The organism is Desulfovibrio diazotrophicus (genome assembly GCF_902498985.2).
GTDB lineage: Bacteria > Desulfobacterota > Desulfovibrionia > Desulfovibrionales > Desulfovibrionaceae > Desulfovibrio > Desulfovibrio legallii.
Map to the genome: position 1 here is coordinate 2,582,672 of NZ_OX346397.1, position 110,821 is coordinate 2,693,492.

Sequence of the window (110,821 nt, forward strand, 5' to 3'; positions counted from 1 at the left end):
CCTGGTCCACATCGGCGTCCTGGTGCACAATGGCGCGCAGGGCCTTGACCAGCGCCACCCGGTTGGGATGCTGGAACACGTTGCGCCCCACGGAAATGCCCGCGCCGCCGGCCTGAAGAGAATCGTGGACCATCTGCAGGATCTGGCGGGTGGAATCCATGCGTTCGCCGCCGGCAATGACCACGGGCACGCAGCAGGCGGCCACCACTTCGGCAAAGCTCTCCACATCACCGGTGTAGGGCACCTTGACGATATCCGCGCCCAGCTCCACGCCCACGCGGGCGCAGTGGGCCACCACGGTTTTGTCAAAGCCGTTCTGCACCTGCGGGCCGCGCGCGTACATCATGGCCAGCAGGGGCACGCCCCAGTTGTCGCAGGATTCTGCCACCCGGCCCAGATCGGCCAGCATGAGGCGTTCGTTGGGGTCGCCCAGGTTTACATGTACGGAAACGCAGTCCGCGCCGTGCTTGAGGGCTTCTTCTACCGTGCCCACCAGGGTTTTGGCGTTGGGGTAGGGGGAAAGGGCCGTGGAGGCCGAAAGGTGGATGATCAGGCCGATATCGCTGCCCGCGCTGCGGTGGCCGCAACGCACCAGGCCTTTGTGCATGAGCACGGCGTCCGCGCCGCCTGTGGCCATGTCGTTGACGGTCTCGCGCATGTCAATAAGGCCTTCCACTGCGCCCACGGTGACGCCGTGGTCCATGGGCACGATGATGGTGCGCCCGTCTTCGCGGTTAATGATGCGTTCCAGCCGGATGCGTTTGCCCAGATACATGGTGGTCTCCTTCCCTTTGCTGAGTTGCGCGCGGTGTGCCCGCGCGGGTGGGGGAAGCGGAGCCCGGCTTTTTCCGGCGGCCGTTACAAGAAAAGGGCCGCCGGCGGATTTGCCTGCGGCCCTTTTGAACTTCCCAACTTTTCTTACGGCGTCAGCGAAGCTCCCGACCACAGGCTCCCATAAAGTACGCAAAGTAATACCAGCTGAAGAAGCCGGCGGCGTAAGCGGAGGTGTGGTTGGGGGCGATACGTTGCATGACGTGAACCTTTGTAAAATTCGTAAAAGCAGAATTACGCGCGGGCCGGGGACTTGTCAACAAAAAAATCGCGGGGCGGGCAAAAAGACGGCGGCGGGGCGCAACCCGCGAATTTTTGCGTTTTGCGCGGCGGCTGGTTCCGCCCGGAGTATCCTGCCCGGAGTATCCTGCCCGGAGTATCCTGCCCGGAGTATCCTGCCCGGAGTATCCTGCCCGGAGTATCCTGCCCGGAGTATCCTGCCCGGAGTATCCTGCCTGGAGCATCCCGCCCGGATTGCCCCGCTCAGGAGGGGGCTGGCCGGGCCTGCTCCGCATGGGCCTGGCTTGTATGGGGCTGGCCCGTTGCCGCCTGCTCCGCATGAGGCTGGTCCGTGTCGGCCGGGGCCGCAGCCGTGGTTGGGGCCGCCTGCTTGGGCCGCAGTTTGCGCGTCTCCAGCCGTTTAAGGACAAAATCCGCCGTTTTGACGCCTTCGGGCACGGCGCTCAGGGGAAATTCGGCCCGGCCCAGGGTGCGGTGCCCGCCGGCCTGGCCCACATCGTAGAAGCAGGCGTCGGCCAGGCGGCCGATGTCCCGTCCGCCGTCGCCGCGAAAAATGACGATAACGGTTTTGCCCACAATGCCGCTGACGGCTATCCATTTGAGGCCGTGCACGCGGGTGAAGAAATCGGCCACGGCCACCAGCAGGTCCGCGCTGTTGACCTCGTTGAGGCAGGTGTGCGCGCCCGCGCCCCGGCAGTCCGTAAGGGAACGGAACGCGCGGGAAAACAGGGGCAGCCACTGGCGCAGGTATTCGCTGCGCACAATGCGGCGCAGCACGTTGTTGTCCGCATGGCGTGAAAGCCACTGGTAGGCGCGGAAGTCGTCCTCGCCGCCAGAGCGTTCAAAGGCCGCCGTGTCCGTACGGATGCCGTAGAGCAGGGCCGTGGCCAGACGCGGGCCGGGCCGCACGCGCAGGCCCTGCAGGTAGCGGGTCATCATGGTGCTGGTGGCCCCCACGCCGGGGCGGATGTCCACAAAAGCCTCCGGCGTTGTTGCGTTGTCGTCCGGCGTGCCGGGCAAGGGGTGGTGGTCGATGATGCAATCAAACTGCAGGCCCTGAAAGGCCTTGTGGTGGTGGGGCTGCGAATCCACCATGGCAAAGCGCGTGTACTGGCAGGCCTTGTCCGGCTGCCAGGGCTTTGCCGGGATGTTCAGATAGCGGATCATGGCCAGATTGTCCGGCCGGGTTACTTCGTTGACGCGCGCAATATCCACGCTGTGCACGTGGTGAACCAGAATGCGCTTGAGCGCCAGCGCCGAGGCCAGAGCGTCCGGATCGGCATTGATGAGGATGCACCAGTGGTCGTCCTTGTTCAGGCTTTGCCGCCACTGCTTCATGTGGGCGACAAGTTCGGCATTGCCTGCCATGACATGTCCTTGTAGGGATTCCTGGTTCCGGCCCTCCCGTGTGGGCGGACCTTGTGTGGGGCCTTGGCCGGATTTTTTTGGGGGGGCTCAGGCCCCGCCGCGCAGCGTCGCTGCTCCTTTTTGCGCCAGCACGGCCAGAACAGGCAGCGAAGCGGCCAGCCCGTTCCACTGAAAAATTTCCACCAGGTGCGTGGCTGCGGTCGGCACACGGGCCATGACGGCAGCGGCCGTGCGGGCTTCCTCCGGTGTGAAGTCTGTAAGCGGTCGGTGCCGGTCGCCGCCGGCCGGGGCGCTCCAGTGGAGCAGCGCCGCGGTCTCCGGCAGGGCGGAACGCAGCAGACGGAACTGAGCATAGCCCAGGAGGTGGCCTACGTCCAGGCAAAGACGCAGGCCGTGGTCCTCCAGAAATCCCCTCCCCAGCGTGGCCGGGTCGCAGATGTCGATATTTTCCACCAGCAGGGGCGGGCCGCCCTCGGCCTGCCACAGGGCGGCAAAGTCCGCCAGCAGCCGACGCTGGCGGGCCGGCGCGCCGTCCGGCGGGTGCAGTACGGCCAGGCGCGGCCGCAAAAGGCGGCCTTGGCGGCCACGGCGCGGGCCAGGGCCACGCAGGCGGCCGCCGGGTGCGCGCCCGCAGCGCGCGCGGGCCAGGGCAGATCTACGGGCAGATGCACATGCCAGCGCAAGGGCAGGTCGGCCAGATCCGGGGGCAGATCTTCCGGCCCGTAAGTCAGGCAGGCGCGGGCTTCAAAAAACACAGGGCCACCTCGTCCACCTTGTGGGCCAAAAAGCGGGCGTTGGCCGCCACCGTGCCGGGCAGCACAAAGGATGGCGCCGCCAGGCGGCCTGCCAGAGGGTGCGCGGCAAGGGGGCCTTGCAGCCCGCCGGCCTCCCCGACCGTGGGCCTGCCCCCGGCAAAGCTCATGGCTGCGCCTCCGGCCCCGGCGCGCGCAGCGGGGCGGCGGCAACTGCCGCATGGCCGCCAGCCAGCCGCCTACGGCGCGGGTGCAGGCGGAGCTTTCCATATCGTCCAGGGGCGCGGGGCGTGCCGGGTCAGGGCGCAGGGCTGTGCAGATGCGCAGGGCCAGAGCGCCCCAGGGGGCTTGGTCTGTCGGCGCGTCCGGGTCTGCGGGGAGCGCCGTCGGCGTGTGGTGGCAAAGGTCCGCATCCAGAAAGTCGTTGCAGAAGACGGCGCGCTCTGCGGCGTCTACGGGCAGGCGCAGAAAGCGGGAAAGGCGTTCCAGAGCCGCCTGGGGATCGCGCAGTAAGGATTCGTAGTCCACCAGCATCCGGGGCAGCCCCGCACTGCCCGTGATGGCCCCCAGGGTATGGGCCACCCAGAGCGCATGGCTCTGCTCCGCGTCCAGATTGTCGCGGCGGGCCAGAGAAGCGGCTACGCTCTCTGGGTGGCGCAGGCAGATCAGGCAGTGCGGCCGTAAGGCCGCTGCCGCCAGCACCGGCCGCCAGAAGGGCATAAGCAGGCTCAGCCGCGGGTCCTTAAGGCCGTGGGGCGCGCCGCCCGCACATTTGTCGCGCAGCAGGGCCAGAGCTGCCGCCCCGGCCTCGCCGCCCGCCAGACGGCGTTGCTCCACGGCAGGAGGCGGCGGCCAGTGGCTCCAGTTCTGGCCCAGCTGCCGCAGCAACTGCCTGTTGCAGGCGTAGATATCCTCATCTTCAAAAAAACCTTTGGGATTGCAGGACAGGGGGGGCAAAAGCCGCGCGCCCAGATCCACACCCAGCACGCGCAGGGCGCGCGCCCAGGCGCTTGTACCGCTGCGGTGCATGCCCAGCACCAGAATCAGCCGCGCCGTTTCCGGCATGGGAGCCCCCTTGTGCGATGGGTGCGGAGAAAAAAGGCCGGATCCGGTGTTCAAAGCGCCAGCACCACCACCAGAAAACCGCTCTGCATGAGGACCGCCAGCCCTAAGGCCAGCCAGCGCATGCCGCCGGAAAGGGCGCGCGGCGTGCGCTCGGCGCAGAGCGCCAGAATGCCCTGCACGGTCCGCTGCAGGGGCCAAAGCAATACCAGCAGGGCCCAGAACAGCCCCGCCCAGGTAAACCAGCGGATTTCGCGGATATTCCAAAAACGCGCCAGTGTTTCGTAAATGTCCAGACCCCCGTTGCTGAAGGCGTTGGCGATGCCTTCCACCCGGTCCAGAGCCGTCCCTTCGTTGAAAATAAGCCCCATGCCCAGAAACAGGGCCAGCAGGGCCAGAAACAGCAAAAGGAACAGCCAGAAGGTCTCGAGCTGCCATTGGGCGTGGGCCGCGCCCAGCGCTTCGTCCCCCCGGATGCGGGCCATGCGCCGCAAGAGCAGGGCCAGCACCAGCACGGGCAGTGGCGTCAAGGTCAGACGCGGCAGCCAGAGCGCGAACGAACCGCTCGCCAGCAGCAGGTAGTTCAGCCAGAATAACCACGGCGTGGAAAGGGCAGCGGCGGGCATGGACGCTCCTAGGTATGAAATGCGATATATTATATATGTAAAATTAATTTACGTCCAGACGTGAAAAAACATTTTGACGCGTACCGCGCGAGGCTGCAAAAAAGCAAGCAAAGCGGCGCCGCCTCCTCAGGGATGCGGCGCCGCAAAAAATGGAGACAAAAACCAAGGCTACTTGATGGCGTCTTTCAGCCCTTTGCCGGGCGTAAATTTGGCGACCTTGCTGGCGGGGATGGTGATCTCCTTGCCGGTGCGGGGGTTGCGGCCCTTGCGGGCGGCGCGCTCCACAACCTTAAAGCTGCCGAAGCCGGTAAAGGTCACGGACTCGCCGGCGGCCAGAGCTTCGCGCAGGGCGGTAACCACAGCGTCCAGAGCTTCCTCGGCCTTGGCTTTAGTGGGCAGACCGGCCTTGGCATGGATTTTTTCAACAAGCTCAGCTTTTGTCATGATGCTTCTCCAAACGGATTTTGGTTTCCTGTGTTGCCGGTCCGGCAAGGGCTGGACCGAGCCCCGGGGCTGACGACGCCAGACGCCATAGAGCGCTCAACCTGTGCCGGTCCGGCAAGGATACGCCCCGGGGAAAAAGACCTCTGGCCGCGTCAATCGCGGTCGGACTGTCCCTTCCTTACGTGAGCCCCCCCCTCCTGTCAACGAAAAAGCGCAGAATCCCGCGCCCACTCTGGCTTTTGCGCCCTGGAGGGCCCAGAGACGCACGGGGACGGCAAAGGGATTTTTTTATATTATTCTATTATTCAAGTATGTTAAAAGATTGATAGCTACAAGTCTACCAAGGCCACTTCCGCCGGGTCCAGAGGCCGCCCCAGAAAGAGGCTGCCCGTGCGGGCAAAGCGGGCCGTGTTGTCCGTAGTCAGGAAGCGGCAGCGGCCGCCCTCGGCGGAGATTTCGTCGGGCCGCAGCAGGTCTTGGCGCTCCAGGGCAGCGGCCACCCAGGCCGCTGTGGTGGCCGCGGAATCCACAATGCGCACCTGCGGCCCCACCACCGGCCGCAAGGCCCCCAGCAGCAGCGGAAAATGCGTGCAGCCCAGCAGCAGCGTATCCGGCGCAAGGTCTGCGCTTGTGGCGGCCGGCAAAGCGGCTGGCGCGGCGGTTGGCGCGGGGAAGAGGTCGCTCAGGTAGCGGCGGGCCACGCCTTCCACCACGGGGCCCTCCATCCAGCCTTCTTCGGCCAGAGGCACAAAGAGGGTGCAGGCCCGACCCGTGACCACGGCCTGGGGCCGCAGCCGGGCGATGGCCCGCTGGTAGGCCCCTCCGGCAATGGTGGCTTCGGTGGCGATGACCACGATGTGCCCGTTATGGCTGGCCTGGACGGCGGCTTCCGCGCCGGGCTCCACTACACCCAGCACGGGCAGGGGGGCGAGGGCCTCGCGCAGGGTGGGCAGGGCCGTGGCCGTGGCCGTGTTGCAGGCCACCACCAGCATTTTTACGCCCATGTCCACCAGGGTGCGGGCGGCCTTGAGGGTGTAGCGGATGATGGTGTCGCGGCCCTTGGTGCCGTACGGCAGGCGGGCCGTATCACCGAGGTAGACAAGATCCTCATGGGGCAGGCGGGCATTAAGGGCTTTGAGCACGGTAAGGCCCCCCATGCCGGAATCAAACAGCCCCACGGGCAGGGCGGCGGTATGGCGCATGGCGTATCCTTTAAAATCTTTCACCTTTGAGAACAAACCTGCTCAAAGATTTTACCCCGTTCGCTTCGGCGTTTATCAGCACAACGACATTGCGCGCACGCCTGCGTGGTGTTTACTCGTGTCCTTGATATCCTCGGACATCAACGACATTGCGCGCACGCCTGCGTGGCGGGCGGCCGCTCAAGCAGTCGCCAGAGCAATTGCAACGTGAAACTGCCCTGACCGCGTGCAGGCTGCCCTGCGGCGGCGCGCGGCGCTACACACCTTGGCCCAAATAGCGCAGGGCTGTAAAGAGCAAAACCGCAGCCAGCAGCGCCTTGAGCGCAAAGGCGGGCACATGCTTCTGACAGCGCGCGCCCAGGTAGACGCCGCAAAGTCCGCCCAGCCCCACCAGCAGGCCCATGCGCCAGTCTGGGGCCACGGTCAGGTGGGGGTAAAAGGGGGCGAGCAGGGTGTAAAAGCCCACGCCGGCCAGCGAGGTCAGCCAGGTGGCCAACAGCGTGGCCCCGGCCACTACGTGCACGGGCAGGCCGAAACAGGCCACCAGGAAGGGCGCCATAATGGCCCCGCCGCCGATGCCGTAGGCCCCGCCCACCAGCCCCACCGCCAGGCTCAACAGGGCCAGCTTGCGAGTGGATACGCTGTAATGCGCGTCCTGAAACGTGAACTCCAGCACACGGCTGTTCCAGGCAAGCACGCGGCAGGAGGAAAGATTCTGCCCTGCGGGCCGGGGCGCTGGCCTGCGTCCCCGTTCCCGCCACAACAGACGGGCCATGCGCAGGCCCATATACAGCAGGAGCAGCCCGGCAAACAACTGGAAGCTGGCCGGATCCGGCAGGAGGGTAATGCGGATGAAAGCCCCCAGAAAAACCCCCGGCAGGGTGCCCAGAGCCACGGTAAAGGCCAGGGGCCAGAGCATGCGCCCCTCGCGCCAGTAGCGCCAGACGCCTGAAGGACAGGCCAGGACGTTGAAGAACTGGTTGGTGGAGCTGACGCTGGGGTTCACATAGCCGAGCACGCTCATCTGAAAAGGCAGCAGCAGAAAGGCCCCGGAAATGCCCCCCATGGAGGTGACGAAAGAAATGCCCAGCGCGGCGGCAAAGGGGATGAAGGGATGGCATTCAATGCCGGCTGTGGGAAAATACATGGCGCGCCCTCTCAGGTATTGTCAGAATAACAAAAAAATTATTGCAATAAAAACAATAAAATATTTATTCTGTTCTTCACGGTTTTTATAATAAGCGTGATTAATGCTCTTGTCACCCCAGGCCCCTTGGCGCGTCGCCCGCAGGAGGCTGATCCGCCTTCGCAACCGCCCGGCGTCGTTGGCGTTTTGTGGACTGAAAATTTTGCGATCGTTGCCGCATCCACCTTGTCCGGGCTGGGCCGACGCATTTTTGCGGCGGTCGGGCGGCAGGGGCGGCGTGCTGTGGCCCGCGTTGCTTGCCGGGACGGAAAAAGTTATAGTGCCTCTCCGCAACAGAGGTATTTGACCGGCGCTTCCCCCCGTTTGCGCCGTCCATACAAGAGAGGACGCACATGTTGGCCATTCTGGACTACAAGGCGGGCAATCAGACGAGCGTGCGCCGGGCCCTGGAGCATCTGGGCATTCCCTGCGCCATCACGGCGGATCCCGCGGCGCTGGACGCGGCCCAGGGGATAATCTTTCCCGGCGTGGGGGCCGCGGGCCAAGCCATGGGCGCGCTGCGCGCAAGCGGCCTGGATCAGGTGCTGCGCCGCGCCGTGGAGCGGGGCCGGCCCCTGCTGGGCATCTGCCTGGGCTGTCAGATTCTGCTGGAGCGCAGCGAAGAGAACGACACCCCCACCCTGGGGCTTGTGCCCGGCGTCTGTCGCCGGTTTGCGGACGGCATGCGCCAGGAGGACGGCACGCCGGCTCCGGTGCCGCACATGGGCTGGAACGATATCAATCTTCAGGCCCCCTGTCCGTTGCTCACGGGCGTGGACCCCGGCGCGGAATTTTATTTTGTGCACAGCTATTATGTGGAGCCGGCTCCGGACCTGGTGCTGGCCACCAGCGTGTACGGGCGGGAGTTCTGCTCACTATACGGGCGGGACGGGCTTTGGGCCGTGCAGTTCCATCCGGAAAAAAGCGGTCGCCCCGGTCTGACCCTGCTGCGCAACTTTTATCGCTACTGCGAGGCCCGCCATGCTGCGTAAGCGTGTCATTCCCTGTCTGGACGTGCGCAACGGCAGGCTCACCAAGGGCATCCGTTTTGCGGGCAACGAGGACATCGGCGACCCGGTGGAAAGCGCCCGCCGCTACTATGAAGAAGGCGCGGACGAAATCGTGTTTTACGACATCACGGCCTCGGCCGAAGCCAGGGGCATCTTTCTGGACGTGGTGGAGCGCGTGGCCGCGCAGATTTTCATCCCCTTTTCCGTGGGCGGCGGCATCGCCAGCGTGGCAGACATGCGCGCCGTGCTTCTGGCCGGGGCCGAAAAGGTTTCGATCAACTCGGCGGCGGTCAAAAATCCGCAGCTTATCCAAGAGGGCGCGGCGGCTTTTGGTTCCCAGGCTGTGGTGGTGGGCATGGACGTGCTGGCCGTGCCCGTAAGCCCGGAGATCCCTTCGGGCTACGAAATCGTCATCCACGGCGGGCGCAAACGCATGGGCCTGGACGCCGTGGCCTGGGCCCGGCGCTGCCAGGAGCTGGGCGCGGGCGAACTTTGCATCAACTCCATTGACGCGGACGGCACCAGGGACGGCTACGAACTGCGCCTCACCCGCGCCATTGCGGACGCCGTGAGCCTTCCGGTCATCGCTTCGGGCGGGGCGGGCGAACCCCGGCACATGCTGGAGGCCGTCACCACCGGTGGGGCTTCGGCCGCACTCATTGCCTCCATTGTGCACTACGGGCAGTACAGCATCCGCCAGTGCAAGGAATATATGGCCGCCCACGGCGCGTCCGTGCGGCTCACCTGGTGACGGGCTGGACTTTGCCGCCGAAAGTGTTTATACATACCCACTTAAATTACGGGGTTGTTTCCCCTGGAGGAAGTTATGGCTCATAAAAAAGTGGAACGCAAAAAGGAACTGGACCGCCGCCGTCACCGTCGCGAAGAGCGACTGAAGCAGCGCGTGCGCGAAGCCAAGGCCGCCAAAGCCTGACCCCTTGCACGCCAACGCCCCGTTGGCCGCATAGGCAATAGTGCGGCGTGGGGCGGGGCTTTTGTGTTACAGGGCTTTCCGCTTGCCCGAAGTGCGTTCGCGCGCCTTTGGGAAAGTGAAACGTTTTCGGCGGCGGGCGTGCGGGCTCCTCTTGCGGGGCTGCCGCGCAAACGCCCTGTTCCGCCCCTTTTATCCACAGCGTTCCTCCCGGCTGACGGCGGAACGTGCCCCGGGGCACTGCGGTTTCGTAGTGCCCCGGTAACAACTCTCATGGAGAACGGCGCGTGCGGTCCGGCCGCGCCGCCGTTACACTGTGCTATGCCTATCTACGAATATCAGTGTCCCAAGTGTCAGCACCGTTTTGAAGAATGGGTCAAACTGGCGGACGCCCACGGGCAGGAGCCCTGCCCCAAGTGCGGCACGCCCGCGCCGCGCATCATGTCGCACACGTCCTTTGTGCTTAAGGGCGGCGGCTGGTATGTGAGCGACTACGGCTACCGTAAAGGCATCAAGGAAGACGGGTCTTCCGCCACGGCCGCCGCGTCCGATTCCGGTTCGGGCGCCTCCGGCGGCAGCGCCGGTTCCGCCCCCGCCGCTTCCGGATCTGCCGCGCCCGCCAAAGCGGCGAGCGCCCCTGCGGCGGCCCCTGCGGCGGCCCCGGCGGCCCCCGCTGCGTCCACCACGTCCAAGCCCGCTCCCGCGGCCTCATGAGGCAAGCATGATCGATCGTTATACCCGGCCGGCAATGGGCCGCATCTGGACCCTGGAAAACCGCTACCGGGCCTGGCTCGACGTGGAGCTGGCCGTGTGCGAGGCCTGGGGCGAACTGGGCCGCGTGCCCGCCGACGCCCTGGCGCACATCAAGGCCACGGCGGCCATCGATGTGGACCGCATTCTGGCCATTGAAGAGGTGACCAGGCACGACGTCATCGCCTTTTTGACTTCGCTGGAAGAAAAAGTGGGGCCCGAGGCGCGCTACATCCACCTGGGCTGCACATCTTCGGACATTGTGGACACGGCCAACGCCTTGCTGCTGGTCCAGGCCGGAACGCTGATCCTCAAGGATCTTGACGCGCTGCTGGTCACTTTGGCGGATCTGGCCCAAAGTCATAAAGGCGTGCTCTGCATGGGCCGCACCCACGGCATCCACGCAGAACCCACCAGCTTCGGCCTCAAAATCCTGGGCTTTTATGCGGAGTTCGTGCGCCACCGGGAGCGCGTCCGGGCCGGGCTGGAAAGCGTGCGCGTGGGCAAGATTTCCGGCGCAGTGGGCACCTACGCCTTTCTTTCGCCCGACCTGGAGGCCCGCGCCTTGGCCCGGCTGCACCTGGAGGTGGACCCGCATTCCACCCAGATTGTGCAGCGCGACCGCTACGCCCACTTCTTTACCTCTCTGGCCATTCTGGCCGGCGGGGTGGAGCGGCTCTGCGTGGAGCTGCGCCATCTGCAGCGCACCGAAGTGCTGGAAGTGGAAGAGGGCTTTGCCAAGGGGCAGAAAGGCTCTTCGGCCATGCCGCACAAAAAGAACCCCATCTCGGCTGAGAACATGTGCGGTCTGGCCCGGCTGCTGCGTTCCAACGCGCTGGCTTCACTGGAAAATCAGGCCCTCTGGCACGAGCGGGACATCAGCCACTCTTCGGTGGAGCGGGTCATCATGCCCGATTCCACCATCCTGGCGGACTATGTGCTGGCCCGGTTGGATCGGCTGTTGCGGGGCCTGGTGGTCAAGCCCGAACGCATGCGCGAAAATATGGAGCGCTCCTACGGGCTCTATTTTTCGCAGCGGGTGCTCACGGCCCTCATCGCCACGGGCCTGCCCCGGCAGCAGGCCTACGAGGCCGTGCAGCGTCTGGCCATGCAGAGCTGGGAAAGCCGCACCCCCTTCCCCGACCTGGTGCGCGCGGACGCGGCCATGAGCGGGTGCCTGGGCGCGGAGGCGCTTAAAGACCTGTTCGACCCGGCCTACTACCTGCGCTATGAAGACGCCATTTTTGCGCGCGTGCTCGCCGCGCCGGTAAAGGAGAAACGCTAGTGGACGCGCCTACGCTGGACCTCAAGCGCCGTCTGGCGCGGCTGCTGGTGGAAAAATCCTACCGGGAAGGTGATTTTTTGCTGGCCTCCGGCCGCCGAAGCGATTACTATTTTGACTGCCGCGTCACTGCACTGCACGCCGAGGGCTCCTGGCTTATCGGCAGTCTGTTTAACGACCTGCTCAAGGACGTTGACCTTCGCGGCGTCGGGGGCATGACCCTGGGCGCGGACCCGCTGGTTTCCGCCACCACGGTCATTTCGCACCAGCAGGGCAGGCCGCTGCACGGTCTGCTGGTGCGCAAAGAGGCCAAAGGGCACGGCACCGGCCAGTTTGTGGAAGGTTTGGGCAACTTTCGTCCGGGCGACCGGGTGGCGTTGCTGGAGGATGTGGTCACCACGGGCGGTTCGCTGCTCAAAGCCTGCGAGAGAATTCGGGACGCGGGCCTGTCCATTGCGGCGGTCTGCGCCATTCTGGACAGGGAAGAAGGTGGCCGGGAAAAGCTCCGTGAGGCGGGGTATGACCTGCTTGCGCTCTTTACCCGTGCGGAACTGGTGGCCCTTGCGCGTTGAGGGGGCCGGTTGCCGTCTGTGGGGGGTGGCGTTGGCGCTGCTGTTTTGCGGCGCAATGACGCTGGCCCGTCCGGCTTTGGCCGACAACTGGCAGGCCACCCTCTACAACGAGGGCCTGCCCGCGCATCTGGTAGCCGTGGACAAGGCTCGCCAGACCTTTCTTTTTTTTGAGAAAAAAAGCCCCCTTAAACTCAAGTACACGTTCCCCTGCACTACGGGTCAGCTTCCGGGCGACAAGCAGGTTCTCAATGACCTGCGCACCCCGGAAGGCGTCTATTTTGTGGAATACAAAATAGCCAGCGGTCTGGATTTTAAGGAATACGGCGGCATAGCTTATACGCTCAACTACCCCAATCCTGTGGACAAGCTGCGCGGCAAGACCGGCCACGGCATTTGGATCCACAGTAAGGGTTTCGGCATTGAACCCCTTTCCACCAGGGGTTGTGTGGCCATCGGCCTGGACGAAATCGGCGAGGTGGGCCCGCAGCTCACCCCAGGCACGGCTGTTGTCCTGGCCGAAAGGCTGGACGAAAAAAGCGTGCCCCGGGTTGACGACGGCACCGCCCGCCAGTTGCGCCGCCTCATGCAGGCCTGGAGCAGCGCCTGGGCCGCGCGTTCCCGTAAGTTTTTCGATTTTTATGATGCCGAGGCCTATTCCAGGGCCATGCCCGAAAGTTTCGTCGCCTTCCGGCAGAACAAGGAACGGCTGTTCAATATTCTGCGCTTCATCAAGATTTACAACCGTAAAATCCATGTGCTGGAAGGTCCGGGCTACTGGGTGACCTGGTCGGAACAGTTGTATACGGCTTCCAACCTTTCCACCGAGGGTATCCGCCGCCTGTACTGGCAGCGCGGCAAGGACGACAAATTCCGCATTGTGGGTATGGAATGGACCCCGCGCGACCTGGGCATGCGGGCCGATTTTCAGAAGGGCCGCCTGGTGGCCGAAGCGCCGCTGCAGGTGGTCAGCGATGCCGGCTCCGAAGCGCCCCGGCCGCCGCGCCTGGATATGCCTGAAAGCGCGGCGGAGGAGGCTGTCGCGGCGGCATCTCCTGCGGCGGTTGCGTCCCCGGCTGCGTCCGATGTGGAAAAAGCCCCGGTTCTGCAGTCCGTTGACCAGTCTGTTGCGGCTTCGGCCCCAAAGCCGACCGACACCGCGGCCGACAATGCGGGCAAGTCTTCCGGTGAAAAAGCCGCCGCACGCACGCTGCTGGCCTTGAGCGAGCCCCTGGTGCCCCTGCGCCAGACCGTGCCGCCGCCGGCTGAAGTCAACTGGGGCGCGCGTCCGGGTATGGCGGCCGGCAAAGCGGCCCAGCCCGCGCTGCCGCCGCAGGAGGCGCCACAAGCTGTACAGCCGTCCGCGTCGCAATCCGCGCCCGGTGTGGCCGTTGTTCCCACAGGGGCGGCTGCGCCCAGCGTGCCGACATCCCCCGCTGCTCCAGCCATGCAGCCGCAGGCCGCTCCGGCTACGCCCGTCCAGCCGCAGCCCGCGCAAACCCAGTCCGTGCAGCTGCCGACCCTGGAGCTTTCGGCGGGCACCAGGCAGGCCCTGGCCGCGGCGGTGGCCGACTGGAACACGGCTTTTGCCGCCCGTGCGGCCCGCATTGCCGATTTTTACGACCAGGCTCGCTACAACCGTGAGCCGGGCGCGCCGCGCGGGCATTCCTTGCGCACCACCCTGCGCGAGTTGGAGCGCCGTTTTGCTGCGCCCTGGCTGACGGTCATCAACCGCAAGCCCGACATGGAAATCAAGGGCGGTCTGGCCGTGACCAGCTGGGAGCAGCTGGTGGCGGCCCCCGAAGGTTTTGCCGAAGGCGTGCGCACCCTCTGGTGGCGCAGGGGCGAGGACGGAGGCTTCCGCATTGTGGCGGCCCAGTTCCGCCCCGGGCCCACAGGCCTGGCCGCCGATTATCTGGATCGGGTCAGCGATCAGGCCAGCGCCGCCCTTGAAACCTGGCGCAAGGCCTGGGAGGCCGCGCAGCTGGACGCCTACATGGACGCCTACACCAGTGACGCCGTGCAGCAGGGCCGCCGCGGGGCCGCCAACATCCGGCGGCAGAAGGAGCAGCTCTGGGCGCGGGTCAAGCCCACGCTGGTGCGCATTTCCGGCTTGCGCCTGGTGGTGGACCGCGCGGGCCTGCGGGCGGACATGACCCAGGTCTATGCGGACAGCGCGGGCCACAGCGACCGGGGCACCAAAACCCTCCAACTGCGTTTCGACGGCAAGCGCTGGCGCATCGCCCGTGAGGACTGGGCAGCGCTGCCGCCCGCGCCCCAACCCTGACGCCGGTTGCGGCGTGGAGCCGACCTTGGGCTATAAGACCAACCTCTGCATCATGTTCATGCCCGACGCGGGTCCGCGCCGCAGCTATCGGGTGCGGCAGGGCAGCTTCCGTCTGCTGCTTCTGCTCTGCGCCAGTCTGCCTGTGTTCTGCGCACTGCTGGGCTGGCAGTGCTGGCGGCTGTGGCAGCAGAATCTACAGCTGCGCGAAAATGTGCTCCGTTTTGAAAGCGATTACCAGGCCGCCCAGGCCACGGCCGAGCGCCTGGAAAATCTGGAGGCCCTGCTGCGGGAAGAAAATCTGTCCGGCAGGGAGCTGGTGCTGCGCCGCCTCAACGCCGTGGACGAAGAGGAGGCCCCTCCTGCAGAGTCCGCGTCCGCCGCACCGGCGGCCCCGTCCGCCGATGGGCCGGGCCATGAGGCCTTCCCGGCCGTGGATACGGGGTATGTGGCGGTGAGCAACGTGCAGGTCCGCGCTTTGCGCGGGGGCAGGCTGCGCATTGCCCTGGACCTGCGCAATACGGACAGTCAGAAGATTGCCGTCGGCACGGTCAGCGCCGTGCTGCTCACGGCCGACGGCAAACGCCGTACCCTGGATGCGAACCCGGACAGCGCGGCCAGCTTTCGCATCAACCGTTTTAAGCGCGCGGTCATGATGGTGGACGCGGGGCGCAGCCGTATGACCAACGCCCAGGTTTTCCTGGAAGTACATTCTCAGGATGGGGCGGTGGTCTTCCGTAATATTTTTCCTGTGGAGCGTTAGGGCATTGCAATTTTGCAATGCCCTGGCGGTTGCGTAAGCAGACGCCCGCCGTGGAGGCGCAAGCGTAGCTGCAGCCGTTGCGGCGCAGGAGCTTGGCCCGTTACGGCGGGCAAAGACGGCAGCGCTATGCAGTTGCGCGCTTAAGCGCCGGAACGCGCGTGCCGTAACCTTTCGCGTATGCATTCTCAAAGGTAATCTGCTCTGGCACGCGCGTATCCTCCTAGGGCGTCCGCAAAGGGCCGCCTTTCCCCACACGGGCCGACGCGCTGCCGTCGGCATCCCCAAAAATCCACTTCCTTTGAAGGAACAGCAATGAACAAGCACGGTTTCACACTGTTTACGGAAAAAGATCTGCACGAGGTCGGCGGCACGGCGCGGCTCTGGCGGCACGAAGTCACGGGCACGGCGCTGCTTTCCGTCTGCAATACGGACGAGAATAAGTGTTTTGGGGTCAGCTTTCGCACGCCCCCGGCGGATTCCACAGGTGTGGCCCACATCCTGGAGCATTCTGTGCTCTGCGGTTCGGCCAAGTATCCGGTGAAGGAACCCTTTGTGGAACTGCTCAAGGGCTCTCTGCAGACCTTTCTTAATGCCTTCACCTTTCCGGACAAGACCTGCTATCCCGTAGCCAGCTGCAATCTGCGCGATTTTTACAACCTGGTGGATGTCTACATCGACGCCGTGTTCCATCCGCGCATCAGCGAAGACATCTTCAAACAGGAGGGCTGGCATGTGGAGGCCCCTGCGTCCGACGGTCCCTGGGCCTACAAGGGCGTGGTCTATAATGAGATGAAGGGCGTTTATTCTTCGCCCGATTCCATCCTGGCCGAGCAGAGCCAGCAGGCCCTGTTCCCGAACACCCTGTACAGCCTGGATTCCGGCGGCAATCCTGAGCACATCCCGGACCTGACCTATACGGCCTTTCACGATTTTCACAGCCGTTACTACCACCCCAGCAATGCCCGCTTTTTCTTCTGGGGCGACGACCCGGAGGAGGAGCGTCTGCGCCTGCTGGACGAAGCCCTGCAGGGTTACGCGGCCCGGCCCGTGGATTCCGTCGTGCCCCTGCAGCCCCGGCTCACTACGCCCCGGCGGCTGGAACTGCCCTATGCCGCAGCGGCGGGCGAAACCCGCGCCCTGTTTACGGTCAACTGGCTGCTGGGCGAACGCGGCGACGTGCACCAGGCTCTGCTTATGGAAATGCTGGAGCACGTTCTGGAAGGTCTGCCCGGTTCGCCCCTGCGCAAGGCGCTGATCGCCTCCGGTCTGGGCGAGGACACCACTGGCTGCGGTCTGGAAACGGACCTGCGCCAGATGTACTACTCCACAGGCCTCAAGGGCGTGGCCCCGGCCGACGTAGCCCAGGCCGAGGCCCTTATTTTTGATACGTTGGCGGACCTGACACGCACGGGCATTCCCGCCGCCGCTGTGGAGGCTGCCGTCAACAGCGTGGAATTTGCCTACCGCGAGAACAATTCCGGGCGCTTTCCCCGCGGACTGAGCGCCATGATTCAGGCCCTCTCCACCTGGCTTTACGACGGCGATCCCTTGGCCCCCTTGGCCTGGGAGGCGCCGCTCACCGCCATTAAGGACCGTCTGGCCGCCGGTGAAAAGCTGTTTGAAGCGGCCATTGCCGACAACTTCCTGAATAACGCCCACCGCGCCACGGTGGTGCTGCTGCCCGACGCCGGACTGGGCGCGCGGCGGGAGGCGGACGAGGCCGCCCGTGTGGTCGCCGTGCAGGCCGCTGCCGGACCGGAGGAACGCGCTGCCCTGGTGGCGGAAACCCGTCGTCTGCAGGAAGCCCAGACCGCGCCCGACAGCCCGGAGGCCCTGGCCAGCATCCCGGCCCTGGGCCTGGACGATCTGCCGCGAGAAAACGCCGTTATCCCCCGCGCTGTAGCCCAATGGCCGGAAACGGCCCTCAGCCATGAGCTGCCCACCAGGGGCATTGCCTACGTCACCCTGTTGTTGCCGCTGGAAAACGTGCCCGACCGCCTGGCCCCCCTGCTGCCCCTGTTTGCCCGCAGTCTCACGGAAACAGGCACGGCCCGGCGGGACTATACGGAACTGGGCGCGCTCATGGCCGCCAAAACCGGCGGCCTGGGGGCCGACCCCTTGCTGGGGGTGGTGCGCGGCAGCCGCAAGACCGTGAGCTGCCTCAGCCTGTCGGGCAAGGCGGTGTATGATAAGCTGCCGGATCTCTTTGAACTTGTGGCCGAAGTTTTGTTGGAGCCCCAGACCGATGCGGCTGTGTTGGGCGAGCGCCTGCGCCAGATGCTGCTGGAGGCCAGGGCGCGGCTGGAACACGGCCTGCAGGCAGCGGGGCACGCCGCTGTGAGCGCCCGGCTGCGGGCGCGGTACACGGGCGCGGGGGCCCTGGCCGAACGCACCACGGGCCTGAGCTATCTGGAAAGCGTGCGCGGCTATCTGCGGCGTCTGGAGGCCGAGCCGCAAGCCCTGCTGGACGATCTGGAAGAGCTGCGCCGTCGCATCGTGGCCCGGCCCGGCGCTGTGTTTGACTGCACGGCCGAGGCCGAGGGCCTGGCCCTGGCCGAAACCCACGCCCGGCAGCTGCTGCGGGCCCTGCCGCCCGTGCGGGCCGGCGGGCGGGGCGATTTGGGCGTGGCCCCCCTGGATCTGCCTGCTGGTGAAGCCTTTGTGGCCCCCGCCCAGATCAACTATGTGGGCAAGGCCGCCAACCTCTATGATTTGGGCTACACCTATCACGGTTCGGCCAGCGCCATCCTGCGCTATCTGCGCATGGGCTATCTGTGGGAGCAGGTGCGCGTGCGCGGCGGGGCCTACGGGGCCTTTTGCGGTCTGGACCGCCTGGGCGGCACCCTGGTCTGCTCTTCCTACCGCGATCCCAATGTGGACGACACCCTGAGCGCCTTTGACGGCATGGCGGATTTTCTGCGCTCCTTTACCCCAGATGCGGCCCAGCTCACCCAGGCCATTGTGGGGGCCATCGGCGATCTGGACGCCTATCAACTTCCCGACGCTAAGGGCGCGCAGTCTCTGGCCCGCTGGCTCACGGACGATACGGACGCGGCCCGCGCGCTCATGCGTGAGGAAATCCTCGGCACCACGCCGCGTCACTTTAAAGAGTTTGCCGACGTGCTGGCCACGGCCGCGCGCGAGGGGGCCGTTTGCGTGCTGGGCGGGCCCAAAACCCGGGCCGCGGCTGCGGCCCACGGCTGGCCCATGCAGAAACTGGTGGAAACCCAGGGGGGCACGGAGAACTAGAGCCGTTAGCGAATGAAATGAGCTAACTGCTCTGCAAGGATTTTCTTGAAAATCCTTGCCACGAAATGCGCGAAGGCAGGCTTTTGCCTGCCGTAAGCGAGCATTTCAAGTGTTAAATGCTCTAGGCTGACGGCCCCGGCAATATCCTCTTGCGCCGTGCAAGCGGGCGTGCGCGCCGCTGAACAGAAACCCGGCCAGAAACCTGGCCAGAAACCCGGCAGGACAGGCAACCATGGCCTGATCCTGCCGGGTTTCTGCGCTGGTCTGGCGTCACGCCGGGGGCGGGCCGGGTTGTCTTCTGCATATTTTCCCGGACGGAAAAAGCAGCAGCGCGGCCAAGGCCTGCGCCATGCTTGAGAAAAAAAGCGCCATCAGCCTTTTTTGACGCCGGACGGGCACACTTTTTTCATATTTCCCCCTTCTCTTTTGCCGTGGTTCAGGCTATGCTGAGTTATCCGTAAACGGGACAGCACCGCCCCCGGTCTTCTTTTTGGGGTGCGGAGCCGAGATTTTTTTGGGGAGATGGTTGACTTTTTGTTAGATTATTCACAAGATGCTTTTGAAAGCAGTCCTCCCGCTTGGCGCGCCGGCACGCCAGCCCCAGGGGGAGGCGCCCATAACCAAAACACGGAGGATTTCGCGATGTCCAAACTGGTAGCTCCTCATGGCGGCAAGGGCCTGGTCTGTTGCCTTCTGGAAGGCAAGGCCCTGGAAGACGAAAAGAAAAAAGCCGCTGGCTTGAAGCAGATCGAAATTTCTTCTCGCGCCAAGGGCGACCTGATCATGATGGGCATTGGCGGCTTTTCGCCCCTCAAAGGCTTCATGAACAAGGCCGACTGGAAGAGCGTTTGCGAAAAAATGACGCTTTCCGACGGCACCTTCTGGCCCGTTCCGGTGACCCTGGACATCGCCGCCGCTGATGCCAAGGGCCTGAAACCCGGTGAGGAAGTGGCCCTGGTCCGCAAGGGCGAGATTATGGCCACCATGAAGGTCGAGGAAGTCTACGAGATGACCGAGGCCGACAAAAAGTGGGAATGCGAGCTGGTGTTCAAAGGCTCCGGCCCGGACTCCGAAAAGTTTTGGGAAGTGGCCCCCAGCGACCACCCCGGCGTGAAAATGGTGCTGGCCCAGAAGGAATTCAACCTGGCCGGCCCCGTCAAAGTGCTTTCGCAGGGCGAATATCCTGAGAAGTTCCCCGGTGTGTACATGACCCCCGCCCAGCTGCGCGCCAAGATGGACGAACGCGGCTGGCAGAAAGTGGCCGCCCTGCAGCTGCGCAACCCCATGCACCGCTCGCATGAATACCTGGCCAAAATTGCCGTGGAAGTCTGCGACGGCGTGGTCATCCACTCTCTGGTGGGCTCCCTCAAGCCCGGCGACATCCCGGCCGAAGTCCGCGTGAAGTGCATTGACACCTTGGTGGACAAATACTTTGTCAAAGACTTCGTCATCCAGGCCGGTTATCCTCTGGACATGCGCTACGCCGGGCCCCGCGAAGCCCTGCTGCACGCCACCTTCCGCCAGAACTACGGCATCAACAACCTCATCGTGGGCCGCGACCACGCCGGTGTGGGCGACTTCTACGGCATGTTTGAAGCGCAGGAAATCTTCCGCAAGATTCCCCAGCCCGCCGAAGAAGGCAAGCGCCTGCTCTGCCATCCGCTGAACATCGACTGGACCTTCTACTGCAAAAAGTGCGACGGCATGGCCAGCATGCGCACCTGCCCCCACGGCAAGGAAGATCGCGTTATCCTGTCCGGCACCAAGCTGCGCAAGATGCTCTCCGAAGGCGCGGAAGTGCCGGATCACTTCGGCCGTGAAGAAGTGCTCGTTATCCTGCGTGAGTACTATTCCAGCCTCACCGAAAAGGTGGAAATCAAAATGCAGCGCGCCGCTTCCGGCTCGACCATGTAAGTTCGGCTCCGGAACAACGCCATCACAACATCAAGAGGCGCCCGCAAGGGCGCCTCTTGTTATTTTCTGCGTGGGCGCAAACGCCTTGCTGCAGTGTTGCCGCGTGTTGTGTCAGGAGGTTGCAGGGCATTTCAATATTACAATGCCCTGGCGGTTGCGTAAGCAGTGGCCAGCGCAATTGCAAGTGGAGCCTATTCGTCGCCCACTTTGAGCGCGGCCAAAAAAGCCTCCTGCGGCAGTTCCACATTGCCCATGCGCTTCATGCGTTTTTTGCCTTCCTTCTGTTTTTCCAACAGCTTACGCTTGCGGGTAATGTCGCCGCCGTAGCACTTGGCGGTCACGTCCTTGCGGAAGGCCGAGACGGTTTCGCGGGCAATGATCTTTTGGCCGATGGCAGCCTGGATGGCTACCTGGAAGAGCTGGCGCGGGATGCTGCGCTTAAGTTTGAGGGCCAGGGCCCGGCCGTAGGTATAGGCACGGTCGCGGTGCACGATGACAGCCAGAGCGTCCACGGGTTCGCCATTGAGCAGAATGTCCAGGCGCACCAGGTCCGCAGCGCGGTAGTCCAGCGGGTGGTAGTCCATGGAGGCGTAGCCCTTGGTGGCGGACTTGAGCCGGTCAAAAAAGTCGTAGACGATTTCGGCAAAGGGCAGTTCGTAGGTGAGCACCACGCGGTTGGTGGCCAGATAGTGCAGGTTTTTTTGGAAGCCGCGCTTTTCTTCGCACAGTTTCATGACGTTGCCCACGTATTCGTTGGGCACATGGATATCCATGTTCACATAGGGTTCATAGAGCGCGCGGATTTTGGTGGGGTCCGGCAGGCGGCTGGGGTTGTCGATCTCCAGGGTTTTGCCGTCGCTGGTTTCCACCTTGTAGATAACCGAAGGGGCAGTGGCGATGAGACCGACTTCGAACTCCCGCTCCAGGCGCTCCTGAATGATTTCCATGTGCAGCAGGCCCAGAAAGCCGCAGCGGAAGCCAAAGCCCAGAGCCTGCGAGGTTTCCGGTTCAAAGGTAAAGGCCGCGTCATTAAGCTGCAGCTTTTCCAGCGCGGCCTTAAGGTTTTCGTAGTCTTCAGACTCGGTGGGGTAGAGCCCGCAGAAGACCATGGGCTTTACGTCCTTGAAGCCCGGCACGGGGGCATCGGCGGGGTTGTCGGCCAGAGTAATGGTGTCGCCCACCTTGGCGTCGCCCAAGGCCTTGATGGAGCCGCACAAAAAGCCCACTTCACCAGCCTGCAGCTGGGGCACGTCCTTGGCTTCGGGGGAGAACACGCCCAGACGCAGCACTTCATATTCCTTGCCCGTACTCATAAGGCGCACCGTGTCGCCCACGCGCGCGCGGCCGTCCATGACCCGAAACAGGATTACCACGCCCTGGTAACTGTCGTACCAGGAGTCAAAAATCAGCGCTTTGAGCGGAGCTTCGGGGTTGCCCTCCGGCGCGGGCAGGCGGTGGACAATGGCCTCCAGCACCTGGTCCACGCCTTGCCCGGTCTTGGCCGAAACGGGCAAGGCCTCGGAGCAGTCCAGGCCGATGCTTTCTTCTATTTCGGCCTTGACGCGCTCCACATCCGAGCTGGGCAGGTCTATTTTGTTCAGTACGGGGATGATTTCGTGGTCGTGGTCCAGGGCCAGGTAAACGTTGGCCAGGGTCTGCGCTTCCACGCCCTGGGTGGCGTCCACCACCAGCAGGGCGCCTTCGCAGGCCGCCAGGGAGCGCGAAACTTCGTAATTGAAGTCCACATGGCCGGGCGTATCAATGAGGTTAAGCTCGTAGGTGCGGCCGTCGGCGGCAGTGTAGGGAATGCGCACGGTTTGCGCCTTAATGGTGATGCCGCGCTCACGCTCCAGGTCCATCCTGTCCAGATACTGCTGGCGGGCCTCACGCTGGCTGACCACGTTGGTCAGTTCCAGAATGCGGTCGGCCAAGGTGGATTTACCATGGTCGATGTGGGCAATGATGCAAAAATTGCGGATGTGGTCCTGTTTGGGCATGGCGTGTTCCTGCGGCCTGAGTAACGTTTTTGAGCAGAATTCTATAACCAAGTTCCGCGCAAAAGTCCATGTGTCCATGGGGCCGCGACAGCTTTGCGCGCGGTGGTTGCGGAGCAGAATCTACGCCCCCGCGAAGGAACGACCGAACAAGCCGCAATGACGCTGCGCTCGTCGGCTGCGGAGCAGGGCACAAGTGCGCCATGGGCGGGAGGAACTCCGGTTTGGTGCGGGCTCGCGCCGCGTGCCGCAACGCGGCGCACTGCCGCCCACGACACGAAAAAGGCGGCCCCGAGGAGCCGCCCTTGTGGACAATGGCTGGTCCGGCCTTACGCGTAGGGGTTGGCGTACAGCAGGATGAAGCTGATAACCAGGGCGTAAATGGCCAGGGATTCAATGAAGGCGAAGGCCAGAATCATGGTGCCGGTGATTTTGCCGCTCACGTCAGGGTTGCGGGCAACGCCTTCGCAGGCGCCTTTGAGGCCCAGGCCCATGCCGATGCCGCAGCCGAAGGCGGCGATGCCGATGCCGAGGGCGGCGGCCAGGCAGGTGTAGCCCAGGGCGGCGGCGTCAAGGCTGCTGGCGGCGAAGGACATGCTGGCCATGCCCATCAGGACCACGGTGTTGAGGGCGATCATCAGAATCTTGCGCATGAGACACTCTCCTTGCACTGTTGTATGGTTGGGTCGTAATGACCATTCCCGGCAGATTCGGGCCGCAGATGCGGCGTATGCGCGACGTTCGGGGCCGCGCCAAAGGTTCCTAGTGTTCGGGGGCTTCCAGCGCGCCCTTGATGTAGAACATGGTAAGCATAAAGAACACAAAGGCCTGCATGAGCTCGCCCAGCAGGAACAGCGCATAGGTGGGCAGGGTACCCAGAATGGGCGCCATGACGAAGAAGAGAATCAGCACAATTTCCTCGCCCCGCAGGTTGCCGAAAAGACGGAGGGAAAGCGAGATGGGGCGGGAAAGGTGCGACACAATTTCCAGCGGAAACATGAGTGGGATGAGGAATTTGGAAGGTCCGGTAAAGTGGTGGATGTAGTGCCCCTTCCAGCGGATGAGGCCCACGGCGTTGTAAAATATCAGCACAAACAGGGCCATGCACACGGTGGTATTGAGGTTGGCCGTGGGCGAGTCAAAGCCGGGCACCAGACCGATGAGGTTCATGGACAGGATGTAGATAAACATGCCCACGAGCAGGCCTACATATTTGCGGCCGTTTTCGCCCATGGTGTAGATGATGAATTCCTCAAGACTGTTGACCAGGGCCTCAAAAAAGTTCTGCAGCCCGCCGGGCACCAGGGTCAGGCGACGGCGCATGATCCAGGCCAGGGTAAACAGTATGGCCATACAGACCCAGGAATAGAAGACGTGCTTGAATTCCACCACCTGCCCGCCGAGGGTGACGTTGTCCAGACCCACAAACGTGGAGAGCAGTACCGGATGCGGCAAACCACCTGCCATGAGCCATGCCTCCTGTGCCTAGGCGCTGTGCGCCGGTTGCTGTGTGGCCCGAGGGCCGTTCCCCAGAAAAATTGTCTTCCGCCGTTCTAGGGCATTGCAACCTTGCAATGCTCTGCGGTTGCGTAAGCAGCCGCCTGCCGTAGAGGCATAAGCGCAATTTGTTTGCGCGCTTAAGCGCCGGAACGGGCGTGCCGTAAACTTTGAGAAGACATATTCGCAAAGTTTATCTGCGCTGGCGTCCGGCTTTGCCCTGTTCGTGCGCGGCCAGAGCGTAGCTGAGCAGCGCACAGGCGCAGGCCGTGGCCATGCCGCTCAGCAGAGCCAGGGGCGGCGCGGCCCAGTGGACCAGGGCGGCGTACAGAATCGCGGCCACCACAGCCAGCCGGCCCAGCCAGCGCACAATGACAATGCGCAGAAAGGCCGTGCTGTAATCGCCCAGGCCGCGGCGCAGAAAGAAACGCGCCAGGCACCAGAACGTCCAGGCCATGACGGCCAAACCTACCCCGAACCAGAAAACCCAGGGGGTAACCGCAAAGAGCAGACCCCCGCCCAGCAGCGCCAGCGCTGTGAGCAAAATTTCGTTGCGCAGCAGGGCCCGTACAGCGGGATGGTCAATACCGCGTCGCCATAACCAGGCGTCAATGCTATGGAACATCCGTCGCACTCTGTTCACCCCGGTCGGCGTCCGCCGTGTTCCCCTGTGCCGCGTCCGCTGTCCGCCGCGTCGTCTTTTCCGGCAAAGCGTCGTCCTGTGGGGCCTGTGCGGCGGCTGCGTTCGCATCCGCAACCGTCAGCCGCGGCGCGCTTTCCGCTTGTCCTGCCGACGGCGGCACGGCTGTTGCGCGTTGTGCCGCTTCCTGCGTTCGCGCCAGGCCTTTGGCCTTGTCGGCGTTGCGCCCGTGGGGGCCTTCCCCCCCGGGGCTGTCCGCAGTGCGCTGCCCGGAAGGCTCCGCGTCCGCTGCGTGCGTCAGGGCGGCCCGGCGTGCGGCGTCCTGGGCTTCAATCTTGCGCAGCAGGGCGCGCGTGTCGCGGTAAACGTTTAAAAAACCCGCGCCGATGCCCACCACCAGAAAAATCAGTTTGCACCAGGGGCTGGTGCCCAGCCAGCGGTCAAGCCCGTACCCGATGGCAAAACCCACAGCGGGCCCGCTGACCAGATGCAGACCGATGACCCCGGTGTTGGCCATGGCCTCCAGGCCGCTTTGCTGCTGCTTGAGAAAATCCTTGAACCACATGCGGCCTCCGGAACACACCCGGCGGAACCACCGTGTACGCCCAACGCTGTTCAAATTATCACAGGCTCTCGGACGCGTCAATGACTTTGGCCGGAAAAGCCCGCCGTCCTTTCCACATTTTTTGCGCTGCGGTTTTTTCGTCCGGGCTTCTTTACCCTGTTCCGCGTGCCGTCGTCCGCTTTTCCCTTGTTACCGCCTTGCGGCTGCCGCCCGCGTTGTATGCGGCAGGCGCGTCGCTGTTTTTCCTTATTGGCGGCTACAGCCTTTGCCACAGGCTCAGGCATTCCACATGCGGGGTGTGGGGAAAGAGGTCCACCGCCGCCAGCCGCGCCAGCCGGTAGCCTTCGCGTAGCAAGGCGGCATCCCGCGCCAGGGTCGCGGGATTGCAGGAAATGTAAAGGATGCTCCTGGGCCGCAGCCGCAACAGTGCCGCGAGCGCCGCCGGGGCCAGGCCTGCGCGGGGCGGATCCGCCAGGACCATATCCGCCGTTGCCGTCCGCTCCTGCAGCAGCAGCGCTGCGTCCCCGGCCGCATACCGGCAGTGGTCCACGCTCAGGCCTGCGGCATTTTCCCGCGCCAGGGCCACAGCGCGCGCATCCTGCTCCACGCCGTACAAACGGGAAAAGGCCGGGGCCAGCAAAAGGCCCGGCGCGCCCACACCGCAGTAAAGGTCCAGCAGTTCTCCTCCGCCCTCCGGCAGCAGGTCCAGGGCCGTGCGGGCCAGAATCTGCGCCGCGCTGGTATTGACCTGAAAAAATGAGGCCACGTCCAGAGTAAAAAATCGGCCCAGCAGGGGCAGATGGAGCCGGGCGGCCTCCGGCCGGGACCGGCCCGTGGCGTCCAGCACATCCACCCGCCGTTCGCCCAGAGTCAGGGCGTCCGCTCGGCCGCGTTCTTCATGCACAAAGGCCGCCAGGTGGGGGAAAGCGGCCAGCAGCTCCCGGCCCAGGCCGCGTACTGCGGCCCGCGCCGTGGCGTCGCCGGGGCTGGTGAGGCAAAGCGCCCACCAGCGCGGGCTGCGCAGATCCGCCGCCAGGCCGCGCCGCAAGGTCAAAAAACGCCAGAAGCCGCCGGCCTGCTCCGCGTCCCTGCCCAGAAGCATCCGGTTCTGAAAAGTCCGGCTCTGCCTGCGCCGTGCGGGTTGATGGCGCTGCTCCGGGGCATTCCAGGCGTTCAGGCCGTTGCGGCGCGCCAGATCTTGGGCCAGGTTTTGGGCTGCTGCGGCCATGCGCAGGGCTTCGGGCGGCAGCAGGGTACAGCCCGGCACGGGCGTCACCCGGCGGCCGCCGCGCTCGCGCAGGCCCAGCACGGGCAGGCCTGCTGCGTCCGGGCCAAAGGCCAGCTCCATTTTGTTGCGAAAGCGTGTTGTGGCGGGCGAGGCCGCCACCGGTCCCAGCAGGGCTTCAAGCTCCGGGCGGGGCAGGCCGCCCACGCGCTCCAGGGCGTCCAGAACCAGGGTACGCTTCCAGGCCAGTTGACGCGCCTGCGGCAGCGTCTGCAAGGGGCAGCCGCCGCAGGCATCTCCGTGCGGGCAAAGGGGCGGAACCGCGTCCGGGGTTTGCCGCAGCACTTCCGTAGAGGCGGCCTCCCAGAAGCGGGGCTTGCGGCGCAGCACCCTGGCGCGCACCTGCTGTCCCGGCAGGCCGCCCACAACAAAAACCACGGTTCCGTCCAGGCGCGCCACGCCCCGGCCGTCGTGGCTCAGCCCGTGGATTTCCAGAATCGGGTCTGCGCTCATGCGTTGCCTTTCTGCCCGGATTTGCGCGGGGCGTGGCGGTAGTGGGCCAGGCTTTCCGCCGCGTCGTCTTCCCGTAGAAACAGGGTCAGCAGCAGGGCCGTGCCCAGCGCGCCCATAAAGACCACGTCAGCAGCGGCGTATCCGCCGGTAAGGTCGTAGGCGTAGCCCATGATGGGGTAGCCGGCGCAGCGCAGAATAATGAAGATGGACACGAATTTGTAGGACGGCAAAAAGTTTTCGCTGCCGAAGTAGTAGGAAACCGCAGCGGGCAGCACTGTCCACAGGCCGCCGATGCAGGCGCCGAAGACTACGCTGAACACGGCGAGGTTGAGCAGGGTGTGGGGCAGGAAGCCCATGCCCATGCTGGCAAGACAGGTGGACATGACCAGACGCGAGGCCGTGAGGGGGGTGAGCCTGTCGCAGATCCAGCCCCAGAAGTATTTGCCCAGAGCGGCAAACAGGGCGGCAGTGCAGGCCAGCAGCATGGCGGGGTAGGGGGCCAGACCCAGGTCGGCGAAGCGGGGCTTCATTTGACTCATGACCGAAGACCCCACCATGAGGGCCAGGCCGAAGGCCAGCCCCATGCAGTAGGCCTGGGGCGTATGCAGCATGGCGTTGAAGGAGGTATCCTGGTGCTGCCGCTTTTTGGGCTGGTAGGGTTCGTGGCGGCGGCCATCGGGGTGCAGGCGCATGTCCTGGGGGGAGTCGCGCACCATGAGCCAGGAGAGGGGCGCCAGCGAACAGGTCAGCAGGCCCAGGGCCAGGTAGGCCGTGCCCACGCTGAAGGTATTGATGAGGACCATGCTCAGCAAGGGCAGGATGACGCCGGAAAGGGAGGTGCCCGCATTGGCCAGACCAAAGGCGCGGCCCCGGAAGTGGTGGAACCAGTTGCTCACGAGGGCGTTGCCCACCACGCCGCCGCAGATTTGGGTGGAAACCCAGGCCACGGTAAAGAGCAGGGTAAACAGGGGCAGACTCGTGGTGCCGCCCAGCAGGATGGTAGCGATGCCCCCGGTGAACGCCCCGATGGTCATGAGGCGTCGCAGGGAGTGGCGGGCGCAGAGCCCGGCGGCCAGGGGCATGGCGATCTGCCCCACAAGAGTGGCCAGCCCCATGCCCACGTTGAGCTCTGCGCGCGTCCAGCCGTTGAGGGCGCAGAGGGGCTCCATAAAGGCGTTCATGCAGTAGAGCACCGTGCCCTGCAGCATAAAATTGCCGCTCATGGAAAGCAGGCTGATTTTCCAACCGTAAAACACGCGGGCCTCCTGCACGGGGAGCGGCGCCGACAATTTTTTGAAAGTGGCGTTGCGTTGTTGAACATAACGCCAAAGGCAGCGGCGCTCAAGCCCACAGGGCCGTGAAAAGGAAAGATTCCTTACCGCTGGCAACTGGGCACGATTTTTGCTTTATTCCCTCGGCAAGAGCCGCCGTCAGGGTGGCGACGCAAGGGGGCGCGGCGCATGTTCGGCAAGCAGACGGATCCCAGCAGAACGGAACAAGCCACACCAAAACGGCGCAGCAAAAACCGGGAGGAGGGCAATGTTCCCAAGTCGGCGGAGCTGGGCAAGGCCGTGAGCCTCACGGCAGGGGTGCTCTGCCTGTATGCCCTGATCGGCCCCATGACCGAGCGGATCAAAGCCCTGTACCGACATTTTCTGGGCCATGCCTGGGAGTTCGACCCCAACCCCGAAAACGTCTACAGCCTTAGTCTGGACCTTATGGCAGAGGTCGCCAAGCTCATTTTGCCCGTGCTGCTGCCCCTGGCCCTCTGCGCTTTGGCGGCACAGCGTCTGCAGGTGGGCAAGCTCTGGACCACCAAGGTCTTCAAGCCCAAACTGCAGCGCTTCAACCTTATCAAGGGGTTGAAGCAGATGTTTCTTTCGCCCCAGACCTTGCTGCGTTCGCTCAAAAGTCTGCTGTTTTCCCTGATTCTTACGCTCATTCCCGGCTATGTGCTCTATGCGGAGTATGAAAATTTTCTGCCCATGTACTACGCCACCAGCGAAGGCGTGGCCGCCTACATGCTGCGCATGGCCTTCAAACTCGCCTGGTATGCGCTGCTGCCCATCCTGGCCATTGCCGCCTTTGACGTCTGGCAGACGCGCTTTGCCTACAACGAAGGCATGAAAATGACTAAGGACGAAGTGAAGGATGAGCAGAAGCAGGCTGAAGGCGACCCCATCATCAAAGGGCAGCAGCGCAAAAAAATGATGGCCGCCATGTCCAAGCGCATGCTCCAGAGCGTGCCCAAGGCCGACGTGGTGGTGACCAACCCCACCCACATTGCCGTGGCCCTGCGCTACAATACCGCCGAGGCTCCGGCCCCGGTGGTGCTGGCCAAGGGGGCGGACCACCTGGCGGAGAAAATCAAGGAAATAGCCCGCGAAAATCGCATCCCCATCAGGGAGAACGTGCCCTTGGCACGAGCTTTGTATAGTTCTGTGGAAGTGGGGGACATGATCCCCGAAGATTTGTACAAGGCCGTGGCCGCAATACTGGCCAGCATCTGGAAGCTCAAGCCCCGCGCGGCCGGCCCCGGTTCGGCCTAGGTCCGGACGCAGCCCCTGCGGCCCCACAGTGAGGTGTCAGAATAATGGCAACAGCGACCCTTCCGCAAATAGACTACAGCCGCTTTTCCAAGCACGGCGAAGTGGCCCTGGCCGCCGGCGTGGTCATCATTCTTTTTGTCATGCTGGTGCCTCTGCCCACGTTTTTTCTGGATATCATGCTCTGCGTGAGCATTTCCATCTCTCTGCTCATTCTCATCACCACCATGTTCATGACTTCGCCGCTGGAGTTCACCATCTTTCCTTCTCTGCTGCTGGTGACCACCTTGCTGCGGCTTTCGCTCAACGTGGCCTCCACCAGGTTGATTCTGCTCAACGGCAACATGGGGGCCAGCGCGGCGGGCGAGGTCATCCGCGCTTTCGGCCAGTTTGTGGTGGGCGGCAGCTATGTGGTGGGCGCGGTCATCTTTCTTATTCTGTTCATTCTCAACAAGGTGGTCATCACCGCGGGCACCACGCGCATCGCCGAAGTGGCGGCGCGCTTTACCCTGGACGCCATGCCCGGCAAGCAGATGGCCATTGAGGCCGACCTCAACGCCGGGCTTATTGATGAGGAAGAAGCCACCAACCGCCGGGCCGCCATGCGGAAGGAGGCCGACTTCTATGGCGCTATGGACGGCGCGTGCAAATTCGTCTCCGGCGACGTCAACGCCGGCATGTTCATCACCCTGGTCAACATCGTGGGCGGCATCATCATCGGCATGGTCCAGAAAGACATGGACTGGAACACGGCCCTGACCACCTATTCCCTGCTGACCATCGGCGATGGTCTTGTCAGCACCATTCCTTCCATCGTCACTTCCACGGGCACGGGCCTGCTGGTTTCGCGTGCGGCCTCCGAGGCCCGCATGGGCGAAGAATTTCTGGCCCAGCTCACCTTCAACGCCAGGGCCCTCAAGCTGGTTTCCGCCGTGCTGCTGCTGTTTGCCCTGGTTCCGGGCCTGCCCACCATTCCCTTTCTTATCCTCTCTGCGCTCATCTTCAGCGTGTCCCGCCTGAGCGCGCAGCGTGAGGAAGCCCAGGACGCCGCTGCGGCCAAAAGCAAGGCCAAAGCCAAGGCCAAGGGCTCCGGCGTTGCCGACACCCCGGAAGAAGTGCAGGCCCTGCTGCCCCTGGATATTCTGGAGCTGGAAGTGGGCTACGGCCTCATCCCTCTGGTAGATGAGGAGCAAAGCGGCAATCTGCTGGCGCGCATCCGCTCCATCCGGCGGCAGTTCGCTCTGGATATGGGCGTGGTCATCCCCTCCCTGCACCTGCGCGATAACCTGCAGCTCAAGCCGGGGCAGTACGCCTTGCTGATCAAGGGCAACCAGGTGGCTTCGGCAGAAATACTGGTGGACCACTTCCTGGCCATGGACCCCGGCAACGTGACCACCAAGATCAGCGGCATCGAAACCCGCGAGCCGGCCTTCAACCTGCCGGCCCTGTGGATACCCGCCAGCCAGCGGGAAGAAGCCATGCTGGCCGGCTATACCGTGGTGGACCCGGCCACGGTTATCGCCACCCACCTCACCGAGGTCTTCAAACGACATTTGTCCGATTTTCTGGACCGTCAGGCCGTGCAGGCCCTGCTGGACACCCTGGCCAAGCACGCGCCCAAGGCCGTGGAGGATCTGGTGCCCAACGTTCTGCCCCTGGGCACAGTGCAGAAGGTGCTGCAGCTGCTGGTGCGCGAAAACGTCGGCATCCGGGATATGCTCACCATTGTGGAAACCCTGGCGGACTTCGGCCCTGGCGTCAAAAATGCCGAAATGCTTACGGAATATGTACGCGAACGGCTCTCTCGTTCCATTGTGCGGCCCTATCTGGACAGCCAGGGCGCGCTGCCCGTGCTGACCCTGGCCGCCAACGCCGAACGCGCAGTGCAGGAGGGCGTGCGCCATGCCGACAACGGCGCGAGCTTCCTTTCGCTCAACCCGGTCGTGGCGCAGCGCCTGGTGCAGAACATCAACGCAGCGGTGGAAAATGCCGTCAGTACCGACGGTCAGCCCGCCCTGCTGGTCAACCCCGTCATCCGGCCCCATCTGGCCCAGCTGGTGACGCGCTTTCTGCCCAATGTGCCCGTCATTTCTCAGGCGGAAATCCCCCAGGACATCCGTCTGCAGTCCGTGGGCGTGGTGGCGGCGGAATAACAAGGGCCCCGCTTGTGGCGGGGCCCCCATGCAAGAAGCGGCGGCGCGGGCAGTCAGGGCCCGTGTCGCCGTTTCTTTGCGCCTGTGGCGGCGCGTTAAATATTCTCCGTCACCCAGTCCACCACCTGCGCCATGCGCTTGAGCATATAGCGGTGAGACGGCAGGGGCTGGGCCAGATCGTCCAGGTCGCCGTCCAACCGGTAGATGCGCCAGTCGCCTTCAGGCAGCCGTCCCGCGGCCACGTCGGCGTTGACGGCCGCCCTGGCCGCGCCGGGAGAACAGAACAGCTCAAAATCGCTGGCTCCGGGGTCCAGCACCACGTCCGCGCCGCCGGCGATATCAATGATGTAGTTGCCCGGAGCGTACACATAGACGTAGGGGCAGGGCTCCGAGGGGGGGGCCGGTGTGGGGGCCGGGGCGGGTTCCGGGGTTTTGACGCAGGCTGTCAGGACCAGACTGGCCATGAGAAAAAGGCGTGTGCGCATGAAAACAAACCTCGCCAAAGGGGCCTAGCCCCGCTGCTGTTGCCGCGCCAGTGCCTGCAGGCGGCGGATGCGTTCCTCAATGGGCGGATGGGTGCTGAACAGGCCGGCCATCCCGCCGTGCGCAAACATGGGCGTGACAATGAACATCTGTTCCGTGCTGGGGTTGCCGTCCTGCATGGGGATGCGGCCGCTGGCCGCGCCCAGTTTGGCCAGCGCGCCCGCCAGGGCCAGAGGTTGCCCGCAAAGGGCCGCGCCCGTGTCGTCCGCCAGATATTCGCGTGAGCGGGAAATGGCCATCTGGATGAGCCCGGCCGCCAGCGGAGCCAGCAAGGCCATCATCAGGGCCGCCAGCGGATTGGCGCCGCCTTCTCCTTCACGATTGCCGCCGAAAATGGCCGTGAACTGAAAAATATTGGCCAGGGTGACAATGGCCGAAGCCATGACCCCGGCAATGGTCTGGATGAGGATGTCGCGGTTTTTGATGTGCCCCATTTCGTGCCCCAGCACCCCGCGCAGTTCCTCTGGCGAGAGCAGGCGCATGATGCCTTCCGTCACGGCCACCACGGCGTGTTCCGGGTTGCGCCCCGTAGCAAAGGCGTTGGGCGCGGCTTCGGGCACCACGCAGATGCGGGGCTTGGGGATGCCGGCATTCCGGGCCAGCTCTTCCACCATGCTGTGCAGGGCCGGGGCTTCTTCCGGGGCCAGCTCCCGCGCGCGGTACATGGACAGCACGATTTTGTCTGAATACCAGTAGCTGCCCACATTCATGAGCAGCGCCAGGCCAAAGGCGAAGACGACGCCCGTGCGCCCGCCCAGCAGGCCGCCCATGGCGATAATAATGCCCGAAAGCAGACCCAGAAGAAGAACGGTCTTGATCTGACTGGTCATGCCAACTCCTTTGCTGCAGAAAACGTGGGAAGGCGCGGCGCAAGGCCGCACTCAGGATACTATAAGCACAAGGGGGGCGCTGGCAAGCGGTGCCGCGTCGGAAATGGGGCGCGGGGGAGCGCGAAAAGGCATGCGGGAAAAAAGGGAGAAGGGGCATACGCTGGCCGGGGCTTGTGCAGCCCTGCGGGCAGGGCCGTCAGGGCACGGCCAGCGTACGCCCCTTCCCCGTCACAAGGCCCGCGCGACCCCCTTAATATACGACAGGCCGCGCGGGGCGGTATTATTCAGAGCGTTGCAACGGTGCAATACTCTGGCGGTTGCGTGAGCTGACGCCCGCCGTGGAGGCGCAAGCGCACCTTATTGGCGCGGTTGGCGCCGGAGCGAGCGGGTCTTATTTAATAACGCCGCAGGCTATGCGCGCCCCGCCGCCGCCCAGCGGCGCAGGTATGTCGGCGTAGTTGTCGCCGCCGGCATGGATCATCAACGAGCGGCCGCGCAGGTCGGCAGTGGTCAGCCCCGGAGCGTGCAGCCTGGCCTTGACCATACCTTGGGCGTCGGCGGTGATGAAGGGCAGATCACCCTTGTGGCCAGGTTTGCCGGGGCCTTCGTGCCTGCCGCTGTGGGCGGGATCAAAATGCCCGCCGGCGGCCAGCCCGGCCACGTTTTTGCCGTCCTTGGGGGCCGGGGCGCACGAGGGGTTTTCATGAATGTGCATGCCGTGGGGGCCTGGCGGCAGTCCGGTCATCTCCACCAGAATGTCCACCCCGCCCTTGCCGTCGTCGGTAAAGACCACACTGCCCAGTTCCTTATCCACCCCGGCGTCCGTTATCTTGTGCACGGGCGTCGTGAGGCTTTCGGCCCGCACATGGCCTGCGGCCACTGTCAGAATACCGCCCATAAGCAGCAGAAGGGGAATGATTTTTTTCATATGGCTGTCTCCTGTGGGGGGCTTGCGACGTACGGAGGTCCGTACGCCTTTTTCACTTAGTAAAATACTACAAAATTGCGGCGGGGGGGTCAACGGCAAAGTGGGATTTGCGCCCCTTGGCGAACTGCACCAAAAGGTGTATGCTCACCCGTTGGGATATGTCATGAAGGAATATCGGGACCACTATTTTCTTAAGGCCAAGCGGGAGCACTACCCCGCCCGGTCCGTGTACAAGCTCAAAGAGCTGGACGCCAAGTTCCGCCTGCTCAGGCCCGGTCAGAACGTGCTGGATCTGGGCGCGGCGCCGGGCTCCTGGTCTTTGGGCGCGGCGGAGCGGGTCGGGGGCAAGGGGTTCGTGCTGGCCTGCGACATCCAGAGCACGGACACGGTTTTTCCCCCCCAGGTGGAGTTCGCGCAGGAGGACGTTTTTAAGCGTTCTCCGGCCTTTGAGGCCCGGCTTGCGGCGCTGGGGCCTTTTGACGTGGTGCTGAGCGATATGGCTCCGCGCACCACGGGCACGCGCTTCACCGACCAGGCCCGTTCTCTGGAGCTGGCTCAGGAAGCCCTGGCCGTGGCCCGACAATGGCTGCGGCCAGGCGGGCATTTTGTGGTCAAGATTTTTATGGGGCCGGACATTCAGGAACTGCTCGCGCCCATGCGCGCGGCTTTTGGCACGGTCAAGTCCTTCAAGCCCAAGAGCTCACGGGCGGAAAGCAAGGAAACGTTCTTTGTGGGCCTGCACTTTCACGGGCAGGACGCGCCGCCGGGCATCTGAACTTTTTACACACCGCAGGTTTTTTTCGGAGGTTTTATGTCAGGGCACAGCAAATGGGCCAACATTCAGCACCGCAAGGGACGCCAGGACGCCAAGCGCGGCAAAGTCTTCACCAAGGCCGCTAAAGAAATCATCATCGCCGCCAAGGGCGGGGGCGATCCTGCGGGCAACCCCCGTTTGCGGGCGGCCATCGCCGCCGCCAAGGCCGTGAACCTGCCCAAGGACAAAATTGACGCCGCCATCCGCAAGGGCACGGGCGAGGACGCGGGCGGCGACCTGACCGAAACCTTTTATGAAGGCTACGGCCCCGGCGGCATTGCCGTTATGGTGGAAGTGGCCACAGACAATAAAAACCGCACCGTGGCCGAAGTGCGCCACCTCTTCACCAAACACGGCGGCTCCATGGGCGAAAACGGCAGCGTGGGCTGGATGTTTGACCGCAAGGGCGTCATCAGCGTGGACAAAGCCGCCTACCCCGAAGACAAAATCATGGAAGCCGCCCTGGAAGCCGGAGCCGACGACGTCATTGACGATGAGGACGTCTGGACCCTCCACACGGCCATGGCCGATTTTGGCGCGGTGCGCGACGCTCTGGAGGCTGCGGGCATTGCCATGCAGTCCGCGGAGCTGGCCATGGTTCCCCAGAATCTGGTGGCCGTGGATGCGGACATGGGCCAGAAGGTGCTGCGTTTTATGGACGCTCTGGACGACAACGACGACGTGCAGAACGTCTACGCCAATGTGGATTTTCCCGACGATATGCCCACAGACTGACGCGCTTGCGCGCCCGTCCTTCCCGGTCTATACTGGTCAATGGCGGGCGCGTTGACGCGCCCCCACGCACAAGGAGCCGCATGGAAGCCTGGGACATTGCATTTCGCGCCCTGAGCGCGGGCTACAGCGAGCACGTGGTGCTGCGGCAGATAGACGCCGTGCTGCCGGGGGGCAAGGTTTCCGTCATTCTCGGCGGTTCCGGCTGCGGCAAGTCCACCCTGCTGCGGCAGGTCATCGGCCTTTCACGTCCGCTGGAAGGCAGCGTGCTGCTGGGCGGGCGCGATCTGTTTGCCCTTAACCGGCGCGATTTTCGTCGGGCGCGCCGCCATATGGGCGTGCTTTTTCAGGACGGCGCCCTGCTGGGGGCGCTTACCCTGGTGCAGAACGTTACCCTGCCCCTGAGCGAGCATTTGCGCCTGCCTAAAGCGCGCATCCGCGAGGCGGGCCTGCGGGTGCTGCGCCTGGTGGGGCTGGAAGATTTCGCGGATTATTATCCCAATCAGCTTTCGGGTGGCATGCGCAAACGCGCGGGTCTGGCCAGGGCCATCATTGCCGAGCCGCGCGTGCTGCTCTGCGACGAACCCACCAGCGGCCTGGACCCCATCACCGCCGCGCGCATGGACGCCCTTTTGCTCTCCCTGCGGCAGCAGATGCCCAGCATGACCCTGGTGGTGGTGAGCCATGACCTGGCCAGCCTGCGCGTCATTGCTGACCATGTGCTGGTGCTGGGCGAGGGGCGGGCGCTGTTTTCCGGCTCGCTCGCCGAGCTGGAGGCCAGCCCGGACCCGTATCTGCGCCAGTTTTTGCGGCGTGAGCCCGGCCCGGACGCCGGCACCAATCTTCAGGACCCGCCGGACCCCGTAGTGCGTCAGGCCCTGGACCACTGGCTGGCCTCCTGACCAACCGCTGCGGGCGAGGCCGTTCTTTGAAGGCGGCGGGCTCGCCGGAGGCCGTCCTGCGGGAGTTGCCCTGCAAAAGTTTCCGGCTTGGCCCCGCGAGATCGGGCCCCCCCCGGAACAGGCCGCCTTTTGGGCGGTGCGCGACCTGCAGCGCCCCGTCGCGGGCAGCGGCGGTGTGCCGCTGACGCAGACGCACGCGGGGCTTGAAACTTTGCCCCCGTGTCCGTATAGTTTTTTGTAGACCGTCACCCCGGTCAAACCGGCAAGCTGGATACCGCATGAACTCTGCTCGTGAAACTGCCGTGGGCCTTTTTGTCCTCTTGGGCCTGCTTTGTGTGGCCTATCTCACCGTCAAACTGGGCAAGATGGAATTGTTCAGTTCTCAGGGGTTTGAGCTGGTGGCCCGTTTTGATTCCGTTTCCGGCCTGCGTGTAGGGGCGGATGTGGAGATGTCCGGCGTGCCCGTGGGGCGCGTGGTGGACATCCGCCTGGATCCGGACCCGTTGCGCAACCAGGCCGTGGTGCGCCTGCGTCTGAACAAGGATCTGCAGCTTTCGGACGACAGCATGGCTTCCGTCCGTACCAGCGGCCTTATCGGTGACAAATACGTCAGCCTCTCGCGTGGGGGCTCTGACCAGATACTCAGCTCTGGGGGCGCCATCACGGAAACAGAATCTGCCGTGGATCTGGGCGCCCTTATCAGCAAATACGCCTTCGGAGGAGTCAAATAATGCCCGCCGTCAGGCCCATGCGCCTTTTCTCCGCCTGCCTTTTCCTGCTGCTGGCCCTGGCTGTTGTTTTGCCGGGGGCTGCGGCGCTGGCCGCTTCGCCCGCCAGGCAAGCTCTGGAAACCTCCATCAGCCGCATTCTCGCCAGCATTAAAAATCCGGACTATGTCAACCCGACCACCCGCGGCCCCTTGCGTCAGCAGATTGAGGACGAGGTGCTGCACATTTTTGATTTCGGCGAATTTTCTTCCCGCACTGTGGGGCCGCGCTGGCGCACCTTCAGCCCGGACCAGCAACGCCGCTTCAGTGACGCTTTCGCCGAGCTGCTTATCAATACCTATCTGAACAAAATCGACGGCTACAACGGCGAGCAGGTGCTCTACACCGGCGAAACCGTTTCGCCCGAAGGCCGGCGCGTGGAAGTGCAGACCCTTATCACCATGAAGGACGGCAAAAAGGTGCCCGTGGCCTACCGCATGCTGCCCAAACGCGGCTCCTGGTTTGTCTACGACGTGCTTATCGAAAATCTCAGTTTGGTCAAAAATTACCGCACCCAGTTTCAGGACATCCTGAACAGCGCTAGCCCTGACCAACTTATTGCCAGAATCCGGGCCAAGACCCAGGAGGTAGGGCAGGGTGGCAACTGACCGACGCGCGCTTGCCTGGCGCTTTCTGCACGGTGGCCTGCTGGCGCTGTTTGCCTTGTTTTGTTGCCTGCGGGCCGCGCCCGTCACGGCGGCCCCCGCTGCGGAGCCGACCCCTTCCGCTGTCTACGGCAACGCCCCGGCCCTGCCGCCCGGTGCCGTCACCGTGCATCCTTATGGAACTATGCGCGTTTCCGACAGTCTGGACGACTATGACGACGCGCCTCTCAGCGCCATCGCCGACCCCCTTGAACCCTGGAACCGCTTCTGGTTCCACTTTAACGACATTTTCTTTCTTTACGTTGCCAAACCTGTTTACACGGCCTGGGAGTACATCACCCCCCACCAGCTGCGCAGCGGGTTGAAAAACTTTTTTTCCAACATTCTCTTCCCCGTGCGCTTCATCAATAATATTCTTCAGTTCCGCTTTATGGAGGCCGGGGTGGAGTTTGGCCGTTTTTTCATTAACACCACCACCAGCGCGGGCTTTGCCGATGTGGCCAAAGGCCTCAAAACTGTGGTGCCCGTGGACCCGGCAGGCGAGGACTTCGGTCAGACCCTGGGGCGCTGGGGCCTGGGGCACGGCTTCTATCTGGTCTGGCCCTTTATCGGGCCCAGCTCGGCGCGCGACACCGTGGGCCGCGTAGGCGACCTCTTCGCCGAACCCATGTTTTACCTGCAGCCCTGGGAGCTGAGCGCCGCAACGGGCGGAGGCCTGCGTTTTAACGCCTTGGGCGATGTGCTGCCCCTTTACGACGACCTCAACTCCGTGGCCGTGGACCCCTACATCGCCATGCGCGAAGCCTACGTCAGCTTCCGCCGGGCGCAAGTGCTGCACTAGCGCGCCATGTGCTTGCCGCAGGCCAGTCCGCCGCACGCCGCGCCCGTCCCGCCGGCCTCCACGGCTGCAGGCGTGTCTGCCGCGCGTTCAGATTGCCATACCCCGGCGCAAGGGGCCGCCCCTCTGCTGGCGCTGGAAGGCCTGAGCGTATTTTTCCGCACGGATCAGGGTCTGCTGCCCGCTGTGCAGGGGCTTTCCCTGCAGGTAGCTGCAGGCGCCGCCACCTGCCTGGTGGGCGAATCGGGCTGCGGCAAAAGCCTTACGGCCAGGGCCGTGCTGCGTCTGCTGCCCGAAAACGCCGTACAGCGGGGCCGCGTACTTCTGGAAGGCACGGACCTTGCCGCCTGCACCGGGCGTGAGCTGCGGCGCGTGCGCGGCCGCCGGGTGGGCATGGTTTTTCAGGAGCCCATGACCGCCCTCAACCCCGTGCTCACCGTGGGCAGCCAAGTGGCCGAGCCCCTGCGGCTGCACCTGCGCCTTCCCCGCGCGGCTGCCCGTCGGGAGGCCACGGCCCTGCTGGCTGAAGTGGGCATTCCCGATCCGCACAGCCGTTACAACGATTACCCCCACCAGCTTTCCGGCGGCATGCGCCAAAGGATTATGATCGCCATGGCCCTGGCCTGCGGCCCCCGCCTGCTGCTGGCGGACGAACCCACCACCGCGCTGGATACGACCATTCAGGGGCAGATTCTCCGTCTGCTGGCCGCCCGCAGCCGGGAACGCGGCATGGCCGTGCTGCTCATCACGCACGACTTGGGCATCGCCGCCCAAATGGCTGAAACCGTGGGCGTCATGTACGCCGGTCGCCTGGTGGAATGCGCCCCCGCCCAGGAACTCTTTGCCCATCCGCAACACCCATATACCCAAGGGCTGCTGCGCGCCGCACCGGCTCTGCGCCGGGCCGACCTGCGCCGCCTGCCTACCATCCCCGGCAGCGTGCCCGACCTCCGGCATATGCCCGCGGGCTGCCCCTTCCACCCCCGCTGCGCACACGCCCTGCCCCGCTGCGCAACAGAAATGCCCCCGGACCAGAGCCAAAACGCGCACCGCGTGGCCTGCTGGCTGACGTGTGAGCCGTAGGCTTACCTTCCCCTTACAAGCAGGTTTCTTGGAACATAGAGTACTTTTGAGAATATGTATTCCCAAAAGGTACGGCACGCGCGTTCCGGCGTCTGAGCGCGCAACGACAGAGTGGTGCTGCACTCGTAGCGAGCGCTGTCTTTGCCCGTAACTAGCGCTGCTGTCTTTGCCCGTAACTTCCTTCGTCGTAACGGGCCAAGCTCCTGCGTCGTAACGGTTGCAGCTACGCGTGCGCCTCCACGGCGGGCGTCTGCTTGCGCAACCGGTCAGGACCTTACAACGTTCAAGGCCCTAATATCCCGACTGCATGGCCTTGCGCAGGGCGGCCACTTTGGCGGGGATGTCCGGCGCACCCACAAGGTCGGTGATCAGGCAGCAGCAGCGTGCGCCGTGGCGGGCCACGTCGGCGATGTTGTGTTCCTTGATGCCGCCGATGGCCACCAGGGGCAGATCGATGTTCCGGCTCACCCAGTCCAGGTATTCCAGGCCCACGGGGTCCACCACGTCTTCCTTGGTGTGGGTGGCGTAGATGGGGCCCACGCCGATATAGTCCGCACCCAGGCCGCGGGCGGCTTCAGCCTGTTCCGGCTTGTGGGTGGAAAGGCCGATGAGCATGTCCGGGCCCACCAGAGCGCGCACCTGGGGCACGGGAAAGTCCTCCTGGCCTACATGCACGCCGTCGGCTTCAGCCAGAATCGCCAGGTCCACATAGTCGTCCACAATAAAGCAGGCGTTGGCCTCGCGGGTCAGGCGGCGGAGCAGGCGGCATTCCTCCAGCATGGCTCCGGCTTTGAGCTTTTTTTCGCGGTACTGCACAATGCGCACCCCTGCGCCCAGCAGGGCGCGGACCACTTCTTCCAGGGGGCGGCCCAGGGAAAAGTTGGGGTCGGTGATGGCGTAGATGTCGGTTTCTCCGGGCAGAATTCTGGGCATGGGCTTTCTCCTTGCCGTTCAGGGGTGGAATACGGCGCAGATGCGGCGTGCGCAGCTTTTGACAAGGCGCGCCGGGTGGAAAGACGTGTGGGCCAGACGCGCGGGCAGCACAAAGCCCGTGGCGTCAAAATCCTGGGGCCGCAGCAGGGGGTAGACCGGCGCGCAGCCCGCAGCAGCGGTGCCGGGAGCCTGACGGCGGATGAGCGCCGCGCCCAGGGGTACGGTGTGCGGCGCGCGGCCCAGCACGGCGTAGAGGGCTTCATCCAGGGCCGGGGCGTCGGCGCAGGCCCCCAGCAGGTTGAGGGCAAAGGGGTCGCCCTTGCCGGGGCCGGTAACGTGCATGGCGCGCACGCCGTCGGCCAGGGCCGCCACGGGCGGCAGGGCGGCCCAGAGGGCGGCCAGGCAGTCGGCAAAAAAATCCGGGTCGCGGCCTTCACGGGCGTGAACCACGGCCTTGCGCAGGCCGCAGACGCAGCCGAAGCAGTTTTTGACGGCCAGGGTCAGGAGCATCTGGCTGTGGGCCTTGACCCTGGGCAGGGAAAGGAGAGCGTCGCTTTCCAGGGCCAGACGGGCCACGCCGAAGCGCGGGGGGCGGCTGTGGTGCGGCGTGCGCCCGGCGGGCAGGGGCAGGGTCACGGGCACGGGGTCGTCCAGCTGGCGCACGTGCAGCCCCAGAGGCTTGAGGGCGGCCTCCAGCCCCACGGCGCGGGCCACGCCTGCGGCGCGGCCAAAGCCTGGGGCGTCGGCCACGCGCACCAGAGCGCCCTGATCCAGCAGCCATGCGCAGGCGGCGGCGACCACCGCGGGTGTGCTGCAGGCCAGAGGGCGGGCTTGCAGCAGGTTGGGCTTGACCAGCACCCGCGCGCCGCGCAGGGAGAGGCGCTCTGCCAGACAGGCCGCGTCCAGGGTCGCGCCCACCTGGCGGGGCAGAGTCGGAGCCGCATAGTCCGGGCAGCGGGCCAGGGCCACGGGCGTTTGGGCGGGAACAAGGGGGGTCATGCCTGAACTATGCCGCTCGGTGCGGCGCTTGTAAAGCGGCTCTTTTCAAACGGACGCTCTTGACGTATGCACAGGCAAGCGTACGGCCGCGCTTTTTGCGGCGGACGCCACTCTTTTTGGCAAGGATGGCAGCATGCGTGCAGTCATGATGTTTTGGGGCGCTGTTCTGGCGCTGGCCTGCGGGTTGTGGGTCGCCCCCGGCCCGGCAGGGGCGGTTTTGGCCGCCGAGAAAGCCGCTGTAGCAAGCCCGGCCAAAGCCGACCTGGACGCCAAGGGAGCAGCCAGAGCCGCCAAGGCTGAGGCCGCCAAGCCGGAGGCGGATAAAACTGCCGCCAAAACCGGTGCAGACAAGGCCGGCGACGCCGAAGCCGCAGACAAGGCCGACACCGGCAAGGCCAAAGACGCCAAGGCCGGTGCGGACAACGCGGCCCTGCCCCTGCAGGACCCGTGGGAAGCGGTCTGGACCAACCAGCGCACCATGCTGGATGAGGTGGACGACAAGGCCGCGCAGATGAGTGCGGATTTCAGCCAGCGCACGGTGAACCTGAGCGCCAGGGTGCAACCGTATACGGAAGAAGCCCGCCGTCTGCTGGTGTTGGTCAATACCTACAAAAACTGGCCCAACCCCATGGAGTCCGTAAGCCGGCGCATCACGGTGGTCATTGTGGACCTGCGCAAGCTGCTGGACCCCATGACGGCGGCCCGCAGCGAAGCGCAGAGCCTGCTGGAGCGCATTGGCTACCTGGCGGACAGCTTGCCGGAGGATCTGCAAGACAGCAGTCTGAGTCCTGAAATCCAGGATTACGCCCGCCGTCTGACTTTGACCCGGCTGCGGCTTACGGCGGTGCTGGCTCAGTTTGACGCCACTCTGGCCCCTTCGCTGGCCCTGATCAAGCGGCTGGAAAAGACCAAAGAAGACATCGGCGCGCAACTGCCCGTGCTGTGGAAGGACTATTACCTGCAGCGGCCCGTGCCCTGGCTTAGCCCCGATGCCTGGCGCGATTTTTCCAAGCAGATGAGTTACTCCCTGCAGGGCATGGTCCTGCGCCTGCCCGTGGAGATTCCTGTTACTCCGGACCGCTGGGGCACGGCCTTTGTGCGGCTGCTGGTGGGGCTGCTGGTTACCGGGGCCTTTTGCACGCTGCTCTACCGGCGCTATGCGGAGGCTGCCGCGCGTGACGCCACGGTACGGCACATCTTTCGGGTCAGCCTGCCCTGGCTTTGCGGGGGGCTGGCCCTGTTGGGCAGCTCCATTTCCGCCACGGGAGAGTTTTTTCGGCTGTTTCTGGCTGTGGGCAACCTCTGCCTTATTGTGGCCCAGCTCTATCTGGCCTGGGATCTCCGGCGGCTCAAGTATCCGGAGGTGACCCTGGAGCGCGCGCCGTTCTGGAACCTCATGCCCCTGACCCTGGGCGCGTATGTGCTGCTGTACCTGCCTTTGACCAAAGCGCTGGTGCTGCTCATCTGGCTGGGCATGGTCATTGCGGCCATGGTGCGCCAGCGCCGCCGCCCAAAACTGGATCTGGGGCCCCTGCATGTGGAGGCCAGCGTGCTGGAATGCGAGCCGCTGGCGCTTTGGATCTGCCTGCTGCTGACCCTGGCCGGGCTGCACATCTACAGCATGGTGCTTTATCTGCTCTTTGCCTCCACCTCTCTGGCCCTGCAACTCTGTCTGGGCGGCATGGCCAAGGTCAGCGAGCTCAACGACAACCTGCCCAAGGAGGGCGTGCGCGCCGCATTGGCCCATCTGGCCGTGGCCCTGGCCGCGCCCGTGGTGCTGGTGGCCGTTGTGATGGGCGTTTCGCTTTGGGTGGGCACCCTGCCCGGCGGCATGGCCCTCATGCAGCGCTATCTGTTGCAAGGGGTCAGCGTGGGCAGTACGCAGTTCAATATTGTGCACCTGCTGCTGATTATCACCATGTTTTACCTCACGCGCACGGCCGTGGCCATGGGGTCGCGCTTCCTGGCGCGTTTACCCAAGCAGGGGCTGAGCATCGACGCTACCCTGATCCCGCCCATGCAGACGGCCTTCACCTACGCCTTGTGGTGTTGCTTCGGTCTGTTTGTGCTGCGGGCGCTGGGCATGGAGCTGAGCAACCTGGCCATGGTGGCCGGCGGCCTTTCCGTGGGCATCGGCTTCGGCATGCAGACCATCGTCAATAACTTTCTTTCGGGCCTGATCCTTATTTTCAGCCGCACCCTGCAGGCCGGGGACGTGGTGGACGTGGGCGGCATTCAGGGCCGCGTACGCAAGATCAGCGTGCGCGCCACCATGGTGGAAACCTTTGACAACGCCCTGATTATCGTGCCCAACTCCGAGTTTGTGGCCAGCAGGCTCATTAACTGGACGCGCAACAGCCGCACGGTGCGGCGGGAAATCAAGATCGGCGTGGCCTACGGCAGCCCGGCCGACGAGGTTATGAAAATTCTGCTGGCCATAGCCAACAGCCACAGCAACGTGCTTAAATATCCGCCGCCGGCCGTGTCCTTTGACGATTTCGGGGCCAGCACCCTGGATTTTACCTTGCGTTTCTGGGTGCGGGACTACGATGTGAGCGTTTCCACGTCGTCGGATATTCGTCTGGATATTGAAAAAGCCTTCCGCGAAGCCGACATTGAAATCGCCTTCCCGCAGCTGGACGTGCACATTAAGGACGTGCCCGCGCCCAGGACGTCGCGCCCGGCCCCGCGCCCGGCCCCGCGCCCGGCGGCCGGTACGCCGCAGGGGACCGCGCAAAAGGCGGCCGCGGCCCCCAATGCGGCCCCTGACTCCGTCCGCCGCCCGCCGCTGCAGGCCAGCGGAGAACCGCGTCGCCGTCCGCGCCTGGTGGGCGGCAGGAGCCGCCGCGCAGGGCCGCGCCCGCTGCTGTGGCCCGGCCCGCCGCCAAAGCCGACGCAGCTGCTGCAGAGGCGGACGACAGTTGATCCCCCCCGCACCCCAACCACGAGGAGGCTATATGATCCATCGCGCAAATGAACTGGAATCTTTTGAAAAGGAGATGTTCGGGGGCCCCGGCGCCGTACATTTTACCAAGATCGTGCCGGCCGAAGGCCTGGCCGACAAGGGCCGCCTGTTCAACATCGGTCTGCTGCGGCCCGGCTGTGCCGTGGGCGTGCACGGCCACAAGGGCGAAATGGAAATCTATTACATTCTGGAAGGCCACGGCCTGTATAATGACAACGGCAGGGAAGTGCCCGTGGGCCCCGGCGACGTTACGGTCTGTCCAGACGGCGAAAGCCACGGTCTGCTCAATAACGGCGATACGGACCTGAAAATGGCGGCGCTGATCCTGTTTACAAAGTAATATCTGATTTCGCGTAACCCTTTGGCGACAACAAAGGGGAGAGGGGGCCGCCGTGAGCGGCCCCCTTTGTTTTATCCCCGCTCCATATCTTCGATCAGTTTGTTGAGCCGGTGGGCCTGGTCGGCCAGGCCGGAAACGGCCTGGGCCGCACCGGCCATGGCTTCTGCCGTCTGGTGGGACATGCTGCTGATGTGGCTGATGCTCTGGTTGATTTCCTCGCTGGCGGCGGACTGCTCTTCGCTGGCGGTGGCAATGGCGTTGACCTGGTCGGCGGTGGCCTCCACGGTGCTGACGATTTCCTCCAGGGCCTTGCCGGACTGCCCGGCAAAGTCCGTGGCCTGGCCGATCTGGCGCACGGCATTGTCCACGCCTTCCATGCTTTTGGTTGTGCTGTTCTGAATGGCGGCAATGGCGTTGCCCACATCGGTGGTGGAGGCCATGGTCTTTTCGGCCAGTTTGCGCACTTCGTCGGCCACCACGGCAAAGCCGCGTCCGGCCTCTCCGGCGCGGGCGGCCTCAATGGCGGCGTTAAGGGCCAGCAGGTTGGTCTGGTCCGCAATGTCCGAAATAACGGCCATGATGCGGCTGATGGCCTGGGCGTGCTCATTGAGAAGGGCCATGTCTTCCTTGAGGCTCAGGGAGGCGTCGCGCACGCTTTCGATGCTCTGGAGGGACTGCTCCACAATGCGCGCGCCGGCCAGGGCGCGTTCGCGCGTTTCGGCGGAGGCTTCGGAGGCCTGACTGGCGTTTTGGGCCACTTCCTGCACGGTGGCGTTCATCTCGTTCATGGCTGTGGCGGCTTCGGTAAGGCGCTGGGCTGATTCGGCGGCCACGCGGTCGGACTGCTCAATCTGAGCTGCAAGCTCTGTGGAGGCCGAAGAAAGCACGCTGACCACGCCTTCGAGCTGTTCGGCGGCGGCCAGCATGCCGTCGCGCCGCGCATTTTCGGCCTTGGCGGTGGCGGCCTCGGCCTCACGGGTGGCTTGCCGGGCTTTTTCCGATTCCTCCTTGGCTTCGGCGGCCAGGGCTTCGGCCTTGCCGATGGTTTGCAGCAGGGAGTGGATCATGCCCTTGAGGGCGGTGCTCAGGGTCTTCATCTCGCCGCCGAAGGCGGCGTCATTAATGGAATGCTGCAGATCGCCGCCGGCAATGACTTCGGCGGTGCGGGCCAGATAGTTGACCGGCTGCAGCGAGCTGCGCACCAGCAGAAAGACGGCCAGCAGCAGCACGGCCAGCAGCGCGCCGCACAGGGTTAAGGTAAGCCTACTGATTGCAGTGGCCTGCGCCATAACTTCGCTCTCGGGCGCGGTAATGCTCAGGTACCAGTGCTGGTCGCTGCCTGCAATGGGGATGGGGTGAAAATAGCGCAGCACAACGCCGCCAGGGGCGGAAACTTCTTCAAAATAGGGCTGGCCGGCTTTAAAGGCTGTGGTGGCCGCGGTTTTGTTGCGCAACGCGCCAATGTCAAAGACGCTTTTATCAAGCAAGTCTTTTCTGTGGTGGACCATGATTTTTCCCTGGTCGTTCAGCAAAGCGGCATAGCCCGTCGTGTAGGCCTTGATGTCGGTAATAATCTGCGTAAAACGCGCCAGAGAAATGTCCACCAGCACCGTTCCCCGAAAACTGCCATTGACCATTACGGGATAGACCACGGTGGACATGGGCACGCTTTTGCCGTTGATAGTGTAGGGCTGCGGGTGGGCAATATATGTCTTGTGCGTGGACTTGGGCACGGTGTAATAGGCGCTGGTCAGCTGGTCCCCCTGGTCAGAGATCTCGGCGCCGGTGGCAAAGTACGGCAGATATCGGCCGGAGGCGTCGCAGCCGGGGGCGGAGCGGTAGTCCGCATCCTTGCCGTCATAGGCGTTGGGCTCCCACATGGCCCCCACGCCGAAAAGATCCGGGTTGTTGCGCTGTACGCCCCGCAGCATGGTGTTCAAAACATCTCTGGAAGGTTCCTGCCCCTCGGCCAGAGCAAGGGCCAGGGCGCCGCCCAGGCTCCTGGTTTCACCGACGGCGCCGTCGATGAAGGCGCGGATCAGGTTGCCGTTTTCTCCGCCCAGGGCTGCCAGTTCCCGCTTTGCCACGTCGGTTACGGCGGCGGCGCTGCGCCACTGGATCTGCCAGGCCAGCAGACCGAGGCCCAGGACAAGGATGAGCGCAACAGGAATAACGACCTTGGGAACAATGCGCATTTGTTTATAGAAATTAAACATATTCCCTCCCTGTACTGCATGGGCTATTTTCTGTTGATACTAGTAAGTTACATATGCAAATTATGTTATGATAGTTATCGTTACGACATTTTGCGTATAAAGTTTAGCCATAGCAAAAAAATTACAAAAATAGTTTGCTTATAAAAGATTTTTATATTCTGCATATACAGTGTGTTACTAAGGATGCAGGTCTGAGAACGTGCAGTATGCGGGCATAATTATGTATATAACAATGTGATATATAATAGTAACAGATAAAATATAAAAAAGCCGCTTCACAATGTGTGAAGCGGCAATGTCGGCAGTTCTGGTCTGCAGGGGTCAGGGAAGGGGCACGTTGCCTTCAAGCTCCGGGCCAGGTCCGGCGTCCTGGCCGCCGGCATCGGGCAAAGAGGCTGCGCCAGCGGCGTCGCTGTCGGCAGCGTGCAAGGCCAGGGCCAGCTCTCGGGCCAGGGCCTCCATAAAGTAGGGCGGCAGGCTTTTGCCCTGGCCCAGATCCTGCGCCAGCACCAGCCCCAGGCGCATCTGACTGCTGGAAATGGCGTTGCGGCTGCTGATGTTTTTGAGCTGGGCCCGGCCGGGCCGGGTTGCACTGGGCACCCGCCGCAGCACCAGCAGCACGTCCGCTACCATGGCAGTGGCTCCCCGGCCCGCAAGGCGCGAAGGCGCGTCGTAGCCCGCAGCGGCTACGGCCCGTGCCGTAGCCGGGTCCGTCTGGCCCGCGGCCAGCACGTTTACCTGCAGAATATAACCGGCCTGGCTGGGGTTGGGCACCAGCTCATAGCCGGTCTGGCGCAGCCGGGCCTCGGCCAGGGGGCGCAGGCCAGGGGCGCGGCCCGTATTGTCGCGCAGGCCCAGATAAACCTGTTTGGGGACGTCCACATCGCCGGCGGCGTCTTCCAGCGCGCCGGCGCGCACGACCTCCAGCCGGGCCGGGTCGCCCTGCTGGCGCACGCAGGCGCAGAGCGGCAGCAGGCAACACAACAGGGCCATAAGCACAGTACGGGGAAAAGCCATAAAAGCCTCGGTGGGGTCCGTGGCCGCGCGGTCACGGGCAGGGGTGTGCGGTACAGCGCTAGAGCAGTTAGCGAATGAAATGAGCTAACTGCTCTGCAAGGATTTTCTTGAAAATCCTTGCCACGAAATGCGAGAAGGCAGGCTTTTGCCTGCCGTAAGCGAACATTTCAAGTGTTAAATGCTCTAGGGGGCAGGCCGCGAGCGCCGTCTAAGCGGATTCGTACGGGGCTGAAACCGTACGCCCGCATCCGCGAAAGAAGCGGGAAACGTGCCTGTCCTGGCGGCAGGCCCATGCGGAACAACGTCCGCATGGGCGGGCTTTGCGCTCTGGAGCAGCGTACCGTTGAGAATATGTATGTTCAAAAGTTACGGCTGCTTGCTCCGGCGTTTACCCGCGCGACTACATAGCGCTGCGGTCTTTGCCCGGAATTTCTTTCGTCGTAACGGCTGCAACTGCGCTTGCGCCTCCACGGCGGACGGCTGCTGCATGGCAACGTTGCAATGCCCTGGCAGCGCGTCTTTGCTTTACGGCTGCAAGGCGTCCACGATTTTACGGCTCAGGGCGTCTTCCAGGCCGGGCTGGCTGGCTTCGCGGCCCATGTTTTCGCCCTCGGCGGTGACGCGCACGCGGCTCCAGGCGTCGTCAGCGGGCTCACGTCCGTTGCGGCCGAAGCCCACCTGGGCCTCCAGGCCCCAGACGTTATACGAGCCGCCGTCCGTGAGGCCGATGCCCAGGCCCAGCAATGCGCCGCCGCCCACGCCCCAGGCCGCGCCCCGGCCGCCGCCCATGGCGCCGCCCAGCATGGCCCCCAGCACGGCGCCCGTGGCCGTGCTGCCCAGGGCCCGGCCGCCGCTTGCAGGGGCGCTGCGGGAATCCAGCTGGCGGATGTTCTCCACCCGCACGCGCACCACAATATCCGCATTTGCCGTGGCGTCGGCCGGGGTCAGGCCCCGGTCGCTCTGCAGATAGCCCGTGAGCATGGAGGCGAGATCCGCATTGAAAGTTTCGCTGCCGCCGTGCACGCCCACATGCACGCTCTGGCCGGGCTGCGCCGTTACCTTGGGCAGCGCCTCGGACCAGCCGGAACCGGCATTTTCGCCTGCCCCGGCGTCCGGACCCGAAGCGGCGGCCGGGCCGCCCGCGTCCCTGCTGCCGCAGCCCGCCAGCAGAAGGCAGATCAGCACAAGGCTTTGGAACAAGGGGCGGAAAGGCTGCAATCTCGGCGGCATGACGTCCTCTGGCTTTACGGCAGATTGTATCTGCATAGCGCATATCCAGTTCCCTGTCCAGACCGGCTCCGGCGCGGCGTACTTGACGCAATGCGGTTTTGTCGTATCTTGCCGTAACGGCGTCGGGGCATGACCGCACCGCCGCGCAACACGGGGGCAGCATGGGCAAACAATTGATTATTGTGGAATCGCCGGCCAAGGTGAAGACCATCAAAAAGTTTCTGGGGCCGCAGTACATGGTGCAAGCCAGCGTAGGCCATGTGCGCGACCTGCCCTCGGGCCAGCTGGCCGTGGATGAGGAGCACGACTTTGCCCCGCACTATGAAGTGATTGACGCCAAAAAAAAGGTGGTCAGCGAACTGCGCAGCGCCGCCGCCAAGGCCGAAACCGTGTTCCTGGCCCCGGACCCCGACCGCGAAGGGGAGGCCATTGCCTGGCACGTGGCCGAGCTGATCAAGGATAAAGCCAAGGACATCAAGCGCATCCAGTTCAATGAAATCACCGCCCGGGCCGTCAAGGAGGCCCTGGCCTGCCCCCGGCCGCTCAATGCCCACTTGTTTGAGGCCCAGCAGGCCCGTCGCGTGCTGGACAGACTGGTAGGCTACAAGATTTCGCCCCTGCTCTGGAAGACCGTCAAACGCGGCATTTCCGCCGGGCGGGTGCAGTCCGTGGCCCTGCGGCTTATTGTGGAGCGCGAGGAAGCCCGCGAGGCCTTTAAGCCGGAGGAATACTGGCTCTTCCGCGCCTTGCTGGCCGGGGAGACGCCGCCGTCTTTCAAGGCGGATCTGGCAAAAATCAACAACAAAAAAGCAGTAGTGGCCAATGCGGCCCAGGCCGAAGAGCTGGAGGCCGCCCTCACGGGGCAGCCCTTTGTGGTGCAGAGTGTGGAGGAAAAGGAGCGCGAGCGCGCCCCCCAGCCGCCTTTCATCACTTCTACCTTGCAGCAGGCCGCCAACCAGCGCCTGAGCTATACGGCCAAGCGGACCATGAATCTGGCGCAACGCCTTTATGAGGGCGTGGAGCTGGGCGACAAGGGGCTTACGGCCCTTATCACCTATATGCGTACGGACTCCACCCGCATTGCCGACGAGGCCCGCCAGGCCGCCAAGGAATACATAACCGCTGCCTACGGCAAAGAATATCTGCCCAAACGCGCCCGGATTTACAAGGCCAAGGAAAGCGCCCAGGACGCGCACGAAGCCATCCGCCCCGTGGATGTGACCCTCACGCCCGACCTGGTGCGGCCCCACCTGCCGCCGGATCAGTTCAATCTGTACCGGCTCATCTGGGCGCGCTTTGTGGCCTCACAGATGGCCGGGGCGCGCTTTCACGATACGTCCGTGACCATCGCCTGCGCCCACACCCAGTGGAAGGCCAAGGGCGAGCGGCTGCTCTTTCCCGGTTTTCTGGCGGTCTTGCCGCGCGGGGCCCAGGAGGAGGCCGCGGCCCTGCCGCCCCTGCACGCCGGTCAGACCCTGGATCTGGAAAAGCTGGAAAAGGAACAGAAGTTTACCCAGCCGCCGGCCCGCTACAGCGAAGCGAGCCTGGTGCGCGAACTGGAAGAGCTGGGCATTGGCCGTCCCTCCACCTATGCAGCCATTATTTCCACCCTGCAGGACAGGGAATATGTGACCCTGGCGGAGAGGCATTTTGTGCCCACGGATCTGGGCCGCGTGGTCTGCCGTCAGCTTACGGAAAATTTCGGCCGACTCATGGACGTGAGCTTTACGGCCAAGATGGAAGAAGATCTGGACAAAGTGGCTGAGGGCAAGGAAGGCTGGGTGGACCTGCTGCACGCCTTTGCGGGCGACTTCAACCCCACCCTGGCCGCTGCGGCCAAAAATATGCAGAGCGTCAAGGGCGGGCTGCCCGCCAACCTGGCCTGCCCGGAATGCGGCAAGCCCTTGATGATCAAGTTCGGCAAGGCCGGGGCGTTTTTAGCCTGTTCCGGCTACCCGGAATGCCGCTATACCAGCAATTTTGAGCGGCGGGAGGACGGCAGCGTGGCCCCCGTGGCCCCGCAGAAGCCGCAGTACGAAAAAGTGGGGCAGTGCCCCCAATGCGGACGCGACTTGGTCATCAAACGCTCCCGCACGGGCAGCAGCTTCATTGCCTGTACGGGCTACCCCGAATGCCGCTACGCCGCGCCCCTTTCCACGGGCGTGCCCTGCCCGCGCTGCGGCAAGGGCCAGTTGGTGGAAAAAAGCACCAAACGCGGCAAGATATTCTATTCCTGCGACCAGTACCCCCAGTGCGATTTTGCCTTGTGGGACAAACCCGTGCCCGGACCCTGCCCGCGTTGCGACTCCCCCTATCTGGTGGAGAAAAAACAGCGCGGCGGCGGGGTCAAAGTTGTCTGCCCGGTCAAGGGGTGCGGCTATGTGCGGGAGGAGGAAGAGCATGAGTGAGATTGCCGGCGGCATGCCCGCGCCCCTGTGGGAAGAGACCTTGGAAGCGCGGGTGGTGGAGCTGCTGCGCCGAGGGGAAACCGTGGCCTTGGTGACCATTGTGCGCAGCGCAGGTTCGGCCCCGCGCCACGCGGGCACGCGCGCCTTGTGCACGACCGCGGGCTTTGAGGGCACGGTGGGCGGCGGGGCGCTGGAGGCCCGCGCTATGGAGGCGGCCCGGCAGTGCCGGGAAAGCGGCCTCTCGGCCTTGGTGCGCTGCGACCTGACCGGCCTGGGGCCGGACAGCGACATGATCTGCGGCGGGCAGATGGAGGTGCTCTGCGAAGTGCTTACCCCTGAGGCCGCGGCGTTGTTTGTTTTGGCTACCGCCGCCCTGCGCGAGGACAAACGCGGGGCCTGGCTGGTGGACGTGAGCGAGCCTTCCCTTCCCCGACGGCAGTTGTGGCTGGAGGCCCTGCCCCCGGACCACGCCCTGCCGCCGCACGTTCTGGCCCATGCGGACGCGGCCCGCACGCTGCTGGAGGCCTGCGGCCGCAAGCCGGGCCTGGTGACGCAGGCGGGACGCAGCGTCTATGTGGAACCGCTCAGCGCGCCGCCTGTGCTGCTGTTGTGCGGGGGCGGGCACGTTTCGCTGGAGGTGGCCCGGCTGGCCCAGGCTTGCGGCTTTGTGGTGGACGTAGTGGACGATCGGCCCCAGTTTGCCAACGCCGAGCGTTTTCCCATGGCCCGGCACTGTCACGTGCTGCCGGAATTTGCCGATCTGGTGGAAACCTGCAACGTGGGGCGACGGCACTATGTGGCCATTGTTACCCGCGGGCACAGCTTTGACCGCGAGGTGCTGGCCCAGGCCCTGACCAGCCACGCGCGGTATATCGGCATGATCGGCAGCAAGGCCAAGAAGGCCCAGGTCTATGCGGCCCTGCGCGCCCAGGGCGTGCCCGACGCCGAGCTGGCTGCCGTGTGCTGCCCCATTGGCTTGCCCGTGGCCGCGGAAACCCCGCAGCAGATCGCCGTGGCCATTGTGGCGGAGCTTCTGGCTGTGCAGGCCGGGACGCTGCAGCGGCTGCGGCTGGAAGAGTAGGGGGCGTGCCGGTCGGCAGTGGCCGTTATTGCTTTTTCCCCTTTCGACAAACGTTTCTCCCCCTGTGTTCCTGGGCGCCATAACCTGACCGTCGCTTGACATTTGCCTTCCGTCACGACACTGTGAACGTGCACAGGCGGGTTTCATGGATGCGACCATCATTGCCGCGCTGGTTTTGTTCCTGGCGTTCATCATTTTTGACGCCCGCAGACGGACCGCGCAACAGCTCCGGCTTATCGCCGAAGAAAAGAGCGGCATTGCCGTGGCCTCCGGTATGACGGCCAGCATTGGCGTATTCTATCCCGACGTGCGCACCACGGTGGTCATGGGTGCTTCTGAAGACACCGGGATTTGCTACTACCGCGTCCTGCGCGACGGCAAGGTCATCAACCGCAGCAAGATCAGTCTGGGCAACATCGATCGCGTGGATCTGCTGGTCAACGGCACGGCCTATCGGCTGCAAGTGAACTCCTGCCAGGCCACGAGCTTTCTCAAGGCTACGGATGTGGCCGGCCGTTGTATGAGCCTGTTTTCGCCAGCCCAGTTGCAGGCCGTGCAACGCGCCGGGCTGCGTCTGGTCTTTCGGGACGAAGGCGGCGCGCAGAAGGCCCTGGACATCACCGTGCTGCGTATGGGCGATGAACGCCACCGCTTCAAGCGCATGGAATTATTTAAGGACGCCGTGTGGTGGCGCACTTTTCTGGAGAGTGCCGGCGCACAGGCCCGGCATGATGCCGTCCCGCCGGAGCAAGCCCCCCAGCTGGAACCCGGTGAAAAATCTTTGTAATTTTTTTTATTCAAAAAATACGCTAGGTTATAACTTTTTTATACGGTCAGTTAACCCCCTGAAATAGCGCGCTTTTTAAAAAAGTTATGGTCGGGGGCGTTCTGTTGCTTTTTCGTATGAACTGTGTTCATTACAGTTCCGTTCCCCCCGACAGTGGGCTGGGACCGCGGTTTTTGGGCGCAGGAGCGCCTGCCATTACGGAGTGATTGCATGATCAGACGAACGCTTTTTTTCCTTTCCCTCAGCCTGTGCTGCCTGCTGGCGGCCTGCAAGAGCGACGAGAAGACCGCCGGGGCGGACATGCGTCTGCCCGTTTCGGTGGTGGACGTGACCGTGGCGGACGCGCCCTGGCCGGCGGAATACCAGGCCCAGGCGGCCGGTTCGCGTGCCGTGGAAGTGCGCGCGCGGGTACAGGGCATTGTTGAGAAACGCCTCTACGAAGAAGGCGACTTTGTGAAAGAAGGGCAGCTGCTCTTCCAGATCGAGCGCGACCAGTATGAGGCCCAGATGCAGCAGGCTCAGGCCCAGTTCACCAATGCCGAGCGCGAGTGGCGGCGCATCCGTCCTTTGTATGAAAAAAACGCCGTGTCGCAAAAGGACCGCGACAACGCCCTGGCCGCTTATGACAGCGCCCGCGCGGCCCTGCGCCAGGCCAGAATCAATCTGGACTACTGTCAGGTGACGGCTCCGGTTTCCGGCTACAGCAGCAAGGAAAACGTCACCCCAGGCAACCTGGTGAGCAACAATTCTCTGCTCACCTATGTGAACCAGACCGACCCCATGTACATCGACTTTTCCATCCCTGCACCTCGGCGCATGGCCCGGCAGACCCTGGCCGCGCAAGGACGGCTGCGCTTTCCCGAGGGCAACCGCTACAAGGCGCGGCTGCGCCTTCTGGACGGCAGCGTGCACCAGGGCGAGGGCGAAGTGACCTTTATTGACAGCCAGGTGCAGCCGGGCACGGGCGTCATCAAGGCGCGTGCGGTCTTTGCCAATGCCGACCGCAGCATCATGCCCGGTCAGTACGTGCGCCTGTATGTGGAAGGCGACGTGCTGACCCACGCCGTGCTCATCCCCCAGAAGTGCGTTCTGCTGACCCAGAAGGGCTCTATGGTCATGGGCGTGGACAAGGACGACACGGTTTATCCCATCCCGGTTACGGTGGGCGTGGCTGTGGGCGACAAATATCTGGTGCTGGAGGGCCTCAAAGGGGGCGAACGCATCATCAGCGAAGGCATCATCAAGGCCCGCCCCGGGGCCAAGGTGCGCGTGCAGCAGGTGGGCGGCCAGAAGGCGCCCCAGGAAGCCGCGCCCAAGAAGTAGGTAGTTTATGGCTGTTTCCACCAAGCCCAATTTCTTTTTGCGCAGGCCGGTTCTTTCATCAGTCATCTCCATTGTCATTACTTTGGTGGGCGCGCTGGCCATGAAGGCCCTGCCCATTGCCCAATACCCCGATCTGGTGCCGCCCACGGTCAATGTGTCGGCCGCGTATCCGGGCGCTTCTGCGGAAACCATCGCCTCTACGGTGCTGGCCCCGCTGGAAGTGAGCATCAACGGCGTGGAAAACATGCTCTACATGACTTCCACCGCCGGCTCCGGCTCCGGCTCCGGCAGCATCAACGTCTACTTTGCCCTGGGCTCCAACCCGGACATGGCCCTGGTTAACGTCAACAACAAGGTTAACTTGGCCCAGACCACCCTGCCCGAAGACGTGCGCCGCCAGGGTGTGAGCGTGGTCAAACGTTCGCCGGCCATGCTCCAGGCCTTTGCCTTCTTTTCGCCAGACGGCCGCTATGACCAGATTTACATCCACAACTGGATGCAGATCAACGTGGTGGACGAGCTCAAGCGCGTGGAAGGCGTGGGCGACTGTTCCGTCTTCGGCTCCATGGACTACGCCATGCGCGTCTGGCTCCAGCCGGACAAGCTGGCCAAGTACGGGGTTTCCGTCAACCAGGTGAAGGCCGCCATCCAGGAGCAGAACTCCCAGTACGCTCCCGGACGCCTGGGCGATATGCCTACCAGCGCCGACACCCAGCTGGCCTGGCAGATAGACACCCAGGGGCGTCTGGTGACGCCTGAAGAATTCGGCGAAATCATTATCCGTTCCGGGCCGGACAGCGCCATGCTGCGTCTTAGGGACGTGGCCCACATTGAAATGGGCGGCAAGGACTACAGCGTCAGTTCCACCTACAACGGTATGGTGGCCCGCATGGGCGCAGTTTACCTGCTGCCCGGGGCCAACGCCATCGCCACCGGCGACCGCGTTAAGGCCAAGCTGGCCGAAATCGGCCAACGCCTGCCGGACGGCATGGAATACAAAATCGTGGTGGACACCAACGACTTTGTGCTGGAGTCCATCCACGAGGTGCTTTCCACTCTGGTGGAAGCCATGATCCTGGTCATCATCGTGGTCTATGTCTTTTTGCAGAACTGGCGGGCCACGCTCATCCCCTGCATCGCCGTGCCCGTGTCCATCATCGGTACTTTTGCGGGCCTCTACGCCTTCGGCTACACTATTAATACACTTACGCTTTTCGCTATGGTGCTGGCCATCGGCATTGTGGTGGACGATGCCATCGTGGTGCTGGAAAACGTGGAACGCATCATGAGTACGGAGCATTTGCCGCCCAAGGAGGCCACGGCCAAAGCCATGAACGAGGTTACCGCCCCGGTGGTGGCCATTGTGCTGGTGCTCTGCGCCGTGTTTATCCCGGTTTCCTTTATGGGCGGTCTGGCCGGGCAGATGTACAAGCAGTTCGCCATCACCATTTCCGTTTCGGTGGTGCTCTCCGGCGTGGTGGCCCTGACCCTCACCCCGGCCCTCTGCGCCCTGCTGCTCAAGCCCCACGATCACGACTACAAACCCTTGCGGGGTTTTGTCTGGTTCAACTACGCCTTTGGCCGGGTGACCCGCCGCTACGTCAATATTGTTCGCTTTATCAAAAAATCCACGGTGCGCGCTCTTGTGCTTTGCGCCATCATGGTGGCCTTTACGGCCTGGCTTTTCCGCGTGGTGCCCGGCGGCCTCGTGCCCAACGAAGACCAGGGTTACATGCTGGGCATGTACATTCTGGACGACGGCGCGTCCCAGCCCCGTACCGCCAAGGTGGGCGAGGTGATCACCGGCTTTCTGACCAAACAGCCTGCCGTGGAGGCCATTACCACCATCAACGGCCTGGACATCACCTCCATTTCCGTCAAGAGCAACTACGGCACCTTTTTTGCCAAGCTCAAACCCTGGGAAGAACGCACTGCGCCGGGCATGTCCGCCGACGACGTCACGAGCAAGGTCATGGCTGTTACCATGATGCAGCCCGAAGCCGTGGTGTTGGGCTTTACCCCGCCGCCCATCAGCGGCATGAGCACCACCGGCGGCTTTGAAGGCTATGTGCAGATGCGCGGCACCGGCAGCCTCAAGGACATGGAGGCCATGGCCAACAAACTTGTGGCCGAGGCCTCTGCCAAAAAGCCCGACGGCACGCCCAAATACCCGGCTATCGGCATGGTGCGCAACCTCTTTTCCACCGGTTCCCCTCAGCTCTACGCCAACCTGGACCGCGACCGCTGCAAGGACATGGGCATCAGCATTGCCGACGTGTTCACGGCCATGGGCGGCACCTTTGGCGGGGCCTACGTCAACGACTTCAACTACCTGGGCCGCACCTTCCAGGTGCGTCTGCAATCCGAACACAACTATCGCGACTTGCCGGAAGACCTGAACGACGTCTACGTGCCCAACAACAAAGGCGAAATGGTGCCTCTCACCGCGGTTATGACCCTTGAGCGCCGCACGGCCCCTCAGGTGGTGGAGCGCTATAACGTCTTCCCCGCCGCCCACGTTATGGGTTCTCCCGCGCCGGGCTATTCTTCCGGTCAGGCCATCGCGGCCATGGAAGAAGCCGCGGCCGCTGTGCTGGACACCGACTATCAGCTGGGCTGGGTGGGCTCGGCCCTGCAGGAAAAGCTGGCCAGCGCCGATACCACCACCATCTTTGTGTTGGCCCTGGTCATGGTTTTCCTGATTCTGGCCGCCCAGTACGAATCCTGGTCCCTGCCCCTGGCCGTGCTCACGGCCGTGCCCTTCGGCGTGTTTGGCGCGCTGCTGGCCACCTGGGCGCGGGGCCTTTCCAACGACGTCTACTTTCAGGTGGCTCTGGTCACCCTCATCGGGTTGGCCGCCAAAAACGCCATCCTCATCGTGGAGTTCGCCGTAGAGGCCTGGCGCGCCGGGCGCAGCCTGGACGCCGCAGCCTTGCACGCCTCCAAGCTGCGCTTCCGGCCTATCATCATGACCTCCCTGGCCTTCATTCTGGGGTGCGTGCCTTTGGCCATCAGTTCCGGCGCGGGGGCCAACAGCCGCCACTCCATCGGCACGGCGGTCATCGGCGGCATGCTGGTGGCCACCTGCATCGCCACGCTTTTCATCCCCTTCTTCTTCAAGCTGATCATGCAGATCTCGCTGAAAATCCAGGGCAAGACCGATCCCCACGAAGGCCGTAACTCCGTGGGGGACGAACAGGAGGAAATATGAGCGTTCTCCGCTCCGTCCGCGCCACGCCTCTGCTGTGGATGCTGGCCTGCCTTGCGCTGCTGTCGGGCTGTTCTCTGGCGCCTCACTATGATCGGCCCGATCAGGAGCTTCCCGCCCAGTGGCGCAGTGTGGACCTGGGCGCGACGCCGCTGCACACGGACTGGTGGAACCGGTTCAACGATCCCGTGCTCAGCGCACTGGTGGAGGAGGCCCTCAAAAATAATCAGGATCTGGCCCAATCCCTGGCCAACATAGACTCCGCCGCCGCCCAGGTAGGGGTGGCCACCGCCGGGCTTCTGCCCCAGGTTTCGGGCTCGGGCGAGGCGCTGTCTTCCAGCGCTTCGGAAAAAGCGCCCAATACCGGCTCCTACGAAGACAAGGGCCTTACCCGTTCATCCACCACGTATCAGGGCTCGCTCAGCGCCGCCTGGGAACTGGACTTCTGGGGCAAGCTGCGCAACCGGCGCACCATGTTGGGCGACGTGCTCATGAATACGGTTATCGGGCACGAAGCCAAACGCCTGGCCGTGGCCGGAGAAACCGCACAGGCCTATTTCTCTCTGCTGGCTCTGGACATGCAACTGGATACGGCCCGGCGCACCCTCAAAACGCGTGAAGATGCCTTCAGCATCTACTCCAGCCGTTACAAGCAGGGCGACATTACCGAGCTGGACTGGCAGCGCGCCCGCGCCGAAGTGGAAACCGCCCGCGCCCAGGTGCACACCAGCACCGTGGCTGTGGACAAGGCCGAAGCCGCCCTGGCCGTGCTGCTGGGCCGCTCGCCCCGCGACATCATGGAGCGCGCCATGGTCCGTGGTCAGGCCATCAGCATGCTGCCTGCGCCGCCTGCCTTGCCGGCCGGTCTGCCTTCGGACCTGCTGGAACGCCGCCCGGACATCCGCGCCGCCGAGTTTCTGATTATGGCTAATAACGCCAATATCGGCGTGGCCCGCGCTCAGTTTTTCCCCTCCATTTCCCTTACGGGCATGCTGGGCACGGTCAGCTCCTCCGTGGGCAGCCTGTTCAGCGGGCCGGCCGGCGTGTGGAGTTACGGGGTTTCGGGCAATGTGCCCCTGCTGGACTTCGGTAACAACTGGTACAACCTTAAGGACGCGGAAGCCAAAAAGCGCGCCGCCATTGCCGAATACCGCAAGGCTGTGCAAAACGCCTTTGCCGACATTCGCACGTCCCTCACGGCCCAGCGCGAGGCCGACGCCATTGTGCGCAGCATGCAGATCCAGGTGGAAAGCCTGCGCCGCTCCACCCAGATCGCCCGGCTGCAGTACGACAACGGCTATACGGACTACCTGACCGTGCTGGACGCCGAACGCCAGCTCTTTGCCGCCGAACTGCAACTGGCCGGCGCCCTGCGCGACCGTCTGGACAGCGTGGTGGGCGTGTGCATGGCCCTGGGCGGCGGCTGGCAGGACAGCGGCGCACGGCCCGGCTTGCTGACCACAGACGCGCAGGAACTGGCCCGACGGCAGCAGGCCCACCAGGCAGCCACGCCGGCAGCAACCCCGGCAGCAACCCCGGCAGCAACCCCGACCGCCCCGGCCAGGGCGGAGTAGGGCGCAACTGGACGAAATTGGCGAAAGCCAGGTTTATTACGGAGGAAGGGGGAACTTTTGTTCACAAAAGCGCTCCCTCCCCCGTGCCTCCCCTCCCTTCAAAAAACTTTTTCTGGGGCGCGGCGGGTTCGGCCTGCGCGCCTCTGACCAGAGTCGTGTTTGTTGCTGCGCTGACAAGCACGGCCATTGTTTTTCCAGCCGTCCTCTTTTGGTCCATTTTCGGCTTTGGCTCGCAGGATGCGGTACGGAAGTTTTGCGCGGGCGGGCGCTTGGCAGAGGCGGGCGCTTGCCGCCACCAGGCGTGGCTATACCTGCCCTGCGGGCATAGCCGCTTGACAAAATAGGGCGTTTTGCCTATTGCTGTTGTCCTGCGCAGTTGGCGCTGTGTGGGGAAGTAGCTCAGCTGGGAGAGCATCGCCTTCGCAAGGCGGGGGTCGAGGGTTCAAATCCCTTCTTCTCCACCATTTTTCAAGGGGTTACGGTGAAAACCGTGACCCCTTAATTTTTTGTACACATTATCCTGTATACAGGCTCTACACCACAGACGGGGGCAAGCGCCTTCAACGGACCGCTGTGAGCAGTCGCGCAAATTGAGAATTTCAGTCACAAGAGTTGAGAACGGCCCGGACCACTTTTTTAAATATGGCATGGTTTTTGCTTTAAGAATCTTGACTGAAAAACGGGCCAAAGAGGAAGAGGCGCGGTGCGTGTCAAAACAGACACAAACCACGCCTCTTTTTTATGCTTGTTCCTTCGCCGTAAGCACCGCTGTCAGCCTATTGCGGCTGATGTCGTAATACTCCCGCGACAATTCCATTCCCACATAGCTGCGGCCTGTCCTGATGCACGCTTCACCCACGCTGCCGCCTCCCATGAACGGGTCAAGTACGCTGGCCTGCGGAGCTGTTACGGCCAGCAAGTCCTCAATCAGCGCCACGGGCTTGCTGGTCAGGTGAACCTTCTGCGCGGGAATTACCGGATAGGAGTATACGCCCGGCAAGCAGGTCCGGGTATGCGCGACGAAACGTCCCTTGGTGGCGAACAGCACGTACTCGCACTGCTGGCGGAACTTGCCGATTTGCGGGCGGGCGCTCCGCTTGTCCCAGGCTATGACGCCGCGCCATGCCCAGCCCGCCGCCTGCACGGCGTCGCTCAGGGCCGGAAGCTGCCGCCAGTCCGTGAACACCATAAGCGGCGCGCCCTCGCGGGCGATGCGCCAGCACTCGCCAAGCCATAGCGTACACCACATGGTCCAGCTTCTCTGGTCCTTGGCGTCGCCCAGCATGGGGGGATACATGCGTTTTGTTCCGCTCTGCTGGTACTTATGGGCCGGGTCGGCCTGCCGCGCTCCCATGGTAACGCCGCCGCTGGAATACGGCGGGTCGGTCAATACAGCGTCCATGGCACTATCCGGCATCGTTGCAAGAATCCCCAGCGCATCCCCTTGATACAGCGTCACGCCGTCACTCAGACAATTCTTTATCACAATTCGCTCCGTTCTGGCCGTCTGGCGACTCGGAGCAGGGGCGCATGGCCCGCAGGATGGTGAAAGCCCCGCAGCGGGGGCACTTGAACTCCATGACCTTGGCCTGACCTTTGGCCAGGAGCTTGCCGCAATGGCGGCACCTGATTTCTTCGAGAACTTCCTTTTGCATAACGGGTTAAAAGCGTTGCGCCCCCAGGAAAATCCGCTTATCGTGCCCTTGTCTCGCCAGGGACGACACAGACAGGCGGATACTCTGCATGAGGGGCCTAATCCTCATGTGGGGCCGTGGTGGGCTTACGGCAAGCCCGCCGGCGGGGGCGCTCCACGCCCCCGCCTCTGTCAGTCCCCACTATGCCAGCAAAATCCGCGTCATGCCCGGAAAGGACGCGCTCCATGCGAAGGATTTTCAGCGGCTGCCCCGCGTCAGCACCAGCCGCGCCAGGATGTGTTCCAGCGTGGTGTGCCCGTCACAATGCGCCATATAGCCCGTAAAGCTCACCACGCGGGAGCGGATGTAGTCCAGGTCGATTTTCCCGGCCCGGTACAGGCCCGGAAAACTCCTGAACGCCGTTCGCGCCCGCTTGACGGTACGCTTGCGCGGCAGGACGTGGTCCGTCCAGTGCCGGTAGCCCACAAAGTCGATGCCGCGACTTATGGGCCAGACACCCGTTTTCGGATTCAAGCGCAGCAACAGGCTGACCTCCACGAAGTCCCGGATGTTTTCGAGCGCCGTCCAGCACCATTCCTTTGACGGACCGATGATGACGAAGTCATCCATATAGCGGACATAATACTTCACGCCCATATCGTCCTTGACGTAATGATCCAGGGCGTCAAGGTACAGGTTCGCCAGCCACTGGCTTGTCAAGCAGCCCAAGGGCAAGCCTTTTTCCTCACAGCCGTTGTGCCGGACAATCCGCTCAAAAAGCCACAGCACGTCCGGGTCGCTGACGATACGGGGCAGCATGGATAAAAGCCTGTCATGGTCAATACTGCTGAAATACTTTGAAATATCCCCTTTCAAAACGTAAGGGCGGCCCCATTGCGCCGAGGCGGCGCGCATGAACTCCCGCGTCCGCAGGCTTGCCGCGTGTGTTCCCTTGCCCTTGCGGCAGGCGTAGGAATCCGCGATAAAACGCCGCTCAAACCACGGCTCCAGCAGATTCATGGCCGCATGATGCACCACGCAGTCGCCTATGGTGGGCGCGTCGATGGTGCGCGGCTTGACCTCAAGAATACGGAAGCGGCGACAGGGGGAAGGTTGCCATGTATGGTTTTGCAGGCGATCCCGCAAATCAAGCAGGTTGTCTTCCTGCGCGGCGCGAAAACGCACGACAGCCGGACGATACCGCTTGCCGAGCTGCACCTTGCGCCACGCTTCCAGCAGATTGCCGAAACTCACCAGTTCCGGCCAGATATGTTTTGCCCGTTTCGCCATGCTGTTTCCAGGGGCCGGGGCCGCGCTCGCCCATAGGCTACTGGCCGCCCCGGCTCGGTTCGTGTTTCTCCGGTTCTTCTGCCCGGAGCGGAACGCAAACCCCAAATCGCGCGCTGTCCGGCACTCCTTGAAGAACCGGCTTCGGGCGCGAGTTGCGAGGCGGCAACCGATACTCGTAGAGGCATTGGCTGGCGACTCTATCAAGTCGCAGGCGAAAAGGCCCGCACGAACGCCATTACTCCATTGCGCGCCGAGGTCAGGATTGCGTCCCAAATATGGGGGCCGGGGCCACGCTCGCCCGCAGGCTACTGGCCGCCCCGGCCCGGTTCGTGTTTCTCCGGTTCTCTTGCCCGGAGCGGAATGCAAACCCCAAGTCGCGCGCTGTCCGGTACTCCTTGAAGAACCGGCTTCGGGCGCGAGTTGCGAGGCGGCAACCGATATTCGTATTGGCGTTGGACGCTGGATTATTCAGATTGCAGGCGAAAAGGCCCGCACGAACGCCATCCACCCACGACGCGCCGAGGTCAGGCTTGCATCCCAAATATGGGGCCGGGGCCACGCTCGCCCGCAGGCTACTGGCCGCCCCGGCCCGGTTCGTGTTTCTCCGGTTCTCTTGCCCGGAGCGGAGCGCAAATCCCAAGTCGCGCGCTGTCCGGCACTCCATGAAGAACCGGCTTCGGGCGCGAATTGCGAGGCGGCAACCGATACTGGTGCCTGCGTTGGACGCCGCGTTATTCAGGTTGCAGGCGAAAAGGCCCGCACGAACGCCATTATCCCAATTAGCGCCGAGGTCAGACTTGCGCCCCAAATCAGAAAAGGCTATTCTGTTTTTGTGTTCGGCTGCTTGCGCAGGCATCGGCATAAGGTTCCACCTTTTTGATCCAGCCTCCCAGCAGGCCGCCCAGTTCGCGGGCCATGCCTGCCCACATTTCATACGTCTTTTCGTCTATCTGCCTTAGTTTATACGCTTTGCGTATTTGCATTTTCAGATATTCAAGGCGTATGTCCGTACTTTTCAGGATTTCCAGTGTTTTTACTGGTGGTCTTTTTTTGCGCCTTTCCTCTAGCTGTTCCTTGGCTCCCATAATCACCAGAAAGATAATCTGCTCCACGTTGCCACGAATGCTGGCGGACAAAACGTGGCGCTCCGCCTTCTGGAATTTCTGGACTATTTTGTGGGTTTCCACGTCGAAGTCTTCCAGCTTGGCAAGAAGGGTAAAATCTTGCAGCGCCACACTAGCTCCCTTTCTTTTCGGGTGAATGTGCGGCGTCCTTGATATAGAGCTCCGCTATATAGTCCAACATCGCGCCCGGCCTCACTCCCAGAGCAATGGCAATCCTGACCAGCATTTCAATGGATGGGTAGCGCTTCCCGCTTTCAAGCATTGAAATATACGGCGTACTTATATCCATGCGGTCTGCAAGCTCGTCCTGTGAAAAACCTGCATCCTGCCGGAAAGTCCTGATTGCAACGCCCACTCCCGGTAATTTTTTTCTGGTCGTCTTCATCTCCGGCTTATTACCGGGGAGTGGATATAAATACCTTAATCATCTAAGTTAAATTAACGTAGTTGATTAGGGTGACGACTTATTTTTCTGCAATACTGCGAGGCCGCAACTCCGGGGGGCTTTGTCGACGGAGTTCTTCCGAAATGTAAGACTCTTCGCAATGGTCCACGTCACCAAACAGCCTCGCCACAAAATCCACAATGAGCCGAACTTGCTTCCAGCCGGGCCGGGCGCGAAGACGCCAGCACCGGCTTGAAAAGGTTTCATCAGGCCAGCCGCCACAAAGAGCGTTCAACGTCTGGTCAATGGCTATCAGTACATGCTTTAGCCACCGTTTCATGCCTGTTCTCCCGCTTCAAGGGCCGCCTTTGCTGCGCCCCCTTCGGCCATGCAGGCCGCCTTATGACCCAAGGCGTTGGCATACAATGTCAGAAAAGCATCCGCAGTGAATGACAGGCGCACAAGCTCCCCGTCTGCCTTGTAGGCGTTCCACGTCACGCTTTCCGGCAACCCTTTGGCCCCGGATTTATACATAAGGCAGGCGTTAGCCGTATCGCTGAAATTTTGCTGGTCAAAAGAATCATAGGAAAAGTGGAGCGCCTCTCCCTCAACCTCATAGGAAAACCCGGCCAGAATGGCGGCGGAAGTCTGCGCGTCAATGGCGGCACGCTGTTCCGCCTTTTGATGCTCCGCGCCAGACAGCCCTGTCTTTTCGTTAATGCCGCGTGCTTCTTTAGGCATAGCTCACGCCCTCCGCTTTAAAGCCTTCCTGAATTTGCCCGTCTTGCACCGCAAGACGTAGCAGGAGCCGCGCATCAGCCGACGCGCACGCCGGGCACGGCTCAAGCTCACCAACATACCAGACCGCCAGAAAAAGGCCGTCTTCACTGTACTCCGTAGGCACTGCGTACAAAGCCAACTGCCCGCCGTTGTCCACTTCGGCTTCAAAATCCTTGCCGTCATAAGAAATGAGAATGGACATAAACCCTCCAAAAAAATTTCGATGCCCGCCTGCGGCGGGCACAGCAATCCAGTAACCAGTTGACAGTATTACACCTTTGCGAGGCGGCAACCGATACTCGTAGAGGCAACGGCTGGCGACTCTATCAAGTCGCAGGCGAAAAGGCCCGCACGAACGCCATGACTCCATTGCGCGCCGAGGTATAAGACATTCCCGGCGGAACCGGAGCGCCCCCAAAATCCGTCAGGTACGGTTGCCACAGAAGCAGCCGTAGAAGTTGTTGCCGGAAAGAACACGTCGTCCCAGTCAAAACCTTCTCCGCTCCCGCTCTTGAGCGAAGTTATGTACGCAGGATTTGTGCCGTCATAGGCAGGGCAAGCGAAACCAGTTTCCACAAATTCCCGCGTCCCGTTGTTCTTCCACAAACGCACAACACCCGAAGGCAACACGTCCAGCCCCGCGCACATCTGCCAGACGTTACCCCACAAGCCCACATGACCGCGCCACGAAGCCGTAGCCACGTCCGTGGCGTCCACATAGTTAGCCGAAGACGTATCAACGCGACCCCGGCCATACACGGCTTGCGTGTCGGGCGTGGCGGCCTCTATAAGCGCCAAAAGCTGTAATTCCGAGGCTTGATATATGTTCCACATATCAAAGCCCGTAACGCCCTCTACATTACGATTCTGACAATAGCCCTGCATGGTCGGAAAGTTTACCTTGACAAAAGGAACCTTGCCCGGACGGCTGCCCAGCTTCTTGGGCGTTCCTCCATCATCCGTTGACGCATATGTTCCGCAATACCACTTATCCACTTCCTGACCATTCAGCATGAACGAAGGAAAGGGCTTAAAACCGTCTTGCGGCCCAGGGCTGATAAGACGACCACGGCGGCCAGCAAAAGGACCGGAAGCAATCTGAAAGCCTTTGTAGTAGAATTTGCTGTGTTCCTGCATGATTTGACCGTCCACCAGAACCCGCCGAATGGCGTTGTAGGTAGGATGGTAGTCAAAATAGCGCCGGGTTGGGGAAACAGGCTGTCCATATGCGTCTATATTGAACCACAGGCCGGAACCGCCCCCGTCTTCAACGCAGCAAATGCCGATAACAGGTGACAGGCTGCCCACCGTGATGCGCTTCACCAGCGCGTCATGCGCCGAAAGGCTGGCGTCGTGGGCGGTCATGGCTTCCTCCCGCGCCTGCGTCACGGCGGCCACGGCTGCCGTGATGGCGGCTGCCCGCGCCGAGGCTTCGCTGCTCACAGCCTCCGTGCGGGCCTGCACTTCACCCGCAAGCGCCGTCGCGTCCGCCTTTTCCGTGGCAAGAGAAGACAAGGACGCCGCATGACTTTGCAAGGTTCCCTCCGTGGAGGTTTGCGCCGTTTCCAGCGCCGATGCGCGGCTTTCAAGAGAATCCGCCCGGCCTTCCACCCCGTCAAGCCGGTCATCCGCCGTCTTCGCGTGAGCATCCACTTTCTTGAACGCTTCCACGATACGCGGGCAGTCGTCTTCAAGCATGTTTTGCTCATTGGACAGCGGCAGTTCAAGATATTCCGATTTTTTGTCTATCATAATGCCTCCTTACGCCACGGCCATAAGGCGGATGTTCAGGACCATGGGCCGGGCGGCAAGCGTGCCGGTCAGGGTCAGGCGAACCTTTATCAAGTCCGCGCCGCTCAAAGCGTGCTTGAATTTGTATTCCACAAGGCCGTCGCCCTGTTGCGTCGCGCCGTCGGCCTCCATGGCTTCCCACGCGCCGGAATCCACCTGAATTTCAGGCGTCACTCCCGCGCCGGACGGAATCAGGGCGTCGTAGATCAACACGGCCTTGATGGCCCCCGTGGCCGGAATGCTCCGGGTGTAGTAGTCCGCCGCCTGTTGCACGGAACCGGCCAGCACTTGCGAACCCGGCCACAACACCGGCGACCCCTTGGCGTCCCCGACCAGCTTGGCCTTGACCGTCAACGCCCCGGTCAGGGCTTCACCCAGCCGCACGGGCTGGCTTTCCGCCACGGTCAGGCTTTCGCCGGAGGGCAGCCCAAGCTCGTATTCCACCCGCGTTTGCGACGTGGGCGTCTCCGCCAAGGACAAAAGAATCAGGTCCGTGGCCGGGGTCGAAACCTCCGCCGCGCCCAGGTCAATGGTGTTTGTCCCCTCCGCGAACACGGCCTCCAGCAGCCGGAAAGTCAGGTCGCGGGACTGGTGGGCCGTCCAGGTCGATGCGTTGGACGAAGACAAGAGCACGCCGATGGTGTACGGCTGGGAAGCGACCCATTGCTGTTTGGCCGTGTCGAATTTGCCCAGTTCGGCAATGGCCACTTCCGTGTCCGCGTCGTCGCACAGAATGACCAGCGCGTATTCCGTGGACGCGGCCAGGGCCACCGGAGCCGGGAACAGAATCCGCGTATGCCCGCCGCCGGTGACGACTATCCGGTCCGCCGGAACAATGGTTTCCGCCAGCACGGTTCGCGTGGGAACGCCGTTCGACATTTCCCGGATTTGCACGCGCGCGCCGCCAGCGCCCCTGGCCGTGAACCAGATGTCCGCCCCGGCAAGTTGCGTGTCGCTGCCCAGAACGAACGACTGCGCCAGCGGGTCCACCCAGTACGTGGTCACGGTCTGGACTTGCCGGAGCGTTTGCGCCGTCAGCGTGCCCTGGCCCACGAACACGGCGGATCCTTTGGAACCGCCTTCCCCGCCCTTGAATTCCACCGTCTTGGCTCCCGCCGGAACGCCGGGCGGAATGATGAAATGCCCGGCCAGCGCCCCGGATTCGTCCGCCGTCAGCGTGCCTTCCTTAGCTTCAACCGGAATGCCGTCAAAGGTGATGCTCCGCAATATTTCACCGGGGCCGAAGCCCGTTACCTTGAACGCCACTTCTATCTGGCGGAGGTGTTCAAGGTTCGTTGTCGTGGACGCCACGGTTTCCATGGTGGTCTGCGTGCTCCGGCTCCGCACAATGTGGTAATAACCGTCAAGCGTGACATTGAACGCCCGCGTTACGGCACTGGTCCACGCTGTCTGTACTTCATTCCAGCGGTCCACAGCAGGCAAAAGCTCCACCGGCGCGGGCAGAGGTTCAAAGGCCATGTACGGATTGACCTTCATCGTTCCCGTTCTGTACGGCTGGGAAATGAGCACGGCGGGCGTGAAGGTCCGGGCCATGGGCGCGGCCACGTCCCTGGACAGGGCGTAGACGTTGGCCCGGAGCGGCAAGGTCAGCACGCCGTCCACCACGGCGGCGGTCTGCGTTATGCCCTGGTCGCGCATGTCGTCCCCCAGCAGCGGGTCCACAAAAAGCCCCACACGCGCCCCGGATTCCCGCGTGAACACGTCCGCTTCCAGCCGTTGCCGGGCTACTTCCTGCAGGGCGTATTCCACACGGGCCGCCAGAGCTTCCATGTCAGAGAAGGCCACCACGCGCACGCCGTCATTCTTGACCGTGCGCTGTTCCGGCTCCCGCCATATCTGGGTCACGCTGGCCAGCGCCAGGGCCGTTTCCGGCACGGCGGGGGCTTTGGGGTTGTATTCCGCCGCCACCCCCTGAACCCAGGTAAATGCCCCGTCCCCTGTAATGCACAGCCGGTCGATACGCGGCAACGCCTGATTATAGGACACCATGATGCCCGTACCGGAAACAGCCCCGGACACGGAAAAGCCGTCATAATCCGCGTCTTCCGGCGTCAGCGTCTTGTCCAGGTAGGTATACGTCACCTGATAGGTCGAACCCGTGGCCGGTTCGTTTCCCGTGGGCGACCAATCCACCGTGTCCCCGGTGCGCTTGTAGTCCGTCCCGGCTTCATACACCGTATCCCCCTGCTTGATTTCCACCAGGGACATGACCGATGTGTCCGGGAGCGCGTCCGCGCAGCCGGAATAGCTGCCGTGTACCACCGAGACCGTTTTTTGCAGCGTCACCCGTAACGCCGTGATGTTGTGGATGGGAGGATGCGCCACGTTGATGCGCTGTTTCGCGCTCCCGTCCGCCTCGATCACTTCCGTGTCGATGAAGCGAAGGTCCGGCGTCGCCGCGTAGGAAAGACGGCGGGAGGTAAGCAGCTCCACGCCGTAGCCACAGACACGGCAGCGGCCTTCCGCCACCGTGTACACCTGCGCGCCGCCTCCCGCGTCTTCCGCCTGCCGCACGGTCAGGCCGGAGCAGACGTAGGTCCCGCCGCCCGTGGAATCGCGGTCATACCGCGCGATCCCCTGGTTGAAACTGTCCAGGTTCGGCGGCGTTTCCTTTGCGCGAACTACGCCATCGTCGACCGTATGGATGGGGTAGAACTCCCCGGAACCGCCGTCTCCGTCATACCCCCATACGGCCTCCACCTTCTTTCGCCATGCCCCAGGTTCCCCCTCGCCACGGCTGCCCACGGCGGGATTACACAGCGCCGGGTCTTCCAGTTCGGATATGATGCTTTCCCTGAGCCGCACGCCCACGGAAACCGTACCTTGCACGGGAATAACAAAGGACGCGGTCTCCACCGGCCACACTGCCCCGGACAGGTACACCAGACCGGCTTCCGCCGTGAGCGCCCCCGTCTGCGCATTCACCGTTATCTGCGCGTCCTGAAGGATGTCCCCGTCCTTGAACAAGCTGTCCGCAAGCGATTTCACGCGCGCGGCGAACAGGCTTTGCAGCTCGTTCATTTCCGATGCCTGCGTCCCGTATCCGTCACGGAACAGCAGCTCCATATATTTCTTGCCCGCGTCATAGCGGTTCCAGTAGTTGTCTATGCGTTTTCCGCTTTGCGTCTGCATGGCTTTCCCCTATATGGGCAGGACAAATTCAATGGTCTGCCGCACGCTTGGGCTGCGGTTGATGGGCGGTACGATGATTTGCGCGGCCACCAGCAGGCCGGGGCTTTCCAGGTCGTCCGGCGTGTAATAGCGTTGACCGGGCGGCAGGTCCTCTTTCAGTTCCGTATCCATGAATACGCCGATTTCCCGGATCACCGCGTTGTTGGCGTCCTCAAAATTGTAGTTTGTCCGCACATACAGATACGGAGACGGGCCGGTCACGCTTTTATAACGCGCTTCCTGCACTTCTCCTCCCGCGCCCGTGGCCACGGGGATGACAATGGCCCCTTCGTCGTCAGGCTCCACAAAGCCGATGGTCGCCGGAGTGCGGCGGCCCAGCTCATTGACCAGCGCCGTGGCTTCCACCAGGCTGGGCAGCTCCGCCTCCTCGGCATCCCATTCAGGATTCCCGCTCCCCCATGCCAGATGGATGGGCCGGGCGGACAGCGCCAGCGCGATGGCCGCGCGTCCTGTTTTCGTCAGCGTCGCAAGACTCATTCCGTTTGCTCCTTGATTGAGGTTATGCCCGTATAATCGTACCAGCGCCGCCCGGCGGGATTGCCCAGCCAGCGCCGTTCATGCAGCGGGTCGCTTGCCAGCGGGACCGTATCCAGGCCGCCCCATTGCGGAACGGGGGAAGACAACGCCGCGCACGGCACGGTAAGCAGCGCGCCGCCGGACAGGCGCGGCGCTCCCGCGTCCTCATGTGCCGCGCTCAGGCTCCGAAGGACTGCGACGGCGACAGGGCAGCGGTCGGCAAGCCAGCCGCGCCCGGACCACGGCCCCCGCCAGTCGCGTTCACGAAGCGGCGCGGAACGGCAGGCGGCAAGCGCGTGGCCCGCCGTTTGCGGCTTGGCGGGATGCACGGCGGGCGTGCGAAGGCCGCCCTTGTCCTGCCGTCGTTCCAGAATTTCCAGTTCCCGCCGTCCGGGGTCCGCGCCCCAGGCGTCCCCCCAGCGCGTCCCCTGATAAATGACCGCCTGCGGACGGCCATAGCAGGCGTTCACGTCGCCCCATGTGCCGTCGCCGTGGACCTTCACCGGATCACCCGGCTGCGCAGCCGTTGCCAGCTCGGCTGGCTTACGGATGCGGCGTCCCCCTTGCGGGGGTTCCTTGCCGTCGCCCGGCCAGAAAAACACGGCTTCCACTCTGGCCCATGAGCGCCAGCGCATCTTCCATTCCGGCAAAATGCGGTCCCATGTCGCCGCCTCCTGCCAATGACGGGAATCCCAGGCCCCGTGCCACGGGTACGAGCTGGTTGTCCGCACACACCAGTGCAGACTCACGATTTCCCCGATGGTGAAGCCGTGATTGCGCGGAAAAACGTCGCTCCAGGCCGAACGGCTCCACACGGGCCGGTCGATGTACGGCGCAAGAAAGCCCGTCCGGCTCTCCACCCCCAGCCCCGCGCCGGTTTCGTTGTACCGTTCCGAAAGAAAACGCCGCATCATGCCGAAGGACACCACGATGTCTCCGCCTTCGCCTGGCCACGTCACGCCGGAAAACAGGGACCAGAAGCCGTTTGACCAGCCCTGTTCATTTATCGGCCCGCCGCTCCAGACCGTGGGCACGCGGTCGTAAGTGTCCGTGTAGACGCGGGCCAGCACGGAGCGCGCGGGCTTGTATTCGTTCACCAGCCACAGCAGCGTATCCAGGTCCGCCAGCAGGGCGTCCTGTTCCGCCTGTGTCGCGGGCGTTCTGAGGCCGAGCTGAAATTCCGCCCAGCGCGACGGCTGCCAGTTCCGCAGGTTTTCAACGGTCAGAGCGTCAAAACCGTAAAACTTGAGGATTTCAGGCAGGCCCTCGGTCTTGCCGCCCAGCCGATGCCAGCGAAAGGCTCCCACCACGCGGGCGCGGAATTGCTCCGCCGTTTCCTTCGGGTGCCGCACAAGGCCGCGCCCCGTGCCGAACTCCGGCACCAGGTCGGCCTCGCACAGTTCCGGGAACCACTGGCGGCGAAAATACACGATGTCGTCCCGTGTGCTGTCCAGCGCCAGGCTCAAGCCCCGGACAAGACCGGCCAGAGGGCCGGGCGCATGAATCAGCGGCCACGCCAGCCTGTCGTGAAAATATTTCCAGAACTCGGACACCTACATTTCCTCCGCCATGACGGCGCTCAAACTCAGGCTTTCCAGGCACGCCACGCCGTCCGCCGGAACAGGCAGCACGTCTTGCGCCGGACTTGCCCACGTCACCCGCTTGACGCCCGGCACGGCCTTGACCGTATGGGTCAAAAGGTCGAGCGTCAGGTCCTGCCCGATCTGCAATGCCGTCACGTCCGCCAACGGGCTTGTCTCCGCGAACAGCGCCCGCAGCCGGTTCTCCGCCTGCGCCTTGATGGCGTCAGGGTCCCCCGCGACGACTTCGATTTCCCCGTCAATCAGGGCCGCGACCGGCACTGGGCTTTTCACCAGCCAATCGTCATTGATGGGCGTATGCGGCGCAATGGCGGCCCGGACCTTTTCCAGAAGCGCCGCCGTGGGCAGCACGTCCGCGCCCCGGACCACCACGTCCACGGTGCCCTGGCCGCGCGGGTGGCGGTCCAGAATGGACACGGAGGTCACGCCCGGCACGGACAAGGCCCACGCCTTGTAGGCGTGCTTGGTGCAGCCGTTGTTCGCCTGCCATTGCAGGGCGTACCGCTCCCGCAGTTGCGCGTCCGTTTCCTCGTCCGCCCCTTCCTCCGTCAGCCACCCGGCGGGATTCGTCACCCCGGAAATGCCTGTAACCGGCGTCACCAGTTCGCATATCTGCCCGGCGCTGGCGTTGGCCGCAGCCCCGTAATCCTCCGCTTCCACCGGCGCGTCCACAAAGTCCGCCCCGGCGGGCAGCACGGCCACGGCCTGCGTGCCGTAGCGGTAAATCCGCCCCGCGCCGTCCGGCAGCGTGCGCACGATGCGCCCGGCGGGGATGGTGACGTTCGCCTCCAGGCTTCCCTGCGCGGCCCGCAAAAAGCGCACCTTTCCCCGCGCCTTCGTCGCCGCCCGGCGGGAAAGGTCCACACTGGCCGCGTGCATGTCCAGCCATGCGCCCGTGGCGCTGGACGGCGTCGCCTGCGTCAGAAGACGCTCAAGCAGGCTGTAAATCTGCCAGTAGCCCCAGCAGAAAATTTCCAGCAGGCCGCGAACCACGCCTTTGTTCAGGTTCAGCCGCGCGGGCAGATACCCCCGCGCCGCAAGGCTGTCCTGCGCGGATTCCACATACCCGAACACGGAGGCCCGGACCTCCTCAATCGTTCGGGAAACACGCGGTAAAGCTGTCTGTTCTTGGGTCGGCATCTTCAATCACCATTTCCATGGTCAGCTTGTTCACCTGCAACACCAGGTTCAGCGGCGTGTCCTCATCCAGAAAACGCCAGCTTGCCAGCGCCGTGATGGAGCGTGCGTCCCAGGCCGTCACCGTACAGCGCACCGAACCGACGACGACACGCGGGTCTTCCTCAATGCGCATGACGATTTCAGATTCAAACGCCGCCCGGTTCCCCGCCGTGGAATCCTCCAGAATCCAATTATGGATAAGGCTGCCGAACTCCCGGTCATAAAACAGGTTGCCAAGGCGGGTGAACAGGCGCAGGCGGATGTCCTGGACGCCGGTTTCCACCCCGTCCGTCAGCAAAAGTTCACCGTTGGCCGCCACGCGGGCCTGCCCGCTGTCGTCCAGGGCGATGTCCTGCCCCCACAAATCATTCATCCGTTCCTCACTCGCATCCATGCCGGACGGGCAAAGCCCGACCCGGCGCTCGTTCGTCACTCAAGGCGGCGCACGCGCCGCGCCTCCGGCGGCTTGCGGCATGTCGCCTCATGGGAACAACTCTGGCACAAAAAAGCGAAGCGCGCCCGGAAAGGACGCGCTCCATGCGAGGAAGTTTTGGCCGGTTTTGCGGTAGCCGTTAGCGGCCCCGCCGCTTACGGATAGCGACAGCGATTTCTTTGTGTCGCTTCTCAAGTAACCAATTGCTGTCTTCATCCGTAAGCCGCTGAAGCGGCAACGGCTGAAGCCACGCCGGATTTCCGCACGATAAACGAGAACGGCGCTAGTGCGGGCAGCTTCCCCCGCTGCGGCTGCCCGCGTAGCTCATACCTGTCGTTGTGGTGTTCCCGTTGACTTTCAGATTACCGTTTATGGTCAGGTCGCCGTTCTGTATGGAATTTCCGTTGCCGCCGCTGTGCCCGCCCGTGGTGACGTTGCCGTTCTGATAAATGTTCGGCGCTTCCAGCGTCACGGATTGCGCGCCTTTGACAAATACGGTCCGCGCTTCCACCGTGGCTCCCTGGCCCGCCTTGACCGTCCAGCTTTTCCCGGCCTCCGTCCGCACGTCCTGCGGCGTCAGCGTCACCACCCGCTTTTCCTTGTCGATGCGGATTTCCACGCCGTTCTCAAGTTGGATGACAAATTCATTCAGGGCGGCTTTGGGGGCGGACATGCCGCCGCCCCATCGGATGTTCGAGATAAAGGGGTAGTTCGGGTCGCCGTCGTAATAGCTCAAATCACACAGCGCGCCCGTCACGGGCGGGCAGACTACGCCCCGATCCGGGCCGCCCCACAGGACAGGCAGGGCCACGCGCGGCACCACGGGTTCCTTCGGGTCCGCGCTTTCGTCGTTCCGGAGCGGCTGCACGTCGCAGAAGTATTCCCCGTTGCTTGCGTACACGGCCACCACTCTGGCCTTTTTGGTCATGCGGTAGTAATGCCGCAAGTCGGGCATGGCCAGTTCCACCAGCCGACGTATTGCCCCCACAATGTCCCGCTTTCCCTGTTTTTCGTCCATGCTACAACCACCCCATATCCTTGCCGTAGCTGATGGCCGTGGAATTGCCGCCATCCTGCAAGGTGTGCACCACGTCCAGCGCCCGCACCGTGGCGTCCACCCCGCGCCGTGTGTCCCTGATATGCACCAGGCGGCTGTGCGTGAGTCCAGGCAGGAGAACGGCCACCACCACGCCCACGCCGTCCGGCGTCTGCGGCGGCGTGTGCGCAATCAGGTTTTCCGCCGTGGCCACGCTGTACACGTCGCCCGGTTCGTCCCCGGCGCTCCAGGTCAAACCGGACGCACCCAGCCACAACGCATGGCGGCTCATGTCGTGCCCGAACGAACGTTCCAGGGTATGGGATAGCTGTTTGACCGCACGGGCCACGGACACGCCGGAAAAGACCTGATACGGCAGCACGTCGCCCGGCACGTCCACAGTACCCACGGCAAGCCCGGTGCGGGCCAGCAGACGCCGGGCCACCACATCCGCCGGTTCCCGGTAAAAACTCTCCGTTACCGTGGTCGTGGTCAGCGCCTTTTCCAGTCCCACGGCGGTTATGGTCACGGCGTCCGCGCTGGCGCTTGCCGCGCGCGGCTGGTCGATGTTCTCCACCGTGCCTTCCCATTCCTGCCAGTATCCGGTCTCCCCACGGTAGCCCCAGCGCACGGACACGGTTTGCCCCACCGCCAGAACGGCCCGCACCTCGCCCTCCGGGTCCGGAATGACCACCGTTGCACGGCTGACCACGGCACGGCGGCGGAAAACCAGCTCTATGAAGGGACTGCGCAGCACTTCCACCGGCCCCACGTTGCAGCGAACATTCAAACCCTCTATCATTCCACGTCCACTCCGATGACGGTTTCCGGCTGTTCGGCGGCTTTTTCGGCCTTTTCCTTCGCCTTCTTCGCCAGTTCCGCCGGGGTGGGCGTCTTCGCCTGCGCCCGCTCCTGCCTGATGATGGGCGGGTTATGTTCCACAAAGGAAAGCGAGGCCCGGATTTCATCCGTCCGCGTGCTTTCCGCCGAATCCAGACGCGAGAAAACCACACGACGCACCCCGCGCGCCAGCAGGTGACTGTTGGCCACGGTGAAGATGGATGGATTCGCCTTGCCGTCCGTCTTCTTGAAAAAGCCCTCCAGAACGGCCAGCTTGTCGTAACAGGTCCCGGCCTCGTCCGTGAGCAGATACAGAGTCAGGCTGATGTCCGCGTCTTCCCATCCCTGCGGCGTCTTTTTCTTGCCGCTGGCCTTGTCCACGCTCTGTTCGTCAAAGCGTACCTGTCCGCTGACCCGCAGATCGGACAGGATACCGGGCAGCTCCTCCCCGTCTATGCGGACAATACCATCTTCAAACGTCAGAAGTTTCATGCCGCCTCCTTTTTTTTAGCGCGGCGCAAGATGTTGTGCGCCGCAAGGAAGGCGAGCTTTGGGGCGCGGTAGTGTACTCTTTGGTACTCGACCAAGCCCAAAAGCGAAGCCTGACGCCGCGCCGTGCAACATATCGCGCCGCGCTCATGCCATGCTTTCCCCCATTTCCGTGGCGGCGGCTTGCAGTTCCGTAAAGAAGTCCTGCGCGTCCTTGACGTTGGGCAGGGTGATGTTGGCGATATGCAGCGTCCAGGACTGCGGCGCGGCGGCACGGTCCCCGGCGGCGCGCGCCCGCCGGTCCTGTTCCTCGGCCACGTCTTCCGGCGCGCCCGGCGCGGCGGGTATCACCGGTCCCGAACCTTGCGCGGGCGATGTGTTTTCTTCACCCCACAGCCCGTTCCACCAGTTGCCGATGCTGTCTTTCAGGCTCCCCAGTTTGCTGGAAAGCGTATTGTACAGGCCGGGGAATCCCGCGTTCATGCCTTCCCCCAGCGTGGACATGAGCCGCGCTCCGGAAAGCGTCAGCGTGGACAACGGGCCTTCCTTCGCGTCGCTGAACGGCAACAGGTTCCGCAGCTTGGAAAGCGCGTCGGAAAAAGTCTGCTTGAGGCTTTCCACCTTGGACAGGATGCCTTCCTTGAACGTGTCCAGCAGCCGCGCCCCGGACTCGAAAAGGTCTATGGTCGAAAGCCATTCCGTGGCTTTTGCCCAGGCGTCCCGTATCCAGTCCCCGACGCGGAACAGGTCGGCAAAGGCCATGAGCGAGTCGCAGAAGTTGTTCCAGATGTTTTCGGCCATGGCCGTGGCCGTGGTCCAATCTCCGGTCAGGATGGCGCACACCCAGCGGAAAAGGGACACCAGCGTGTCCACGCCGCGCACCACGTTGGCGATCACCGTGGCCACAAGTTCAAGCCCCCATGAAAGGACGCCGCCCAGGATTTCCCCCAGCCCCCGCGCCTCGGATGACGCGCTTTTCACCTCGCTACCAAAGACGGACCCTACAAGGTTGCCCACGAAGTCGAAAAGCTCTCCTATTTTGAGAATGGCCGGGGTAAGCACCGTCACCGCGCCGTCGAAGTTCAGCCCGTCCCAGATACCCGCGAAAAACTCCCGGATACGGTGCGCCACGCGGGCCACCGTGGTCACGACGCCTACCAGTCCCGCCGCCTGAATGTCTTCTGCAAGTTCGCCCCGGATTTCTCCCACGCCGTCCTTGAGCGAACCGAACACCGCCGTCACGCCCCGAACCACCAGCGAGATGTTCCGCCCCCAGCGGGAAAGCGTGGTGGCTATGCCTCCGAAGTCCTTTTTCCAGGCCGCATACAAAAGACCGACGGCGGCTATCAGCGCCCACACCGGCCAGCCCAGCCCCAACAGGGCCGTTTTGATGGCAAGGAATTTCCTAGACACAAACGGCGCGGCCCTGGATACCGCCCATAGCCCGGCGGAAAGCGCCGTCACGGCCAGCACGGCGGCGGCCAGACCTCCGGCGGCGGCTATCAGCCATTGCCCGAACCGCGTTTCCGCTACCCAACGCAGGGCGTCCGCCACCGCGCCAAGCGCGTTGGCTCCGGCGGTGATGACCGGAAGAAAGACGTTGCCGACGGCAATGGCCAGGTTGGTCAGCTTGTTTGACAACAATTGCAGCGCGTTTTGCGTTGTTTTGCTGCGTGTATCAAATTCCGCCTGCATGCTTCCGGCATATTTAGACTTGTCCCCCACAAGCTCAAATGCTTGCGACAGGTTGCCCATGTTCTGCAAAAGTGGAGCAATCGCCCCGATAGCTTCTTCACCGAACATTTCAGTAAGAAGGCTCATTTGCAGTTCCTTGGGCTTGTTCGCCAATGCCTGCAATACCTTAAAAATAGTGCCTTGGGCGTCTGTCTGCATGTCTTTCGCCATCTGTGTGGCTGAAAACCCAAGAGACTGGAACGCGGCGGCTTGGTCCTTGGACATGGCAGCGCCCTTGACCAAGGTTGTGGTAAATTTTTTCAGGGCCGTAGCCGCAATTTCCGGCGAAGCACCCGCAGACAGAAAAGCCGCGCCCAAGGCTGCAACCTGTGTTTCTGCTAGGCCGCACGCCATGGCTGCCGCGCCCACGCGCTGGATGACCTCCCCCAGCGCCGGGGCCGTGGCGTTCATATTGTTGCTCAAATGGTTTACAGCATCGGCCAGGGAGTAAACTTGCGGCAACGAAAGCGCCATGCCCGCGCGCCAGTCGGCCATCATTTTGCCCGCCTGATCGCCCGTGAGGTCGAACGCCACGCCCATTTTCGCGGCCTGCTCCGCGAACTCCGCCAAATCCTGTTTGGCCACGCCGCTTTGCCCGGCGGCGGCGATGATGGCCGCTATGCCGTCCGCCGCCATGGGAATGCGCCCGGCCATATCCATGACCGTTTTGTTCATCTCCTGGAACTCGGCGGCGGTATCGAAATTGACCACCTTTGCCACGTCGGCCATGGCGCTTTCAAACGTCATGGTCTTGTTTGCCGCCATGCCCAGCGCCCCCACCAGGAGCCCGGCGGCCAGCGCCGCCGGACCCATGGCAAGGGCCAGATTGCCCATGCGTGTTCCCAGTCCCGCCGTGGCCGCGTTAACGCCGCTCATGGCCCTTTTTATGCGATCCAGCGGGCCGGACAGCATATCGACCAGGGAAAGTGTGGCAAATACGTTGAAAACTTCCATCGTTATTTTTCCCGAACACCCCAGAAGCTACGGGACATGGAGGCAAAGTAGCGCCGTTCCATCCATACGGCCCGGCGCACCTGTTCCGCCCACTCTTCAAGGTTTTCCTCCGGCGCGGCGTGCAGCCAGAACTGAATCAGGGCGTCGCCCTGGCCGTAGCCGTCCGGTTCGCTCAGTTTCCCAGGTCGCTGGAAATGCCCACGCCCTTGATGATGGCCGTGGCAAAGCTGGTGGCGATGCCGGGGTATTCCTCCATCTTGTCCGTGAGCGCCTGTTTGTCGTCGGGATGCACCACTTCCAGCAGCAGATTGCGGGACGCCTGGCCGGGATTTTTCGGCGCTTTATCCTGCAAACGCTGAACCTGCGTCTTGGTCGGTTTGGAAAAACGGAACGTCAGGGTCACGTCCAGTGCGTCTTCCGCGCTGTCCCCGGACCACGGGTCGGAAAAAGTGTGCGAAAAGCTAACGTACTTGCGGTTTTCAGTCTGGGACATGAATTGCTCCTTGTGTTTTTTGCGGGGCGGGATTGCCCGTCTTTTCTGAAAACATGCCATGAAAACGAAGAACGCGCCCGGAAAAGGGCGCGTTCCATGCGAAGTATTTTCCCCACGAACGGGCTTACAGAACGGCGCTCGCGCACTCCTTTTTCGCGGGAACCCCGTTCCACAGAATGGGTTTCAGGATGGTGAACTCACACGTTACGGGGCTGACGTTGTCGTCTCCCTGCGAACCGCCGCCCCCGCTGAATTTGCTGATTTTGCAGTCTTTCAGCGTATCCGTGATGGTTTCCATGTCGTCATTGGCATAGCTCACCACAATGGTGAACGGCGTATGGTCATAGATGCCGCCGCCGTCGGCGGTCAGCTCCTTCTTGAGCTTTTCCCATTCCTCGCGGTCCAGAACCATGCTGCCCGACGCCTCATAGTTGCCGCGACCGTATCCGCGCGGGATGCTCCCCCTGCCGTAGCGCGCAGTGACGCCCTGGCCGTCTTCATACTTGATTTCCGTAATGGCCACCGCTTCCCCGCCGGGGAGGGTCACGGTGATGCTTTCCCAGTCGTATTTGTTGCCGTTGGCTGCCATAGCTTCTCCTTTTCAACATGCGCGCCGCCCTCACACTTCGGGAAAAGCGCGGTTTTCCCTCGTGTTCGGGCGCGGGCGTCCGCAGACGCGGCCACCAGAGCGAATGCGTTCGCTCTACGCCGCCAGCGCGTAACTTTCGATACGCGGGTCAAAATTCGAGCCCGCGTAAGTGTAACGGTTGTACAGCCTGATTTCACGGATGATCGGCACTCCTATGAGCGTGATTTCAACCGCCACGCCATCCCGCGCCACGTTTTGCCCGGATGGAATGTCCACCACATAGCCCGCCAGTTCTCCCGCGTCCGTCATGGCGTCAAGCGCGTTTTCAAGCTGCGCCTTGAGATAGGCAATGCCGCCTTCCCTGTCCGGGCGGAGCGGGTCCCCGGCTTCGTCATACATGGACTTGAGAGCGGCCTGGCGCGTCAGACGCACGGCCTTGAACGTGGTCCGCAGGGCTTCCTCATAGCAAAAATCACTGTTGTCTTCCGCCAGCGTCCGGGAATCTCCCCAGTAGGTTCCCTCCATGCCAGCATACTTTTTGGCCGTCAGGAATCCCGACTCTTCCAGCGCGGAGCGCACGGCCTCCCATCCGTCGGGCAGGGCAAGCTGCGACACGGGGCCGTCTTTCACGCGGCCCGCCGCACGCTGCACCGGAATGGACATGACTCGTCCCGATTGCAGCCCCGCCGCGCTCCGAAGCCGCACGGCTCCCGTGCTGTCCGTGATTTCCCCGTACTGCGCGCACACCGTCACAAAACGGCAGGCCACCCCCTGCTTTTCCGCCAGCAGGGCGGCGGTATAATCGTTCAGGCCTTCCCCGTCATAGGGCAAACGGGCTTCCAACTTGAAATACGTCGGCCTCTGCCGGTTCCATAATTCCTCAGCCTTGGCCTGTGCCGCCGTCCAGTCCACGGAATCGGATGCCCCCGTGATATGCACGAACTCCACGTCGTAAATATTCAGGGGCGCTTCCAATGCGTCCAGAACATCCACAATGGACGGAACGGGCGGCAGCAGGCGGCAGGTATAAGTCGTCCCCGCCACATAGTCCCCGGCGGGGAAGGTCAGCTTCACCCCGTAGTCGGGCAACGCGCATTCACCATCCAGAGGGATGGTGCGGATGCTCCCGAAGTTGTCTCCTCCGTCCGTGGAAAGCTGGAACGTGCCTTCGTTCCTGTCCCCGCCCTTCACAATCTGAATCACCAGTTTCGCGCCGTCCAGAACCCCGGAGGACAGTTCCGCCGCTTCAACAAGCGGGCTTTCCGCATCCCCGACACGGTACACCGGCCCCACCGGGCAGCGTACCATGAAAGCATAGCTTGCGCCCTGTTCCAGTACCGCGTCCTCGGCAAATACCAGTGTTGCCCCCGTAGCCTCTTCCCCGGAGCTGATGGGGTTCTGTGTGGCGGAGGGGACGGGTTCAGCAAACGTCTTGCCGCCGTCCGTGCTGATTTCCAAGGTAGCTGTGCCGATAACGCCCGCCGTCGCCACCCGCGCCACCACGTCCGCATTGTGGGCGGGATAGCCGGATACCGTGGCCGGAACGTCTGTGCCCTTTATTTGCAGGGCGGAGATGTAACCGCCCGGCTGTCCCTGTACCGGAACCGCCACCAGAAACGGCTCTTGGCCGCCCGTGTTGAGCATGTCCCGCACTCGGTCAACCAGCGGCCCCGTGCCCAGCATGGAACCAAGGTTCGTCCTCTTGCCGATGAGGTACGCCTTGCCCACCGTGCCCCCGGAGCAGACCCCGGCCACAAGCGCCTTGCCGTCCACGCCGCCCGTGGCTATGCCCGATGTCCCGTCTATCAGATAATGCAATACGTCGCCCATGATGCCTCCTTACGCCATGCGTCCGCCGCCCAAGCGGCGATTCTTGAGGCTGTTCAGCACCTCCCGGTAATCGGCGTCGCGTACCATTTTGCCGTCCACCCAGCCCATGAAGCGGCACAGGGCCGCCTGCTGCCAAGAAGGCACGCGATGACGGTCCGCCAGCACGAAAAGGCTTTCCAGTGCCGGAGTCTCCACATCCGTTTCCGGATCAGCGGGCGCTTCCGGCGTTTCCACAGTTTCCGGCGTCTGTTCCCGTGCGTCTTCGACATGGCTTTCCTCCTGCCCCGGAGCGGCCTGTTCCGAAGTCTGTTCTGCGGGCGTCGCGGCGGCCTGCTGTTCGTTCTTTTCCTCTGTCGTCTTCTTTCTGGCAGCCATACCGGCCTCCTTTTATTTGAATGTCGGGTTGATGGTGAAGGAAGGAATCAGCTTTTCCGCTTCCTCCCCGGTAATCCTTCCGGTGAACGTCAGCACGAAGAGCCGGTTCACCCTGGTGAAAACCTCGATGACTTCATCCCCCACGCGTTTGTCAGGCGCGCGCCCGAACGTCGCCTTCTGCACCCGTACCTTTATCCAGTTGCCCCGGCTGTCGTTCCCGCCGCGTGGCAGCGCCGCCACAAAGTCCACGCTGAACGCTTCCAGCCAGACCCGGTCGTCGGCCAGTACATTGGCGTTGACCGTCAGCTCCACTTCGTAAAGTTCACGCTTGCGGATTTGCTCCGTTTTCGTGCGCTTCACAGCCAGCTTGCGCCCCGTGCGCGTGTAGCGTTCCGGCAGGAACTGAATCTCCACACGGGGCCGCTCAATGGTCAGCTTGTCCTTTTTCACGATGTCGATAACGCGGCCTTCCGGCAGTCCGGCAGCCAGCGCCGCCCGCATGATGGTTTCCGTGGCAAAGGTCTGCATTGACTCCGCTCCTATGCCTTGAAGGCCCCGGCGAGAAAGTCCGCCATGGTCTCCCGCACCTCCTCCATGTCCTCAGCGGAAACGCCCAGGTACGGACGGGCGGGCATATCGACCTTGTGCCCCTTCCCGGTCTTGCCGCCGAGCTGGTGAATCCGGGCATAGGGCTGATTGCTGCCCACCATGACCTTCTCCGGCGTGGCCGCATAATCAATGGAACGGCGGAGAAGTGCCTCGTCCGTCAAGGTCTGACCGCTTTCCTTTGCGGCTCGTTTCGACTTGGGCCATTTCTTGCCCGTCGGCTCTTCCTCGTCGTCAAAGCGTTTCAGCGTGCTGGAAACAAGCGCGTCGCCCACGGACTCCATGAGCGCCTGCGTGTCGCCCAGCTTGTGCGCGGCCTTGCCAAGCGCCTTGTCAAAACCTCCCCAGTTCAGGGAGACGCCGTTTTTCACCGCCATACCTACAGCCCCCGCAGGTCAAAGAACGGCCTGGGCGCTATCACCGCCACGCTGGCGTCCTCCCGGTCGGGATTCGTTTCTTCCAGGGGAAGTTTCAGCTTGCCTTTGGCTATCTGGTCCAGAAGGTCCATGCAGTATTTCCACTGCTTTTGCAGGGGTATCCATTCATTGTCTCCGCTTTCTTCCGTATCCACCAGGGACGTGATGGCCTCTACAACGCGGTAAGCGCTGGTCACGGCGGCGATGTAGCGCACGATTTCCGGCACATAGGGCCAGGGCTGCGGATAGCGGTAGGAAAGCGCGTCCCCGATTTCCCCGGAAACGGCCTCAATGGTCCGCTCAACGATACCCGGATTCTGGCCTTCGCACACTACAACATATTTGACGTGCAACAGGTCCACTATTGCCGCCCGGTCACATAGCAGCATGGATGTCCCCTTTCCTGACGTTTTGGACTAGTCTTAGACTAGTCTTAACGGCCGCCCCCGGCCTTGGGCCCGCCCCGGAGGTTTTGCGGCCCTCCGGGGCGATTTCGGCCCCTGCCTGCCAAACGCGCGCTATGCCACCACCAGGGCCTTGCACGACGCCTTGGATGGGCGCGCCGGCAGCGGCTTGGCCTGGCCGATGAGCATGACCCCCGAATCGTCGTCCCGCACCACGGGCACGATGTGCAGGGGCGTGGCCGCATTGTTGGCGCTGATGCTGTCTATGGCGCAGTACCAGACAGATCCGGGCTGGTTGGCGGCCACGGCCAGCAGCGCCTTGGGGTCCAGCTTGGGCACCCAGGCCCCGGTATCCGGGCTGGGGTAGGTTTCGTCCATAAAGTTGACAGGGTAGTTGCCTACCAGCACCTTGCCCTGCTCCAGGGAGACGCGGTAGGGCTTGCTTTCTGTGGTGGATACATAGCTTTCCACAATGCCCAGCAGCACGGCCACCACGTCCGACCCGGCCCAGAATGTCACGTTGCCGCCCAGGCCAGCCTGCTTGACCGCAAGCTCCATGGCGCGCAGCAGGCGGTAGACCTCCGGCAGCTTGCTGCTTGCCGTCAGCAGGGCATCGGGTGTGTAGGTCAGCAGGGGACCGTAATCCACCTCATACGTTTCGCGGTGGCCGCCTTCCAGCTCCACCGGCCAGGTCAGCTTGCCCGTGGCCGCCACCACGGCGCACATGGCCTCGGTGGTATCGCGCACGGCCTTGCGGATCTGGTCCACCTTGCGGGCGCGCCAGGCCGTCACGGCGGCCTGGTTGCCGAACAGCACCTTGAGGTCGTTAAGCTCCGAGGCGGTCACGGGTATTTTGACCTTGACCGGCAGGGGCGCGATGAATTCCATGTTGACGGATTCGCCCTGGAGGGCCACGGGCGTGCCGTCGCGCCGCACCACCGGCACGGTCTGCACCACGGAGACAAGCTCCTGCACGCCGATGACCGGCAAGGGGTGGGTGGGACGCTGTTTGAACAGGGCGTCCATAATGGTGGTTTCCAGGGGCGGCAGCGGGGCCAGGGCCTTGGCGATGGCCTCCGCCGTAAACAGACCTTTGAGTTGCGCAAGCATTGGTTGCTCCTTTAGAGTGTCGTAACCTTTCTAGGACATTTCACTTTTGAAATGCCCTGGCGGTTGCGTAAGCAGCCGCTCGCCGTGGAGGCGCAAGCGCAATTTATTTGCGCGGTTAAGCGCCGGGACGAGCGTGTTTTTACCTTTGAGAATATGTATTCTCAAAGGTAATCTGCTCTAGACGGCAAAAACGCCGTGCGCCGCCAGGACGGCAAGCTGCGCTGCCGTGGGGGCCGCGCCGTCGCCGGTGCGCAGCGTCCGTGTCTTTACGGTGCCATGGACCACGGCGCATACGCTGGTTTCGGCGGGTTCGCCTGTGGGATCGCAGGGCAGGTCGGCCACGGCCAGGGGGGCTACGGCGTCCGTAGAGAGGTACGGGGCATAGGCCACCGCGCCATCTTCGCCGTCCACCTGACGCAGCAGCGTGCCCACGTCGATTTTTGCGGCTACGTCGGCGGCCAGGGGCAGGTAGTGGATGACCACGGGGTGGTCGTCCGTGGCGGCGCGCTCGCCGCCAAAGCTGTAGGTTCCCAGGTGCCCTTCATTCATGTGGCAGCTCCTTACAGTTTTTCGACCATTTTGGCCGGGTCATAGGTTGTTGCGTCGCCTGCGGCGTGCGCCGGGGGCGCGGCAAAGTCCGCAAAGTCCGCAAAGCGCGCGTCTGCGGGCCGGGCCTCCAGCTCACGCAGATAGCGCTCCTCCAGGCTGACGGTTACGGTGGCGCCGTCCGGCGCGGCAAAGTCCACCGTGCCGCCCCGCGCGGCGAGCTTGGCCGCGAAGTCCAGCACGCCGGGTTTTTCGGCGGGGGTGAGCTTGCCGGCGCGCACCAGGGCCTCCACGCGGGCCGTGCGGCGTTCGCCCTCTACCCCGCCCTTATAGGCCGCAAACTGGGCGGCCAGATCCGACGCCTTTTTTTCCGCGTCCGTTTTGGCGGCTTCCGCGTCCGTCTTAGCCTTGGCGGCGTCTTCCTTACCCTTTTTAAGGCTGGCGTTTTCGGCCTTGAGCTGCTCAATCTGGGCCTGCAGCTGGCCGATCTGGCGTTGCAGTTCTTCAGGGTTCATGTGACCTCCTTTTTGGTCCGCAAAATCAACGTATATGCCGGGCTCGCCGGCCAGATCCACGTCGCGCAGGGCGTCTATGGCCGGTTGCGCCGCGCCCAGCAGGGCCACGTGCCGCAGGGTTACCCGGTCGGGCATGAAGGACAGCGAAACGTGCCGGTAGTGCTTTTGTGCCACGAGTTCGCGCACGTTGTCCGGAACGTGCGCGAACCGTGCGAGCAATTTTTGGCCTACGCGCCTGAGGGCATCCACCCAGCCGTAGGCCGGGGCGCTGTCCTTTTGCGGATGGCCGAAAACCAAGGGCGCTTGCCGGTTGGCGGGATTGTAGCCCGCCACGATGTTGTCCAAATCCTGCACGGTAAAGGTTTGCGGCCGCCCCTGGCTGTCTGCAAACGTGCCCGTGCGAGCTACCTCCACCCATTTTTCCTCTGCCATGCCGGCCTCCTTGACTCTTGCCGCGCCCTGCGCTAGCTTGACATCATGTATAATTTTATTGACGCAGCCACATCCCAGGAGCTGGCCGCGCACTATGGCTATATGCCGGATGCCGCGGAGCTGGCCGCCGAGCGGGCCCACTTTGCCGCGGACAAGGATCACAACCTTGTCTGCCTCTACACGCTGGCTCTGGACCGTGGCGACGCTGCCAAGGCTGCCGCGTACCTGCGCCGTATTGCCAACCCGCAGCGCCGCCTGGAAGCGGAAATGCTAGGCGGTGAGCTGATGGGCGCGTAGCAACGCGTCATACTCTCTTTCCCCCCTGTCTGTTTTGCTTAATAAATCACGGATAGCCGCGCGTGATGCGGGCTTTGCGGCGTGTTTTGCCAGGTAATCCGCAATGGCTTTGCCATACTGTTTGCGGTTCGCAGTGGCGCAAACGCCTTCAAAATACGTCAGGGCCTCCGGGCCGTCGTCTATGCCTAGGGCCTGCAGCAGTTTGTCAAAATTGCGGATATAGCCGCTATAGCCGTACCCCTGCCGGAGGACTTTGGCCTGGTGCGCGGCCTTGCCGCCCAGAGCCTCCAAAAAGCGTGGGTAGCTGCGCCGGGCCACCCATTGAGTGACGGTTTCCATCATGCGGCGCGCAAGCGTATTGCTGCCGCCGGCGCTGGTAAGAGTTTGCCGGTTATGGACAATCTCATGCCAGAGGCTTTCTACGGCATATTCTTCGTGAAAAGACAAAGGCTTATTGACTGCAATCTTGTTCCAGGCCGCCTTGAGGTCGGCGGCGGGGCAGAAGACGCCGCCGGGCATGCCGAATTTGCGTTTGCTTATCCACAGCGCGCCGCGCGAATTGGTAGCCATAAAATAGCCGCCATTATCAAAGACCACGCGTTGCACAGGGCCATTTTTCAGGTGCGGCGCGGCGTGCTCGGCAATCTGCCGCGCCAGCTCCGCCTCGTTTGTTACGGGGCGGATGACGCCGTTGCCGCGCTGCTGCGCATAGCTTTGGGGCGTCATGTCCGGGTATTTTTTGAGGTTCAGGCCGGCCTGAACCCAGTCCTTGCCCGGATTGTTTTTGAAGCCTTTGTCCGCGCCGGGAAAATGAACAAAGTATTCATACCCGGTTTTGGGATCCGTCCACATATCCGCCTTAGGCATTTCCGTTTCCACGGTCAGCCCCTGTTTTTTCACCTGCCGGGCGGAAAGCGTGCGTACCCCGCACCGGCAGCGGAAACCGTTGGGCGGATAGTTGGAGGACCAAAACTCATGGTCCGCCGGGTAAACCTTTTCGTGCAGAATGGCGTGCGAAGGCCGCACCCGCTTGTCCATGACCGCGATATATTGCCAGTAGGGGCGTGACGCCTTCACGGCCTGCATTTTCTTGTAGCGTCCGGCGCTGTAGGCCACCTGCATGTTGGTCCGGAAAATGTTCTCCACCCGGTAATCATGCCAGCCTTGCGCCTGTATGGCCGCCGCAATCCTTTTTTTGAAGTCCGCCAGTGTCTCCCCGTTTTTCAGGGCTTCCTCTATGCCGTCGCTCACAAGCTGCACAAGGTCCTGCTTGGCAAGCCCCGTGACGTAGAACGCCCGGTGCTTGACTTCTTCGCCCAGGGCCTTGGCTTCCTCGTCCGTCAGCTTCGCCCGCTGTTTCCAGAACGCTATGGCCGCGTCAGGAACCACTGGTTCCGCGATGATTTCCGGGGCGGGCAGTTCAATGGATTTTTTAGCCATCTTCGTCCGCCTCCGTCTGGACAGACGCCGCGCCGTGTCCCGCCGCCATGGTCATGGCGCGGGCAAGAAAACTCTCCAGCGCGTCCGGGGCCATGGACGGTGAAAGCAGGGCGGCAAGGGCTTCTTCCAGTTCCTCATAGCTTTTGGCCGCCCGTATCTCGTTCTCAACTTGCGTGACAAAATCACGGCTGCTTTTCAGCGCGGCGGGCAGCATTTTCACGATAGCCGCGTCAAGATTGCCCTGCGCCTTTTCCGCCGTGGTCTTTTTTCTGGCAGTCGGGGCCGCGAAGTTCGCGCCCGCACCCGGAGTCGTGACGGGGCGCACCGTAAATTCCGTTGGCTTCAATCCGTAGTTGTCGACAAAGTGTTCCGCAGTAAACGCCACACCAATGTCCGTAAGTTTTTTGTCAAGATCGGCCCGCGAATTCAGGTCTTCCGGCTCTTCATAGCCAGCCAGGGGGGCCAGCACGCCAGGCCCGACGTTGACCTGGGCGTAGAGCCAGGCGATCTCGTTCCAGGCGTCGGCCACCATGGCCTTATCGCTGTCGGCTAGGTCGTCGGCTACGTCCTTGTGGGTCTGGGCGGCGGCCTGGCTGTTTTTGCCCTCCATTTCCACGGTCAGAGTCTGGCCCATGAGCACTTTGCTGATGGCCCTGTCTTGCCGGGCCAGGAAGGCCTCGTGCAGCGCGCCCTGGGTCTGGCCCGCGCCTTCCAGCGTCACCTCGGAGCCAAAGGGGAGGACGGCCACGGCGTCCTGCACCATGCCGGCCAGGTCTCTGGCCATAACCCTTTTTTCCGGCGCGGTGGCCCCCTTGGGGGCTTTGCCCACAACCCAGGGCAGGCCGTGGCGCTCTACAAACTTGGCGTAAAAGGTGAGGCCCCCGCGCTTAAAGGCCACGGGCCAGAGACAACGGGATAGCAGACGCAGGCCATAGGGGTTGTCGTAGGTGGCGTGGTGCCGCACAAGGACAAACTTGCCGGCGGGCAAAGGCCGGGGCTCGGCGGCAAGGCCGCCGTACACGCCCTTAAACACGGGGTTATTGCGGTTGTCAAAGGCAAACCAGCGGCAGGGGCGGGCCACCACGTCCACAATGTGCCACCAGTCCGCCCCGCGGCCCCAGAGGATCTCCAACGGCACAAAACCATAAAAAGGCGCGTCCAGAATGCTGCTGATAATGCCGCGCAGGTTGCAGCGCTCCAGATTCTGCGCAAAGCGGCGGTAGAGGTCCTCGGCCTGCGCGGTTGCCGGTTCGCCGTCCGCCGACCCGGCCCGGAAGGCAAAGTGTGGGCAGTTGAGCACCCGGTTTTTGCGGCTCAATATGGCCGTGGTGACCTGATCGTCGGCGGTCAGCTCCGCCAGTACGGCGGCATCGTCCCCGCGTCGGCGTAGCACCGGGTCTGGGTCCGGCAGCAGATCCAGCCAGCCTTCCAGCTCTGTCAGCGCCACCCCGGCCGCCTGCCGGGTGGCGTATGCCGAGGTCAGCGCGTCCGCCTCCAGCGGGCGGTACGAACCATCGGGCAGGTATAATCCCTTGGGCATAGGCATCCTCCGCGGGGCGCGCAAAAGCCCCGTCCTGCCGACTATGCCGGCAAAACGGGGCGGATGCCCGGAAGGGGCGCGCACTGTGCGAAGGTTTTACACCGGCCGGGCCTCCTGATCGGGGGGGCAGCGGCGCGGTGGTGCGCTACTTGGGGTCGTTTTCTTTTTGTTCCCTATTCCATCCTGGATACAGCTTATCAAGGGCATCAAGAATCAGTCGTTTGATGGTCCGCCGCTGTTTTGCAGCGAGTTCCTTGATTTTTGCATGTTCATCCTCTGAGACAGGGAATGCTACATTTTTTTTCGGCATTAGACCTCCTTGCGTGAATATAAAAACTAGTTTTTATGTTTTATCAAGAAAAATTTTCACGCCACTTGAGAATGGCGTCAGATAGTATATACTAGCTAACAAATTTTCATGGCCAAAAAAGGCCTGTGCAGGGGGAGTGGATGGCGAGAAGCGGCTTACTCACGGTGGCGCGCGCGCTGCGCAAAATCAGCAGGGATATGGACCGCAACGCCAAGCGGGAAGCCCGGTTTGCGGCGCAGCGCCAGCGGGCCGCAGAGCGGGAGCAGCAAAGACGGGCGCGGGAATGGGCCGCCCAGTTGCGGCAGGAAGAGCGCGAGCAGGCCGCCCAACTGCGTGAACAGGAACGCGCGGATAAGGCCCAGACCAAGGCGGCGGTGCAGGCTTTTCTCGCAGCCGGGAAGGAAGCGCAGGCGGCGCGGTGCCAAGAGCGAGCTGCCGCGCGGGAAGCCCTGCTGCGAGAAATTTATTCGTAGGGGGGCGAGATATGGGAATCATAGTATTTCTTGTTTTTGTGGGCATTGTAGTCGGCCTTACCCTGCTGGTGGTCAAGGTGGTCATGCGCCTGCGCTGTAAACCCTACGCCAGCCAAAAGGAGGCACTGGCCGCGGCCATTCAGGAGCTTGAGGCCCGCAAAGCCGCGCTGCAGGAAGAATTCGCCGCCTTACAGCAAGAGCATGCCGCCCTGGACGCGGCAACGAAAGATCTGCAGGCCCTGGCCGGGCAGGAAGCGCGGCTGGCCGCCGCTGTGGACGAAAAGCAGGCCCAACTTGCCCGGATTGAGGAAAAAATAGCCTCGGTTCATGATAGAGAAATTGAGGCGGATGCAAAAATTCAGGCCATGCAATCCAGAATAGACCTGTATTCCCGCCTTGATGGATTTGTGGCCTATGGCATGTACGAAATGCCGGACTACCTTTATGAGACCTCGGAACGGTTTACCCTGGAGATAAAAAAAGTTCGGGATGCACAGCGCCAGATGATTCGCGAGAAGAACGTTATCATCGCCCACGACCAAGACCTTGTTGACGATGATTCCCCCATTGTCCGGCGGGTGCTGGGTGAGCAGGCCAAACTGTTGGTCCGATCATTTAATATTGAGTGCGACTTATTGATAGAAAAAGTCAATCCAGGTAACTTTCAGCGCACGCTGGAGCGCATTGACGCCATTGCCACAGACCTGGAAAAAGGCTCTGCAGACCTGCAATTTGGGTTTAATACAGAGTACGTCAAACTAAAATATTTGGAATGTAAACTCCAATACCAGTTTACGGTCAAAAAGAAGGAAGAGCAGGAAGAGCAGCGCGCCCTGCGGGAACAGATGCGTGAAGAAGAGCGCGCCCGCCGTGAATATGAAAAGGCCATTGCCGAAGCCGCCAAGGAAGAGGCCATGTACCAGGCCTTGCTGGATAAGGCCAGGGCCGCCTTGGAAAAGACCGGTGCGGCAGACCGCCAGGCGGCGGAGCTGCGCATCCAGCAGTTGGAGGCCGACCTGGCGGAAGCCAAGGACAAGGCCGAACGCGCCATCAGTATGGCCCAGCAGACCAAAAAAGGGCATGTTTATGTGATCAGCAACCTTGGCTCTTTTGGCGAAAACGTCTACAAAATCGGGCTGACCCGTCGCCTGGATCCGGCGGAGCGCGTCAGAGAGCTTGGGGATGCCTCGGTACCGTTCAGTTTTGATATCCACGCCATGATTGCCTCTGACGATGCCCCCGCTCTGGAAAACCAGCTGCACAAGGAATTTGCCCACCGGCGCGTCAATGCCGTCAATTTGCGCAAGGAATTTTTCCGGGTGTCGCTGGACGACATTCGCAAAAAGGTGGAAGCGGTTACAGGTAAGGAGTCCGACTTTGTGATGACCATTCTGGCTGAAGAATATTACCAGACCCAGAGGATGTTGGAACAGTAGCCTGCCTTATTGGTACGCCTACAGCCGCTCCACCGCCCGCCGGGCTGCCGCCCGGAACGTGGCAGCGTCCGGCTCCTCCGGGTCGTCCCCATAGTCCGCCAGCAGTTCCGGTGGGGCGCCCCGCGCCCAGGCGGCCAGCATGGCGGCCAGTTGCGCATTCTCCTGCTCCAGCTGGCGCACGCGCTCGGCCAGCAGCAAAAAATTGCCCGGCGTAAGGGCGCGCACGGCCGCGGCGGCCGCGGCCTCCAGCTCGGCAAGGCGGGTATAGTCTGTCATGTTCACCACCCCTTAAGGTCCAGCCCCTTGAGGGGCACTCCGGCGTAGTCCCACGGCTCCATGGCGCCCAGTTCCTTTCTTGCGTCCAACATCATGGCGCAGGCCACCACTGCGTCGCCGTGGCGGCCGCCGGTTTTATCCCTGGTGCGGCTTTCCGGCAGTCGTGCCACGCCCTTGACCACGCGCAGGCCGCGGAAGTCGCCCAGGATGTTAGCGTCCTTGGGCAGCACAAGCGTTTTGTCCTCAAGGCCCGCCTTCAGGAGTGGCATGGTTTCGCGGTACCAGGCCTCGCTGATCATAACCTCGCGCACATAGCCTGTGCCGTACTGCTGCCGGGCGGCCTCGGCCAGGGCCGAACCGTTGCCCCGCGCGTCCAGTGATACGCCGGCAAAGCGCGGCAAGGCGTCCAGTAATGCAAACAAGATCTGCTGCTGGGTGCGGTGCGGGCAGTCGCGCAGCTCCAGCACAAAGGGCGGCGTCAGGCGCAGGTCGCCCCCTTCTGTGGCTGGCCAGAACACGGAGAGGTCGCCGCTGCGCCCAAAGTCCACCCCCACAAAGTGGGCGCGGTCCGTGGGCAGGGGGGTCAGCAGGGGGGCCAGCGTTTCCCCGAACCAGCCCTTGACGTAGGTTTCCGCCACGGGCAGGGGCCAGTCCACAAAATCTTTGGCCGGCGGCGTCCAGGTCAGCACCGGGCACGCCGCATCCATGCAAGCCTCCAGCAGGGGCGTGGTCAGATAAGCCCCGGCGGACTGCCGGGGAATGCAGAACAGCTCTTCGTCCGCACCGTCGCCGTAGGTGTTGATCAAAGCCTCTCGCCAGGCGGCTTCGCCCTCCGGGGACCAGGGCTTGTGCGTCACCGCGCAAATGCGCCGGTACAGGCCGTCCTGCAGCGCGTCATCCAGGGTAATGCGCTGCAGGCTGTAGGGCAGCCGCCCGGCCCGCACGTCCACCGCCAGGGCGTTAAACGGGTTGTCTGCGCCGTTGTGGGTGGAGATGACAATGACCTGCCCGCCCCACATGAGCAGGGCGAGGGCGGCCTTGAGCAATTCCGGCAGGTCTTCCACAAAGGCCGCCTCATCGATGACTACGCGGCCCTGCTTGCCGCGCAGGTTGGAGGGCCGGTTGGACAGGGCCAGTATTTTGTGGCCGCTGGCAAAATCTATACGAAAGGCCTTGATTTCCCGCTCGTCCCCGTCGCGGAAAACGTCCTCGTTAACCTTGCCGGCCACCACTTGAAATTTTTTGGCCCAAGCCGCGCAGGTGTCGATATATTCCCGCGTCATGTCCTGGTTGAACGAAATATACAGCACGTCCATGCCGTCCCGCCCGGACGTGGAGGCTTTCAGCACGTCATCCAGCGCCTGCGCCCAGGTCAGCCCGATGCGGCGGGATTTTTCCCCCACCTTGACCGGCGACTTGTCCCCCAGCCACGTTTTTTGATACGGCAGCAATACGTCGCCCAGATCCATGACCTCTCCTACGCAATGGTTGCGGCACGCTCATCCCGGCGCTTAACCGCGCAAATAAATAGCGCTTGCGCCTCTACGGCGGGCGGCTGCTTACGCAACCGTCAGGGCACTGCAACATTGCAATGCCCTAACTTGTGCCGAGGATTTCCCGGATGGCCCGCGCGTTTTCCGGCGAAAGCGCCTTGTTCCGTGTGTTTTCCGTATCTTTGGGCAGGGTCGCTTCCAGCTCCGCCACCAGGGCCAGGCAGCGCTGGACGTCCTGCACCGTAGCCACGGTGATTTTGGCCGGGTCTGCCAGGGCCAGGCCCAGTTTGTGCTCCACGGCGGTGCGCAATGCGGCTATGGCGTCTGCCCGCGTGGCAATGGCCGGCCGCTCCGGCGCAACGGCCGGTATTTTGCCTGCGGCGGCCAGCTCCAGCTGCTTCAGGGCGAGGTTTTCCAGGGATGCCACCGCAAAGGCCAGCTGCGAGGCCTCCCTGCCGTCGTCGGCCAGCAGCAGTTTTTCCAACGTGGTTTTGCGGGCGGTGATGGTTGTTACGCGGATATCGCTTTCCGCCTGGGCGATTTCCGCCCGTTTGGCGCGCCAGCCGTATTTTTCCGACCACGCCTTAAGCGTAGTGGCCGAAACGCCGGTAAGCTCCGCCACGCGCGCAAAGGAGAGGCGGTCCACGCAGTAGAGCTCCTGCGCTTTCCACACGGTTTCCGGCTCGTGCTCCCAGCCCATAACGGCCCCCGTCAATCGCCCAATTCGCGGTTCAGAATGTCGATTTTTTTCCGCACGCCGCGCAGTTCCGTCACTTTTTCCGTGAGGGATATGGTCAGGGCCAGGACGTAGTCCACGTCGATCTCCGCGGGCTCGCCAATCACGGGCAGGGCCGCCCGAAGGCTGTCACGGTGGCTGACGGCCTCGGCCGCCAGGCGCTTGGCCACGTGCCGCAGGGTTTCGCGCTGGCCGATATTTTCCGTGCGCTCACTCATAGTCACTTCCTCATGCTTTCGATGATGGTGGTCAGGCGTTCCACGGCTCTGGTGTTGTTGATCACCAGGGATTGCAGCGCCTCGGTAACCCGCTCGTAATTTTTCACCAGCTCCACATTTTTGTGGTAATACTGCACTACTTCCGCATGGCGGTTGCCCACATCGCGCAGAATTTCCTGGGTATCTTCGCGGTAGGCGTCAAGCAGCTCGCGCATGTTCTGCTGAAACTGCAGCTGCGCTTTTTCCATGCGGCGGGATCCCGCGTGCGACATGACCAGGATGGCCACAATCACCAGGGCGGGCGCGGAAAATATCAGGCCCAGCAGGCCCGGCAGGCCGATGGCCGTCAGGGTGGTCATGATGGGCTCCAGTATCGCCAGCACGGCCTGCAGCTCTTGAGGGCTCATTGCTTTGCTCCTGTGGTTTGCGCCTCGTAGCAATCCAGGGCGGCGTTGAGCGCCGCTATGTACGCACGGATGCGCGCGTCACGCGATTTGAGCACCGCATAGCCCTCGCGGCTTTCCAGAAACAGCCCCCTGGTGGGGGGCAGAGCTGGCGGCGCGGGGCGCGGGCAACGCTCTGTGCGCACCACCACGGTTTGCGGCTGCGGCCGCGCCTGGGAGGCGCAGCCGGCCAGGGCCAGGCCGCCAGCCAGGGCCAGCGCCGGCAGCAGACTACAGCGGCAGGTCCAGGGATTCCTGCAAAAGTTGCCGGGTCGTTGCATCGGGCACCTTTCCTTTTTCTTCCGGGGCCATATCGCGGCTTTGGGCGGACGCTATGATCTCGCGCCACTGGTCCGCCGTGGCCACGGCCGTTTGTTCCCGCGCCAGGCAGGCGTCCAGCGCTGTTTGCAGGCCCGTGACGCTTTTGCGTTGTTCGTCCAGGGCGGCTTTGCCTGCGGCCGCTGCGGCCAGGGCCTGGTCACGCTCTGTGCTGCAGGCTTGCAGCCGGGCTTCCAGTGTCTGGATATTCCCCCGCAGCACGGCTGCGTACCCACTCATGGCCGCCAGACCCAGGAGCACGGCCACAATGGCTGTTTTGCCGCTCATACATCCTCCCGCAGCAGGCCGGGCGGGGGCAAACCCTTGCTGCCGACCTCAAAGCGCAGCTGCGCGGCTTTGGCCCCCTGGGAGGAGCCGATAAGGGCCACCATTTCCCAGGATATGGGGATAAACCGCCCTTCAATAAAACAAAACGCCACCCACATGCCCAGGACCACCACGCAGATCAGCATGGTGGTGATGCGCATGGTGGACCAGCCGCCATCCAGGCAGCGCAGCGCGTCGGACAGGGGAGTCTTGCTCATGCGCCCAGCCCCAGATACCGGCGCAGGCCGGTACAGCGGCGCAGCCAGCCGCGCAAAAAAACGGCCAGTGGGGGCCGCTGCGCAGCCAGACGCTCATAAAACCGTGCGCGCTGCTCCAGCATAGCGTTGAGCAGCGCGGGCGTGGCGTGCAGGGTCAGAAACGTGCGGGTAGCCGGGCCAAAAACGCCGTCCACGGCCAGCTTGACGCCATAATTGCCCACCAGCGCGTTGCAGGCCTGTTGCGTAAGCAGCGTGGCCTGGCGCGGCCCGGTATTAACGGCGCAGTCGTACTGGCAGGTAGCCGTGGCCTGGGGCAAAGAGCCCAGGCCATAATCGTCCCAGAATCGGGCTTTAAACAGCGCCGCCGCCTGCTCCCGTGTCAGGGCGCGCACGTCGTCGGCGTCAATGTCGCCATCGCCGTCAATATCGCCCAAATCATGGCCAAGGCTGCGCAGCCAGCGCAGAGAAACGCCGTAGTTGGTAATGCCGCCGGGGTCGGCAGGGTGGTTGATCAGCCCGCTTTCCCACTGCGCCGTAAAACAGTGCGCCACCGCAAACTCAGCCATTGAGCGCTCCTTTTGTTGCGTGCCCCGCCGGGCGTGACTCCGGCGGGGCCATCTGTGGAGGAGACAAGGCATGCAACAGCCCGTCCAGGACAGTGTGCCAGGACGGGCTGCAGCGTGCCCGGAAACAGCGCGCTCCATGCGAACAAATTTGTTATTCGTCGAAATCCTGGCAGAGATCCCGCACCTCGGCCGCGCGCACGCGCACGGGCAAGTCTTTGAGGCGCGTCAGCCGCCCCTCGGCAATGTAGTCGTAGATCTTTCGCACGGAGACGTTGAGGCAGTAGGCCGCCTGCTGGACGGTCAGCAGCTCGCGGCGGGCCAGCAGCTCTTGCGGCGTCAGGACAAACGGCTCTGCCGGCGGCACTGTGGAGTATTTGATGGGCAGAGGCGGTGGGAACCCGACCGGGTGCTTGAGCATGCAGCGCGCGGCGCAGCCCAGGCACAAAAACACGTCGGCGCGCATGAACCAGTACGGCCGAGATTTGTTGCGCCCGCGCAGCACATACCCACAGCGCAGATTGTTGTACACCGCGGCGTCAGGCTCCGCATTATAAGGCCGCCAGCCCTCTTTAATCAGCGTAACAACATCCTGTATCAATGTTTTTGACATGCCTGCCCCCCTGGAAATAGAATATCATAGAGTTCCCGCGCCTCACGTTCCGTCTGCATCCTGCATTCCGGGCAATTCCGCCTGTCCAGACGGCGGCAGTTATTGCAGCGGATATTTTGCAGCGCCTCCGCCACGTCTTCTTGCGTAGCGCTGGGGATTGCCGTTATTTCCGGGCGCGGATCGCCCAGCGCCGCAGCGCGGATGATGGCTGCCTGGCGCGGCAGGTTGCCGGGGTAGTGCCCGGACACGACGGCGTAGACTGTGGAGCGTTTGAGCTCCGGATGGCAGCGGCAAAAGGCGTGGATTGACGCATAACGCTCCAGCACCAGCGCGCGCAGATCAGGCCCGCTCACCACGTGCGTCCTTTTTTTGTCGTCGCTCAAAGGCTTTTTCCCGGCGTTGCAGATCTGTAAGCAGCCGGGAGACCGCCGCGCCGTCCTGCAGCCAGACAAAGATTTCCGCACCAAATTCACGTTTGACCCGCGTATCCAGGCTGGTCATGGAGTAGCCCAGCTTGCGCCAGATGGCCAAAATTGCGCGTTTTTCGCGCGCATGGGGCATGGAATCGGTAATCTCGATCCAATCCGGCCGGGCGTGGGGCTTGACGGCCTTGTTCCGGGCCCTGGCCGGAGCCGTATACTCCACGCCCATTTCGGCAAACAGATGCACCAGCCGCGAAAGCTCATGCGTATTCATTTCTTTCCGGCTGCGCACGCCAAACTCGTTTTGCAGCAAGGCGCGGAAGGCGTCCTCGTCCATGGCCGGCAACTGCTTGCGGGCTATCTCTATTTTGCGGTACAGGCCCAGCCGCATTGGTCGGTTATCGTGCATCATGGTCATGCCTATGATGCACGATGACGTCCTCGGCTGGCACAAAGCTGCGCTGGCCGTTCAGAGACACGCAAACAACCCACCGGCCCAGGTAGTCCAGCAATGGCGGCGTGGTGGTCCAGGCGCAGAGCCAGTCCGGCAGGCCATCCTGCCACACTTTGACACTCACCCGCGATGGGTACGGGATTTCTGGCGGCGCTGGGGGTTCCGACAAGCCGCCCAGGGCGCAATCCACAATCAGTGCGGCCAGCCCGGCCCGGTCGAAAAATCGCGGGGCCCCAGCGTGGTCCAGCCAACGCCGGGCCGCACGCACCCGGTACATGCCCTCCGTCCCGCCGTACAGCGGAGCCGGAGACAGTTCCAACTTGACGCGCTCTGTGTCGATTCTGACACTTATGGAACCGCAAAATTTACGAGTATCTGCCATGGCAGGTCATCTCCCCTTGGCTGCATCATCAGGCCGGAGCCACCACGCCCCGACGACCGCCCCGCAGGGCGGTTTCGCGCTATCTGTTCAAAGTGTTGTACGTTGGGGAAAGAGGCTTTTTGTTTCTCTTTTCCAACTCTTCAGAACGGACGACAAATTCAAACAACTTACTATCAGCCCCATTGCGTTTCAAAACCACTACTTCAAGCTCATACAGGGCATTACAGAGTCTGCAACGTTGGGGGTGTATGCCAACAACACGCCCCTTGTATTCCCATCGCTTTCCCCGGTGATATGGCAAAAAAATCACTTCATCAGGGGTAAATGGGCACACTGCTATGGCAAGCAGTTTTGAAACATTTTCGTATTGGTGCTTTGCGCTGTTCAGTGCGTTTTCAGCATCAAATATAAGCTGCTCTTTTTGCTGTAATTGTTTGAAATATGTCTCTGTATTACTCATGTGACTCTCCTTTTGGCTGCATCATCAGGCCGGAGCCGCCACGCCCCGGCGACCGCCCCGCAGGGCGGTTTCGCAGGGGTTAATCTTCGTCCGGGGCGTGGTCAGTAAAGCCAAAGAGCCAGTCGTACATATCCTGCAGGCCCTGCTCATAGCTCATGTCCGCATATCGGGTGCCCCCGTCAATGCCCTCGGCGGCCCAGTCCAGCACGCGATCAATCTCATCCGTAGTACGCACGATAGTTGGCATGTGTTCCCCCTTACTTGAGCGCCGCTTTGAGGTCTTTGCCGACGCGCAGCAGCACCACCCGTGATGCAGGGATGGTTACAGCTGCCCCGGTGCGCGGGTTGCGGCCCTGACGGGCGGCGCGTTGTTTTGTAATCAGCCGGCCGATGCCGGGCAGGGGCACGTGCCCGCCGCCCAGCAGTTCAGCGGCCATAACATTGCCGCAGGATTTCAGAACAGCCTCTATGTCCGCCTTGTTCAGGCTTCGGTCATGCGTGCAGCGGGCCTCGCGCAGCACCGCCTCCACAAACTCTTTCTTATTCATGGTATTCTCCTTTAGGTTAGCCATCTGGCTGTTTTTTGGCGAATTACGTCCGGCGGATACCCGCACTGCAGCAGTTTTGCTGCCGCCGCATGCGCAATGTCTGCCAGCATCTGCCTGCGTTCGTGGGGTTCCGCTATTTCCCAGTCCCGGCTGTTTACCAGGCCAGGGAGCTTAGTCGGGTCCGCATCCTGGCTGTGCAGCAGCTGTTCTGCAAACGCGCCCCCAAGGGTTTCCCGCTCCCGCGTGGTCAGGGTTATGGACATGTCGGTTCCTTCAGGCGGCGTCCTGGGGCAGGGGGTCCGCCTTGATTTCAATGTAGAAAGCGTCCGTTTGCTGGCGGCGCAGACCCACCAGCTCCAGGCGTTCGTCGGGCCAGCCCAGGGCCGCGTCCTTATTGATTTCTTCCTTAGTGCGGATGCCGTCCGTCAGGTTGTACTGGCGCAGTTTTTCCAGCGTCATTCCTGCTGTAATACCTCGTACTTGTACAATTTTTGTGCTGGCGCGGAAGCCGATGACGCCAAAGCCCAGGTCCACGCTCTTGCCCCTGGCAAACAGATCTTGCCTATTAAGTCGGGCGTACACCGCCACCGCATCGGCCAATTCTTTGCGCCGGGCTGTCAGCGGCTCGGCAAGCTGGCTGGCCTTGGCTTTGGCGGCGTCGATGGCCTCCTGCATCCCCGCGGCAATGGCGGAGAGCTTGCGGTCTAGAGCGGCCATTTCCGCCAGCGCGCCCTCGCATTGGGCGCGGTCGGCGACGATGTGCGGGTCGGGTTTGATGCGCGCCATCTACATCACCCCCTCGGCGGGCAGGGGCGTCCGCGTGGCGAGGGGCGCGGGGATCAAGCGGGTTTCAAGTTCCCTGGCCTGTTCTGCCAGCTGTGTGAGGTTGCGACGGCAGAGGCGGATTGTCTCCGCGTCTTCGGTGCTGACGCGGGGCAGCAGCTTGCCCAGGGCGGCGTTGATTGACAATACTTCATTCTGCAACATGGCTTTCCTCCGTGTGCTCATTTTCTGTGCAAGGCTTGCTGCCGAACCGCGCAAGCAGGACATGGCAAGCTGCAACAATGGTTGATGCCGTTTTAGGGGCATATGGGTCGGCGCAAAGCATCAGGCGGGTAATGGTAGCCGCTGCCGTGCGTTCCTGCTGAAAGGGGTCTGATTCCCGTGTTGGGGGATAGGGCGTCTCCGGCGAGGCCTGGGCCTTAGCCGTGGCCCGGTAGGTCACGGCTCGCCTGTCATTGCGGCCCGTGCGCTCCACATAACCTTCGCCCTCCAGCCAGGCCACATAGCGCAGGGCATGGGTGTAGCTGGCGCGGGTCAGCATGCCGCACTCGCTGACGGACCAGCCCGGTTTGGAGGCCCGCACAAATCGCCACATGGCGGCATAGACCTTGGCGTCGCGAGGGCGACGGTTGAAGTTGTAGACAAACCGGCCCGTGCCGGTCCGCGTAATCTCTCCGTGCTTGGCCATGCCAGACACTCTGGTGCGCACCACAGCCTGCTGCGCGTCATTGGTCAGGCCCAGGGCCTCGTACACCTGACGGTAGCTGACCTCGTGACCGCCAGTGCCCAGGGCCTGTACGGCGTTGCGGACCATTTCCAGCGTCACAGATAATACTTCAGGCATGGCGGCCCCCTATTTGCGCCGCCAGGGGCGTGAGGTCAGGGCTGTTTCCAGCATGGGGCGATCTACCGTAAAGCTGCCGGACGCTTTGGCCGCTTTTTCCAGCAGCAGGCAGACGTTGCGGACAAGACGGAAATCGCCCTCTGTGCGTTTGGCGATCTCTGAAGACGCCTCTGGCGGTATGTCCAGCCCTGCGGCCTGCATGCCGTAGAGGCCCACCTCTGCCGGGCTGATGGGGCCGAACGCAACTTCGTGGGCAACGCGACTCCAGATGCGCCGCCGTTCTGAAAGCAGACCGAAAATGCCTTCTTCACCAATCAGCACGATGGGGGCCCCCGTCATTTCGTGAATATCCCGCAGGTCTTCGATGCGGTCTATTTTGAGGCGGTCGGCCTCGTCCACAAAGATGGGCATGCGGTTTTCGTCCAGCAGTTCCACAATCATTTCTTTGCAGCGGTTGCCCGTATGGCGCGGCATATCCATATTTTTGCCGCGCACTTCAAACAGCAGGCGCTGCAGAAACGCCGTCTGCGACCAGCCCTGCCAGACGCGCACATACGCGCCGCCACGCTGGAAGTGGTAACGGTCCGCAGCTACGGATTTGCCACGCCCGGCCTGACCATAGGCCAGGACAAAACCGGAGAGCCCGCGCCCGGCGGTGACCACAGCGTCCACCGCCGCGTCAAAGCGGGTCATTGCTTCGGTTTCGATAATGATGTCACGCATCTGTCTCCTCCTGTGAGTTAGGCGCTGGCCCGCTGCCGGTCGTACAACCCGCGCAGGGCTTCAAAGCGCCGCTTGTGGTAACGCTGATATTCGTCGCTCCGCTCCCACGCCCCCATCCAGGCCTGGTCCGCAGGCACCAGGGCGATGCCGTCGCGCCAGCGCACGTCAAAGAGATAGGCGTAGCGCTCCGGCGCATCCCGCCAGCGCTTGAGGCCGGAGGGCGTGTAGCTGGGCGCAGCCTCGCGGGCCGCGCGGCCCTTGGCCTTGGCGGCCTCTATGGCTGCAGCCTCTGCGGCGCTGACGCCTGGGGTTTTGTTGGGGGCGGGGGCGGGCTGCTCCGGCGCAGGCGTAGCGGCTTGCAGGGCCGCCATGCGCGCCCGCGCCTCCGGCAGCACAACGACATCCAGCAGGTGTCGCACGGTTGCGGCGCTGCCGCGCTCCTGGCCTTTTTTCAGGGCAATGGCTTCAGCCAGGGCGGCGCGCTGCGCGTCCGTCCCAAGGATGCCCGCCGCCGGGTGCAGCCCACTGGCAATGCCGTAGTGAGCGCGGTCCCGCGCCACGCACAGCGGCACGCCGTCCAAGGTGTAGACCAGCACCTCGTGCGGCGAGAGTTGCTCGTCGTAACGCACCAGCACGGGATGGCGGCGCGAGGCCAGCCGTTCATGCCAATACAGACGGCCGTTCAGGCGGATTCCATCTTTGGTGATGGTCCGCACTTCTTTTTGCAGCATCAGCAGCGTGAGGCGCTCTATATCGGCTACAGAGAGCCCTTCGCCCCGCCCGGCCTGAAAGACCTCGCCCGGCGTCTTGCCGTGCAGATGCGTCCGCATCTGGGGGCGCTGCATATACTCCGCAAACCACAAGGCCACCTGGGTGATGGTCTCTTCCATGGTAAGGGCGCGCGACCCCATTTTTGCATACAGTTTGCGGTGCAAATCCTCTCCGCGCTTCATGCGCGCCGGTTTGTGGGCGATGTCATAGCCGGTATAAGAGGGCATCCACACTTCCAGTTCGTGCATGGTGCCGAAAAACCGCTCTACCGGTTTGGATTGACCGTGGTAGGGCCAGGCGTGGATCACCTCGCAGCCAAGGGACTTGTACAAGCCAAGGAAGCCGGCCTGCTCAAAATCCGCGCAACCCTTGAAGAACTTCGCCCGAAATGCCCGGCCATTGTCCAGATAGACAACGCGGGGAAACTTCCCCAGCAAAAGGCATGTACGGCGAAATGCGGATGATATGCAGTCCGTATTTTCGCTGGGCATGATTTCCCAGCCCAGCGGGCAGTTAGAAGCACCGTCGAAAAACAGCAGCAAGGTCATTCGTGTTGCCTTGCCGGTTTCCGGGTTTATCGTCTCAAAATTGAGCGTGTGACCGTCGGCAATCACCACGTCGCCCACCTGCACCAGGTTCCAATCCCGCAGCAGAGATATGGCGCACTTGTCGTTCCAGGCCTTCTTGCCTTCACGCCACAAGGTCCACTCGTCAAAACATTCGTGCATGTAGTGGCCGACAAAACGCCGGATTGTCGGTTCGGAGGGCACATACAGCCCCTCATACGCGCATTTTTTCCGCACGGCGCGGGCGCATTGGCTGACATTGGGGGCGTTGGGGTTCAGGGCGTGGCCAAGGATGATGATTTTGTGCCGCTCGGTCAGCAGCGTCCGCCCCTTGTGGGCTACGCCGCGCTTGTCCGCCAACGCCAGCACGCTTCCGGCGCGTTCCTGTTCCAGCTTCCAGCGTTCAAGGGTTTTCCACGAGACACTGCCCAATTCTTCTTTGAGCTTGGGCCAAGCCCCGCCGGAATAGGCGGTAATGAAGGCTTGCTTTTGCGTTCTGGTGGCTCCGAACCGGCGCTGCCAAGAAAGGTACTGGCGCACCAAGTCCGCCTTTGCTAACGCCTTGTAGCGGCGCTTATCGTCAAGGATGGCGGTCGAAACGGATGAAGAAAACATGGGAGCGGCGTTTTCCGCTGCACAAGCGGCAAGGGCGTTCTGCTCTTCGGCTGCCCGGATGGCGATACGGGTTTCTTCTGGCATAGACGACAAAAGCCATTCATGCCCGCCGCCGCGTCCTTTGCGAGGCTGGGATTGCCAGCCCTCACGGATGGCGCGTTGCAGCAAGTTTTTTACAGCCATCCCCAAAAGCAGGCTGGCTTCAAGTGTTGAATAGACTTCCTTGAGCGCCATAATGCCGCCTATGCCGCGTTTTCAGCACGACGAGGATCAAACAAAAGTCTTTCAGGAATCCCAAAAGAGCGTAGCGTCTCCAGAACACGCGGACTATGCCGAAAACCGTTCATCGTGGCGGACACAGTCTGCGGGGTAACTCCGGCCACCTCCGCCACATCCACAAAATTTTTGCCTTTGCTGTCGAGGATGCGCTGAATATCCCGCTTGGAATCCGCGCGCCTGCGTCCGTAAGGTTGTAGCTTGCTCATGGAGTCCCTCCATTTTGAGCTTGAAGCATTGACATTGCTAAAATGGGGGCGGCCTGCTATGGCTGATTCATCGCGTTCTTTTTCAACCGCCCGCACCCTTCTTTTAATTCCCATTTTAGCGTTTAGTCAAGTTAAAATGGGGTAAAACTTCTTTTTAGCGTAAAAACTTCTTTATTGTATTTTTTCGCTATATTGTGTGAGAAGTGAAGGTAAAAGTTAGGGTAAAAGTTAGGGGCATAGGAACTTTTACCCATGAATACACTTGGAGATCGCCTAAAACAGTTACGAGGAAGCACCCGTCAGGCGGACCTTGCTGCCGCGCTAGGCATGGCTCAAACAACACTGAGTAATTACGAAACGGGGAGAAATGAACCCAGCATAGAAGTTCTACGGACATTTGTTTCCCATTTTAGCGTAAGCCTACGTTGGCTGATGTTCGGCGAAGGGCCAATTAGGGAAGAAGATGCCGAGCCAAAGAGTGCAGAGCCTTTAAGTTCGGGGCAGGCTATCACGCAGCCAAGGGAAGAGAGCTTTGCTAAACTGGAGCGTGAATTAGAGCTGGAGCGGGAAGAGCGCAGAGAGTTGGCAACAGAGAACCGCAGACTCTACCGGGAAAAGGAAGAGCTGCTGCGCAAGCTCGGTGAGCTGAGTGCAAAACTTGCGCTGATGGAGGGACGGATGGAGGCAGCCCGTGGAGAAACCGAACAAGAGAAACAGCCGCTCCGTTTTGACAAGAAACAGGCAATCCCATCCAGTAGCCATACCCTGCCCACCCACAAATAGCCGCTCATCTACCGAGCACAAAAAAACAGCCCTGGCGTGTGTCAGATTTGACACGCACCGGGGCTGTTTTCATTTTGAGTCTGTCGCTAGTTCAGCGGCATACCTAAATAGAGTCCGTGCCGTGCAAGCTCGTGGGCATATTCCTGGAGAACGGTTTCGCCAATGCCCTTTACCTTGAGAAGCTCATAGGGTTGCCGCTTGGCAAGCTCCGTGATGGTGCGGATATTAGCTGTAGCAAGTCCCGTCCGCGCTCGAAAAGATAAATCCAGACCATCAACGCTGGAGCCGAGAAACTCGTTAATATCAATTCGTGGCTGGTCGGCGCTTTCGACGCCTACAATTTCGGCATCCCGAAGCCGGGCCGGAAATTCCACCTCGCATACCTCCCAGTCAAAGCCGGTGACAACGCCTCGCGCAGTGCGCCGAGACCGACGCAGGAGAATCCGAGCCTTGTAACGTACCTCGTCCATAGAGCCTCCCTTGTTCATCCATAGGGCACGGCATACGAAAAAAAGCAAGCCCTGTTTTGTGTCAGATTCGACACTCAACAGGGCTTCTCTCGTTCTCAACTTGCGTGACTATCGGGCCTCAAAACGGCCCTCCATTCTCAAACCATTCTTTCGTGGCTTTTCCGGGGCCGGGCAGCCCCCAAGCCCGCATCAGTCAAGGGAAAGTCAAGCATTCGTCAAGCAGGATCGGCCTTACCCTTCATTCTCATCTTCCCTGACCCCCTATAACCGCTGTGCCCCCGTCTTTGAGGTAGAGCCGGCAAGCGCCTTCAACGGACCGCTGTGCCCCCGTCTTTGAGGTAGAGCCGGCAAGCGCCTTCAACGGACCGCTGTGCCCCTGTCTTTGAGGTAGAGCCCCCTTTTTAAGGGAACCGGGCGCTTCAAAATATGTTGTTATCAGACTGGCTAGGATAGCCTTTTGTAATTACAGAAGGAGTTATCCAGAATAGTCACTTTGTCCGCCAGCGCAATAGCTTTTGGCAAATTTTCAAGGCTGCGGCTAAAACGGCGGATAACATCCCGAGGCGGAACTCTATGTCCCCCCCGTGACGCGCGAGCCGCAACTCGTTTCAGCGCAAGCATTTCTGACGCAAGGCATATGTATACAAGCTCAATTTTATAGCCTCGCTGTTTTGCCTTTGCCATCAGCGTGAAGTCAAACCTGGCGGTAAGGGTAGACTCTCGCGCAAATGAAACTCCCTCTTCCAGAAAAAGGTGAGCCATACGAGCAGCAGCCTTACCAGCGGCTATGGGAGACAAGCCTTCTGCAGCAAGTTTATCAGGGTCAATAACCAGCAGATTTTCCCGCATAGCAATCGCCCTTGAAAAAGTGCTCTTGCCTGCCCCATTTGGGCCGCAGATGCACAAGAGCGTGGGCATTACCTGACCTGTTGTTGGGCTTCGTTGAGTGACATCGTTTCCGTGTGACCATCGGGATAGCGAAGGGTATACTGCCCATTTTCATCCAGGTAGTTCAGCGGAACCCCCTTTTTTTTCAGTTCAAGCTCAAGGATTACGCGCTGATTCTCTATGGCAGTTTCGACCAGTTCTTCAAGGGTAAGCGACATAATGCCTCCGTCCCCACAGATTACGGGTAAGCCTGTTGCCGGTCAACGGCCTGTGCCTGTGTGGCAAACAAGGGATGAAGCGCAGGCTGCCGACCTATGCAAGCGCCACAAAGGCAAAACCTATCATCTGAGGGAGGTGATGCCGAGCAAATCCTGCTGGCTATTCTGGCCCAAGTTTTGGGAGGGGCACCCGGCCACCCCTGGGGCGATCCTGCAAGCCGTTTTTTGCAATCTGTGCAGCAGGTCCCCAAGGATAAAGCCTATTCCGAAGTGCAGGCGTGAAATTTTTGCGGCCTAGGTGGGGGCACAGGGGAGCCTCTGTTGTTGGCTACACCAAAGACGGGGGCAAGCGCCTTCAACGGACCGCTGTGCCCCTCCCTTTGAGGTAGCCCCCCCCTTGATGTAGCTCCTGTTTTTCTCGGATAAAGCCGTAAGACCCGCCCTGTTTTGAACATCAGGGCGGGTCTTGTGCGCTTGTGACGGGATATTTTTGCACTCCGGCGCGGCTTGCGGTCTTGCCGGAATTTGGTCTGCTGCCGCCCTTTGGCGCCGGTCAGGCCCGGTCCTCGCGGGGGCTGCTTTTTTTTGCTAATGCACGAACATTCCATGTATTATTACCGTGAAAACAGGTGCAGTGTCTGTGAATGTCCTATCGGGATAGTCAATTATAATTTTCTTTAGGAATTTGTTGTGAATTTTCGCACTGAGTAAATATTTTTTTGAAAGAGTCGTTGACACAACTATATAATTTTTGTATTCCACAATACAATATAAAAAGGGAATAGACTGTTTGCGCAGTCAATATCTCCTTTGAAAATATTTTTGTTGTCTTTTACACAGAGTGAGATGCTCTATGGCCGCCAATGATGTTATGGACCTTGTCTACATTATGGTTTTTTGCCTGGGGGGCATCAGCTTTGCGCTGGGGCCATTTGTACTGGTCTTTTTTCTTGCGCCGCGTCTGACGCGCAACACTGTCGGCAAAACCCGGCAGATAGTTGAATGCGGCATAGACCCCATCGGCGACGCCTGGATAAAGTTCGGCGCTGTGTACTATATGTATGCCTTGCTTTTCCTGGCTTTTGCCGTGGATATTCTGTTTCTCTTTCCCGTGGCCATTATCTATGCCAAAACTACAATAGTCAGCGATTTGCGGGCATTTGTGGAAGTCTTCCTCTTTGTGGGCATTTTGTCCCTGGTTATCGTGTACGCGTGGAAAAAGGGAGTGTTCCAGTGGCAGAGGAAAATGTTTTCGGATCGGTAGTCCAGTTTTCGAGTCTGGACCGGCTGCTGGATTTGTGCCGGGCCAATTCGCTCTGGCCCATGACCTTTGGTCTGGCCTGCTGTGCCATTGAGATGATGGCCGCCGGCGCGTCACGCTTTGATCTGGCCCGCTTCGGGGCGGAGGTCTTTCGGCCGTCGCCGCGCCAGAGCGACGTGATGATCGTTTCCGGCACGGTCAACAAAAAAATGGCCCCGGCCGTGCAGACCCTGTACGATCAAATGCCCGAACCCAAGTGGGTCATTGCCATGGGCAACTGCGCCATTTCCGGCGGGCCCTTTGTCTACGAGGGGCAGTACGGCATTGTGGAAGGGGTGGACAAGCTCTTCCCCGTGGATGTCTACATTCCCGGCTGTCCGCCGCGGCCCGAAGCTCTTATTGAGGGCATCCTCAAGCTGGAAGAAAAACTCACGGGCAAGCGGCGCTGGCCCGTAGTGACGCCGCCCCCCCTGCCCGGACCCGCCGCCGCGCGGGAGGCGTCGGCCCAGGCCGCGCCCCAGAGCGACAACGACACGGACGCGCCCCTTGCCATGGAGGTGAACGGTCATGTTGCCTGAGGCCCCCCGCATGAGCGCAACCCCCGCGCACGCGGATCCGGCAGCCCTGCGCGCGCGTCTTGCGGCCTTGCCGGGCGTGAGCGTGCGGGACACGGATCACGCCGCCCTGGGCTATGACCTGGAGGTGCGCGTGCCTGCAACGGCCGTTCCGGAGGCTGTGGGCCTGCTGGATGCGGCAGGGTATTTTCTTGAGGGCATGACCGGCGTGGACTGGCTGGGCGAGCGGGAAGCCCTGCTCAAGGAGGCCAAGGCCAAAGCGGCTGCCGCCGCCAAAGCCGCGGCAGACGCGGAAGCTGCGGCGGACGGCGCAGCAACGGCCCCTGCGGCAGCCCCGCAAGAGGCGGCCCCCGGCATTCCCGAAGAGGACGAGCTGGAAGTGGTTTACGACTGCAACCGCTATGCGGCCCGGCACCGGGTGTCCGTGCGGGTGCGCGTGCCGCGTTCCGCCCCGCAGTTGCCGAGCATTGCGCAGATCTACCCCATAGCGCATTGGCACGAGCGCGAAATTCATGAATTTTTCGGCATTGTGTTTACGGGGCATCCCTATCTTGTGCCCCTGTTGTTGCCTGAGGACGCGGATTATCACCCCCTGCTCAAGGATTATGGCGCATGAACTTCCTGGCCCAAAGTCCCACCGACGAGCGTTTCGTCCTGAACCTGGGGCCGCAGCATCCCGCCACGCACGGCGTGCTGCGCGTCAAGGTCGTCATGGACGGGGAGTATATTGTGGAGGCCGAGCCCGTGCTGGGCTACATCCACCGTATGCACGAAAAGATGGCTGAAAACCGCACCTGGGCGCAGTTCATGGCCAATACGGGCCGTATGGACTACCTGCACGCCCTGGCCTACAATTTCGGTTACGCCTGTGTGGTGGAGCGCGCCGCTGGCATTGAAGCGCCGGAGCGCGCCCAGTACATCCGGGTCATCACCACGGAGCTCAACCGCGTTTCCAGCCATTTGCTCTGGCTGGGGGCCTTTGTGTTGGACCTTGGCGGCTTCTCCCCCCTGCTGTATGCCTTTGATGACCGCGAACAGATTCTGGACCTGCTGGAGTCCGTGACCGGATCCCGCCTGACGTACTGCTATTTCCGCTTCGGCGGGGTCTACAACGACGTGGACGAAAATTTTGTGGCCGGGACGCGGGCCTTCATTAAAAGGATGCGTTCCCGTCTGCCCATGTACCACAACCTGGTTACCAAGAATCTTATTTTCCGCCAGCGCCTGGAAGGTGTGGGCATTGTCTCTGCGGAAATGTGCCGCAAGTACGGGGCCACGGGACCGGTGGCGCGCGGCGCGGGCATTGCCTTTGACGTGCGCCGCCACGAGCCCTACAGCGTCTATGACCGCTTCCGCTTTGACGTGCCCGTATACCATGAGGCCGACTCCCTGGCGCGCTACAATGTGCGCATGGATGAGATGGAACAGAGCCTGCGTATCATTGAACAGGCTCTGGAGCAGCTGCCCGGCGGGCCGGTTATGGCGGCCAAGGTGCCCAAAAACATCAAGCCGCCCAAGGGCGATTACTACCACGCGGTGGAAACGGCGCGCGGCCTTCTGGGTATCCACGCCGTCAGCGACGGCACGGGTTCGCCCTGGCGGCTTAAGCTGCGCACGCCCTGTTTTTCCAACCTGCTGGTCTTCGGCGAGGCCTGTAAAGGCATGCTGCTGCCCGACGCTCTGGCGCTTCTGGGCAGCCTGGACCTGGTGATCCCCGACATCGACCGCTGAGGAAGGCACGTCATGAACTGGAACTCCGAACCCCTGCGCCTGTTGCTCTACCTTTTGGGCTTCCTCGCCTTTGTGGCCCTCAACGCGGCCTATCTGGTCTGGGTGGAGCGCAAGGTGGCCGGGCACATCCAGCGCCGCATCGGCCCCAAGGAAGTGGGGCCCTACGGTCTGTTGCAGCCCATTGCCGACGGCGTCAAGCTCATGGTCAAGCAGGTCTTTATCCCCAAGGATGCCGACGGCGTGCTGTTCTGCCTGGGGCCCGTATTGGTCATGACCCCGGCCTTTCTCAGCTTTGTGGCCCTGCCGTACGGGCCGGGGCTGGTGGCCCGCGACCTGAACCTGGGCTTGCTGGCCATCTACGCCTTCGCCTCGGTCAACGTCATGGGCCTTTTGCTGGGGGCCTGGGGCTCACGCAACAAGTTTGCGGTCATTTCCGCGGCGCGTGTGGTTTCTCAGAACGTAGCCTATGAAATTCCCATGCTGTTGGTGGTGGTCAGCCTGGTCATGGTCACGGGCACGCTCAATCTGGGCACGACGGTGGCCGAACAGTCCGGCGGCTTCTGGCACTGGAACGCTTTTCGCCTGGGGGCGAGCCCCCTCATGCCCGTGGCCTGCGTTATTTTCTTTATCTGTATGCTGGCTGAAACCAACCGCGCCCCCTTTGACATGGCCGAAGCTGAAAGTGAGCTGGTGGCCGGGGCTTTTACGGAATATTCGGGCATGGGCTTCGGCGTCTATTTCATGGGCGAGTACGCCAATGTGGTGGTGGGCTCCACCTTGCTCACCATTTTGTTTCTGGGCGGCTGGGATTGCCCCTTGGGTCTTTGGCCCGGTCCGCACTGGCTGCTTATCAAGCTCTACGCCGTCATCTTTACCGTGGTATGGATACGCTGGACCTTTCCGCGCACCACATTTTACGGCTTGCTGAACCTTTCGTGGAAGGTGCTTATCCCCGTGGCGCTCATTAACCTTCTGCTCACCAGCGCGCTGCTCAAGGTGTTTTAGCATGACCACATACTTCAAAAATATTTTTGCCGGCGGCTGGAGCCTGGTGGTGGGCATGGGCATCACCCTGCGCTATTTTTTCATGCCCGTGGTCACAAGCTG

At 62.7% G+C, this 110,821-nt stretch carries 116 protein-coding genes, 1 tRNA gene and 2 other RNA genes (2 of these 119 cut by a window edge); 37 read left to right on the forward strand and 82 right to left on the reverse strand.

Annotated features, from left to right (window positions below):
* The 8 genes from J7I12_RS11065 to J7I12_RS11100 form a co-directional block, all read right to left on the reverse strand.
* Positions 1–775 carry the 5' portion of a 2-amino-3,7-dideoxy-D-threo-hept-6-ulosonate synthase gene (locus J7I12_RS11065; protein ID WP_118230858.1) on the reverse strand. 23 nt of this gene lie to the left of the window's left edge, so only the first 775 of its 798 coding nucleotides appear in the window; its start codon is at positions 773–775; its stop codon lies beyond the left edge, outside the window.
* A gap of 539 nt (positions 776–1,314) precedes the next feature.
* Entirely contained in the window at positions 1,315–2,439 is a 1,125-nt protein-coding gene (locus J7I12_RS11070) for a DHH family phosphoesterase (protein WP_118230859.1), read from the reverse strand.
* Between the two features lie 87 nt (positions 2,440–2,526).
* On the reverse strand, positions 2,527–2,892 hold the full coding sequence (locus J7I12_RS11075) for a hypothetical protein (protein WP_498793698.1): 366 nt from the start codon (positions 2,890–2,892) through the stop codon (positions 2,527–2,529).
* Positions 2,808–4,256, reverse strand: coding sequence for a sulfotransferase family protein (locus J7I12_RS11080; RefSeq protein ID WP_498793700.1), 1,449 nt, complete (start codon positions 4,254–4,256; stop codon positions 2,808–2,810). Before J7I12_RS11080 ends, J7I12_RS11075 begins: the two co-directional genes overlap by 85 nt.
* Positions 4,257–4,306: 50 nt before the next feature.
* On the reverse strand, positions 4,307–4,879 hold the full coding sequence (locus J7I12_RS11085) for a hypothetical protein (RefSeq protein ID WP_118230569.1): 573 nt from the start codon (positions 4,877–4,879) through the stop codon (positions 4,307–4,309).
* A gap of 168 nt (positions 4,880–5,047) precedes the next feature.
* Positions 5,048–5,323 carry an HU family DNA-binding protein gene (locus tag J7I12_RS11090; RefSeq protein WP_118230570.1) on the reverse strand — a complete coding sequence of 92 codons (276 nt, stop codon included), beginning with the start codon at positions 5,321–5,323 and terminating at the stop codon, positions 5,048–5,050.
* Positions 5,324–5,652: 329 nt separating this feature from the next.
* A complete protein-coding gene (gene murI, locus J7I12_RS11095; protein ID WP_118230571.1) occupies positions 5,653–6,525 on the reverse strand; it encodes a glutamate racemase in 873 nt (290 codons plus the stop codon).
* Between the two features lie 256 nt (positions 6,526–6,781).
* Positions 6,782–7,672 (reverse strand): sulfite exporter TauE/SafE family protein, encoded by an 891-nt coding sequence (locus J7I12_RS11100; protein WP_118230572.1) that lies wholly within the window; start codon positions 7,670–7,672, stop codon positions 6,782–6,784.
* A gap of 392 nt (positions 7,673–8,064) precedes the next feature.
* Between J7I12_RS11100 and hisH the strand changes: the two genes are divergently transcribed.
* The 8 genes from hisH (at position 8,065) to J7I12_RS11140 (ending at position 18,549) form a co-directional block, all read left to right on the forward strand.
* On the forward strand, positions 8,065–8,703 hold the full coding sequence (hisH, locus tag J7I12_RS11105) for an imidazole glycerol phosphate synthase subunit HisH (protein WP_118230573.1): 639 nt from the start codon (positions 8,065–8,067) through the stop codon (positions 8,701–8,703).
* Complete coding sequence (gene hisF, locus J7I12_RS11110; RefSeq protein ID WP_118230574.1) at positions 8,693–9,472, forward strand: imidazole glycerol phosphate synthase subunit HisF; 780 nt, start codon at positions 8,693–8,695, stop codon at positions 9,470–9,472. The genes hisH and hisF overlap by 11 nt, the downstream gene beginning before the upstream one ends.
* 501 nt (positions 9,473–9,973) lie before the next feature.
* The gene (locus J7I12_RS11115) at positions 9,974–10,366 is read left to right on the forward strand and encodes an FmdB family zinc ribbon protein (RefSeq protein ID WP_483203510.1); all 393 of its coding nucleotides are present in this window, start codon (positions 9,974–9,976) and stop codon (positions 10,364–10,366) included.
* Between the two features lie 7 nt (positions 10,367–10,373).
* Positions 10,374–11,687 carry an adenylosuccinate lyase gene (purB, locus tag J7I12_RS11120; RefSeq protein ID WP_483203509.1) on the forward strand — a complete coding sequence of 438 codons (1,314 nt, stop codon included), beginning with the start codon at positions 10,374–10,376 and terminating at the stop codon, positions 11,685–11,687.
* On the forward strand, positions 11,687–12,256 hold the full coding sequence (gene pyrE / locus J7I12_RS11125; RefSeq protein ID WP_242621200.1) for an orotate phosphoribosyltransferase: 570 nt from the start codon (positions 11,687–11,689) through the stop codon (positions 12,254–12,256). Before purB ends, pyrE begins: the two co-directional genes overlap by 1 nt.
* Before the next feature lie 55 nt (positions 12,257–12,311).
* Positions 12,312–14,540, forward strand: a complete 2,229-nt coding sequence (locus J7I12_RS11130) for a L,D-transpeptidase family protein (RefSeq protein ID WP_498793704.1) — start codon at positions 12,312–12,314, stop codon at positions 14,538–14,540.
* Positions 14,541–14,565: 25 nt separating this feature from the next.
* On the forward strand, positions 14,566–15,300 hold the full coding sequence (locus J7I12_RS11135; RefSeq protein WP_302548502.1) for a hypothetical protein: 735 nt from the start codon (positions 14,566–14,568) through the stop codon (positions 15,298–15,300).
* 312 nt (positions 15,301–15,612) lie between these two features.
* Positions 15,613–18,549, forward strand: a complete 2,937-nt coding sequence (locus tag J7I12_RS11140) for an insulinase family protein (protein ID WP_498793706.1) — start codon at positions 15,613–15,615, stop codon at positions 18,547–18,549.
* Positions 18,550–18,554: 5 nt separating this feature from the next.
* Here the strand turns inward: J7I12_RS11140 and J7I12_RS11145 are convergent, their stop codons facing one another.
* Positions 18,555–18,779, reverse strand: a complete 225-nt coding sequence (locus tag J7I12_RS11145) for a hypothetical protein (RefSeq protein WP_498793708.1) — start codon at positions 18,777–18,779, stop codon at positions 18,555–18,557.
* A 412-nt stretch (positions 18,780–19,191) separates the two neighbouring features.
* Between J7I12_RS11145 and sat the strand changes: the two genes are divergently transcribed.
* Complete coding sequence (gene sat / locus J7I12_RS11150) at positions 19,192–20,463, forward strand: sulfate adenylyltransferase (RefSeq protein ID WP_118230580.1); 1,272 nt, start codon at positions 19,192–19,194, stop codon at positions 20,461–20,463.
* 191 nt (positions 20,464–20,654) lie between these two features.
* Here the strand turns inward: sat and lepA are convergent, their stop codons facing one another.
* The 7 genes from lepA to J7I12_RS11185 all read right to left on the reverse strand — a co-directional run bounded on the left by lepA (position 20,655) and on the right by J7I12_RS11185 (position 28,153).
* A complete protein-coding gene (gene lepA, locus J7I12_RS11155) occupies positions 20,655–22,460 on the reverse strand; it encodes a translation elongation factor 4 (protein WP_118230581.1) in 1,806 nt (601 codons plus the stop codon).
* Between the two features lie 326 nt (positions 22,461–22,786).
* Positions 22,787–23,110, reverse strand: coding sequence for an ATP synthase F0 subunit C (atpE, locus tag J7I12_RS11160; RefSeq protein ID WP_118230582.1), 324 nt, complete (start codon positions 23,108–23,110; stop codon positions 22,787–22,789).
* A gap of 109 nt (positions 23,111–23,219) precedes the next feature.
* The gene (atpB, locus tag J7I12_RS11165; protein ID WP_118230583.1) at positions 23,220–23,924 is read right to left on the reverse strand and encodes a F0F1 ATP synthase subunit A; all 705 of its coding nucleotides are present in this window, start codon (positions 23,922–23,924) and stop codon (positions 23,220–23,222) included.
* Positions 23,925–24,147: 223 nt separating this feature from the next.
* Positions 24,148–24,579 carry a hypothetical protein gene (locus J7I12_RS11170; protein ID WP_288907367.1) on the reverse strand — a complete coding sequence of 144 codons (432 nt, stop codon included), beginning with the start codon at positions 24,577–24,579 and terminating at the stop codon, positions 24,148–24,150.
* On the reverse strand, positions 24,569–25,159 hold the full coding sequence (locus tag J7I12_RS11175) for an AtpZ/AtpI family protein (RefSeq protein ID WP_302548497.1): 591 nt from the start codon (positions 25,157–25,159) through the stop codon (positions 24,569–24,571). The genes J7I12_RS11170 and J7I12_RS11175 overlap by 11 nt, the downstream gene beginning before the upstream one ends.
* A gap of 256 nt (positions 25,160–25,415) precedes the next feature.
* Entirely contained in the window at positions 25,416–26,897 is a 1,482-nt protein-coding gene (locus tag J7I12_RS11180) for a class I SAM-dependent RNA methyltransferase (RefSeq protein ID WP_302148604.1), read from the reverse strand.
* Positions 26,894–28,153: an MFS transporter gene (locus J7I12_RS11185; protein WP_118230586.1), complete on the reverse strand. Its 1,260-nt coding sequence runs from the start codon at positions 28,151–28,153 to the stop codon at positions 26,894–26,896. The genes J7I12_RS11180 and J7I12_RS11185 overlap by 4 nt, the downstream gene beginning before the upstream one ends.
* A 204-nt stretch (positions 28,154–28,357) precedes the next feature.
* On the opposite strand from J7I12_RS11185, the gene flhB reads away from it, so the two are divergent.
* Together flhB and flhA are read left to right on the forward strand one after the other, a co-directional pair.
* A complete protein-coding gene (flhB, locus tag J7I12_RS11190; RefSeq protein WP_118230587.1) occupies positions 28,358–29,446 on the forward strand; it encodes a flagellar biosynthesis protein FlhB in 1,089 nt (362 codons plus the stop codon).
* A gap of 44 nt (positions 29,447–29,490) precedes the next feature.
* Positions 29,491–31,596, forward strand: a complete 2,106-nt coding sequence (gene flhA / locus J7I12_RS11195) for a flagellar biosynthesis protein FlhA (protein ID WP_118230588.1) — start codon at positions 29,491–29,493, stop codon at positions 31,594–31,596.
* Between the two features lie 95 nt (positions 31,597–31,691).
* On the opposite strand, the gene J7I12_RS11200 is transcribed toward flhA, so the two are convergent.
* The 3 genes from J7I12_RS11200 to J7I12_RS11210 form a co-directional block, all read right to left on the reverse strand.
* Positions 31,692–32,081 (reverse strand): DVU_2496 family lipoprotein, encoded by a 390-nt coding sequence (locus tag J7I12_RS11200; protein WP_118230589.1) that lies wholly within the window; start codon positions 32,079–32,081, stop codon positions 31,692–31,694.
* A 24-nt stretch (positions 32,082–32,105) separates the two neighbouring features.
* Entirely contained in the window at positions 32,106–32,969 is an 864-nt protein-coding gene (locus tag J7I12_RS11205) for a zinc metalloprotease HtpX (RefSeq protein ID WP_118230590.1), read from the reverse strand.
* Between the two features lie 391 nt (positions 32,970–33,360).
* Positions 33,361–33,897 carry a superoxide dismutase family protein gene (locus J7I12_RS11210; RefSeq protein WP_118230591.1) on the reverse strand — a complete coding sequence of 179 codons (537 nt, stop codon included), beginning with the start codon at positions 33,895–33,897 and terminating at the stop codon, positions 33,361–33,363.
* 163 nt (positions 33,898–34,060) lie between these two features.
* Here J7I12_RS11210 and J7I12_RS11215 point away from each other — a divergent pair, with 163 nt between their 5' ends.
* The 7 genes from J7I12_RS11215 to J7I12_RS11245 all read left to right on the forward strand — a co-directional run bounded on the left by J7I12_RS11215 (position 34,061) and on the right by J7I12_RS11245 (position 39,638).
* Entirely contained in the window at positions 34,061–34,672 is a 612-nt protein-coding gene (locus J7I12_RS11215; protein ID WP_118230592.1) for an RlmE family RNA methyltransferase, read from the forward strand.
* A gap of 36 nt (positions 34,673–34,708) precedes the next feature.
* Positions 34,709–35,446, forward strand: a complete 738-nt coding sequence (locus tag J7I12_RS11220; RefSeq protein ID WP_118230593.1) for a YebC/PmpR family DNA-binding transcriptional regulator — start codon at positions 34,709–34,711, stop codon at positions 35,444–35,446.
* An 80-nt stretch (positions 35,447–35,526) separates the two neighbouring features.
* On the forward strand, positions 35,527–36,345 hold the full coding sequence (locus tag J7I12_RS11225; RefSeq protein ID WP_118230594.1) for an ABC transporter ATP-binding protein: 819 nt from the start codon (positions 35,527–35,529) through the stop codon (positions 36,343–36,345).
* Positions 36,346–36,623: 278 nt separating this feature from the next.
* A complete protein-coding gene (mlaD, locus tag J7I12_RS11230) occupies positions 36,624–37,076 on the forward strand; it encodes an outer membrane lipid asymmetry maintenance protein MlaD (protein WP_118230595.1) in 453 nt (150 codons plus the stop codon).
* Entirely contained in the window at positions 37,076–37,720 is a 645-nt protein-coding gene (locus tag J7I12_RS11235) for a Tgt2/MlaC family protein (protein ID WP_118230596.1), read from the forward strand. The genes mlaD and J7I12_RS11235 overlap by 1 nt, the downstream gene beginning before the upstream one ends.
* Complete coding sequence (locus tag J7I12_RS11240) at positions 37,710–38,558, forward strand: MlaA family lipoprotein (protein WP_288907371.1); 849 nt, start codon at positions 37,710–37,712, stop codon at positions 38,556–38,558. Before J7I12_RS11235 ends, J7I12_RS11240 begins: the two co-directional genes overlap by 11 nt.
* Positions 38,559–38,630: 72 nt before the next feature.
* The gene (locus J7I12_RS11245; RefSeq protein WP_242621204.1) at positions 38,631–39,638 is read left to right on the forward strand and encodes an ABC transporter ATP-binding protein; all 1,008 of its coding nucleotides are present in this window, start codon (positions 38,631–38,633) and stop codon (positions 39,636–39,638) included.
* A gap of 291 nt (positions 39,639–39,929) precedes the next feature.
* On the opposite strand, the gene thiE is transcribed toward J7I12_RS11245, so the two are convergent.
* Entirely contained in the window at positions 39,930–40,571 is a 642-nt protein-coding gene (thiE, locus tag J7I12_RS11250; RefSeq protein WP_118230598.1) for a thiamine phosphate synthase, read from the reverse strand.
* Positions 40,572–40,589: 18 nt separating this feature from the next.
* A complete protein-coding gene (locus tag J7I12_RS11255) occupies positions 40,590–41,570 on the reverse strand; it encodes a DUF362 domain-containing protein (RefSeq protein WP_118230599.1) in 981 nt (326 codons plus the stop codon).
* Between the two features lie 133 nt (positions 41,571–41,703).
* Here J7I12_RS11255 and J7I12_RS11260 point away from each other — a divergent pair, with 133 nt between their 5' ends.
* Positions 41,704–44,547 (forward strand): mechanosensitive ion channel family protein, encoded by a 2,844-nt coding sequence (locus J7I12_RS11260; protein ID WP_498793714.1) that lies wholly within the window; start codon positions 41,704–41,706, stop codon positions 44,545–44,547.
* Positions 44,528–44,875, forward strand: coding sequence for a cupin domain-containing protein (locus J7I12_RS11265; protein ID WP_118230225.1), 348 nt, complete (start codon positions 44,528–44,530; stop codon positions 44,873–44,875). The genes J7I12_RS11260 and J7I12_RS11265 overlap by 20 nt, the downstream gene beginning before the upstream one ends.
* 71 nt (positions 44,876–44,946) lie before the next feature.
* On the opposite strand, the gene J7I12_RS11270 is transcribed toward J7I12_RS11265, so the two are convergent.
* The 3 genes from J7I12_RS11270 to J7I12_RS11280 form a co-directional block, all read right to left on the reverse strand.
* Positions 44,947–47,091 (reverse strand): methyl-accepting chemotaxis protein, encoded by a 2,145-nt coding sequence (locus J7I12_RS11270; RefSeq protein ID WP_118230224.1) that lies wholly within the window; start codon positions 47,089–47,091, stop codon positions 44,947–44,949.
* Between the two features lie 321 nt (positions 47,092–47,412).
* Entirely contained in the window at positions 47,413–48,108 is a 696-nt protein-coding gene (gene traT / locus J7I12_RS11275; protein ID WP_118230223.1) for a complement resistance protein TraT, read from the reverse strand.
* A 525-nt stretch (positions 48,109–48,633) separates the two neighbouring features.
* Positions 48,634–49,374 (reverse strand): hypothetical protein, encoded by a 741-nt coding sequence (locus J7I12_RS11280; protein WP_130957898.1) that lies wholly within the window; start codon positions 49,372–49,374, stop codon positions 48,634–48,636.
* A gap of 125 nt (positions 49,375–49,499) precedes the next feature.
* Between J7I12_RS11280 and topA the strand changes: the two genes are divergently transcribed.
* The 7 genes from topA (at position 49,500) to J7I12_RS11315 (ending at position 60,183) form a co-directional block, all read left to right on the forward strand.
* Positions 49,500–51,746, forward strand: coding sequence for a type I DNA topoisomerase (topA, locus tag J7I12_RS11285; RefSeq protein ID WP_288907695.1), 2,247 nt, complete (start codon positions 49,500–49,502; stop codon positions 51,744–51,746).
* Positions 51,739–52,827 carry an XdhC family protein gene (locus J7I12_RS11290; RefSeq protein WP_302413424.1) on the forward strand — a complete coding sequence of 363 codons (1,089 nt, stop codon included), beginning with the start codon at positions 51,739–51,741 and terminating at the stop codon, positions 52,825–52,827. Before topA ends, J7I12_RS11290 begins: the two co-directional genes overlap by 8 nt.
* A gap of 145 nt (positions 52,828–52,972) precedes the next feature.
* On the forward strand, positions 52,973–53,614 hold the full coding sequence (locus tag J7I12_RS11295; RefSeq protein ID WP_288907697.1) for a thioredoxin: 642 nt from the start codon (positions 52,973–52,975) through the stop codon (positions 53,612–53,614).
* A gap of 210 nt (positions 53,615–53,824) precedes the next feature.
* Positions 53,825–54,937, forward strand: a complete 1,113-nt coding sequence (locus tag J7I12_RS11300) for an efflux RND transporter periplasmic adaptor subunit (RefSeq protein ID WP_118230218.1) — start codon at positions 53,825–53,827, stop codon at positions 54,935–54,937.
* A gap of 7 nt (positions 54,938–54,944) precedes the next feature.
* On the forward strand, positions 54,945–58,148 hold the full coding sequence (locus J7I12_RS11305; RefSeq protein WP_118230217.1) for an efflux RND transporter permease subunit: 3,204 nt from the start codon (positions 54,945–54,947) through the stop codon (positions 58,146–58,148).
* Positions 58,145–59,719 (forward strand): efflux transporter outer membrane subunit, encoded by a 1,575-nt coding sequence (locus tag J7I12_RS11310; protein ID WP_302548536.1) that lies wholly within the window; start codon positions 58,145–58,147, stop codon positions 59,717–59,719. Before J7I12_RS11305 ends, J7I12_RS11310 begins: the two co-directional genes overlap by 4 nt.
* Positions 59,720–60,107: 388 nt before the next feature.
* Positions 60,108–60,183, forward strand: a tRNA-Ala gene (locus J7I12_RS11315).
* A 275-nt stretch (positions 60,184–60,458) separates the two neighbouring features.
* On the opposite strand, the gene J7I12_RS11320 is transcribed toward J7I12_RS11315, so the two are convergent.
* The 27 genes from J7I12_RS11320 to J7I12_RS11450 form a co-directional block, all read right to left on the reverse strand.
* Positions 60,459–61,121, reverse strand: coding sequence for a DNA-methyltransferase (locus J7I12_RS11320; RefSeq protein WP_303193148.1), 663 nt, complete (start codon positions 61,119–61,121; stop codon positions 60,459–60,461).
* Between the two features lie 61 nt (positions 61,122–61,182).
* Positions 61,183–61,374, reverse strand: coding sequence for a Com family DNA-binding transcriptional regulator (locus tag J7I12_RS11325; protein WP_303193149.1), 192 nt, complete (start codon positions 61,372–61,374; stop codon positions 61,183–61,185).
* A gap of 237 nt (positions 61,375–61,611) precedes the next feature.
* Positions 61,612–62,643 carry a reverse transcriptase domain-containing protein gene (locus tag J7I12_RS11330; protein ID WP_487126017.1) on the reverse strand — a complete coding sequence of 344 codons (1,032 nt, stop codon included), beginning with the start codon at positions 62,641–62,643 and terminating at the stop codon, positions 61,612–61,614.
* Between the two features lie 809 nt (positions 62,644–63,452).
* Positions 63,453–63,878: a four helix bundle protein gene (locus J7I12_RS11335; protein WP_303193151.1), complete on the reverse strand. Its 426-nt coding sequence runs from the start codon at positions 63,876–63,878 to the stop codon at positions 63,453–63,455.
* 1 nt (position 63,879) lies between these two features.
* A complete protein-coding gene (locus J7I12_RS11340) occupies positions 63,880–64,152 on the reverse strand; it encodes a helix-turn-helix domain-containing protein (RefSeq protein ID WP_303193152.1) in 273 nt (90 codons plus the stop codon).
* Positions 64,153–64,488: 336 nt separating this feature from the next.
* The gene (locus tag J7I12_RS11345) at positions 64,489–64,893 is read right to left on the reverse strand and encodes a DUF4376 domain-containing protein (RefSeq protein ID WP_487126014.1); all 405 of its coding nucleotides are present in this window, start codon (positions 64,891–64,893) and stop codon (positions 64,489–64,491) included.
* A complete protein-coding gene (locus tag J7I12_RS11350; RefSeq protein ID WP_487126012.1) occupies positions 64,886–65,134 on the reverse strand; it encodes a hypothetical protein in 249 nt (82 codons plus the stop codon). Before J7I12_RS11350 ends, J7I12_RS11345 begins: the two co-directional genes overlap by 8 nt.
* 68 nt (positions 65,135–65,202) lie before the next feature.
* Positions 65,203–66,684: a hypothetical protein gene (locus J7I12_RS11355; RefSeq protein ID WP_498793718.1), complete on the reverse strand. Its 1,482-nt coding sequence runs from the start codon at positions 66,682–66,684 to the stop codon at positions 65,203–65,205.
* Between the two features lie 9 nt (positions 66,685–66,693).
* Positions 66,694–69,876 (reverse strand): DUF4815 domain-containing protein, encoded by a 3,183-nt coding sequence (locus tag J7I12_RS11360; RefSeq protein ID WP_498793720.1) that lies wholly within the window; start codon positions 69,874–69,876, stop codon positions 66,694–66,696.
* Between the two features lie 9 nt (positions 69,877–69,885).
* On the reverse strand, positions 69,886–70,413 hold the full coding sequence (locus J7I12_RS11365) for a BW3TFN family phage tail fiber component (RefSeq protein ID WP_487126008.1): 528 nt from the start codon (positions 70,411–70,413) through the stop codon (positions 69,886–69,888).
* Positions 70,410–72,005, reverse strand: coding sequence for a phage tail protein (locus J7I12_RS11370; RefSeq protein WP_498793722.1), 1,596 nt, complete (start codon positions 72,003–72,005; stop codon positions 70,410–70,412). The genes J7I12_RS11365 and J7I12_RS11370 overlap by 4 nt, the downstream gene beginning before the upstream one ends.
* Entirely contained in the window at positions 72,006–73,127 is a 1,122-nt protein-coding gene (locus J7I12_RS11375) for a baseplate J/gp47 family protein (RefSeq protein ID WP_487126005.1), read from the reverse strand.
* 16 nt (positions 73,128–73,143) lie between these two features.
* Positions 73,144–73,605 (reverse strand): GPW/gp25 family protein, encoded by a 462-nt coding sequence (locus J7I12_RS11380; protein WP_487126004.1) that lies wholly within the window; start codon positions 73,603–73,605, stop codon positions 73,144–73,146.
* A gap of 343 nt (positions 73,606–73,948) precedes the next feature.
* Positions 73,949–74,683: a baseplate assembly protein gene (locus J7I12_RS11385; protein WP_487126002.1), complete on the reverse strand. Its 735-nt coding sequence runs from the start codon at positions 74,681–74,683 to the stop codon at positions 73,949–73,951.
* 1 nt (position 74,684) lies between these two features.
* Positions 74,685–75,503 carry a hypothetical protein gene (locus tag J7I12_RS11390; RefSeq protein ID WP_487126001.1) on the reverse strand — a complete coding sequence of 273 codons (819 nt, stop codon included), beginning with the start codon at positions 75,501–75,503 and terminating at the stop codon, positions 74,685–74,687.
* Positions 75,500–76,033 (reverse strand): hypothetical protein, encoded by a 534-nt coding sequence (locus tag J7I12_RS11395; RefSeq protein ID WP_487125999.1) that lies wholly within the window; start codon positions 76,031–76,033, stop codon positions 75,500–75,502. The genes J7I12_RS11390 and J7I12_RS11395 overlap by 4 nt, the downstream gene beginning before the upstream one ends.
* A 144-nt stretch (positions 76,034–76,177) precedes the next feature.
* On the reverse strand, positions 76,178–78,718 hold the full coding sequence (locus J7I12_RS11400; protein WP_487125998.1) for a phage tail tape measure protein: 2,541 nt from the start codon (positions 78,716–78,718) through the stop codon (positions 76,178–76,180).
* A 172-nt stretch (positions 78,719–78,890) separates the two neighbouring features.
* On the reverse strand, positions 78,891–79,211 hold the full coding sequence (locus J7I12_RS11405) for a DUF6848 family protein (RefSeq protein WP_487125997.1): 321 nt from the start codon (positions 79,209–79,211) through the stop codon (positions 78,891–78,893).
* Between the two features lie 124 nt (positions 79,212–79,335).
* On the reverse strand, positions 79,336–79,800 hold the full coding sequence (locus tag J7I12_RS11410; protein ID WP_487125995.1) for a hypothetical protein: 465 nt from the start codon (positions 79,798–79,800) through the stop codon (positions 79,336–79,338).
* Between the two features lie 114 nt (positions 79,801–79,914).
* Positions 79,915–81,630 (reverse strand): DUF2586 domain-containing protein, encoded by a 1,716-nt coding sequence (locus J7I12_RS11415; RefSeq protein WP_487125993.1) that lies wholly within the window; start codon positions 81,628–81,630, stop codon positions 79,915–79,917.
* A gap of 9 nt (positions 81,631–81,639) precedes the next feature.
* Entirely contained in the window at positions 81,640–82,005 is a 366-nt protein-coding gene (locus J7I12_RS11420; protein WP_487125991.1) for a hypothetical protein, read from the reverse strand.
* Positions 82,006–82,017: 12 nt separating this feature from the next.
* A complete protein-coding gene (locus J7I12_RS11425; protein WP_487125990.1) occupies positions 82,018–82,533 on the reverse strand; it encodes a translation initiation factor 2 in 516 nt (171 codons plus the stop codon).
* Positions 82,534–82,544: 11 nt separating this feature from the next.
* Positions 82,545–82,988, reverse strand: a complete 444-nt coding sequence (locus J7I12_RS11430) for a phage virion morphogenesis protein (RefSeq protein WP_487125988.1) — start codon at positions 82,986–82,988, stop codon at positions 82,545–82,547.
* A 2-nt stretch (positions 82,989–82,990) separates the two neighbouring features.
* On the reverse strand, positions 82,991–83,416 hold the full coding sequence (locus J7I12_RS11435; protein ID WP_487125986.1) for a phage protein Gp36 family protein: 426 nt from the start codon (positions 83,414–83,416) through the stop codon (positions 82,991–82,993).
* 129 nt (positions 83,417–83,545) lie between these two features.
* Positions 83,546–84,541: a major capsid protein gene (locus J7I12_RS11440; RefSeq protein ID WP_487125984.1), complete on the reverse strand. Its 996-nt coding sequence runs from the start codon at positions 84,539–84,541 to the stop codon at positions 83,546–83,548.
* 177 nt (positions 84,542–84,718) lie between these two features.
* Complete coding sequence (locus J7I12_RS11445; RefSeq protein WP_487125982.1) at positions 84,719–85,090, reverse strand: hypothetical protein; 372 nt, start codon at positions 85,088–85,090, stop codon at positions 84,719–84,721.
* An 11-nt stretch (positions 85,091–85,101) separates the two neighbouring features.
* Positions 85,102–86,034, reverse strand: a complete 933-nt coding sequence (locus J7I12_RS11450; protein WP_302548808.1) for a phage protease — start codon at positions 86,032–86,034, stop codon at positions 85,102–85,104.
* A gap of 45 nt (positions 86,035–86,079) precedes the next feature.
* On the opposite strand from J7I12_RS11450, the gene J7I12_RS11455 reads away from it, so the two are divergent.
* Complete coding sequence (locus tag J7I12_RS11455; RefSeq protein WP_302548809.1) at positions 86,080–86,331, forward strand: hypothetical protein; 252 nt, start codon at positions 86,080–86,082, stop codon at positions 86,329–86,331.
* Here the strand turns inward: J7I12_RS11455 and J7I12_RS11460 are convergent.
* The 3 genes from J7I12_RS11460 to J7I12_RS11470 all read right to left on the reverse strand — a co-directional run bounded on the left by J7I12_RS11460 (position 86,305) and on the right by J7I12_RS11470 (position 89,621).
* Positions 86,305–87,771, reverse strand: a complete 1,467-nt coding sequence (locus tag J7I12_RS11460) for a phage head morphogenesis protein (RefSeq protein WP_302548810.1) — start codon at positions 87,769–87,771, stop codon at positions 86,305–86,307. The genes J7I12_RS11455 and J7I12_RS11460 overlap by 27 nt on opposite strands.
* Positions 87,764–89,311: a DUF935 domain-containing protein gene (locus J7I12_RS11465; protein WP_302548811.1), complete on the reverse strand. Its 1,548-nt coding sequence runs from the start codon at positions 89,309–89,311 to the stop codon at positions 87,764–87,766. The genes J7I12_RS11460 and J7I12_RS11465 overlap by 8 nt, the downstream gene beginning before the upstream one ends.
* A 145-nt stretch (positions 89,312–89,456) precedes the next feature.
* Positions 89,457–89,621 (reverse strand): hypothetical protein, encoded by a 165-nt coding sequence (locus tag J7I12_RS11470; RefSeq protein WP_487125979.1) that lies wholly within the window; start codon positions 89,619–89,621, stop codon positions 89,457–89,459.
* A 140-nt stretch (positions 89,622–89,761) separates the two neighbouring features.
* On the opposite strand from J7I12_RS11470, the gene J7I12_RS11475 reads away from it, so the two are divergent.
* Both J7I12_RS11475 and J7I12_RS11480 read left to right on the forward strand, forming a co-directional pair.
* The gene (locus J7I12_RS11475) at positions 89,762–90,094 is read left to right on the forward strand and encodes a hypothetical protein (protein ID WP_302548813.1); all 333 of its coding nucleotides are present in this window, start codon (positions 89,762–89,764) and stop codon (positions 90,092–90,094) included.
* Positions 90,095–90,105: 11 nt separating this feature from the next.
* Complete coding sequence (locus tag J7I12_RS11480; protein WP_302548815.1) at positions 90,106–91,530, forward strand: SNIPE associated domain-containing protein; 1,425 nt, start codon at positions 90,106–90,108, stop codon at positions 91,528–91,530.
* Positions 91,531–91,548: 18 nt separating this feature from the next.
* Here the strand turns inward: J7I12_RS11480 and J7I12_RS11485 are convergent, their stop codons facing one another.
* The 25 genes from J7I12_RS11485 to J7I12_RS11605 form a co-directional block, all read right to left on the reverse strand.
* Positions 91,549–91,806, reverse strand: coding sequence for a hypothetical protein (locus J7I12_RS11485; RefSeq protein WP_302548816.1), 258 nt, complete (start codon positions 91,804–91,806; stop codon positions 91,549–91,551).
* A 2-nt stretch (positions 91,807–91,808) separates the two neighbouring features.
* Positions 91,809–93,275, reverse strand: a complete 1,467-nt coding sequence (locus J7I12_RS11490) for a hypothetical protein (protein WP_487125977.1) — start codon at positions 93,273–93,275, stop codon at positions 91,809–91,811.
* 127 nt (positions 93,276–93,402) lie between these two features.
* Positions 93,403–93,999 carry a MerR family transcriptional regulator gene (locus J7I12_RS11495; RefSeq protein WP_302548818.1) on the reverse strand — a complete coding sequence of 199 codons (597 nt, stop codon included), beginning with the start codon at positions 93,997–93,999 and terminating at the stop codon, positions 93,403–93,405.
* 11 nt (positions 94,000–94,010) lie between these two features.
* On the reverse strand, positions 94,011–94,253 hold the full coding sequence (locus J7I12_RS11500; RefSeq protein ID WP_302548819.1) for a hypothetical protein: 243 nt from the start codon (positions 94,251–94,253) through the stop codon (positions 94,011–94,013).
* Between the two features lie 2 nt (positions 94,254–94,255).
* Positions 94,256–94,660 carry a transcriptional regulator gene (locus tag J7I12_RS11505; protein ID WP_487125975.1) on the reverse strand — a complete coding sequence of 135 codons (405 nt, stop codon included), beginning with the start codon at positions 94,658–94,660 and terminating at the stop codon, positions 94,256–94,258.
* On the reverse strand, positions 94,657–94,977 hold the full coding sequence (locus tag J7I12_RS11510) for a hypothetical protein (protein ID WP_487125973.1): 321 nt from the start codon (positions 94,975–94,977) through the stop codon (positions 94,657–94,659). Before J7I12_RS11510 ends, J7I12_RS11505 begins: the two co-directional genes overlap by 4 nt.
* Positions 94,928–95,302: a hypothetical protein gene (locus J7I12_RS11515; RefSeq protein WP_487125971.1), complete on the reverse strand. Its 375-nt coding sequence runs from the start codon at positions 95,300–95,302 to the stop codon at positions 94,928–94,930. The genes J7I12_RS11510 and J7I12_RS11515 overlap by 50 nt, the downstream gene beginning before the upstream one ends.
* Positions 95,299–95,559, reverse strand: a complete 261-nt coding sequence (locus J7I12_RS11520; protein WP_487125969.1) for a hypothetical protein — start codon at positions 95,557–95,559, stop codon at positions 95,299–95,301. Before J7I12_RS11520 ends, J7I12_RS11515 begins: the two co-directional genes overlap by 4 nt.
* Entirely contained in the window at positions 95,556–96,125 is a 570-nt protein-coding gene (locus J7I12_RS11525) for a glycoside hydrolase family 108 protein (protein WP_487125967.1), read from the reverse strand. The genes J7I12_RS11520 and J7I12_RS11525 overlap by 4 nt, the downstream gene beginning before the upstream one ends.
* 151 nt (positions 96,126–96,276) lie before the next feature.
* Positions 96,277–96,735 carry a helix-turn-helix domain-containing protein gene (locus tag J7I12_RS11530; RefSeq protein WP_487125965.1) on the reverse strand — a complete coding sequence of 153 codons (459 nt, stop codon included), beginning with the start codon at positions 96,733–96,735 and terminating at the stop codon, positions 96,277–96,279.
* The gene (locus tag J7I12_RS11535; protein WP_487125963.1) at positions 96,720–97,088 is read right to left on the reverse strand and encodes a hypothetical protein; all 369 of its coding nucleotides are present in this window, start codon (positions 97,086–97,088) and stop codon (positions 96,720–96,722) included. Before J7I12_RS11535 ends, J7I12_RS11530 begins: the two co-directional genes overlap by 16 nt.
* The gene (locus J7I12_RS11540) at positions 97,075–97,569 is read right to left on the reverse strand and encodes a phage protein GemA/Gp16 family protein (RefSeq protein WP_487125961.1); all 495 of its coding nucleotides are present in this window, start codon (positions 97,567–97,569) and stop codon (positions 97,075–97,077) included. Before J7I12_RS11540 ends, J7I12_RS11535 begins: the two co-directional genes overlap by 14 nt.
* Complete coding sequence (locus J7I12_RS11545) at positions 97,556–97,993, reverse strand: hypothetical protein (protein WP_302548893.1); 438 nt, start codon at positions 97,991–97,993, stop codon at positions 97,556–97,558. Before J7I12_RS11545 ends, J7I12_RS11540 begins: the two co-directional genes overlap by 14 nt.
* A 14-nt stretch (positions 97,994–98,007) precedes the next feature.
* Positions 98,008–98,073: hammerhead ribozyme type II (locus J7I12_RS11550), an RNA gene on the reverse strand.
* Positions 98,073–98,453 carry a hypothetical protein gene (locus J7I12_RS11555; protein ID WP_302548894.1) on the reverse strand — a complete coding sequence of 127 codons (381 nt, stop codon included), beginning with the start codon at positions 98,451–98,453 and terminating at the stop codon, positions 98,073–98,075. The genes J7I12_RS11550 and J7I12_RS11555 overlap by 1 nt, the downstream gene beginning before the upstream one ends.
* Positions 98,454–98,463: 10 nt before the next feature.
* Positions 98,464–98,529: hammerhead ribozyme type II (locus tag J7I12_RS11560), an RNA gene on the reverse strand.
* Positions 98,530–98,532: 3 nt separating this feature from the next.
* A complete protein-coding gene (locus J7I12_RS11565; RefSeq protein ID WP_302548895.1) occupies positions 98,533–98,700 on the reverse strand; it encodes a hypothetical protein in 168 nt (55 codons plus the stop codon).
* A gap of 10 nt (positions 98,701–98,710) precedes the next feature.
* On the reverse strand, positions 98,711–99,001 hold the full coding sequence (locus tag J7I12_RS11570; protein ID WP_302548896.1) for an HU family DNA-binding protein: 291 nt from the start codon (positions 98,999–99,001) through the stop codon (positions 98,711–98,713).
* An 11-nt stretch (positions 99,002–99,012) separates the two neighbouring features.
* Positions 99,013–99,264: a hypothetical protein gene (locus tag J7I12_RS11575; protein WP_302548897.1), complete on the reverse strand. Its 252-nt coding sequence runs from the start codon at positions 99,262–99,264 to the stop codon at positions 99,013–99,015.
* 10 nt (positions 99,265–99,274) lie between these two features.
* Positions 99,275–99,787: a host-nuclease inhibitor Gam family protein gene (locus J7I12_RS11580; protein WP_302548898.1), complete on the reverse strand. Its 513-nt coding sequence runs from the start codon at positions 99,785–99,787 to the stop codon at positions 99,275–99,277.
* Positions 99,788–99,988, reverse strand: coding sequence for a hypothetical protein (locus J7I12_RS11585; RefSeq protein WP_302548900.1), 201 nt, complete (start codon positions 99,986–99,988; stop codon positions 99,788–99,790). It abuts the gene before it with no gap.
* Positions 99,975–100,628: a winged helix DNA-binding protein gene (locus J7I12_RS11590; protein WP_302548901.1), complete on the reverse strand. Its 654-nt coding sequence runs from the start codon at positions 100,626–100,628 to the stop codon at positions 99,975–99,977. Before J7I12_RS11590 ends, J7I12_RS11585 begins: the two co-directional genes overlap by 14 nt.
* A 9-nt stretch (positions 100,629–100,637) precedes the next feature.
* Positions 100,638–101,351: an AAA family ATPase gene (locus J7I12_RS11595; RefSeq protein WP_302548902.1), complete on the reverse strand. Its 714-nt coding sequence runs from the start codon at positions 101,349–101,351 to the stop codon at positions 100,638–100,640.
* 17 nt (positions 101,352–101,368) lie between these two features.
* A complete protein-coding gene (locus tag J7I12_RS11600; protein ID WP_368043887.1) occupies positions 101,369–103,537 on the reverse strand; it encodes a Mu transposase C-terminal domain-containing protein in 2,169 nt (722 codons plus the stop codon).
* Positions 103,538–103,545: 8 nt separating this feature from the next.
* The gene (locus J7I12_RS11605; RefSeq protein WP_302548903.1) at positions 103,546–103,788 is read right to left on the reverse strand and encodes a LacI family DNA-binding transcriptional regulator; all 243 of its coding nucleotides are present in this window, start codon (positions 103,786–103,788) and stop codon (positions 103,546–103,548) included.
* Between the two features lie 252 nt (positions 103,789–104,040).
* Here J7I12_RS11605 and J7I12_RS11610 point away from each other — a divergent pair, with 252 nt between their 5' ends.
* Positions 104,041–104,571: a helix-turn-helix domain-containing protein gene (locus J7I12_RS11610; RefSeq protein ID WP_487125958.1), complete on the forward strand. Its 531-nt coding sequence runs from the start codon at positions 104,041–104,043 to the stop codon at positions 104,569–104,571.
* 86 nt (positions 104,572–104,657) lie between these two features.
* Here the strand turns inward: J7I12_RS11610 and J7I12_RS11615 are convergent, their stop codons facing one another.
* The 3 genes from J7I12_RS11615 to J7I12_RS11625 form a co-directional block, all read right to left on the reverse strand.
* Entirely contained in the window at positions 104,658–105,041 is a 384-nt protein-coding gene (locus J7I12_RS11615; protein WP_302548928.1) for a DNA-directed RNA polymerase subunit alpha C-terminal domain-containing protein, read from the reverse strand.
* 444 nt (positions 105,042–105,485) lie between these two features.
* Positions 105,486–105,890 carry a zeta toxin family protein gene (locus tag J7I12_RS11620; protein ID WP_242621206.1) on the reverse strand — a complete coding sequence of 135 codons (405 nt, stop codon included), beginning with the start codon at positions 105,888–105,890 and terminating at the stop codon, positions 105,486–105,488.
* Between the two features lie 68 nt (positions 105,891–105,958).
* The gene (locus J7I12_RS11625; protein ID WP_118230214.1) at positions 105,959–106,147 is read right to left on the reverse strand and encodes a hypothetical protein; all 189 of its coding nucleotides are present in this window, start codon (positions 106,145–106,147) and stop codon (positions 105,959–105,961) included.
* A gap of 853 nt (positions 106,148–107,000) precedes the next feature.
* Here J7I12_RS11625 and J7I12_RS11630 point away from each other — a divergent pair.
* The 6 genes in view from J7I12_RS11630 to J7I12_RS11655 are tightly spaced (at most 12 nt apart) and all read left to right on the forward strand, a layout consistent with a single transcriptional unit that may run on beyond the window.
* Complete coding sequence (locus tag J7I12_RS11630) at positions 107,001–107,411, forward strand: NADH-quinone oxidoreductase subunit A (RefSeq protein WP_118230213.1); 411 nt, start codon at positions 107,001–107,003, stop codon at positions 107,409–107,411.
* The gene (locus J7I12_RS11635; RefSeq protein ID WP_242621207.1) at positions 107,381–107,986 is read left to right on the forward strand and encodes an NADH-quinone oxidoreductase subunit B; all 606 of its coding nucleotides are present in this window, start codon (positions 107,381–107,383) and stop codon (positions 107,984–107,986) included. Before J7I12_RS11630 ends, J7I12_RS11635 begins: the two co-directional genes overlap by 31 nt.
* Positions 107,987–107,996: 10 nt before the next feature.
* Entirely contained in the window at positions 107,997–108,599 is a 603-nt protein-coding gene (locus J7I12_RS11640; RefSeq protein WP_288907949.1) for an NADH-quinone oxidoreductase subunit C, read from the forward strand.
* Positions 108,596–109,714: an NADH-quinone oxidoreductase subunit D gene (locus tag J7I12_RS11645; RefSeq protein ID WP_118230211.1), complete on the forward strand. Its 1,119-nt coding sequence runs from the start codon at positions 108,596–108,598 to the stop codon at positions 109,712–109,714. Before J7I12_RS11640 ends, J7I12_RS11645 begins: the two co-directional genes overlap by 4 nt.
* A gap of 12 nt (positions 109,715–109,726) precedes the next feature.
* On the forward strand, positions 109,727–110,719 hold the full coding sequence (gene nuoH / locus J7I12_RS11650) for an NADH-quinone oxidoreductase subunit NuoH (protein ID WP_118230210.1): 993 nt from the start codon (positions 109,727–109,729) through the stop codon (positions 110,717–110,719).
* A gap of 1 nt (position 110,720) precedes the next feature.
* Positions 110,721–110,821: the 5' portion of a NuoI/complex I 23 kDa subunit family protein gene (locus J7I12_RS11655; protein WP_118230209.1), read on the forward strand. Its footprint extends 340 nt past the window's final position; the window shows 101 of its 441 coding nt (coding positions 1–101); it begins with the start codon at positions 110,721–110,723; its stop codon lies beyond the right edge, outside the window.

Bases quoted from the DNA above. Each gene is read 5' to 3' on its own strand.
- J7I12_RS11070 (WP_118230859.1), bottom strand. From the start codon at position 2,439: ATGGCAGGCAATGCCGAACTTGTCGCCCACATGAAGCAGTGGCGGCAA.
- J7I12_RS11080 (WP_498793700.1), bottom strand. From the start codon at position 4,256: ATGCCGGAAACGGCGCGGCTGATTCTGGTGCTGGGCATGCACCGCAGC.
- J7I12_RS11085 (WP_118230569.1), bottom strand. From the start codon at position 4,879: ATGCCCGCCGCTGCCCTTTCCACGCCGTGGTTATTCTGGCTGAACTAC.
- J7I12_RS11090 (WP_118230570.1), bottom strand. From the start codon at position 5,323: ATGACAAAAGCTGAGCTTGTTGAAAAAATCCATGCCAAGGCCGGTCTG.
- murI (WP_118230571.1), bottom strand. From the start codon at position 6,525: ATGCGCCATACCGCCGCCCTGCCCGTGGGGCTGTTTGATTCCGGCATG.
- J7I12_RS11100 (WP_118230572.1), bottom strand. From the start codon at position 7,672: ATGTATTTTCCCACAGCCGGCATTGAATGCCATCCCTTCATCCCCTTT.
- hisH (WP_118230573.1), top strand. From the start codon at position 8,065: ATGTTGGCCATTCTGGACTACAAGGCGGGCAATCAGACGAGCGTGCGC.
- hisF (WP_118230574.1), top strand. From the start codon at position 8,693: ATGCTGCGTAAGCGTGTCATTCCCTGTCTGGACGTGCGCAACGGCAGG.
- J7I12_RS11115 (WP_483203510.1), top strand. From the start codon at position 9,974: ATGCCTATCTACGAATATCAGTGTCCCAAGTGTCAGCACCGTTTTGAA.
- purB (WP_483203509.1), top strand. From the start codon at position 10,374: ATGATCGATCGTTATACCCGGCCGGCAATGGGCCGCATCTGGACCCTG.
- J7I12_RS11130 (WP_498793704.1), top strand. From the start codon at position 12,312: ATGACGCTGGCCCGTCCGGCTTTGGCCGACAACTGGCAGGCCACCCTC.
- J7I12_RS11140 (WP_498793706.1), top strand. From the start codon at position 15,613: ATGAACAAGCACGGTTTCACACTGTTTACGGAAAAAGATCTGCACGAG.
- sat (WP_118230580.1), top strand. From the start codon at position 19,192: ATGTCCAAACTGGTAGCTCCTCATGGCGGCAAGGGCCTGGTCTGTTGC.
- lepA (WP_118230581.1), bottom strand. From the start codon at position 22,460: ATGCCCAAACAGGACCACATCCGCAATTTTTGCATCATTGCCCACATC.
- atpE (WP_118230582.1), bottom strand. From the start codon at position 23,110: ATGCGCAAGATTCTGATGATCGCCCTCAACACCGTGGTCCTGATGGGC.
- atpB (WP_118230583.1), bottom strand. From the start codon at position 23,924: ATGGCAGGTGGTTTGCCGCATCCGGTACTGCTCTCCACGTTTGTGGGT.
- J7I12_RS11170 (WP_288907367.1), bottom strand. From the start codon at position 24,579: ATGTTCCATAGCATTGACGCCTGGTTATGGCGACGCGGTATTGACCAT.
- J7I12_RS11175 (WP_302548497.1), bottom strand. From the start codon at position 25,159: ATGTGGTTCAAGGATTTTCTCAAGCAGCAGCAAAGCGGCCTGGAGGCC.
- J7I12_RS11180 (WP_302148604.1), bottom strand. From the start codon at position 26,897: ATGAGCGCAGACCCGATTCTGGAAATCCACGGGCTGAGCCACGACGGC.
- flhB (WP_118230587.1), top strand. From the start codon at position 28,358: ATGTTCGGCAAGCAGACGGATCCCAGCAGAACGGAACAAGCCACACCA.
- flhA (WP_118230588.1), top strand. From the start codon at position 29,491: ATGGCAACAGCGACCCTTCCGCAAATAGACTACAGCCGCTTTTCCAAG.
- J7I12_RS11200 (WP_118230589.1), bottom strand. From the start codon at position 32,081: ATGCGCACACGCCTTTTTCTCATGGCCAGTCTGGTCCTGACAGCCTGC.
- J7I12_RS11205 (WP_118230590.1), bottom strand. From the start codon at position 32,969: ATGACCAGTCAGATCAAGACCGTTCTTCTTCTGGGTCTGCTTTCGGGC.
- J7I12_RS11210 (WP_118230591.1), bottom strand. From the start codon at position 33,897: ATGAAAAAAATCATTCCCCTTCTGCTGCTTATGGGCGGTATTCTGACA.
- J7I12_RS11215 (WP_118230592.1), top strand. From the start codon at position 34,061: ATGAAGGAATATCGGGACCACTATTTTCTTAAGGCCAAGCGGGAGCAC.
- J7I12_RS11220 (WP_118230593.1), top strand. From the start codon at position 34,709: ATGTCAGGGCACAGCAAATGGGCCAACATTCAGCACCGCAAGGGACGC.
- J7I12_RS11225 (WP_118230594.1), top strand. From the start codon at position 35,527: ATGGAAGCCTGGGACATTGCATTTCGCGCCCTGAGCGCGGGCTACAGC.
- mlaD (WP_118230595.1), top strand. From the start codon at position 36,624: ATGAACTCTGCTCGTGAAACTGCCGTGGGCCTTTTTGTCCTCTTGGGC.
- J7I12_RS11235 (WP_118230596.1), top strand. From the start codon at position 37,076: ATGCCCGCCGTCAGGCCCATGCGCCTTTTCTCCGCCTGCCTTTTCCTG.
- thiE (WP_118230598.1), bottom strand. From the start codon at position 40,571: ATGCCCAGAATTCTGCCCGGAGAAACCGACATCTACGCCATCACCGAC.
- J7I12_RS11255 (WP_118230599.1), bottom strand. From the start codon at position 41,570: ATGACCCCCCTTGTTCCCGCCCAAACGCCCGTGGCCCTGGCCCGCTGC.
- J7I12_RS11260 (WP_498793714.1), top strand. From the start codon at position 41,704: ATGCGTGCAGTCATGATGTTTTGGGGCGCTGTTCTGGCGCTGGCCTGC.
- J7I12_RS11265 (WP_118230225.1), top strand. From the start codon at position 44,528: ATGATCCATCGCGCAAATGAACTGGAATCTTTTGAAAAGGAGATGTTC.
- J7I12_RS11270 (WP_118230224.1), bottom strand. From the start codon at position 47,091: ATGTTTAATTTCTATAAACAAATGCGCATTGTTCCCAAGGTCGTTATT.
- traT (WP_118230223.1), bottom strand. From the start codon at position 48,108: ATGGCTTTTCCCCGTACTGTGCTTATGGCCCTGTTGTGTTGCCTGCTG.
- J7I12_RS11280 (WP_130957898.1), bottom strand. From the start codon at position 49,374: ATGCAGATACAATCTGCCGTAAAGCCAGAGGACGTCATGCCGCCGAGA.
- topA (WP_288907695.1), top strand. From the start codon at position 49,500: ATGGGCAAACAATTGATTATTGTGGAATCGCCGGCCAAGGTGAAGACC.
- J7I12_RS11290 (WP_302413424.1), top strand. From the start codon at position 51,739: ATGAGTGAGATTGCCGGCGGCATGCCCGCGCCCCTGTGGGAAGAGACC.
- J7I12_RS11295 (WP_288907697.1), top strand. From the start codon at position 52,973: ATGGATGCGACCATCATTGCCGCGCTGGTTTTGTTCCTGGCGTTCATC.
- J7I12_RS11300 (WP_118230218.1), top strand. From the start codon at position 53,825: ATGATCAGACGAACGCTTTTTTTCCTTTCCCTCAGCCTGTGCTGCCTG.
- J7I12_RS11305 (WP_118230217.1), top strand. From the start codon at position 54,945: ATGGCTGTTTCCACCAAGCCCAATTTCTTTTTGCGCAGGCCGGTTCTT.
- J7I12_RS11310 (WP_302548536.1), top strand. From the start codon at position 58,145: ATGAGCGTTCTCCGCTCCGTCCGCGCCACGCCTCTGCTGTGGATGCTG.
- J7I12_RS11320 (WP_303193148.1), bottom strand. From the start codon at position 61,121: ATGGACGCTGTATTGACCGACCCGCCGTATTCCAGCGGCGGCGTTACC.
- J7I12_RS11325 (WP_303193149.1), bottom strand. From the start codon at position 61,374: ATGCAAAAGGAAGTTCTCGAAGAAATCAGGTGCCGCCATTGCGGCAAG.
- J7I12_RS11330 (WP_487126017.1), bottom strand. From the start codon at position 62,643: ATGGCGAAACGGGCAAAACATATCTGGCCGGAACTGGTGAGTTTCGGC.
- J7I12_RS11340 (WP_303193152.1), bottom strand. From the start codon at position 64,152: ATGAAGACGACCAGAAAAAAATTACCGGGAGTGGGCGTTGCAATCAGG.
- J7I12_RS11345 (WP_487126014.1), bottom strand. From the start codon at position 64,893: ATGCCTAAAGAAGCACGCGGCATTAACGAAAAGACAGGGCTGTCTGGC.
- J7I12_RS11350 (WP_487126012.1), bottom strand. From the start codon at position 65,134: ATGTCCATTCTCATTTCTTATGACGGCAAGGATTTTGAAGCCGAAGTG.
- J7I12_RS11355 (WP_498793718.1), bottom strand. From the start codon at position 66,684: ATGATAGACAAAAAATCGGAATATCTTGAACTGCCGCTGTCCAATGAG.
- J7I12_RS11360 (WP_498793720.1), bottom strand. From the start codon at position 69,876: ATGCAGACGCAAAGCGGAAAACGCATAGACAACTACTGGAACCGCTAT.
- J7I12_RS11365 (WP_487126008.1), bottom strand. From the start codon at position 70,413: ATGAGTCTTGCGACGCTGACGAAAACAGGACGCGCGGCCATCGCGCTG.
- J7I12_RS11380 (WP_487126004.1), bottom strand. From the start codon at position 73,605: ATGAATGATTTGTGGGGGCAGGACATCGCCCTGGACGACAGCGGGCAG.
- J7I12_RS11385 (WP_487126002.1), bottom strand. From the start codon at position 74,683: ATGGACGAAAAACAGGGAAAGCGGGACATTGTGGGGGCAATACGTCGG.
- J7I12_RS11390 (WP_487126001.1), bottom strand. From the start codon at position 75,503: ATGATAGAGGGTTTGAATGTTCGCTGCAACGTGGGGCCGGTGGAAGTG.
- J7I12_RS11395 (WP_487125999.1), bottom strand. From the start codon at position 76,033: ATGAAACTTCTGACGTTTGAAGATGGTATTGTCCGCATAGACGGGGAG.
- J7I12_RS11400 (WP_487125998.1), bottom strand. From the start codon at position 78,718: ATGGAAGTTTTCAACGTATTTGCCACACTTTCCCTGGTCGATATGCTG.
- J7I12_RS11405 (WP_487125997.1), bottom strand. From the start codon at position 79,211: ATGTCCCAGACTGAAAACCGCAAGTACGTTAGCTTTTCGCACACTTTT.
- J7I12_RS11410 (WP_487125995.1), bottom strand. From the start codon at position 79,800: ATGGCAGCCAACGGCAACAAATACGACTGGGAAAGCATCACCGTGACC.
- J7I12_RS11415 (WP_487125993.1), bottom strand. From the start codon at position 81,630: ATGGGCGACGTATTGCATTATCTGATAGACGGGACATCGGGCATAGCC.
- J7I12_RS11420 (WP_487125991.1), bottom strand. From the start codon at position 82,005: ATGGCTGCCAGAAAGAAGACGACAGAGGAAAAGAACGAACAGCAGGCC.
- J7I12_RS11425 (WP_487125990.1), bottom strand. From the start codon at position 82,533: ATGCAGACCTTTGCCACGGAAACCATCATGCGGGCGGCGCTGGCTGCC.
- J7I12_RS11430 (WP_487125988.1), bottom strand. From the start codon at position 82,988: ATGGCGGTGAAAAACGGCGTCTCCCTGAACTGGGGAGGTTTTGACAAG.
- J7I12_RS11435 (WP_487125986.1), bottom strand. From the start codon at position 83,416: ATGCTGCTATGTGACCGGGCGGCAATAGTGGACCTGTTGCACGTCAAA.
- J7I12_RS11440 (WP_487125984.1), bottom strand. From the start codon at position 84,541: ATGCTTGCGCAACTCAAAGGTCTGTTTACGGCGGAGGCCATCGCCAAG.
- J7I12_RS11445 (WP_487125982.1), bottom strand. From the start codon at position 85,090: ATGAATGAAGGGCACCTGGGAACCTACAGCTTTGGCGGCGAGCGCGCC.
- J7I12_RS11450 (WP_302548808.1), bottom strand. From the start codon at position 86,034: ATGGCAGAGGAAAAATGGGTGGAGGTAGCTCGCACGGGCACGTTTGCA.
- J7I12_RS11455 (WP_302548809.1), top strand. From the start codon at position 86,080: ATGTATAATTTTATTGACGCAGCCACATCCCAGGAGCTGGCCGCGCAC.
- J7I12_RS11460 (WP_302548810.1), bottom strand. From the start codon at position 87,771: ATGGCTAAAAAATCCATTGAACTGCCCGCCCCGGAAATCATCGCGGAA.
- J7I12_RS11465 (WP_302548811.1), bottom strand. From the start codon at position 89,311: ATGCCCAAGGGATTATACCTGCCCGATGGTTCGTACCGCCCGCTGGAG.
- J7I12_RS11470 (WP_487125979.1), bottom strand. From the start codon at position 89,621: ATGCCGAAAAAAAATGTAGCATTCCCTGTCTCAGAGGATGAACATGCA.
- J7I12_RS11475 (WP_302548813.1), top strand. From the start codon at position 89,762: ATGGCGAGAAGCGGCTTACTCACGGTGGCGCGCGCGCTGCGCAAAATC.
- J7I12_RS11480 (WP_302548815.1), top strand. From the start codon at position 90,106: ATGGGAATCATAGTATTTCTTGTTTTTGTGGGCATTGTAGTCGGCCTT.
- J7I12_RS11485 (WP_302548816.1), bottom strand. From the start codon at position 91,806: ATGACAGACTATACCCGCCTTGCCGAGCTGGAGGCCGCGGCCGCCGCG.
- J7I12_RS11490 (WP_487125977.1), bottom strand. From the start codon at position 93,275: ATGGATCTGGGCGACGTATTGCTGCCGTATCAAAAAACGTGGCTGGGG.
- J7I12_RS11495 (WP_302548818.1), bottom strand. From the start codon at position 93,999: ATGGGCTGGGAGCACGAGCCGGAAACCGTGTGGAAAGCGCAGGAGCTC.
- J7I12_RS11500 (WP_302548819.1), bottom strand. From the start codon at position 94,253: ATGAGTGAGCGCACGGAAAATATCGGCCAGCGCGAAACCCTGCGGCAC.
- J7I12_RS11505 (WP_487125975.1), bottom strand. From the start codon at position 94,660: ATGAGCCCTCAAGAGCTGCAGGCCGTGCTGGCGATACTGGAGCCCATC.
- J7I12_RS11510 (WP_487125973.1), bottom strand. From the start codon at position 94,977: ATGCAACGACCCGGCAACTTTTGCAGGAATCCCTGGACCTGCCGCTGT.
- J7I12_RS11515 (WP_487125971.1), bottom strand. From the start codon at position 95,302: ATGAGCGGCAAAACAGCCATTGTGGCCGTGCTCCTGGGTCTGGCGGCC.
- J7I12_RS11520 (WP_487125969.1), bottom strand. From the start codon at position 95,559: ATGAGCAAGACTCCCCTGTCCGACGCGCTGCGCTGCCTGGATGGCGGC.
- J7I12_RS11525 (WP_487125967.1), bottom strand. From the start codon at position 96,125: ATGGCTGAGTTTGCGGTGGCGCACTGTTTTACGGCGCAGTGGGAAAGC.
- J7I12_RS11530 (WP_487125965.1), bottom strand. From the start codon at position 96,735: ATGTCAAAAACATTGATACAGGATGTTGTTACGCTGATTAAAGAGGGC.
- J7I12_RS11540 (WP_487125961.1), bottom strand. From the start codon at position 97,569: ATGATGCACGATAACCGACCAATGCGGCTGGGCCTGTACCGCAAAATA.
- J7I12_RS11545 (WP_302548893.1), bottom strand. From the start codon at position 97,993: ATGGCAGATACTCGTAAATTTTGCGGTTCCATAAGTGTCAGAATCGAC.
- J7I12_RS11555 (WP_302548894.1), bottom strand. From the start codon at position 98,453: ATGAGTAATACAGAGACATATTTCAAACAATTACAGCAAAAAGAGCAG.
- J7I12_RS11565 (WP_302548895.1), bottom strand. From the start codon at position 98,700: ATGCCAACTATCGTGCGTACTACGGATGAGATTGATCGCGTGCTGGAC.
- J7I12_RS11570 (WP_302548896.1), bottom strand. From the start codon at position 99,001: ATGAATAAGAAAGAGTTTGTGGAGGCGGTGCTGCGCGAGGCCCGCTGC.
- J7I12_RS11575 (WP_302548897.1), bottom strand. From the start codon at position 99,264: ATGTCCATAACCCTGACCACGCGGGAGCGGGAAACCCTTGGGGGCGCG.
- J7I12_RS11580 (WP_302548898.1), bottom strand. From the start codon at position 99,787: ATGGCGCGCATCAAACCCGACCCGCACATCGTCGCCGACCGCGCCCAA.
- J7I12_RS11585 (WP_302548900.1), bottom strand. From the start codon at position 99,988: ATGTTGCAGAATGAAGTATTGTCAATCAACGCCGCCCTGGGCAAGCTG.
- J7I12_RS11590 (WP_302548901.1), bottom strand. From the start codon at position 100,628: ATGCCTGAAGTATTATCTGTGACGCTGGAAATGGTCCGCAACGCCGTA.
- J7I12_RS11595 (WP_302548902.1), bottom strand. From the start codon at position 101,351: ATGCGTGACATCATTATCGAAACCGAAGCAATGACCCGCTTTGACGCG.
- J7I12_RS11600 (WP_368043887.1), bottom strand. From the start codon at position 103,537: ATGGCGCTCAAGGAAGTCTATTCAACACTTGAAGCCAGCCTGCTTTTG.
- J7I12_RS11605 (WP_302548903.1), bottom strand. From the start codon at position 103,788: ATGAGCAAGCTACAACCTTACGGACGCAGGCGCGCGGATTCCAAGCGG.
- J7I12_RS11610 (WP_487125958.1), top strand. From the start codon at position 104,041: ATGAATACACTTGGAGATCGCCTAAAACAGTTACGAGGAAGCACCCGT.
- J7I12_RS11615 (WP_302548928.1), bottom strand. From the start codon at position 105,041: ATGGACGAGGTACGTTACAAGGCTCGGATTCTCCTGCGTCGGTCTCGG.
- J7I12_RS11620 (WP_242621206.1), bottom strand. From the start codon at position 105,890: ATGCGGGAAAATCTGCTGGTTATTGACCCTGATAAACTTGCTGCAGAA.
- J7I12_RS11625 (WP_118230214.1), bottom strand. From the start codon at position 106,147: ATGTCGCTTACCCTTGAAGAACTGGTCGAAACTGCCATAGAGAATCAG.
- J7I12_RS11630 (WP_118230213.1), top strand. From the start codon at position 107,001: ATGGCCGCCAATGATGTTATGGACCTTGTCTACATTATGGTTTTTTGC.
- J7I12_RS11640 (WP_288907949.1), top strand. From the start codon at position 107,997: ATGAGCGCAACCCCCGCGCACGCGGATCCGGCAGCCCTGCGCGCGCGT.
- J7I12_RS11645 (WP_118230211.1), top strand. From the start codon at position 108,596: ATGAACTTCCTGGCCCAAAGTCCCACCGACGAGCGTTTCGTCCTGAAC.
- nuoH (WP_118230210.1), top strand. From the start codon at position 109,727: ATGAACTGGAACTCCGAACCCCTGCGCCTGTTGCTCTACCTTTTGGGC.